The organism is Halomonas profundus (genome assembly GCF_020865425.1).
Taxonomy (GTDB): domain Bacteria; phylum Pseudomonadota; class Gammaproteobacteria; order Pseudomonadales; family Halomonadaceae; genus Vreelandella; species Vreelandella titanicae.
Genome location: NZ_CP086344.1, coordinates 1379579 through 1494921, shown reverse-complemented (window position 1 = coordinate 1494921; position 115343 = coordinate 1379579). Strand labels below are relative to the sequence as shown.

The following is a 115343-nucleotide window of genomic DNA, read 5'->3' as shown; positions in this document are numbered from 1 at the left end:
CCCTTTGCGAACTACGGGGTCGAAAGCGTACTTGCCGCTGCGCCACATTGCTCCCAACCCTAGGGCGTGGGCGGCTAGCAGTATGCCGTGGGCGGCGCACCCGGCGGAGATCACCTGCTCCATTTTGGGTACTTTTTCAAGTTTGGGCGTGACCTTGGCGATCACGGCGATAATCATCGGCGCCCGCAGCGGCTTTTTGCGCGCCGAGTTGAGCGTTTCGTCATCGGCGCTAGGATCTTCCTGAAACTCCGCCTCGGCGAATAGCTCGCCCAAGCGTTCTCGCCCTTCCCCGCTAAACTCGATAAAGCGCCAGGGGCGCAGCTCTTTATGATCCGGGGCACGTAGCGCGGCCTGATAAATGGCGCTGAGCTGTTCGCCGCTGGGCGCTGGCTCCATCAGCTTGCCCATTGAGCTACGCTCGTGAAGCAGCGTGAGTGCGTCCATTGATGACTCCAAGTCCAATTGTGTGAGGCTACTTTAGCACCGTCATTTATAGCATTGTCATTTATAACATTGCCGCTTACTGCCTTGCTAGGCGCAGTGGCGTGGGGGGCGTTAACCCTGGGGTTGCGCGCCAGGGACTGATATCCAACCCGCCGCGCCGCACATAGCGCGCCAGTACCAGCAGCTGCGTAGGCTTTGCCTGGGCCATTAAATCGCAGAAGATATGCTCAACGCAGTGCTCGTGAAAATCCTGGTGCTGGCGAAATCCAATCAGGTAACGCAGCAGCCCTTCGCGGTCTATTTTCGGGCCTTTATAACGAATCAGCATGCTGCCCCAGTCTGGCTGACCGGTAACGGGGCAGTTGGATTTCAGCAGATGGGAGTAGAGTGTCTCCTCGACAATCTCTTCCCCTACCGACAGGTGATCACTGCTAGGCGTATAGTCGCTTACTGCGATATCTAAATCGTCCAAGCATTCGCCCGGTAAGTGCTGTGGCGAAAGCTCTGGCGCATCCACATCAAACAGCTCGACACTCACTTCAGCCCCCGCCGCTAAGGAGAGGTCATTGGCCAGCGTTTCCATCACTTCCTGACGACTATAGAAACGGGTTTGGTTGAAGCTATTGAGGTAGAGCTTCCAGGATTTGGACTCAATCAGATTGGGTGAGGCTGCTGGCAAGCGAAAGCGCGCCACGGCCACAATAGGCTTACCGCGGCTGTTCAGCCAGGAGACTTCAAAGGCGTGCCACTCATCTTCCCCCACAAACGGCAGAGTTCCCTCTTCAATCCCCAGCGGCTCTCGATTAGCCACGCGGGGAATAGGATATAACAGCCCCGCGTCATACTGCTCAGGGTAAGCGGAATCGCGGCCTAACGGCGCGTGCGCTAAAGTGTCTGGGCGGTGTGCCATTGTATAAAAGCTCTCTCTTCTCAATCGGATTGATGCGTCTAGCTGCGAATACCTTTGCCGCGTTCCAGCATCGCCAGTGCAATGCCAAACAGCATAATGATAAAGGCAAAAATGGCAGCGAGCGCCCAGCCAACGGGAATATCCGAAACACCTAAGAAGCCATAACGGAAAACGTTGACCATGTACAAAATTGGATTGAGCATGGAAACGCCCTGCCAGAAGTCAGGCAACATTGAGATAGAGTAAAACACTCCGCCCAAATAGGTCAGCGGCGTAAGGATAAACGTCGGCACGATAGAAATATCGTCGAACTTATTGGCCAGTAACGCATTAATAAATCCGCCAATAGAGAACAGCGCAGACGTCAGCACTACGACCAATACCGTGAGCAGCGGATGCTCCATGGTTAGACGGGTAAAGAACAGCGAAACGATTGTGACAATTAACCCCACGCCCAGGCCTCGTGCCATTCCGCCTAAAATAAAGCCAGCCAGTATCACCCAATTGGGCATGGGCGAGACCATCATCTCTTCGATCGAACGCTGAAACTTATTGGAGAAAAAACTCGACGCCACGTTGGAGTAGCTGTTGGTAATCACCGACATCATGATCAGCCCAGGGACAATAAAGTCCATGTAGCTGAAGCCGTCCATGTCACCAATCCGCGAACCAATTAGGTTGCCGAAGATAATAAAGTACATCGCCATGGTGATAGAGGGAGGCAACAGCGTTTGTGGCCAAATGCGGGTGAAACGTTTGATCTCTTTTAGCACCAGCGTCCACAGGGCGATCAATGTTTGCGTAGCATTCATACGCGCTCCTCCGTCTTCTCAACGCGCTGGTCTATCGCCCCTAGCCCACTGCCTTCCACCATCGACACAAACATCTCCTCTAAGCGGTTGGCGCGATTACGCATGGAAACCACCTGGATGCCCTGCTCACTCAGCGCCTTGAAGACATCGTTTAAACGTTGCCCGCGATGCACCACGAGTGATAGCTGAGTAGACTCCAGCTGTTTTATCTCAAACCCGTCTATCTTGGGTATGTCTGTAATGGCTTCGGAGGTATCAATTAGGAAGGTCTCGGTATTCAGCTCAGCCAGCAGGCCTCGCACGCTAGTGTTCCGCACAATATCGCCATTATTGATAATCGCCACATTACGGCAAAGGCTCTCAGCCTCTTCCAGGTAGTGCGTCGTCAGGATGATGGTGGTGCCTTCGTCTTGGTTAATCCGCCGCATGTACTCCCACATACTGCGCCGCAGTTCGATATCCACCCCGGCGGTTGGCTCATCCAGAATCAGCAGCTTGGGACGATGCATCAGCGCTCGAGCGATCATCAGGCGGCGCTTCATGCCACCTGACAGCATGCGCGCGCTGCCGTTGCGCTTCTCCCATAGGCCCAGATCGGTCAGCAGCTGTTTAGCGCGGGGCAAAGCTTCGCGACTGGTCATGCCGTAGTAGCCTGCCTGGGCCAGTACGATATCGAGCACTTTCTCAAATTGATTGAAGTTGAACTCTTGGGGTACCACGCCCAGTTGATACTTGGCTTTAGCGAAGTCCTTATCCACATCGATACCGAATATGGAGACCTTGCCCGCCGTCTTTTGCACCAGCGAGCAAACCACCCCCAAGGTGGTGGACTTGCCGGCGCCATTGGGGCCCAACAAAGCAAAAAAATCGCCCTGCTGGACGTCGAGATCAATACCTTTGAGCGCCTGAAAGCCGTTGCCATACACTTTGGTAAGGCCACGGATCGACAATGCCGGTTCGGCCATGAACATGTCCTGTCAGCAAAATAAGAAGAGAAGGAGAAACATTAGGGCGCAAACGACTTTTTTCAAGGTGATTAAGAACACCAACCGTCAGGCACGCAAAGAATGACGCCCAGCAAGTAGCTAGCGCATCAGGAATAAAGAGAGATAACCAAATGAAAACTAGGAAGCGCTTGGAGCGGGAAGGAGATTCGACCGGGCTGGCGTTCCAGCTCCCGACCCTTACCTACCGTCTTGTGACTGTCTACATGGAGCGGGAAAGGAGATTCGAACTCCCGACCCTCGCCTTGGCAAGGCGATGCTCTACCACTGAGCTATTCCCGCAACGCAAACAACATACTAGATGGCGTCCCATAGGGGGTTCGAACCCCTGTTACCGCCGTGAAAGGGCGGTGTCCTAGGCCACTAGACGAATGGGACTAAATCAAACCTGGAGCGGGAAAGGAAATCGACCGGGCTGGCGTTCCAGCTCCCGACCCATCGCTTACCGATCCGGTACTACTAAAACTGGAGCGGGAAAGGAGATTCGAACTCCCGACCCTCGCCTTGGCAAGGCGATGCTCTACCACTGAGCTATTCCCGCTTATAGAACACTTACTTAGCTTTTACCTAACTTACCGAAAGTGGCGTCCCATAGGGGGTTCGAACCCCTGTTACCGCCGTGAAAGGGCGGTGTCCTAGACCACTAGACGAATGGGACACTGTAAGCACTTTAATGCTTGGAGCGGGAAAGGAGATTCGAACTCCCGACCCTCGCCTTGGCAAGGCGATGCTCTACCACTGAGCTATTCCCGCATTCCGATAACCCTGACGACCGCTTACTCTAGCTCTAGCTCTAGCTCTAGAAAGAAAAAGAATAAGTGGCGTCCCATAGGGGGTTCGAACCCCTGTTACCGCCGTGAAAGGGCGGTGTCCTAGACCACTAGACGAATGGGACGTTGCATTGCCTCGTCGAGGTGGCGCGTATGTTACTCAGACCTTATTGAGCTGTCAAGCACCCTGCCTTCACCAAACTAACTGACACGCTTTCAATTACCTACCTCTACGTCCAATTTTTGCGAAGCCAGTATGCACACCGAGGGTGCCCTGGACACTCATTCGGCGTCATAACGGTGCAAACGGTTATTTTTCTTATATTTAGTCTTTTCAGCAGAGACCGACAAAACCCTTAAAAATCTTTTATTTAAAATAAAATCGATTTTTATGGCACACCCCTTGCTACTTCATTGTGTTCCCTGGCTGACCAATTCCATCATAAATGAGGTGTGCTATGTCCTTATCCCGTCGCAAGTTTCTCACCACAGCTGCCGTCTCCTCCACGGCAGGCCTTGTCTTGGGCGCCCCGTCTATCGCCCGTGCGCAGTCCGCCGAGAGCTTCAACTGGCGTATGACCAATGCCTACCCGCCCGGCTCGCCCTTTTACGTGGAAGGCCCAGGCAGCCCCACTGACGTGATCGCCAAAATCAACGCCATGTCCGGCGGGCGACTCAATATTCAGCATTTTTCATCCGGCGAGCTAATTCCAGCTTTTGAAGGCTTTGAAGCAGTTCAAAGCGGCACCATCGAAATGAATGCCGCCAATAGCTACTTCTGGTCAGGCACCACCTTTGCCGCTCAGTACTTCACTACCGTTCCATTTGGTATGAGCTTTATGGGCCATATGGCGTGGCTTTACCACGGCGGCGGCTTGGAGCTTTGGCACGAAGTGTATGAGCCCTACGGCATGGTCGCCTTCCCGCTGAACAATACCGGCGTGCAAATGACCGGCTGGTTCCGCGAACCGATCGAGGATATTAGCCAGCTCAACGGGCTGCGCATGCGCGTTCCTGGCTTGGCGGGCCAGGTTTACTCTTCGCTTGGCGTGGATGCCCGTGTACTGCCCGGTGGTGAAATCTTCCCCGCGCTGGAGCGTGGCGTGATTGATGCAGCTGAATTCGTAGGCCCCTTCCAAGACCGTCGCATGGGCCTGCATAACGCCGCCAAGTTCTACCACACTACAGGCTGGCACGAACCCTCGACCACGGGCGAACTGCTTATCTCGAAAACCCACTGGGATAGTCTGCCAGAAGATCTGCAGATGATTGTCAAAACCGCCTGTATGGCCGCCTGCTTAGAGAGTGTGACCTGGTCTGAAGCGGTCAATGGCGAGGCCATGACAGATCTAGTGGAGAACGAAGGCGTCACTGCCAGCATGCTACCTACCCCCGTTATCGATGCGCTGCGCGAAGCCACTCAAGATACCCTGGCGACAGAGGCCAACGCTGACCCGCTGGTGCGCAAAGTGCACGATAACTACATGGCCTTTAAAGCCAACCATGACCGCTGGGCAGGCGCCAGTGAGCGTGCCTGGTTAAACGATATTATCGGAGTCTGATATGCGCGCCGTGGCATTTTTTGTTCACGGAGTTGAGGCGGTGGTTCGGCTATTTGGCTGGATCGCCGCCTGGACCTGCGTGGTTTTAGTCGGGCTCGTCGCTGGCGACGTATTGATGCGCTATGTGTTCAGCATTGGCGCGATATGGCTGCAGGAACTGCAGTGGCACTTGATCTCACCTATTGCACTGTTTGGCATGTCGTATTTGCTATTGATGGGCGAGCAGGTGCGCGTAGATGTTTTCTACGAGCGCTTCCCTGTAGGCCTGCAACGGGTGATTGAAGTGATCGGCGGACTCTTGCTGCTGGTGATGGGGCTGTATATCGCCTGGCTGACGCTGCCCTGGATCGCCCAGTCGTTCGCCCGCGGTGAGGCGTCGCCCAACCCCGGTGGCCTGCCTCTACGCTGGCTGCTCAAGTCGCTCATTCCATTCGGCTTTGTCCTTCTCGCGCTGCAAGGGCTGGCCCACGCGTTGCGTCAGGCTTTCGCCCTACCCACACGAGGTGAATAACGCATGTCTCCCAATGAATGGCTCGCGATCGGCATGATCGTGGCTTTTTTCGTGTTTCTGCTGATAGGTATTCCGGTAGGCATCAGTATCGCGGCGACGGCCTTTTTCTTTGGCTACGTTGGCTTTGGGCCAATGCTGTTTAATCTGCTGCCATCACGTATTTACGGCGTAGTGACCAATTACACCTTTATGGCCATACCGCTATTTGTGTTTATGGGGGTGATGCTGGAGAAGTCGAAGCTGGCAGAGGAGTTGATCGATGTCATCGGCCACCTGTTCGGCGGCCTTTCGGGGGGCATGGGTGTGGCGATCATCATCGTGGGCGTGCTGTTAGGTGCCGCCACGGGCATTGTGGGCGCCACTATCGTTACCCTTGGCCTGCTCACGCTACCGACGCTGCTACGCCGCGGCTACCCTAAAACCCTGGCCACCGGAATGATCTGCGCATCCGGCACCTTGGGGCAGATTATTCCGCCCAGCCTGGTGCTGATTCTGCTGGCGGAAATTCTGGGCGAATCGGTCGGTACGATGTTCGCCGCCGCCATGGTGCCGGGACTAACCCTGGCGGCGGTCTATATTATTGCCATTCTGGTGATCGCCAAGCTCTACCCCGACTTAATGCCGCCTATTCCTGCCGAGGAGCGAGCAGAAATGGGCCGGGGTCAGCTGATACGCAAGGTGATTACCGTGGTGGGCCCGCCAGTGGGGTTGGTGTTTGCGGTATTAGGGTCGATTATTGGCGGCATTGCCGCGCCTACTGAAGCAGCCTCAATGGGTGCGCTAGGAGCATTGCTAATTGTAGCCTGCTCGGGGCGGTTAACCTTTGCGCTACTCAAAGAAGTTGCCAAGGCCACGCTGGTGATCTCGGCCATGGTGTTCTTTATTTTGATCAGCGCCCAGGTATTTGGCCTGGCATTTCGCGGATTGGGCGGCGAGCATTTGGTTGCCCGTATGTTCGACTGGGTGCCCGGCGGCGAATTAGGCGCGATGCTATTCATGCTGCTGCTGATGTTTGTGCTGGGTTTCTTCCTGGAGTGGATTGAGATCAGCTATATTGCCCTACCGTTATTTTTACCCTTCTTTGTGCAAATGGGCGTCGATATGGTGTGGCTGGGCATTCTGGTGGGGCTGGTGCTACAAACGTCGTTTCTTACCCCACCCTTTGGCTGGTCGCTGTTTTTCCTCAAGGGTGTAGCGCCGAAAGAAGTCTCGACGCTGGATATTTATAAAGGCGCCCTACCGTTTATCGGTTTACAGTTCGTCGCCGTCGCGCTGGTATTTATCTTTCCCAGCATTGCCACCTGGTTGCCCGCAGCCATTGGCTGGTAACGAACTGCTTTAGTATTTATTTAACAACTATTTATTTAACAACTATTTATTTAACAACTATTTATTTAATAAATATTTACTTAATAACAAGGATTCTAAGATGCTCCACACCCAACGTAGTTACGGCGGTAGCTGTGTCGCCCCTCACCACCTCGCCGCAAGCGCCGGGCGCGATGTGCTTAAACAGGGTGGGAATGCGGTGGAAGCCATGGTCGCTGCCGCTGCGGCCATTGCGGTGGTCTACCCGCATATGAACGCCCTGGGTGGCGATGGCTTCTGGCTCATTCATGAGCCGGGCAAAGCGCCCATCGCCATTGACGCCTGTGGCCCTGCGGCGGGGCTTGCCAGCGCAGACTTCTACGCCGGTGAAACGCAGATTCCCGAGCGCGGCCCCAAAGCCGCCCTCACCATGGCCGGTACCATTGGCGGCTGGCATGAAGCGCTAAGCGTCGCTTCACAGTGGGGCAAGCCACTTCCCCTCACCACGCTACTGGCCGACGCCATTCATCATGCCGAGACGGGTATTGCGGTCTCCCAGAGCCAGGAAGCGCTTACCGCTAAACACCTTGAGCGTTTAACCCAAAGCCCGGGCTTTAGTGACGCCCTGCTGCTTAACGGCCAGGTACCCCGTGAAGGCGAACGGCTGCGCCAGCCACGTTTGGCCGCCACACTCAAGCGTTTGGCAGAAGCAGGATTAGATGACTTCTACCGCGGCGAGCTGGCCGCCAGTATGGCGCGGGATTTAGAGGCCGTCGGCAGTCCGCTGCGCCTGGCAGACTTTCATGCTTATCGCGCCCAACGGGTCACACCGCTGGAAGTAACGCTTCAGGATGCCACGCTCTATAACCTGCCTGCGCCGACCCAAGGCATGGCCTCGTTAATGATTTTAGGTATCTACGAGCGCCTAAAAGCCGCCGAGCCCAATGGTTTTGGCCACCTGCATGGCCTGATTGAAGCCACCAAACGCGCCTTTATCCTGCGCGACCAAAACATCACTGACCCCGGCCGTGCGCCAACACCGCTGCAAGATTTGCTCAGTGAAGAGAACATTGGCTTAGAAGCGGCTCAGATCGACCCGCAGCACGCCCTACCCTGGCCCCACGAACCAGCGCCAGGCGATACCATTTGGATGGGCACCGTGGATAGCGAAGGACGTTCGGTGAGCTTTATTCAGAGCATCTACTGGGAGTTTGGTAGTGGCGTGGTGCTGCCAGAAAGCGGCGTGCTATGGCAAAACCGCGGCATCAGCTTCTCGCTTAATCCCGACGACCTGCGCGGCTTATCCCCTGGACGTAAACCTTTCCACACTCTTAACCCGGCGCTTGCCAAGTTTAACGATGGCCGTACCATGGTTTACGGCACCATGGGCGGTGAAGGCCAGCCGCAAACCCAGGCAGCGGTATTTTCGCGCTATGCGCTGCACGGCATGCCGCTACAGCAGGCGATCACGGCTCCCCGCTGGCTGCTGGGGCGCACCTGGGGCGAAACCAGCACTAACTTGAAACTCGAAGCGCGTTTTGACGACACCCTAGTCACCGCTCTGGCAACGGCAGGCCACGATGTGGAAGTGCTGCCCGAGGCGTTCAGTGACACCATGGGCCATGCAGGCGGTATTGTGTACCACCCGGATGGGTTGATAGAGAGCGCCCACGACCCGCGCAGTAACGGCGGCGCGGCTAGCGTATAGCGCTTACACTGGCACAGCGATGTATAATCGCCCATGCTGAAACTCATGATGATCAAGTGGTGTCACTAGGCTAGTGAGTCCAAACAACACTTGGCCTCAGCGATGTAAGCGCAATGCATAAGTGAGAGGAACAGAGCATGGCGAAAATAGAAAAATCCCCTGACGAGTGGCAACAGCAGCTAACCCCAGAGCAGTACCGCGTAGCACGTGAGAAAGGCACAGAACGCCCATTCACTGGCGATTATCAGGTGCGTGATGCGCAGGGTATTTACCACTGCGTCTGCTGTCATGCGCCGCTGTTTGAGAATGAGCACAAATTCGATGCTGGCTGCGGTTGGCCAAGCTTTGATCGGCCACTGGGTAGCCGCTGCGTTGAGGAGCATACGGATACCACTCACGGCATGCAGCGCACGGAGGTAGTTTGTTCCCACTGCGATGCTCATCTGGGCCATGTGTTCCCCGACGGCCCACCGGAGACTACTGGGTTGCGCTACTGCATTAACTCAGTGTCGTTGGAATTTCACCCCGACGAGTAATCGCTGATAAATCCTCTCAAGGAAACCCAGCAAGGCGGGCGCCATCTGCTAGAATGGCAGCCCGCTTTTTTGTGCCGCTATTTTGTACTTGCAGGAGAAACCCATGCTCGGCTGGTTCCCCGGACATATGAACAAGGCCCGCCGCCAGATTAAGGAGGTGCTGCCTGAAATTGACGTAGTCATCGAGGTACTCGATGCGCGTCTGCCCTACTCCAGCGCCAACCCAATGCTGGCCGAGCTAACCCGCCATAAGCCGGTGCTGAAAATTCTCTCCCGGGCAGATCTCGCTGACCCGGAGCGAACGGCCGAATGGGTGGCTTATTTCGATGCCCAAGAGAATATGCGTGCCTTGGCAGTCACGACGACCAACACCCGCGAGCTAAAGAAAATTCCCAAGCTGTGCCATGAGCTGGCCGGTGCCGTTCGTGCTGACCGAGATGTGCGCGTGATGGTGATGGGTATTCCCAACGTGGGAAAATCCACGCTGATTAACGGCCTGGCCGGGCGAAAAATCGCTAAAACCGGCAACGAGCCAGCAGTCACCAAGCGCCAGCAAAAGGTGCGTATCGATGGGCGTGTGGCACTCACCGACACCCCGGGAGTGCTGTGGCCGAAGATTGAGGACCAGGCCAGCGCCTATCGGCTTGCCGCCACCGGCGCCATTCGCGATACCGCTATCGAGTACGCCGATGTAGCCATTGTTACCAGCGCAGAGCTGGCCAAACGCTACCCCGAAGCGCTCACCGAGCGTTATAAGCTCAAAGAGCTGCCCTCTTACACCGCGCCGGATATACCCCATGACATTGATGCGGATGGCCCGAAAAAGCCCGACTTTCTCGCTATTGCTGGCTTCGACGGTAACGCCATCTTAAAAGATATCGCTGCCCGCCGAGGCGGCCTGCGTCCCGGCGGCGCCGTTGATCTGCACCGCGGCGCGGAAGTGCTGCTTCACGAACTGCGTGATGGCAAGCTGGGCAGGCTAACGCTTGAAACCCCGGCAGACATTCCTCCGCCGCCCGTGCAAAACGACGAAGACAATCAAGCACTTTCCGACGCATAATGGCCTAATAGCTCTATAGCCGACGATGGCTTGTGGACGCTGTTTTTAGTCACTCATGCTTTTTGGACACTTTTGGGCCTCTAGCTACTTTTGGACAGACACCTCATGGATACCCCGCAGTCGCACGAATCACAACCGTTAAAGAAATCTCATAAGCTGCACAATGTCTGCTACGACATTCGCGGCCCGGTACTCGACCACGCCAAGCGCTTGGAAGAGGAAGGTCAACGAATTCTCAAGCTAAACATTGGCAACCCTGCGCCCTTTGGTTTTGAGGCGCCGGAAGAGATTCTCCAGGATGTGATGCGCAACCTGCCCACGGCCCAGGGCTACTGCGACTCCAAAGGCCTCTACTCTGCCCGTAAAGCGATTATGCAGGAGTGCCAGCGCAAACAGATTCCCGGCGTAGGTATCGAAGATATCTTCATCGGCAACGGCGTCTCTGAGCTGATCGTGATGACCATGCAGGCGCTGCTCAACGACGGCGATGAAGTACTCATTCCCGCGCCGGACTACCCGCTCTGGACCGCCGCCGCCCACCTTTCCGGTGGTCACGCGGTGCACTACCTATGCGACGAGCAGGCGGACTGGACGCCTGACACAGCGGATATTCGCGCCAAGATCACCAGCCACACACGTGCCATTGTGCTGATCAACCCCAACAACCCCACCGGCGCGGTGTATCCACCCGCCGTGGTGAAAGAGGTATTGGCGATCGCCAAACAGCACAACCTGGTGGTGTTCTCAGACGAAATCTACGACAAGATCCTTTATGACGGCGTCGAACATACTGCCACGGGCGCACTAGCGGACGATGACCAACTGGTCATCACCATGAACGGTCTCTCCAAAAGCTATCGCTGTGCAGGCTTTCGCTCGGGCTGGATGACTATCTCCGGCACCTTGGCCAAGCTAAACGCTCAGGACTATATCCAGGGGCTGAATATGCTGGCCTCTATGCGACTGTGTGCCAACGTACCCGCCCAGCACGCGATTCAAACCGCGCTGGGGGGCTACCAGTCGATCAATGATTTAATCCTGCCCGGCGGGCGGCTGTTGGCCCAGCGAGACATCACGGTGGAGAAACTGAACGCAATCCCCGGCGTCTCCTGCGTAAAACCTAAAGGCGCGCTGTACGCCTTTCCACGGCTCGACCCCAAGGTCTTCAATATCAAAGACGACCAGCAGATGGTGCTGGATCTGCTGCTACAGGAAAAAATCTTACTGGTACAAGGCACGGCCTTTAACTGGCCAGAGCCGGATCATGTGCGCATCGTAACGCTGCCCTGGGCCGACCAATTAGGCGATGCACTCGACCGTTTTGCCAACTTCTTGTCACGCTATCGGCAGTAGCTTTTGTAGCCATGACTTGAAACTGCCATGAACAGCACGTATCTAAGCCATTAATCTAGTAATGCTTCGATGAACTTTAGGGGAGAACCTGCACCATGATGCGAATTCTGCTGTTTTTAGGCACCAATATAGCGGTCTTGCTGGTCGCCAGCATTACCCTGCGCCTGCTAGGCGTAGAGGGTTACCTGCGCGGCCAGGGCATCAACTTCACCAGCCTGCTGATTTTCTGCTTTATTTTCGGTATGGCGGGCTCCATTATCTCGCTGTTTATCTCCAAATGGATGGCTAAACGCAGCACCGGCACGGTGATTATCGAAACGCCCTCCAACTCTACCGAACAGTGGCTGTTGGACACAGTGGCTGAGCTCTCCCGCGAGGCGGGTATCAAAACCCCGGAAGTGGGTATTTTCCCGGCTCAGCAGTCAAACGCCTTTGCCACGGGTTGGAACAAAGACGATGCGCTGGTAGCCGTCTCGGCAGGCTTAATGAATCGCATGCGTCCAGAAGAGGTGCGTGCAGTACTGGCTCACGAAATTGGTCACGTCGCTAACGGTGATATGGTAACGCTGGCGCTGATTCAGGGCGTGGTGAACACCTTTGTGATGTTCTTTGCCCGGGTCGTGGCGCATCTAGTCGATAACTTCCTGCGCAGCCGCAGCGATGGCGGTGGTGGTCTGGGCTTTATGGGCTACTTCGCGGTAGTCATGGTCGCGGAGATTGTGTTTGGGCTTTTGGCCTCGGCAATCGTTGCCTGGTTCTCCCGCTACCGCGAATACCGTGCAGACGAAGCAGGTGCGCGCTTAGCGGGCACCAACGCCATGGTGAGTGCCCTGGCGCGCCTGAAAACCGAAACTGAAATGCCCGATCAAATGCCCGATACGCTGCGCGCCATGGCCATCACCAAAGGCCAAACGCGCTCGCTGGTGGAGAAAATGTTTGCCAGCCATCCGCCGTTGGATGAGCGTATTCGCGCACTGAAAGAAGCCGCTTATCGTCAGTAAGTTTTTCAGTAGCTCCATACCTTTAAGGCCCGCATATGCGGGCCTTATTATGTATTGGGTTTGACATCAGAAGCGTTAGCTACGCTTATAGACATGCTTTCGGTGCCCAACCTTTACGACAGTCACGATAAGAAGCTCATCTACTACTTCATATATGATTCTATAGACACCCTGCCGAATGCGGTAGCGCTCTTGCCCTGAAAGCTTTTCACTACCGATAGGGCGAGGATCTTCCTGTAATTCCTCTATACGCTGAAGAATGCGGGTCACGTCTTTGTTAGGAATGGGCCGAAAATCTTTGGAAACAGATTTCTTGAAGACAAGCTTATAATTTGCCATGGGCCTTCAAATCGTCCAGGAACGCTTCATAGCTCACTGTTGGCTCGGAAACCCGTTCCTCGAATGCCGCCAAATCTTCTTGATCCTCAGCAAGTGCCATACGAACAGCATCGTTAACAATATCTGATACCGAACGATGCGTATGTGCTGACTTCAACCGCAACGCAGCGTGTAACTGAGGATCAAAATAAACTGTAGAACGCTTCGATGTCTCACTCATGATGTTTTCCAAATTCTGTAACGTTTTATCACTATAGCGTCAGAACATCAAAGCGTCAAAATTGCTCTAATAACGGTTTATTCGTACACATAAATACACTCGTGATTACAAATGTCTAGCTTTCTTTTTGCATCTCGAAACAAGTACGTTCAGGCACTGCAAGCACTTACACTCTCTATCATTTAGTTGCTACTCACATCAAACCCTGCCCCACGCAATACGCCTTCCAGCGTTACCGCTGCCCCTGAAAGCTGCACGTTGAGCGTGGCAAATTCACGCCGTAGCGGATAGTTGGCGCGGCAGTCATCAAAGCCTTTGCGCATTCCGTGATGCTGGGTTTGACGCTGTAGCGCATCGTGGTCGCGGCGCACGTCATATACCGCTCGCATACAGAGCCGCAAGGCGTCTTCTGGGGGGAGTGCGTGCTGCAAATGCAGCGACGCGAGGGCGGGTGGTGGGCAAATATCAGCAAACGTCAACTCGCTGGGCTGGTTCCAGTGGCGGGCCAGCGCCTGCTGAATCATCCAGGTGCCGCGTAGCTTGCCGTCAAGGCTATGCCCAGCAATATGGGGCGTGGCTAGTGAGACCAGATCACGCAATCCTGCGTCGATCCCGGGCTCCTCTTCCCACACGTCCAGTATCGCACTGATGTCACCCTTTCCCGCGAGGCGGCTGCGCAGGGCTAGGCCGTCCACACAGTCGCCCCGCCCGGCATTCAACAGCACGCTGCCGGGTGCCAGCTCCTCGATGCGCTGTGCATTAAGGAGCTGGTACGTCGCGTGGGGGCCTTCACGGGTTAGTGGTGTATGCAAGCAGAGCACGTCACAGCGCTCGATCATGGCGTCTAAGGAGTGAAAGCCCTCCTCACGCTCCTCTTCTGCACACTCTATAGCTTCCCGGGGCGGGTCACAGACCAGCGTTGCCACGCCCATGGCGGTTAGCCGCGCCTGGAGCCGGCTGCCTACATTACCCGCCCCCACAACCCCCACGCTACGCTCGCTAAGCGACCAGCCATCCCGCTCCGCCAGCGTGAGCAGGCTGCTCAGCACATAATCTACCACCGCTTCGGCGTTGCAGCCTGGCGCACTGGCGAAGGCGATATCACGCTGAGCGAGCGCTGCCTGATCGATATGATCCGTGCCGATGGTACAAGTACCAATAAAGCGCACAGGGCTATCAGCAATCAGTTTATCGTTGACCTGGGTAATCGAGCGAACGATGAGCGCATCCGCATCCTGCAGGTGGGAGGCATTTATCTCCCGCCCAGGCACACGGGTGAGCGAACCGAAATGGCCGAAACAGCGTTCGGCAGCGGGGATATTGGCGTCGACGACAAGTTTCATAGGCGTTTTGGTATCCGGGCTTTACAATACGCCCGCGACGGCTTGATGGGCAGGCGTGTTTAAAGTCTAAGTAAGGAGAGTGTTGTGATCGTACGCTGGGAAACCAACCATGACTATGTGTTGGTTCATATTCACCAGGATATGTTTGGTGACTGGATTTTCAGCCGCGCCTGGGGCCAAATCGGCACCCAGTTTGGGGGCCTGAAACATCAGCTAGCCGATACGCTGGACCAAGCCCATATGTGGCTGGAGGACGAGGCCACTATCCAGTCCTCACGGGGTTTTCGCAAGGTACTGGAAGTGGCCGACCATACGCCAGAAGGCCAGGAAGCCATGCGCCAGCTCTCACTGCTGGATGTGCTTTAGCCTGCCTCACTCTCCCCGGTTTTTAACCCAGAAAACGTCGCCCATCGCGCTTATGGGCGCCTTTAGGCGGCGTGGTGTCGGGTAGCGCAGTCAACCCTGCCAGCGCCGCTTCATCCAGCCAGCCGCGCTCGCGCAACCATGCACTTAATCGCTCCAGCTCAAAGCCACGATCCAGCTCATTGCCGTCACCATCCACCAGCACCGGTATCCGCAGGCCGTAGCGCTCAACCAGGGCGTCGTCGTCGCTAATCTCGATGTGGTGCAGCCACACCTTTTGATTCGCTAGTGCCGCCACCAAAGCCTCTAACTGGCTGCATAGGTGGCAGCCCATCGTTGTGTAAAGCGATAGCTGAATCATGCAAAAGCTCTCTTATGACGCCTTATGACGAAGTAAAAACACGTGGTGCAGGTTGGTGCGCCGCTGGAAATCGGGGTCGAAGCTACGCCCGGTGATATCCTCAACAGCGTAATGCTCGCTAAGCGCTTCATCGAGTTTAAAGCGCCGCTGGTTATTAGAAAACACCAAGGTTCCACCGGGTGCCAAGCGCGCCATGGCGAGCTCCACAAGCCGCGGATGATCACGCTGCACGTCGAGGGTATCGCGCATTTTCTTCGAGTTAGAGAACGTCGGCGGATCCATAAAGATCAGGTCAAACTCAGCATTGGCGGTTTCCAGCCAGCGGAAACAGTCGTCGCGCACCACTCGGTGCAGTCGTGTATCGAGCTTATTCAGCGCAAAGTTGTCCTTGGCCCACTCCAGGTAGGTGTTGGACATATCCACGCTCACACTGTCGCTGGCGCCGCCTAAGGCGGCCTGCACCGTTGCTGTGGCGGTGTAACAGAACAGGTTTAAAAAGCGCTTGCCGCTGGCCATTTCGCCCAGCATCCGACGTACCGGGCGGTGGTCAAGGAATAACCCGGTATCCAGGTAGTCGCGCAGATTGATCCAGAGCCGTGCCTTGCCCTCTTGCACCTCAAAACGCTCGCCACTAGCGGCACGCTTCTGATACTGGGCGCTGCCGGTTTGGCGCTCGCGGCGCTTGATATAGATTTTACTGGCGTCAACGTTAAGCGCCTCGGGCATGACTTCCAAGGCATCGTACAAACGCTTCTGCGCTTGAGCCGGATTGATCGAACTGGGCGCCGCGTACTCTTGCACGTGCACGCGGTCACCGTAGCGATCTACCGCTAGTGCATACTCGGGCATATCGGCATCATACACACGATAGCTGGTCTCACCACTCTGCTTCAGCCATTTCTTCAAGCGCTTCTGATTTTTGATCAGCCGATTGGCAAACATCTGGGCATTGTCTTGGTTTTTGTGAACAGCTTGCTCTTCGCTAGCCTCTTCACTAGGCGTCGCTACTGCACTGTTCTCGTTCTGAACGGGTTTTGTATCGCTCGCGGCAGGCGGATGCTCGGCGCCACCAATCTCCATAAGCAGCAGCTTGGCCTCCAGGGCACCGTTTTTGAGTGCGTACTGTTTGTGCGCACGCATACCCAGCCGGTGGCCTAAATCCGGGTTGCCAGTAAACACCGCCAGGGTCCAGCCGGGAAACAGCGCTTTGGCTTTATCACCTAGCTGGGCGTAGAGACGCACCAGTTCGGGCAGCTCGCCCAGCCGCTCGCCGTAAGGGGGATTGGTGATCAGCAGGCCGCTCTCAGCAGTCAGTGTTTCGGGACGCGTCAACTGGGCAAGGCTCTGCCCATGCAGGGTAATCAAGGCTGGGATGCCTGCCCGCATAGCATTGGACTTCGCCGCCGTAAGCGCCGCGGGACTCTGGTCGAAACCTAATAGCTGGGCTTTGCAGCGCTTGCGACCAATCGACGCGCGCGCTTCGGCTTCACGCTTCTGTTCCCGCCACGCTTCGTCATCGTGCCCTGCCCAGCCGTGAAAGCCGAACCGCTCGCGGTTCAGGTTAGGTGCTTGATCAGCGGCCATCATGGCGGCTTCGATCAGTAACGTGCCTGCACCACAAAGCGGATCAATCAGAGGTTCACCGGCTTTGAGGCGCTCAGGCCAGCCTGCGCGCACCAGCAGCGCGGCGGCCAGATTCTCTTTTAGCGGCGCATGGCCTACATCCCGGCGATAACCGCGACGGTGCAGGCTTTCACCAGAGAGATCCAACCCAATAGTCAGGTTCATCCGGTGGAGGTGGGCGTATATGCGCAAATGTGGGGTTTTAGTATCAACGTTGGGACGTTCCTGCCCTGCCAGTTGAAGGGCATCAACTACGCCGTCCTTAACGGTCTGGGCACCAAAACGGGTGTGGCGAATATGTTCGCTGCGGCCGTGGAAATCGACCGCCAAGGTGTTACCCGGCGCCAGGTGCTGCGTCCAGGCAATACGGGCAACCACATCGCGCACTTGCTCAGCGGTATCGATCATCGATTCGCGTACCAGGGTCAAAATGACCCGGTTAGCTAACCGCGACCACAGGCAGACACGATAAGCGATCGCTTGGCTGGCAGTGAAATAGACGCCCGCCACAGTGGTTTTACCCGGCGTGGCGCCCAATGCCACTAGTTCATCGTGAAGCAAGCCTTCAATGCCTTTCGGGCAAGTGGCTAGCAGACTCAAGGGGGCGTTTTGATTCAACTCGGTCATGATAATAACGGCGCGTAAAGGCGCAATATTCCTGTATATAACAAATGAGTTTACGTTTTATGACAAATTGGTAGTCGACAGATGACCCCATCATGGTCTAACAATAAGAGAGTAGCTACTGAAAAACGCATGCGTTTCTTGTCAGGGTCGGTTCAAGACCAGACCTATGGCGTATAAGTGTTCTTTGTAAGAGATTGCCGCTCGGCTCGTTCCGCCCGTGAGTGCCAAACAACAGGGCTGAAGCGGCGTCTCGCTCTTGAAGCAAGCTCTCGGAATAGTGGTTGTTGTTGATAACATAAGTCGATAACACCCTATTTCTTATCAAAGGCTTTCGTGAAAAGAGGTTAGCCAATGAAACGGCAAAAACGTGATCGCTTCCAGCGGGCTTATGTCCACGGCTACAAAGCGGGTGTATCGGGTCGTTCTCGTGACGACTGTCCCAGTCGAGATATCAATTTACGCGAATACTGGATGAGCGGTTGGCGTGAAGGTCGCGGCGACCAGTGGGATGGGATGACCGGCATCTCGGGCATCCACAAAAATCCTTTAGTCATGGCCTAACGTTTTATTTTTCAAGGTTTTAAAAGAAAAATTTTAAGCGAGAGGTTTTCAATGAGCCCACTTTTTCAAGTGGGCTTTTTAGTGCCCCTTTATGCCCACACTGCTTCGCTAATCATCTTCGCGCTCAACCTTTAGCTTTCAGTGCCCTCGCGCATTCACCGACCAGTTTAGGACCTTGATAGATCAACCCCGAGTAGAGTTGCACTAAATCAGCTCCCGCCGCGATTTTGGCCTGAGCAGCAGCAGCACTATCGATCCCACCGACACCTATGATAGGTAACGATGGTAGATGCTCACGCAGTTGGCGAATGACGCGATTGGATGCCTCGAAGACCGGTTTCCCAGAGAGCCCTCCAGCCTCCTCCGCTTGTGAGTCACCCTCTACCCCCGCGCGGGAAACCGTTGTATTGGTGGCAATCACGCCATCAAGTGCATTGCGCTGAATACTTTCTGCCATCAAGGCTACTTCTTCAGCGCTCATATCCGGGGCTATCTTAATCAGCAATGGTACGTTGCGGCCCGTTTGGTCATTGAGCTCTGAGGCTCGTGCTCGAATCGGCCCCAACAGCGCATCCAGCTGTTCGCCGAACTGTAGGCTGCGCAGCCCAGGGGTATTCGGTGAAGAGACGTTAACGGCAATGTAATCCGCATAAGAGTGCACCGCGTCTAAGCATACCAAGTAGTCATCCAGCGCGTGTTCTACTGACGTCGTCAGGTTTTTACCAATATTAATGCCCACAATGCCGCCGTAGTGGCGCTGTTTGACCTGCTGGATCAGGTGCTCAACCCCTTTGTTGTTAAAGCCAAAGCGGTTGATGATCGCCTCATGCTGCGCTAAGCGAAATAGCCGAGGCTTAGGATTGCCTGGCTGCGGCTTAGGCGTGACGGTACCCACTTCGACAAACCCAAACCCCAACGCGCCAAGGGCATCCAGGTGGTCGGCGTTCTTGTCCAACCCAGCGGCAAGACCCACCCGATTGGCAAATCGCAGCCCCATCAGCTCGACGGGATCACTCACCGACTGGCCAAACAGGCGTGCTACCCCACCCACCCGATGCAGTGCATCCAGAGCGCTCAAGGCCATCCCGTGAGAGGTCTCTGGGTCAACGCGAAAAAACAGCGAGCGAGCGAGGTTGTACATAGCGGATCTCTTGAAGCGGAGGCTGAAAACGGGCATCAGTATAACGCAATAAAGCGCGCCCTGGTGGAGAACCAGGGCGCGCTTTAATTAAGTGGATTAGGGTACGTCTACGCTTCGCTATCGCTCTCGGCAAGATCTACCAGCTCTCGTACCGCCACGGCGAAGAGCGCAAAGCCTCCTTCACTGCCACCGCGCACCTCTTCAATAAGGCGGCACCAGCGGCGATGCAGATCGGCGTGCTGATCCAACCACTGCGCAACCCGCTCTTGGGTATCGCGGCTGCCGGCGTCGAGCTTCAACACGCTGGTGGTCAGTGCCAACTGCTGACGCTCAATGTCGTCGCGGAAAGTCTCACGAGCCTGAGCCTGCCAGGAGTCGCGCACTTCCAGCTGGGTTACCTGCTGAATCATCCACGGTAGCTCCAGGCGGCTGCCAATTTCGTACAGCACTTCCGCCACCCGCTGGGGTTTTTCATTGGTCAGGCGCGCCGCCTGGATAATACCTAGCCCCGCATAAAGGCTTGATGACGCCGCCACGCTGGATGCCAGTGCATCTGGCACACCCGCCTCCAACAACTCGTCACGACGCGAGTTCCAGGCGCCAAGCTCTTCACCACTGAGTAGCTCACCAATACCTTCCTGCAACTGCGCCAAGCGAGGAGCGAAGTACTCAATGGTATCTTGTGTCGAAAGCCCTAAGTGCTGACGCACAAACCAGCGCGTGGCACGGCGGATCAAGCGCATCAGGTCAAGCATCATCGAGTACTGAATGCGGTTGGGCACCTGATTATCGAGGGCTTCAATTTGCGCCCATAGACTGGGCAAGTTAAAGCTATCACGGGCCACGATGTAGGCTCGCGCAATATCGGCACGTCCCGCTCCAGTGGAGTCCATCAGGCGGCGTACAAAGACGACCCCCATATGATCGACCAAGTCGTTGGCGACCTGTGTCGCAACGATTTCACGCTTCAGACGGTGCTCGTACATTTCGTCTTTAAAGCGCTCGACCAGCACTGATGGGAACAGCCGCTCCAGGTGGCGGTGAATATATTGATCGTCCGGTACGTCAGAGGTGATCAAGTCGCCTTTCAGGGTGCTCTTGGCGTAGGAGATCAGTACCGACAGCTCCGGCAGGCGCATCCCTTGATTGTTGCTGGCCCGCTCTTTGAGCACATCATCGGTAGGCAGGAATTCCAGCTCGCGGTCAATCTGTCCGGCGGCCTCCAGCTCGCTGATAAAACGGCGGTAAGGGCCCATTGACTGGTCGGAAAGGGTAGCCGATAGATCCAGCGCCTGACTTTGGCGGTAATTATCCAGGATCACCAGATCCGCCACCTCATTGGTCATTTCCGCCAACAGCTGATTGCGCTGTTTCTCGGTCATGTCGCCGCGCTTGACCACTTCATCGATCAAAATCTTGATATTGACCTCGTGGTCGGAGCAGTTCACCCCACCGGCGTTGTCAATAAAGTCAGTGTAAACGCGCACGCCTTTGGCGGCGGCTTCCATTCGTCCGCGCTGGGTCAAGCCGAGATTACCGCCCTCGCCGACCACACGGCAATTCAGGTCATTGCCGTTGATGCGCAGGGTGTCGTTGGCTTTATCGCCCACATCCGCATCGGTTTCGTCGGAACCCTTCACGTAGGTACCGATACCGCCGTTCCAGATCAAGTCCACCTTGGATTTGAGCATGGCGCGGATCAGTTCATTAGGCGACAGGCGCTCTTCCTTGATACCAAATACCTGCTGCATCTCCGGCGTGATGCTAATCGACTTGGCGCTACGGCTAAAGATGCCGCCCCCAGCGGAGATCAGCTCCTGGCTGTAGTCTTCCCAGCTGGAGCGTGGCAGAGCAAACAACCGCTTGCGCTCGGCAAAGGACGCCTCGGCGTCCGGGTTGGGGTCTACAAAGATATGCAGGTGGTTGAAGGCACCCACCAGTTGGATCTTGTCGGAAAGCAGCATGCCGTTGCCGAAGACATCTCCGGCCATATCGCCGATTCCCACCACGCTAAACAGGTCGCGCTGGGTGTCGAGATCCAGATTTTTGAAGTGGCGCTTAACTGATTCCCAGGCACCGCGAGCGGTGATGCCCATTTTCTTGTGGTCGTAGCCGTTAGCACCACCAGAGGCAAAGGCATCACCCAGCCAGTGGCCATACTCAATGGAAATTTCGTTGGCGATATCTGAGAAGGTAGCGGTGCCTTTGTCGGCAGCTACCACGAGATAAGCGTCGTTCTCATCGTGGCGGACAACATTTTCCGGCGGCACAACATCGCCGCCCACCAGGTTATCAGTGACATCCAGCAGCGCACGGATAAAGATTTGGTAACAGGCAATGCCCTCTTTCTGGGCGACATCGCGACTGGCATTTTCCGGCATGCGTTTACAGACAAAACCGCCTTTAGCACCAACCGGTACGATAACGGCGTTCTTAACCTGCTGCGCTTTCACCAGCCCCAACACTTCGGTACGGTAATCTTCAAAGCGATCCGACCAGCGCAGGCCACCGCGGGCCACTTTGCCGCCACGCAGGTGAACACCTTCCACCCGCGGCGAGCAGACAAAAATTTCAAACATTGGTCGCGGCTTGGGCATGCCGGTAACCTTGGAAGGCTCCAACTTATAGGCGATGTAATCTTTAAAGCGCCCACCCTCAGCCAGTTGGTAGTAGTTGGTGCGTAGGGTGGCGAGGATCAGCTCCATAAAGCGGCGCAGTAGCTGGTCATCGTTAAGGCTGGCAACTCCTTCCAAGCGCTCATTTAAGCTCGCGATGCACTCGTCGGTGGCGTGGCTCTGCTGCTCAGGATCAAAACGCAGGCGGAATAATTCAACTAACTCACGGGTAATGGCAGGATAGTTGGCCAGCGTAGCAGCGATGTAATCCTGGGACATGCCGAAGCGGATCTGTTTGAGGTAGCGGGCGTAGCCGCGCAGCATGGCCACTTCGCGCCAATCCAGCCCAGCGCCGATAATCAGGCGGTTAAACGCATCGTTATCGGCCTCGCCGGTCCAGATGCGCTTGAAGGCTTCCGTGAATACATCACGCATATCGCCCAGGCTGACATCCGCACCGCTGTGCTCAAGCTCAAAATCGTGAATCCAGTAGCGCTGTTCAGGGGCGTTAATATCGTAGGGGCGTTCACCAATTACGCGCAGGCCAAGGTTTTCCATCATCGGCAGCACGTCAGAGAGCGGAATCTGCGATTCACGGTGGAACAGTTTCAGGTTAACGCCACCACCCTGTTCTTCTAGTGGCCGATAGAGCGACAGCGAGAGGTCGTTCTCGCTATCCAGTGTCAGCAGGTGCTGAACATCAAACACCGCGGTGCGCGCAGAGAAGTCTTCACGGTAGCTGGCCGAGAACGCCTCGCGGAACCGATCCATCAAGTTGTTGGCGCGCTCTTCACCGAAGCCTTCGATCATGGCGTTCTGCAGCTCGTCACGCCAGCTGCGCGCCAGCCGTGACACTTTGCTTTCCAAACGCTTGAGGTCATAGTCGCTGGGCGCGTCGCCATTGAAGCGTAAAATCAATTGAATACGCGCCAGCACCGACTCAGATAAATAGGTATTGAAGTCGCCAAAGTGGGCGTCTAACTCGTCGCACAACACGTTTTGAATCCGCTGACGCAGATCCGTGGAGAACACGTCCCGGGGGACAAACACCAGGCAAGAGTAGAACTTGCCGCTGATATCGGCGCGGATAAACAGCCGCACCTGGCGGCGCTCGCGAATATTGAGGATGCCCAGCGCAGTGCTGGCCAGTGACTCGGTATCGATCTGAAAAAGATCATCCCGGGGGTAAACTTCCAGCACCTGGAGCAATTGCTTGCCGTTGTGACCCTGGGGATTGAATCCGGCAATATCCATCACCGCTTTTAGCTTACGGCGCAGCAGCGGGATATTGCGTGGCGATTCGTTATAGACCGTAGAGGTAAACAAACCAAAGAAGCGCCGCTCACCAATTACATTGCCGTCGTCGTCGTAGCGATCAACGGTAATGTAGTCAGGGTAGGTAGGACGGTGCACCCGAGAGTGATGGGCGCTTTTGGCAAACGATAGTAGCTGCGGCACCAGCACATAATCATTGTGCTCATCCACCCCCTCTTCGGTGCGAATACGCTCGCAGTAGCGCGGCTGATCCAGGCGGAAGACGCCCAGCACGCTATCTGCGTCGCGCTTTAACTCGCTGCCTTCCAGCAGGTACTCGTCGTAGCCCAGGAAAGTAAAGTTATCTTTGAGCATCCACTCTAAAAAGGCAATCGCCTCTTCGTGGTCGTCAGGATCGATCTGCGGCGGGCAGTTTTTCTCGAGTTCTTGAATCGAGGCGGTGATTTGCGAACACATGGCGTCGAAATCGCCCACAGCGGTACGTACATCGCGAAGCACGTCATTTAGGTTGCTTTCGATTTTCTCAAGCAACGCTACGTCGGTGTGCCGGTCTACTTCGATGACAATTAGCGACTCGCGCGCTTCTGGCGCGTTTTCTGCCCTGGGCGAGGCCAGCGCCTGCAACTGATGGCGCTCATCACGGGCGACCGCAAGCACGGCGTTTTGAATGGCGTGCACCGTCAAGCCGCGGCGGTTGAGCTCGATACGCACCGAGTCGACCAAAAACGGCATATCTTCATGGAGAACGGCGACAAAAGTATGCGTCGACTGCCAGCCGTGCTCTTCAAAATCAGGGTTAAATACTCTTACCTTGGGACTTTGCGGGTCGTGATGCTGCAAAAACTGCCATACCGACAGCGTTGCGCCATACAGATCGTCCAGGCGACGATCCACTAGGTCTTCCACCGGCACGGTGGCATAAAAGTGCCGAGCAAAAGCGTCCACAGTGGCGGCGCGAGCGGGGTCTAACCGCGCGTATAGCCGCTCCTGGAGCTGCTTCAAAAGATCTTGCCGACTCTCTTCAATCGCAACGTAGTGCATCCATCACCTCGACTGCCTAGGCCATTAAACGGCCAAAAAACGAAGGACAATAGGCCTTTAGGCCAACATAACGGCTAGCTTACGCTACCTATCGTCGCGTCCCTAATCACTTGACGTGTTGTTCATGGCACATACCGTTTACGCATTAGGTCGTATGCTTACTCGCCTGTCCGCCGCTTCAACAGCACTCCACACTCACAGTGCTCGGTAAACGGAAACTGGTCAAATAGCGCAAAGCGTTCTATCCGATGAGTGTTGGTCAGTATGGTCAAGTTTTCAGCTAACGTGGCTGGGTTGCATGAAATATAGACGATTTGAGCGTACTCGCTGAGTTGTTCACAGCTCTGCTCGTCTAAACCAGCACGGGGCGGGTCGACCAGCACGGTGGAAAAATCGTACTCTCCCAGCGCCATTTCCGCCACGCGACGCCCGGCTTTTTCGCCCTTCAGCGCCAGCGAAAACTCCTCCGCTGACATACGACCAATCTGCGCGTTCGTTACCCCATTGGCTTCCAGGTTTACGTTGGCGCTAGCCACTGACGTGCGGGAAATCTCTGTGGCCAGCACACGGCGGAAGTTATCCGCCAGGGCAATGGTAAAATTGCCATTACCGCAATAGAGTTCGACCAGATCTTTCTTCGCATTACTCTCCTGCTGGCCAGCGGTGACTTCTCGCGCCCAGCTAAGCATTTTCTGGCAGATATGCGCATTGGGTTGGGTAAAGCTGTTTTCGACCTGCTGGTAGTGCAGCGTGCGGCCATCCACCTCTAGCCGCTCCCATACGTGGTCTCGGGTAAGTACGATACGCTGCTTGCGGGAGCGGCCAATAATCATAATACCCAGCTCAGCCTCCAGAGCGCGGGCTTCGCGCTCCCACTCATCGCCTAACGGGCGGTGGTAAATCAGCGTTATCAGCGCCTCACCTGACAGCGTGGTTAGAAACTCTACCTGGAACAGCCGCCGACGCAGCTCATCACAGCGAAGGCAAGCTTCGCGTAGCTGCGGCATTAGCTGATTGATTCGCTCACTGGCGACTGCGTACTGATCTAAACGAATCACCCGCTTGTTCTTCGGATTCTCAGGGTCTACCTCGAACATGGCGTAGAAGAGGTCGTCCTCTTCGTGCCATATGCGAAACTCGCAGCGCTGACGGTAATAGCCTGGCGGCGATTCAAACACTTCTAATGCCGGTGGTTGAAAAGCGGCAAAGGTACTTTCCAGATAGTCGCGTTTGGCGGCTAGCTGCTCAGCGTAGCGTTCAGGTTCTACAACGGGGATAGCCAAGGCTGCTCCTTTGAATAATTCGATCAGCAATAGTAGTAAATAGTGCTCAGTCGCCCACATTAAGCAATTGGGACGCCTTAAACCCATAGCGGGCTAGACCAGCGGTCAGATTGGCAGCAGGGGCAGTGGTAAAGCAGCGGCCATCCTGCTGATCACTGTTTAGCTCAGAAACGACTTGCGAAACCCGTCGGGCTATCGCATCGCCGGAGTCGACCCAATGTAGCGGCACGGGGGCCAGCTGCGTCAGCCAGGGCTTTAGCAGCGGGAAATGAGTGCAGCCCAGTACCACTGTATCTAGCTCTGGGGTATCCAGCGCCTGATGAGCAGACGATAAACAATGCGCAGACGATGGAGGTGCAACGGCGTGCCATAACGGTGCCAGCGCCGCCTGCATGCGATCAATATTGGGGATGACACCAGCCAGGTATGCTTCCGCCTCGACCACCAAGGCATCGGCGGCGACGCGAGTAATCACACAGTCACTGGCAAAACTATCAATCAAGCGCTGGGTGTAGGGCCGCCCTACCGTGGCCTTGGTGGCTAACAGCCCAATATGGCGTGTCTGGCTAATCGCTGCGGCAGGTTTGATAGCAGGTACGGTGCCCACGACAGGGATCGCCAACTGCTCGCGCAAGTTTTCCAGCGCCAGAGTGCTCGCGGTATTGCAGGCGACAACCAAAACACTCGGCTGGCACGCTTCCACAGCGGAACGACATACCGCCACAATGCGGTCGGTCAGGGCTGCATCTTCGCGCAGCCCATAGGGCAACCAAGCGTTGTCGCAGGCATAGCACAGGGCAGCATCAGGGTAGTGTTGGCGCAGCGACTGCGCCACCGACAGGCCGCCGACACCGGAATCAAAAATTAACACGGGGCCTTTCCTGACTCTGCCTATCATGGCTCTGCCTAAAAAAAACGGAGCCGCTATTTTAGCATGCTCCGTCATTTTATTGATGCCCCGTAGCGGCCACTTGTCCGCTAGCGCTATACCACAGGCACGTCAGCACCACGCAGTTCAGCATAGAGCTCGGGATAAGCGTCCTGTAGGCGCTCTAGCTCTTTCTCTGCGCCTTCGGGGAGCGCCTGACGCAGCTCGTCCATATCTTCCTCGCTAAAGTGCTCGTCAATCAGCGGGAACAGCCCCTCGCGTTCGTGACGCAAATAGGCACGATGCGCTTCCAAATAATCTTTCAGGTCGTCGGCAAAACGATCCATCGGAATGATGTTATCCATTAACACCATGTCAATGTCGTTGGAGAGGCGCTGTAAGCGCGGCTTTAACTCACGATAGTCATTCGCCATCTGTTCGGTCAGGGCAACGTGCTCTGGGGCCTGGGTTTGCAATCGCTCCACGCAGACGCGTTCCAGAGGGGCTGCAAAACCATCCATATAGGACAAAATATAGTCGACGACCTCGCGCATAAGCTGGAAGTTGGGCCGCTCACCTTGGGCAAGGGTTTTCTGCTTAAGCTGCAGCACATGGAGTAATCTCGCCATGTTGGCATGATCTAGACGCAGTTGGTTTAACATCGAACTGTCTCCTTTATTGTGTCATGCCTACCGTCGAGCCTTCGTGATTGACGGCATGCGATAATAAGCGCGAGGTAACAAACATGTTGTGTCGCTAAAACATATCGTAACCTGAGCGTGTCGTAACTAACGGGGGTTATCAACAACAGTTATCATGAACAATGCCCCTCTCAAGCTATCCTCGCAAGTGTATCTTTCTGATAGGTTACGTCTAAGGTAGTTCTCTAAGACGCAGTTTACCACCTATACTTGTTGGCAATTTGTTGCTCAACGTACTGATTTATAACGGAAGCTTACATGGATCTTTTTGATAGCGCTCAGGCGACACCGGCTGACGATGCTCCGTTAGCCTTTCGTATGCGGCCACGCCAACTGGACGATTACGTGGGCCAGCAAGCGCTGGTGGGGCCAGATAAACCCCTACGTCGCATGGCGGAGTCAGGCATTGTGCGCTCAATGATTTTATGGGGGCCGCCAGGGGTTGGCAAAACCACGCTGGCAGAGCTGTTGGCCCGAGCCTCCCAGGCCCATCTGGAGCACCTCAGCGCGGTGATGGCCGGAGTAAAAGAGATTCGCGCTGTGGTGGAGCGGGCCCAACAGATGTCCTCCACGGTTATCCTCTTTTTAGATGAGATTCATCGCCTCAACAAGAGCCAGCAGGACGCATTATTGCCCCACGTGGAGTCGGGCCTGTTAACGTTGATTGGTGCCACCACCGAAAACCCCTCCTTCGAAGTCAACTCGGCGTTGCTATCCCGTGCGCGGGTATATGTGCTGAAATCGCTTACCCATGAGGAACTGATCACGGTGATGCGCCAGGCACTCAGCGACGTAGAGCGAGGGCTGGGCAAGCGTGACATTCAGGTTGATGACGAAGTATTAACTGCTCTGGCCCACGCTAGCGCTGGCGACGCACGACGGGCGCTGGGATTACTGGAAACCGCTTGCGATTTCGCTACTCAGGAAGCAAACGGCGAAGTACTGCATAAAGAGGTACTCGCCGATGTGATCGGCCATCAGGCCAGCGCCTTCGATAAGCAGGGGGACGCTTATTATGATCTACTTTCGGCCATTCATAAGTCGATACGCTCTTCACGCCCTAACGCGGCATTGCTGTATATGGCCCGCTTTATGCAGGGCGGCGGTGACCCGTTGGACGTAGTGCGCAGACTGACCGCGATTGCCTCAGAAGACGTCGGCAATGCTGACCCTCGCGCGCTACCGCTGGTGATTGCCGCCTGGGATGCTTATTTACGCCTGGGCGATTACGAAGGCCAGCGGGCAATTGCCCACGCGGCAATTCATTTAGCAGTGGCGCCCAAGAGTAACCGCATTGACCGCGCCTGGAGTGAAGCCAAGCAGTACGTACGCCAGCAGCCCCAGGTTGAGGTACCGACGTACCTGCGCAACGCGCCCACTAAGCTGATGGAGCAGTTGGGTCATGGCGAAGGCTATCGCTATGCGCATAACGAACCAGACGGCTACCCGGCGGGAAGCGCCCACGACTGCTGGCCTGAAGAGCTGCCTAAAGCCACCTTCTTCAAGCCAAGTGCCTTTGGTCAGGAGAAGCGCTTTGGGGAAATCATGGCATGGCGGGAAAATCTTGACCAGGAAGCAGATCAGGCGCCCTAAGGCGCCTGATGGTTAAACCAGTGGCAGGTTATTGATTAACCGCCACCCTCCAGCAACTCTTTACCAACTCCTCACCATTCACTCCTCACTCCCAACCCTTAAAGCTCTTCACGAATAACATCGGTGCCTTCGGGAATTTCGAAATCAAACATGTCCTCAGCAATCTCGCCATTGAGGGTAATATTGCTAAAGGTGATGGCGGTGCGCTGGCCGGTACTGTCCATCATCCACAGCTCGGTTAGCGTATCGGCATCGAACACCATGCTTAGCTCTTCGAACAGCGTATCGGCCGAGATAGGCACTAGGGTAAAGACATCTTCTCCCCCGTCCTGCTCGTAGAACACCTCATAGCTTTCGGTTAAATCGTCCACGCTTCCCGACAGCAGTAACGCAGGGGTATGGGTTACTCGATCGTCCATCTCTTGAACGGTGACTTGTTCAAGGTCGGGATCGTACATATACACATCATCGCCGTCAGAGACCACGGTTTGAGAGTAAGGCGCTTCCACTTCCCAACGCAGCATACCGGGGCGAGACAGCCACATCTCACCACGCGCGCTTTGGAGGCGTTCCCCGCTGCCATCAAGAATTTGCTGCTCAAAATCCGCTTGATAACGCTCAAGCGGATCCAGCCGTTCAGTCAAACGCTCGGCAGCATCGTCTGCCCAAGCGGGAGCACCAAAGGTTAAACCCAAGGCACTTGCCGCAAATGCCAGTGGCGAAGCGCCCATTGCTGAAGTGCGTTTTGTTTGCGTATCGCGCATATAATCTCCCTAGGAAACCGTTGCCCGGTAACTGTTGCTCAAAACTGTTGCTTAAAAATCAAGCAGTGAGGTCGGCTTAACCGGCCATGGCTAACTCAAAAACGTAACAATCAGACGAGAAAAACGCCGCAGGGTTTCACCCGCGGCGCTACTTTCACGCTTATTGCATAATTGTGGCTTTCATCAAGCGGTTAGTGGCCCACCGGAGGCGGGGCAAGCACTTCCCGAGCACCGTTAGAGCCCATAGAGGTCACCACACCGGCGCCCTCCATTGCCTCAACTAAGCGAGCGGCCCGGTTATAGCCAATTTTAAAGCGACGCTGCACGGCGGAAATCGAGGCTTTGCGCGTTTCAGTGACAAACTGCACGGCTTCATCGTAGAGCGCATCCTGCTCCGCATCGTCGCCATCCCCCCCCTCAGCCTCAAGACCCGTTAAGGCATCGGCGGATACGCCACCAGAAAGGATCTCTTCGATATACTCGGGTGCTCCACGGCGCTTCCAGTCATCGACCACGCGGTGTACTTCGTCATCGTCCACAAAGGCACCGTGGATGCGGTTAGGTGGTCCGGAACCTGCAGGCAGATAGAGCATGTCACCATGCCCCAACAGACTTTCAGCGCCGCCCTGATCCAGAATGGTGCGCGAATCAATTCTGGATGAGACCTGAAACGCCATCCGCGAAGGAATGTTGGCTTTGATCAAGCCAGTCACAACATCCACCGAGGGGCGCTGGGTAGCCAGAATCAAATGGATACCTGCGGCGCGTGCCTTTTGCGCCAAGCGCGCAATCAGCTCTTCGACTTTTTTGCCGACGATCATAAACATATCGGCAAACTCGTCGATCACCACGACGATGTAGGGCAGTTTCTCCAGCACTGGATGCGGCTGATGCACTTCCCAGGGCTGCGGTTCCCAGAGCGGGTCTGCCACTTGGGCACCGGCGCGCTCCGCTTCATCCAAACGGCCATTGAAGCCCGCGATGTTGCGCACACCCATGGCCGCCATGAGCTTGTAGCGGCGCTCCATCTCGGCCACGCACCAGCGCAGGCTGTTGGCCGCTTCTTTCATATCGGTGACCACGGGCGCCAGCAGATGGGGAATGCCGTCATATACCGACAGCTCCAACATTTTCGGGTCGACCATGATCAGCTTTAGCTCACTAGGCTTCGCTTTAAGCAGCATTGAGATCAGCATGGCGTTAACGCCCACCGACTTACCCGACCCGGTGGTACCGGCTACTAGCAAGTGGGGCATCTTGCCCAGGTTGGCGACCACAGGGCTGCCACCAATATCTTGGCCTAACGCCATGGTGAGTGGTGATGTCTCCTGCTGGTAACGGTCGGAGTCGATAACTTCGCGCAGGCGGATCATGGCCCGGTTGGGATTAGGTATTTCAATCCCCACCGTGGGACGCCCTGGAATAACCTCGACCACTCGCACACTTTTCACCATCAGGGAGCGCGCCAGGTCTTTGGCAAGGTTACTGATTTTAGACACTTTGACGCCCGCGGCGGGCTTGATCTCAAAGCGGGTAATCACCGGCCCAGGCCAGGTATCCACCACTTCCGCTTTCACACCGTATTCGCGCAGCCGCACTTCAAGCAGCTCAGCCATATCAGCCAACTGCTCGTCACTATAATTGGGTTGATACGGTTCTGCAGGTGTCAACAGCTGCAAGCTCGGCACGTCGCCCTCAGGTTCGTCCAGAGTTTCAAAAGCAGGCCGCTGGCTCTGCAAATGCTCCACGGTCCACAGGGCGGGGCCTTCATCCGCCTCTGGCGTGCTCTCTTCGGGCGCAAAGCTGGGTTCTTGGCGAGCTGCTGGGGTGGGCGTGGACGGAGGAGTAGTCGTTGAGTGCGCTCCTCCATCGCGGCCTTGGGCATACAGCTCATCATCCATCTCTTCATCGTCCCACACCGGCTCAGGCACTACTTCCGCTACACGTTCAGGTTTACGTGCAGGCTCAGGCGCGGTGACGCGCTCAGGGCTCCAGGCAGCATCAGTGTCACCAATATGTGGCTCACCAACACGTGGTTCAGCTTGGCTGCTGCTGGGATCAGCGGTGAGTGATGGCTCACTGCGACGCTCAACGGGCGCGGCATGAACAGTCTCTTTCTCGGCGGGCGCCTCATCGCTGGCAAAGAAGTTACTCCTGGCAGGCGCCGGAGGCTCTTCTTGACGAGTAGCACGCAGCGGGAAGGAAGTCTCGGCTTCTTTGGGTTCATCACCGGGCGCAGGTGCTTGAGTCTCAGGCGCTGCTGACGTTACCTCTGCCTGGACAAAGGCATTTTCCCGCGGCGCTGGGGGTGCCGCTGCTCCCTCCTCTTCTGCCGTTTTAGCCGCTGGCGTCACTGACGGGGCTGCCCCAGGCGCTGAAACCGTCGGCTCCGCGGTAGGTGTCGAAGAGATAGGCGCGGGTGTTTTAGCAGGCACATGCTTATTACTTGAAAACGCTGCGGCCTCCCAGGGAATCGAAGTATCCGTGGTTTCGTTGCTATTTGAAGGACTCGCTTCTGACGCATTGCTCTCTGAAGAGCTGTTCGCCTCACGACTGGAAAGTGGTACAGAGAAGCCTGGCTCACGGCGTTCGCGGCCACTGGGGCTTTTGCCTACTGGCTCTGCCGCAGGCTTTATCTCAGCGGGTGCAGCTTCAGGTTTAGCTTCTTGAGACTGCGCTTCAGGCGCTGCTTGAGGCTTGGCCGCAGTTTTGGCAGTTTTAGCAGCCGCTCGCTGAGCAGCGCGCATACGACGCGCTTGGCGTCGTGCCGATAACCAGCTACCCAACCGACATATGCGCTTGCCGAGCTCATCAGCCACTTGCAGCCACGACATACCGCTAAACAGCGGAAAGCCGCTTAAAATTAACGCCGCAGCGATTAAACCAACACCACCACTTCCCACTAAAGGCCTTAACGCACCGACCAAACCTTCGCCCAAAATACCGCCTGAGGCATAGGGCAGTATGCTCTCAGGGTGATAAAAGTGCAGCGCCCCCAACATGGTCGTGCCGAAAATAAGTAGCACTAAGCCACCCGCATGGACAGCAATTGCCACGGGGTCGAGTTCAAAACGTACCTGGCGTGAGCGAATCAGCCACCAAGCGGCAAAGCCGAACATACCCGGCCACCACAAAGCGCTGGCGCCAAGCAGTGAGTAGAGAACATCGGCCAGCCAAGCGCCAACCTGCCCCATCCAGTTACCCACATCTGTCTCAGGGCCCTGATAAGACCAGCCTGGGTCAGAGGGTTGGTAACTAAATAGCGCTAATAATAAGAAAACACACAGCGCCAGCAGGATCACCACTACGCCTTCGCGCACGGAGCCTTGTAAGCGCAGGCCAAAACGACGAGCCTTATCCTTTGCGGCGTTAACGCGCGCAGCTGAAGCCGATGATGGTGTTTGACGCGCGCTACGCTGCGTTCGCTTGTTTACTGCTTTATTCACTTTCAAGCGACTCTCCCTTTACACCTCAATGGCGTCTTTAATCCACTTGCGAGTTTGCATGATACCGAGCATCCTTCCGCCGTCACAGAGGCTATCGTAAAGCGCTCAGCACAAGAACGTCGTAACAGGAGCAAGTAATGCTACCTTGGCTTTCCTCGCCACATCCTAATTTTCCAACTACCTCCCAAGCGCTGGCCTCCCCCAATGGCCTGCTGGCCGCCGGAGGGGAGCTCTCGCCCGCTTGGCTGGTAGAAGCCTATCGGCAGGGCATATTTCCCTGGTTCAGCGACGACGACCCCATTTTGTGGTGGAGTCCAGACCCGCGCATGATACTCCTACCTGAGCAATTTAAGCAGCGTCGTAGCCTCACCAAACGATTACGCCATGGTGGCTTTCATATCACCCTGGATCAACACTTCGATCAGGTGATTCAGGCCTGCGCCGCCCCGCGTGGTGAAGAGGCGGGCACCTGGATTACAGACGAAATGCGCGAGGCCTACGGGCTGCTGCATGCTCTAGGTATTGCTCATAGCATCGAAGTCCATCAACACGGCCAATTGGTGGGCGGGCTGTATGGCATCGCCATGGGGCCGGTGTTTTTTGGCGAGTCGATGTTCTCCCACGCCCCGGATGCTTCGAAGGTAGCGCTGGCCCATCTCGCCAGGGCCATGCGCGAACATGGCGGAAAACTCATCGACTGCCAAATGCACACGCCTCATCTGGCAAGCCTGGGCGCTATTACAGTCGCTCGCGAGGCATTCATCAACTATCTTAAAAACTGGTTACCCGATAAGGCATTTACGTTTACCACGTCACCCACTGAAACACCCACTGTTCCTGCATCGCTCTGGCTTAAGGCGATTGCCACCGAGGGTAATGCGTAGTGATGAACCATCGTGACGAACTTATTCTGTTCCAACCATTTTTTTACAATGAGGAGGCAGGCCGTGAGTAGTAACACTCCGCGTCGGCCGGTGCGGGATTTGCGCTTTTTCCTTACCGTGCCGCATGCCTGTAGCTATTTACCCGGCAAGGAAGCGACAACGCTGTTTCTCGACCCGCAGGAGTCGCCCGTTCCAGGTGTCTATGACTCGCTGGCGCTGCTAGGGTTTCGTCGCAGTGGGCGCCATCTTTACCGCCCTCACTGTGAGGGCTGCAACGCCTGCCGCTCGGTGCGTATTCCGGTTGACCAGTTTGCGGCTAACCGCACACAACGAAAAATTTGGCGCCGCAATGCCGATATAAACGTCCGCATTGTACCTGCTCACTTTGCATCTACTCACTACTCGCTTTACGCGAATTACATTCGTCAGCGCCATGCTGACGGCGATATGTTCCCGCCCAGCCGCGAGCAGTACCGCACCTTCCTTACCCTTGATGAGTCCTATGCCCATCTGATGGAGATGTACCTCGACGAAGAGCTGGTTGGTGTGGCTGCATTCGACCAGTTGGAGCATGGGCTCTCGGCAATCTACACCTTCTTTGCCGTTAGCGAGACTCTGGATAAGCGCTCACTAGGCACTTTTGCCATTCTTCAGCTCATCGAGCTCAGCCGCGAAAAAGCGCTGCCGCACCTTTATTTAGGGTATTGGATCGAAGAGTGCCGTAAGATGCGCTACAAGCAGGCTTTCGCGCCATTGGAAATACTCGATGGACGCCATTGGCGGCCGCTGATTCGCTAAAAATGCCAGCTTTTTTGCCTTGACGACGGGCTTACGGCACAATATAGCGCTGTTTCTTGAGTGCCCACCTAGCGGCACTCAAATTCTGACCGATAATGACATTACTAACTCATCAGTGAGGACATGCCTATATGGCACGCGAAGATCATATTGAAATGGAAGGCGTTATCGTCGATACCCTTCCGAATACCATGTTTCGGGTTGAGCTGGAAAACGGTCACGTTGTTACCGCTCATATCTCCGGCAAAATGCGCAAAAACTATATCCGCATTCTGACCGGCGACAAGGTAAAAGTTGAGCTGACACCTTACGACCTGTCTAAAGGCCGTATCGTTTACCGCTCGCGCTAAGTCGTTACACCATTAACGCGCTCGGCTGATTTTAACTGCTCCAGCTAGACTGTCCTTTAACGACAGCGCCGATCAGCGTCAATGGCGGTTCACTAAAAACGACAACGCCCCGTCGATGACAGGGCGCTGCGTTTTTATGCATATAGCATGAGTATTAGAAAGATAGCTTTTAGCACGGCTTAGCGCCCTTTTCAGGGCGCATCTGCCATCTCAGTCTCTGTGGAAAGGTGCAACTCGCCCTCCTCCAGGCTAACGTGGACAATACCGCCCTGATCAGCCAGTTCTCCGAACAGAATCATTTCGGCTAATGGCTTCTTCAGCTTCTCTTGCATGAGGCGCGCCATTGGGCGTGCACCCATGTCAGGATCGTAGCCTTTATCGGCCAGCCAATCCCGCGCCATGTCGTCTACATCCAGCTGAACACGCTTCTCATCCAACTGCGCCTGTAGCTCGATCAAGAACTTGTCGACCACATTGCGCACCACCGAGACCGGCAGCGAGTGGAACTGAATAATACCGTCCAGGCGGTTGCGGAACTCCGGTGAAAAGGTACGGCGGATCACTTCCATGGCATCGGTGGAGTGATCCTGGTGCTGGAAGCCAATGGAGCGACGCGACGCCTGCTCCGCACCAGCGTTAGAGGTCATAATCACGATAACGTGACGGAAGTCCGCTTCACGCCCGTTGTTGTCCGTTAAGCGGCCATGATCCATGACCTGCAGCAGCAGGTTAAAGACTTCCGGGTGCGCTTTCTCAATCTCGTCCAACAACAACACGCAGTGCGGCTGCTTGGTCACCGCTTCAGTCAGTAGACCACCCTGGTCGTAACCGACATAGCCTGGAGGCGCACCAATCAGGCGCGATACGGTATGGCGCTCCATATACTCGGACATATCAAAGCGCACCAGTTCAATGCCCATGATATGCGCCAGCTGTTTGGCCACTTCGGTTTTACCCACACCGGTGGGACCTGCAAACAGGAAGCTACCAACGGGCTTATCGGGAGATTTAAGCCCGGCCCGGGACAGCTTAATAGCCGCAGAGAGACTATCAATCGCCTCATCCTGACCGAACACCAGCATCTTCAGGTCACGATCCAGCTTCTCGAGCAGCTTGCGGTCGGAGCTTGAAACACTCTTCGGTGGGATACGTGCAATGGACGCTACCACGGCTTCCACTTGCTCGACATCGATCGTCTTGGCGCGCACTTCTGGCGGCAATAGACGCTGGTGAGCCCCTGCCTCGTCAATCACGTCAATCGCTTTGTCGGGCAGGAAGCGGTCATTGATGTAGCGATCCGCTAAGCGTGCGGCACTTTCAAGCGCACCATCGGTGTACTTAAGTTCGTGGTGCTCTTCAAAACGTGAACGCAACCCTTTGAGGATTTTGATGGTGTCTTCCACCGACGGTGCCATCACATCCACCTTCTGGAAGCGCCGTGCCAGAGCACGATCTTTCTCAAAGATGCCGCGGAACTCCTGGAACGTAGTCGAACCAATGCAGCGCAATTCGCCCGAAGAAAGCAGCGGCTTGAGCAGATTGGACGCATCCATCACGCCACCAGAGGCGGCACCTGCACCAATCACCGTGTGAATCTCATCAATGAATAGCACAGCGTTAGGCTGCTTGCGTAGTTCGCTCAGCAGGCTTTTGAGGCGTTTTTCAAAATCACCACGGTACTTGGTACCGGCCAGTAGCGCGCCCATGTCCAGCGAGTAGACCACTGCATCGGCAATAACATCGGGAACGTCTTCTTCGACGATACGCTTGGCAAGGCCTTCGGCCACTGCGGTTTTACCTACACCCGCCTCACCGACTAACAACGGGTTGTTTTTGCGCCGACGGGCCAGAATTTGTACCACGCGCTCAAGCTCGTGGTCGCGGCCAATCAGCGGATCAATTTTACCCAGCCGTGCCTGTTCATTGAGATTGGTAGCGTAACCAGTGAGCGGATGCGCAGCGCCCTCACTGCCACCCTCCTCCGCGTCTTCACTCTCAGGTGAAGAAGGCGAGGGAGACGGCCCGTGACCGGCCACTTTGGAGATACCATGGGCGATGTAGTTGACTGCATCGACCCGCGCAACGTTCTGCTGCTTAAGGAAGTATACCGCCTGACTCTCCTGCTCGGAAAAGATCGCCACCAACACATTGGCACCGGACACTTCGCTTTTGCCAGATGACTGAACGTGGAAGACCGCCCGTTGTAAAACACGCTGAAAACCAAGCGTGGGCTGGGTCTCACGATCACCCTGGCCTTCTGGAATCAGTGGCGTAGTCGAGTTAATAAAATCCTGCAGATCGGACCGCAGCTTGTCGAGGTTAGCCCCGCAGGCCTTCAGTACGTCTACCGCTGAGGCATTATCTAGCAACGCTAGCAGCAGGTGCTCAACGGTCATAAACTCATGGCGCTTTGAGCGCGCCACGGTGAAGGCCGTGTTCAGGGTCATTTCAAGTTCTTTGCTCAGCATGGCAGTCCCCTTTTCGCTACTACCTAGGGCGTGTCGCCACCTAGGGCTTGCGTCGGATCAATTTAGTCGACCGGCACTCTCAACATCGGGTACAAATGGCACGGTTGCAAGCCTCACCACCAATTATTTCTCAACGCTTTTAATTGGCGGCCTCAATATCACTTATCAACGGGTGCTCACACTCACGGGCATATTCATTTACCTGATAGCTTTTTGTTTCGGCTATATCGCGCGTAAACACGCCACAAGTGCCCTTTCCTTGGGTATGTACGGCGAGCATGACCTGAACGGCCGTCTCGCTGTCCATGTTAAAAAAATCTTGCAGCACTTCAATGACAAATTCCATCGGCGTGTAATCGTCGTTGTGAAGCACTACCTTATAAAGCGGTGGTTGCGCCAGCGCCGGTTCTGCTGACTGTACCGCTATATCACCATCTTCATCGGGCATATCTGGCCGCGTCATCCCCGCTTTTACGGGTAACACGGTCAAGTATGAACTATCTTGGTTGGGCATAAGCTGCACGGTTGGTTGTCTCGACACTGACCGATGGAAGCGTTTATCAGACCTCACATCGCCAATTCACTAGTGTAGTTTCTTAACTGTAGCCTCTTAACTACTATAATTTCTTAACTACTATAGCTTATTAGCCTAAACGTAAGACGCTTTCGATCAGCAAGGGTTCATGGAAAACTTAAAATATTACAGAGCGCAATAGCGAGTGCAATGCAAAACCCCCGCCCGCCAAGCGGACGGGGGTCATTCAGCCTAATCACAGGCGGTCTCTATTAGCCTTTTGCGACCATGGCAAGCGTTTCGTTGAGAGTCTGGCTGGGGCGCATCACCTTAGCCGTCAGCTCGTGATCCGGGTGGAAGTAGCCACCAATATCCGCAGGCTGGCCCTGAACGCTGTTCAATTCATCGACAATGGTCGCTTCTTTGGCCGTTAGCGCGTCAGCCAGGCGTCCGAACAGCGTCTGCATTTCGCTATCTTCGCTCTGCTCTGCCAACGCTTCAGCCCAGTATAGCGCCAAATAAAAGTGGCTGCCGCGATTGTCCAGCTCACCCACTTTGCGCGACGGCGACTTGTTGCTATCCAGGAACTTGCCGTTCGCCTGATCGAGCGCTTTGGCCAGCATTTTTGCCCGAGCGTTATCGAAGGTGCTGCCCAGGTGTTCAAGGGATGCCGCCAGGGCCAAAAACTCGCCCAGCGAGTCCCAGCGCAGATGGTTCTCTTCCAGCAACTGCTGAACGTGCTTGGGAGCAGAGCCGCCAGCGCCGGTCTCAAACAAGCCACCGCCATTCATCAATGGTACGATTGAGAGCATCTTGGCGCTGGTGCCGAGCTCCATAATCGGGAACAGGTCAGTCAGATAGTCGCGCAGTACGTTACCAGTGACGGAGATAGTGTCTTCGCCCTTGCGGATACGCTCCAGAGAGAAGCGCATGGCCTCTTCTGGCGTCATGATACGAATATCCAGGCCAGTGGTATCGTGCTCTTTTAAGTAGCTCTCGACTTTCTTGATCAGTTGAGCATCGTGGGCGCGCTGGGCGTCCAGCCAGAAGATAGCCGGCGTTCCGCTTTCGCGGGCACGATTAACCGCCAACTTCACCCAATCGCGAACCGGGGCATCCTTGGTCTGGCACATCCGCCAAATGTCGCCCTGCTCAACGCTGTGCTCAAGCACTACATTGCCGCTGGTATCGGTGACACGTACGGTACCGTCGGTAGGAATCTGGAAGGTCTTATCGTGGGAGCCGTATTCTTCAGCTTTCTGGGCCATCAAACCTACGTTGGGTACGCTACCCATAGTCGTCGGATCAAAGGCACCGTGCTGTTTGCAATCATCGATGACCGTTTGATAGATACCGGCGTAGCAACGATCAGGAATGACGGCTTTGACGTCGTGCAGTTGGTCATCGGCGCCCCACATTTTACCGGAATCGCGGATCATCGCCGGCATGGAAGCATCGATAATCACATCGCTGGGCACGTGCAGGTTGGTGATCCCTTTATGGGAGTTCACCATCGCCAAACGCGGGCGCTCGGCATAAAGTGCTTGAATCTCATCCTCAATCTGGGTCTGGCGCTCTTCCGGCAGTGACTTAATGGCCGAATAGAGGTCGCCGATACCGTTATTGGGGTCGAAGCCCGCCTGCTGGAGGTCATCTGCGTGCTTACTCAGCACGTCCTGATAAAACTCGCTGACCACCATACCGAACATGATCGGGTCAGAGACCTTCATCATGGTCGCTTTAAGGTGCAGCGAGAACAGCACGTCTTTGGCTTTTGCGTCAGCGACTTCGTCGGCCACAAAACGACGCAGCGCGTTACGGCTCATGACCGCAGCGTCGACGACTTCGCCTTCCAGTACCGAGGTTTTCTGCTTGAGCACCGTGGTGCTGCCGTCTTTAGCGACCAGCTCGATCTTGAGATCGGTGGCTTTTTCAATCAGCGCGGACTTCTCGCTGCCGTAGAAATCGCCTTCACTCATATGCGCCACATGGGACTTGGAGTCGCTGCTCCACTCACCCATGCGGTGGGGATATTTGCGGGCGTAATTCTTGACCGACAGCGGAGCGCGGCGATCCGAGTTACCTTCACGCAACACCGGGTTAACGGCGCTGCCTTTAGTTTTGTCGTAGCGCGCCTGAATGTCTTTCTCTTCATCGCTTTGGGGCGCTTCAGGGTAGTCAGGAAGTTTGTAACCCTGCTGCTGCAACTCTTTAATCACCGCCTTTAGCTGAGGCAGAGAGGCGCTAATGTTGGGCAATTTGATAATGTTAGCTTCTGGGGTCTTGGTCAGTTCGCCAAGCTCCGCCAGGTGATCGCCGATCCGTTGCTCTTCGCTCAGATAGTCAGGGAACTGAGCAATGATGCGAGCGGCCAGGGAAATATCGCGGGTCTCTACCTGAATGCCGGCAGAATCGGTAAAGGCATCGATAATCGGCAGTAGGGAGTGCGTCGCGAGCGCGGGCGCTTCGTCAGTGAGCGTATAGATGATCTTCGGCGTTTTGGTCATTTTTGCGTTAACCTCTCTCTTTTCGCTGCGATGGCAAGAAATCTTGAGCGGAGCGCGAGCTCAACGATGGGCGCCCCATCAGGTAGCCGGAGTATACCAGCGCTGCCCGCCGTGCGCATTGTCGACATACCCATTCCTGAGAGTGAATAGAAAGTAAAAAGGCCAACGAGAAGTCATGAGCAACCTTTATTTACTGCATAAGCCTTTCCAGGTACTGAGCCAATTCAGCGACCGTGAGGGGCGGCAAACCCTGGCGCATTATGTCGATGTGAAAGATATTTATCCCGCAGGACGGCTTGACTACGACTCTGAAGGCCTACTGCTGCTCAGCGATGATGGCGAGCTGATTCACCGCATTTCTCATCCGCGCCATAAGCAGCCCAAAACCTACTGGGCTCAGGTGGAAGGGCAAATCGATGACACGGCATTGAAGGCGTTGCGCCAAGGCATTGCGCTGAAAGATGGCCCAACGCAGCCGGCCAAAGCGCACAGAATAGATCCGCCTACGACCGCACCACGCCACCCTCCCATCGACCCCAAACGCCACCCCTCGACTAGCTGGCTGGAGCTAACCATAAGCGAAGGCCGTAACCGCCAGGTTCGCCGTATGACGGCCCATGTCGGTTACCCCACCCTGCGCTTGATTCGCGTAGCGATCGGCCCCTGGCGGCTGGATGGTTTGGCACCTGGCGAATGGTGCAAAGAAGCCCTACACGCGCCCAGACCGACGAATACGCCCCCAAGTCAGCGACGAATTGCTCCGCGAAAAGATCAGCGTAGGCGGCCCACCACAAAACGCAGGAACCCCTGATGAGCCTTATTCGCAGCACGGCGGCCTGCGTCATCCAGCAGGGCGAGCGCTTTTTGATGGTAGAAGAGCAGCGGGGCGGCCCGCAAAGTGTGTTTAACCAGCCCGCTGGGCATATTGAACCCGGCGAAGGCCCCATAGCAGCCATTCTGCGCGAGGTACTGGAAGAGACTGCTTGGCAGGTATCGCTCACCGGATATCTGGGTTTATACGTATTTCATACCAACGAAGGGCAAACGTTTCACAGCCACGGCTTTATTGCCGCACCGCTTCATCAACTCGACCTCCCCCTCGACCCGGATATCTTTGCCACCCATTGGCTTACCATTGAGCAAATACGGTCGCTAGATCAGCAGGCGCGCCTACGCAGCCCGCTGGTACTCAAACGTATCGAGGATGCACTCAGCGAGCCTGGCTATCCCCTGTCGGTGATTCGCGAGTGAAGCACTCGAAGCCATTACCCCCCATCGTGTATAATCCTCGCCCAACTGCACACTGCTTATTTGCACCCTACTTCAACTGAGGATGCCCATGTCATCCACTGAACCAACTACGCCAGGCTCATCCACCACTGAGTCATCCGCCACAGCCGCTAATGGCAAAGTGATTGTCGGTATGTCCGGCGGCGTCGACTCGTCCGTTTCGGCCCTTCTCCTCATGCAACAAGGCTATGAGGTCGAAGGCCTGTTTATGAAAAACTGGGATGAAGACGACGGAACCGAATATTGCACGGCCAAAGAGGATCTCGCCGACGCCGAGGCGGTCTGCGCCAAACTGGGCATTAAACTGCACACCGCTAACTTTGCCGCCGAGTATTGGGATAATGTATTCGAGCACTTTTTAGCCGAATACAAAGCGGGCCGCACGCCCAACCCGGATATTCTGTGTAACCGGGAGATCAAATTTAAGGTCTTCCTTGAGTACGCTGAAATGCTCGGAGCCGACAAAATCGCCACTGGTCACTATGTTCGTAAAGGGCATGTTAGCCAAGGCGATGGCGATGTTCGCCCGCGCCTGCTGAAAGGCCTGGATAGCAATAAAGATCAAAGCTACTTCCTGCATGCAGTGCCAGAAGCCTCCATTGCCCGTACCCTGTTCCCCGTAGGTGAGCTGGAAAAGCCCGCCGTACGCGCGCTTGCAGAACAGCACGATTTGATCACCGCTAAGAAAAAAGACTCCACCGGCATCTGCTTTATCGGCGAGCGCCGGTTTCGCGATTTCCTCCAGCAGTACCTGCCCGCCCAGCCCGGTACCATTGAAACGCCGGATGGCGATGTCATCGGCAAACATATGGGGCTGATGTACTACACCCTGGGCCAGCGCCAGGGTCTAGGCATTGGCGGGCTTGCCAACTACTCCGAAGACCCCTGGTACGTGGCGGCAAAAGATCTTGATCGCAATGTACTGATCGCGGTGCAGGGTAAGCATGACCAGTTGCTCTACTCCGATACCTTGGTCACAGAGGCCATGGATTGGGTGGCGGGTGAGCCGCCGGTTCAGCAGGGGCGCTTTACCGCCAAGACGCGCTATCGGCAAAGCGACTGCAGCTGTGAAATGCGCGCGCTGCCCGACGGTGGCGTTGAGGTCACGTTTGACGACCCGCAGTGGGCGGTCACCCCTGGCCAGTCGTTGGTGCTTTACGATGGCGACATATGCTTGGGCGGCGGCGTTATTCGCGCTACCTGGAAGAAAGCCGCGGAGGCTGCTGCATGAATCCTACCCCGATTCATCGCGCCCCCGATTCTCCGGCAGTCCGCCAAGCACTTGCCCTTGCTGGCGTCTTTCAAGCCGCCAGCCTGGTCGATGAGCTGGCTCGCACCGGGCAGGTCGACACCCGCGCCTGGGAAACGCTGATTGAGGCCACTGTGGATACTAACCCGGAAAGCTTCGAGGCGATTTATGGCGGGCACCCCAATAATCTGCGCCGCGGCCTGGATACCTTAGAAGCCCTGGTGGGGCGTAAGCAGGCGAACCCGGTGGTGTTGCGCTACGGTTTTTCGCTGCTGATGCTAATGAATAAGCTGCGTACCAATAACGACATGATGGATTCACTGGGCCAAAAATTAACCCGCATTCAGGGTCAAGCCGAGCACTTTGGCACTACCCATGAAAACGTGGTGGCCAGTCTTGGGGAAGCGTACCAAGAAACGATATCCACCTTTAAAACCCGCATTGTGGTGCAAGGGGATCCATCACTGCTGCAGAGCCGCATGATGCCTGAGCGTGTACGCGCTTGCTTAATGGCGGGGATTCGCTTTGGATTATTGTGGCACCAGCAAGGCGGTCGCCGCTGGAAACTGGTATTCCAGCGTAAAGCGCTACGCCGGGCACTGGATAGCCTCAACTAGACGGCTACTCTGTTCTCGATCGACGTCTTTTCAATTAACTTGCTCTCGACTAATTTTCTTTCGAACCTCCTGGAAACGATGCCATGCAACTCTCCGCTTTGACCGCCCTCTCCCCCGTCGACGGCCGCTACGCCTCCAAAGCCGCCGCCCTGCGCGAACACTTCAGTGAATTCGGCCTTATTCGCGCCCGTGTGATTGTGGAGGTTCGCTGGCTACAGCGCCTGGCTGAGCATGCTCAGATTACCGAGGTACCGCGCTTATCTGCTGAGGCTACCGCGTTCCTTGAGCAATTGATTCGTGAGTTTTCTATCGCGGATGCCGAACGCATCAAAGAGATCGAGCGCACCACCAATCACGACGTCAAAGCGGTTGAGTACTTCCTAAAAGAGAAGATTGCAGGCCAAACCGAGCTGCATGCGGTCACCGAATTTATTCACTTTGCCTGCACCAGCGAAGATATCAACAACCTCTCTTACGGCGTAATGCTCAGCGACGGCCTGAACGCCATGCTGCCCACCATGCACGAGGTTGCCGATGACATTGCCAAGCTAGCCATTGCCCACGCCGCCCAGCCGATGCTGTCGCGTACTCACGGTCAAACCGCCACCCCGACCACGCTGGGCAAAGAGATGGCCAACGTGGCGTACCGCCTTAAGCGCCAGCTGAAGCAGATCGAAGCGGTGGAAGTGCTCGGCAAAATCAATGGCGCTGTGGGCAACTATAACGCCCACCTGACCACCTACCCGGAGATCGATTGGGAGGCCAATGCGCGTACCTTTGTGGAAGGCTTAGGGCTGACTTTTAACCCTTACACTACCCAGATCGAGCCCCACGACTATATCGCCGAACTGTTTGACGCCATTTGCCGCTTCAATACGATCCTGATCGACTTCGATCGCGACGTTTGGGGCTATATCTCACTGGGCTACTTTAAGCAGCGCACGGTTGAGGGCGAAATTGGCTCCTCGACCATGCCACATAAAGTCAACCCGATTGATTTTGAAAACTCCGAGGGCAACCTGGGCCTGGCCAACGCTGTGCTTAGCCACCTTGCGCAAAAGCTGCCGATCTCCCGCTGGCAGCGCGACCTGACTGACTCCACCGTGCTGCGTAACCTTGGCGTAGGCTTGGCATATGGGTTGATTGCTTACCACGCCAGCCTCAAAGGCATCAGCAAGCTTGAAGCCAACCCTGAGCGTTTAGATGCTGATCTGGATAACAGCTGGGAAGTGCTCGCCGAGCCGATTCAAACGGTGATGCGCCGTTACGGTATTGAAAAGCCCTATGAAAAACTCAAGCAACTGACTCGTGGCAAACGTATTGACCAAGCAGGCTTTGCGGCGTTTATTGATACCCTTGAACTGCCCAGCGAGGTCAAAACCGAATTGAAGGCGCTCTCACCGGCCAACTATATTGGTAATGCCCAGGCGCAAGCCGAAGCACTGACACATCAGCTAAACTCTCTGTAACCCATTTGTTGTGACCAACTTGCTGTGACCAACGTTGCTGCGACCACTACACCAGGACACGCCATGAACCATCACGATAAGCCGCTAACACTGCTGGGCGATCTTACCGCTGCAGACTTTCTGGCCAATTATTGGCAGCAAAAGCCGCTGCTGATTCGTGGCGCCATGCCCGACTTCATCAGCCCGATTGAAGCCGATGAACTGGCTGGACTCGCCTGCGAGCCTGGCGTAGAAGCGCGTTTGGTTGAAGAGGAGGGCCCGGATGGCCCTTGGCAGGTCTCCCACGGCCCCTTCGATGAAGCCACTTTTGAACGGCTCCCGGAAAAAAACTGGAGCCTTCTGGTGCAAGCGGTTGACCACTATGTTCCATCGGTGGCTGCGCTAATGAATGAGTTTGACTTCCTACCTCGTTGGCGGCTCGATGACGTGATGATCAGCTACGCACCTCCTGGCGGAAATGTGGGTGCGCACATCGATCAGTACGATGTCTTTTTACTCCAGGCCAGCGGCCACCGCCGCTGGCAGCTGGGCGGCAAGCTCACGGAAGATGCGCCGATCATCCAAGGTATCGATCTCCGCATCCTGAAAGAATTCACCGTAGAGCCCGACTCCGACTGGGTGCTTGACCCCGGCGACATGCTTTATCTCCCTCCCGGCTGGGCGCATCACGGCGTTAGCCAAAGCGATGACTGCATGACCATTTCAGTTGGCTTTCGCGCTCCTTCGGCCGATGAGGCGATCACCTCCTACGCCGACTATTTGGGTGAGCAGTTGCCTGCCTCTCAGCGTTACAGCGATGCGGGCATGGCGCCTGCTCAGCAGGTCGGTGAACTGGACGACGCAGCCGTTGAGCGTATGCGTCAGCTGATTATGTCGACGCTGGATAACCCCACCCAAGTCGCCCAGTGGTTTGGTCGAGTAATGACCCAGCCAAAATATGTCGACCAAGTGGTACCACTTGAAACGCCGATGGACGAAGCGGCGCTTGTTGCTCAACTACAAAAGGGCGATCCGCTCTACCATATGCCCGGCTCACGCTTTGCCTGGCGGCGCGACGCCAGCGGCACCACGCTGTTTGTCGATGGCGACGGTCACGCCTGCTCGACTGAGCTAGCCAAGCGACTTGCCGACACCAAACCACTCTATGCCCAAGACCTTGAGCTTGACGGTGCCGCTACGCTCATCACGCAGCTGGTCAATACCGGCAGCCTTGGCTTTATGGGCGATGAAGGTGAGGACGACGAGGAGTATTGATGGCCATCACCCACATCAGTACCGGCGACTGGGAGATACTGGGTCAGGCTGCCAGCGAAATCCGGCGCAAGGTATTTATTGAAGAGCAAAACGTACCTCAGGATGAGGAGTGGGATGGTTTGGATCCTGAATGCCAGCACTTTCTCGCCATGCTTGATGGGCAACCAGTAGGCACCGCGCGATTGCTGCCCGACGGACATATCGGCCGCGTTGCGGTGCTCGCCGAAGCGCGTGGCTCAGGCATTGGCGTACTGCTGATGCAGGCCGCGATTGAAGCGGCACGCCATGCGGGCCACGCCCAAGTGGCCCTGAGTGCCCAGGTACACGCACTGGCGTTCTATGAGCGTCTAGGCTTTATCGCCCATGGCGGTGAGTTTCTGGATGCAGGCATCCCTCATCGAGAAATGACGCTTTCGCTCGATTAACAAGCCCTCTTGATTGATCTCTAGCACTGCCTCGGCAGTGCTTTTTTATGCGCTCTTGCCGCCATCTTGACGAAAAACGACTACACAAACCCTCCCTTCCTCTACCTCCCTGTCGTCGGGTTACAACGGCCTCTGCCCCCAAGTGTCAATTGTTGAAGGCGCCATCCTCGTGGATAGTTATTGCATTGCAGCGTTAAGCGGATTGGGTCAATCCATCAAGCTCAACGCTGTAGCTGAGGTCTCTAGCGTTACTGCTTCCAGCTTTCAAGACGTTTGCATGAGAGACGATTGACCTAGAGACACAATCACGAAAATCAATAATGCTAAATACAACTTCGCAGGTGCAGCATAAGCAAAAGCTGATTTGCGAAACACTATCCAGCCCGAAGAGGATAAGCTCATGACAGGACTGCTCGACGATATCAAAGCCATGGCCCAACTACGCGAAGCTCAAGGCGGCAAGTGGGAAACCATCAAACCTGAGTATGCCGCTCGCATGCGTGCACAGAACCGCTTTCACACTGGCCTGGATATTGCGCGTTACACCGCCAAGATCATGCGCGAAGATATGGCCGCCTATGATGCCGATACCGCCCAGTACACCCAGTCGCTAGGCTGCTGGCACGGCTTCATTGGTCAACAGAAGCTAATCTCGATCAAGAAGCACTTTGGCACCACCAAACGTAGCTACCTCTACCTTTCCGGCTGGATGGTTGCCGCGCTGCGCTCCGAGTTCGGCCCGCTGCCCGACCAGTCGATGCACGAAAAAACCTCCGTCGCGAACCTGATCGAAGAGCTCTATACCTTTCTAAAACAAGCCGATGCCTGGGAGCTTAACCACTTGTTCCGCGCCCTCGATGAAGCCAAAGAGGCTGGCGACAAATCAAAAGAGCAGGAACTGATCGGTAAAATCGATAACTACGAAACTCATATCGTACCGATTATTGCTGATATCGACGCTGGCTTTGGTAATGCAGAAGCCACCTACCTGTTAGCCAAAAAGTTTATTCAAGCGGGCGCCTGCTGCATCCAGTTGGAAAACCAGGTCTCTGATGAGAAGCAGTGTGGTCACCAGGACGGTAAAGTTACTGTGCCCCACGAGGACTTCCTGGCCAAAATCAACGCCGTGCGTTACGCCTTTTTGGAACTCGGCATTGAAGATGGCGTTATCGTTGCGCGTACCGACTCACTCGGCGCGGGCTTGACGCAGAAAATTGCCGTTACCAACGAGCCAGGCGATCTCGGCGACCAGTACAACAGCTTTTTGGACGGCGATGTGATTGAAAACGCCGCCGATATCAACAACGGCGATGTGGTCATCAAGCAGAACGGCAAACTGGTTAAACCCAAGCGCCTCGCTTCGGGCCTCTACCAGTTTAAACCCGGCACCGGCGAAGACCGCGTTATACTGGACTGCATCACCAGCTTGCAAAACGGCGCCGACCTACTGTGGATCGAAACCGAGAAGCCCCACGTTGGCCAGATCGCCAGCATGGTCAACCGCATTCGCCAGGTCGTGCCGGATGCCAAACTGGTCTATAACAACTCTCCGTCGTTCAACTGGACGCTCAACTTCCGCCAGCAGGTATTCGATGCATGGCAGGAAGAGGGTAAAGACGTTTCCGCTTACCAGCGTGACAAGCTGATGAGCGCAGAGTACGACGAGACCGAACTTGGCCAGCTGGCCGATGAGTGGACACGCAATTTCCAGCGCGACTCGTCTCGCGAAGCGGGCATCTTCCACCACCTGATCACGCTGCCAACTTACCACACGGCTGCCCTGTCTACCGACAACTTAGCGAAAGGCTACTTCGGCGATGAAGGTATGCTGGCTTACGTGAAAGGCGTACAGCGTCAGGAAATTCGCCAAGGGATTGCAACCGTTCGCCACCAGGATATGGCAGGCTCCAATATCGGTGATGACCATAAAGAGTTCTTCCACGGCGATGCCGCGCTCAAAGCCGGTGGCAAAGACAACACCATGAACCAGTTTGGCTAATTAGCAGGTTTCAACGCCATAGTTCACTATGTCCCCCTGCAACAGGAGGCCTTCGGGTCTCCTGTTTTTGCTTGGTTATACGTATTTGCACACTGTTTTCTTAATACGCTGTTAAACTCTCGGTTAAGCTTTTTTTGGCGACTGCTCTACCAACTTTGATCTTTTTTCATGAACGCTGGTCAAAGCCGTTAGCATCGGCTATCTTTAACGAACACTGTTCTATAACTACGTCTACTCTGTGCCTGCCCAGTTATGAGCGCTATATGGATAACAGGCCAATGGATGACAGTTATAAAAATAGACACTCTGGAGGTTTTAATGAAACGTCTTCTTCTACCTGTTGTCGCACTGAGCATTCTCACGCTGGCAGGCTGTGCCAATACGTCTGGCTACTCTGGTGATGTCTATCGCGGCAGCCAAGCCAAAACCGGTCAAAGTGTTACTTACGGCACTATCGTGGCGGTTCGCCCGGTGCAGATCCAAGCGGAAAGCCGTGCCGGCGGCCTTTTAGGTAGCGGCGGTGGCGCGGTTATCGGCGGTCTTCTAGGTAGCCAGGTCGGCGGTGGCTCTGGTCGTCAGTTGGCGACTGTAGCAGGCGCCCTGGGCGGCGCTGTGGCAGGTACGGCCGCTGAAGATGCGACTAACCGCGTTAATGCGCTGGAGATGGAAATTCGTCGCGATGACGGTACCGACGTGGTTGTCGTTCAGCGTGCGGATCGCCAGTTCCAAGCCGGCCAGCGTGTGCGTTTGATTGGCAATGGCGCCAACATGAGCGTGGCACCCTATTAATCGAGAGCGTTAATCTAGCGCTTAAGTATCAAAAAAGCCCGGCCATCAAATGAGAGGACCGGGCTTTTTATTTTATCGCGAACAGCTTAGTGATGGGTTTTATTCCCAGCCCATTTAGCCAGCGCCATGATTGCCCAGCCAATCAGGGCAAGCAGGATGACGACCAGCAGCATTTCAACCGGCTGCACCAGGGTGGTGGCCCCCAACACTGCCAGCGTAATCACCCATAGATAGCGATTGTCGCCATGGCTTTTCAAAAAACCGGGCAACACCTTATCTAACCCCTCGCTAACGCCGCTATTCCAGCGCTGATAGACAAAATAAGCAATCAGGCAAAAAGCGATAAGCCAAATAATCAAGATCGTCATTACATGCTCCAAAAGTGATAGGGCAAAGGAAAAAATAATGGTTGTAGGGTATCCCTGGTCACCCTGACGCGCAATACCGCCGAAAGTGGTGAGTAGGAAAAAGCGTCGCTACCCCCTGACAAGCCAGCGCACACGCGTTACCATATTGGGACATGCACTCACCGAAAGGTTATTCCATGCAAATTGCGCAAAACTCGGTTGTCGCGTTTCACTACACCCTGACCAACGATGCAGGTGAAGTGCTAGACAGTTCCGAAGGCCGTGAGCCGCTTACCTACCTCCACGGCGCTGGTAACATTATTCCGGGTCTTGAAAAAGAGCTGGAAGGTCGTGCAGCAGGCGAGAAGCTGAACGTTGCCGTATCCCCTGAGGAGGGTTATGGCGAGCTGCAAGAGCAGCTGATGCAAGAAGTACCCCGCGATGCGTTCCAAGGCGTTGAAAGCATTGAGCCGGGTATGCAGTTCCAAGCCCAGACTCAAGGCGGCCCTCTGATGGTGACCGTCAAGAAAGTCGAAGGCGATACGGTCGTTGTCGATGGCAACCACCCGCTGGCCGGCCAGCAGCTCAACTTTGATGTTGAGATCGCTGAAGTACGTGAAGCGAGTGCTGAAGAAGTTGAGCACGGCCACGTGCACGGCGAAGGCGGCGTTGAGCACTAAGACGCTCGCGTAACCGCTGCAAAAAGGGCGACCCTATTGAACTGACCCCATAAACTTGGACAGTGAAAAACTAAGCAGCCAAGGCCTGATTTCGGTACTGCACCGGACTCAGGCCTTTTAATTTGGTCTTAATCCGCTCGTGATTGTAGTAATGGATATAGTGCCGAATGCCCGCCTGTAATTGCTCAATGGTGTCAAAGCGGTTCAGGTAAAAATATTCTGACTTCAGCGTACCAAAGAAGCTCTCCATTGCGGCATTATCCAGGCAATTGCCTTTACGTGACATGCTCTGAATCACGCCATGCTCGCTGAGCTTACGCCGGTAAGCTGACATCTGATATTGCCAGCCTTGATCAGAATGCAGTAAAGGCGCGTCTTGGTCGGCCAACTTAGCCAAGGCTTTCTTGAGCATCCCCCCTACCAGCGAGTACTGCGGCTGTTTCTGCATTGAGTAGGACACGATTTCCCCGTTGTAGAGATCCATCACAGGCGACAAGTACAGCTTTTCGCCTCGGATATTAAACTCCGTGACGTCGGTTACCCACTTTTGGTTGGGTCGTTCAGCATGAAACTGGCGGGCAAGAAGATTGGGAACACTGGCCTGTTGTCCACGATAGGAGCGGTATTTCTTCGGGCGTACCAGCGACTTCAAGCCTAGATGCTGCATTAGGCGCTGGACTGTCTTATGGTTGACCTGCTCGCCCGACTGACGCAACGCTGCTGTGATTCGGCGATAACCGTAGCGGCCTTTGTGATGCTCGTAGAGGACGTGAATGCGTCGCTTCAGACCAGCATGCCGATCTTCCAACTGCTGAGCCCTTGCCTGATAATAGAACGTACTACGCGACAATTCTGCTACTTTTAGCAGCACCGCCAAAGGGTGGCCTTGCTTCAGCTCAAGGACTATCTGCGCTTTTTCTGCGCGGCTTGTTCTTTTGCCTGACGCAAGGCCCTCAACTTTTTTAGGTAGGCCACCTCAGCACGCAAGTACTCATTCTCTTGGAGCAGCTGCTCCAGCGAGCTCTTATCCGTCAGTGGAAGTGGGGGCTTTGGGGGCTCTGTTGTAGGCATCTTCGTCGGACGTCCTCGGGCTTTAGGCTCCAACGCTTGGAAGCCTCCTTCATGATACTGGCTTTCCCACTGTCGTACGACGCTCGTACCACCTCGAATATCGAACAGAGTCGTCGCTTGTAAGGCTGATAGCTCCTCTTGCCTCATCTGTTGCAACACCGCTAATTTGAACTCAGCGCTGTAGTGGGTGAACTTTTTCTGCAAGCCACTTAGACCATGCTGTTCAAAGTGTTTAACCCAACGCCTGACGGTTGTAGGGCCAAGACCGTACTGTCTGGCCAGACTCTTGTAACCCTGCTGTCCTTCTGCGTAGCGTTGCACTACTAGTAACTTGAACGCTTCATTATGTTTCGTCATGAAAAACACCCCAATCGTTGGATGAGCGTCCAACTTTTGGGGTGCAGTTCACTATCGGGTTGCCCTTTTTTTATGCTTAAAAAGAAGGTTCTTCGTCAGGTATTAGCACCAACTGGCCATGACGAACGCTGCGCGACGAAGTGACTTCAGCAGCAAATTGTTTGAGCGCCCGCCCCTGACCTTTGAGCAACGCCACCTCCAGGCAACTGTCATGGTTGATATGTACATGCAGAGTCGAAAGCGTCAGGTCATGATGGTCATGGGAGTGGCGTGTTAAGCGCTTGGACAGCTCCCGAGCGGCATGATCATAGACATACACCAGCGCGCCCATGCAGGGCGAGTCAGGTGCAGCCTCTTCTCTCGCCTGTTTTAAGCCGCTGCGGGTCAAATCGCGAATCGCCTCTGAGCGGTTTTGATAGCCGCGCTCGCGCATCAACGCATCCACTTCTGCCACCAGCTCCTCATCAAGCGTTACCGTTACACGCTGCATTCACGCCCCCTGTACTGATTAACTTTGCATGCGCTGCCACCACCGGTAGTATGATGTTATTGTAAAAACATCATACTAGTGACGCTAACAGCATAAAGGATAAAGCGATGACTAAACCAACTCGCCCCATCTTACTGGGTATTGCGCTAAGTTGTTTAGTCGTAGCCACCACTGTGCAGGCAAAAGAACAGCTGGTACTTGCCATTGGCGGCGAACCCGAGCAGGGTTTCGACCCACTGTTGGGCTGGGGGCAGTATGGCAATCCACTGTTTCAGTCGACGCTACTTTCACGGGGCAAGGATCTTGCGCCGCAGCCAGAGTTGGCCACTGAGTGGTGGCTTTCCGAAGACCGCCTGACCTGGACACTCACACTTCGCGAGGACGCCCGCTTTGCCGACGGCACACCGCTGACCGCTGAAGATGTGGCTTATACTTTTAATGCGGCGGCCCAGGCGGGCGGGCGAGCGGATCTTAGCGCGCTTGATGTAGCCACAGCGCTTGATGAGCACACTGTTTCGCTCCGCCTGAAAGCCCCGCGCATTACCTTTATCGACCAGTTGCTGACACTAGGCATTGTGCCCCACGCCGAACGTGACAACGGCTATAGCGAGCAGTATGGCCGCCATCCTCTAGGTTCTGGGCCCTATCAGTTGGTCGAGTGGCAGGAAGGCGAGCAGCTCATTGTGGAACGTAATCCTTACTTCTACGGCCCTACACCTGCTTTTGGACGGCTGGTATTTCTCTTTACCGGTGAAGACACCACACTAAGTGCCGCCCATGCCGGCCAAGTGGATATCGCATCAATTCCTCCTGCCCTGGCGGCCAATGTGCCAGCACATATGCAGCGGGTGATTATGGAGAGTGTCGATAATCGCGGCATTCTGTTTCCCATGCAGCCTGCCAATGGCGAACACGCCGCCTCCGGCGCGCCGATTGGTAACAATGTGACGGCAGATATTGCTATACGTCAGGCGATCAACCTTGCGGTTGACCGCGATACGCTGGTGGAAGTGGCACTGCACGGTTATGGGCGCCCCGCCTTTGGCCCGGCGGACGGCCTCCCCTGGAGCGATAGCGATGAACGCCTTGCCGCGCCCGACCTTGACCGGGCGGAGGAGATACTCGACGCCGCAGGCTGGCAGCTACGCGATGATGGCCTGCGCTATAAAGGTGGCCTGCCCGCTAGCTTTCGACTTACCTACCCCTCCAGCGATACCACCCGACAGCTGCTTGCGGAAGTCAGTGCCGAGATGGTTCGTCCACTGGGAATTGAGATACAACCCACCGGCCGTCACTGGGACGAAATCCAGCGCGAAGCACTGCACCAGGATGCCATTATGTTCGGTTTTGGCAGCCATAGCCCCCAGGAAGTTTACTACCTCTTCCACAGTCAGCATGCGGGCAACGGTTTCTACAACAGTGGTTTCTACGCTAATCCAGAGGTGGATGCCCACTTGGACGCCGCCCAGGCGGCGTCTAGCCTTGAGCAAGCCAACCGCGAGTGGCAGGCAGCGCAGTGGGACGGCACCACCGGCTACGGAGTACGCGGCGATAGTAGCTGGGCCTGGCTGGCCAATCTTGAGCATGTCTATTTTACCAATACCTGCTTAGATGTCGGAGATCTAGGTGTAGCGCCCCACGGCCACGGCTGGCCAATCACTGCCAACCTGCTTGAGTGGCGCTGGACGTGCGACTAATTGCGCCTATCGCCAAGCGAGTGGCTCGCCTGGCGCTGGTATTAACCTGCGTCGCCCTAGTGTCGTATGGGCTTATGATGGCCTCCCCCATTGACCCCGTTGATGCCTACCTAGGCCCACAAATGGCCCAAGTGAGCCCAGAGCAGCGCGCACTGATTGCCCAACGCTGGGGGTTTGATGAGTCAGCTGCCGTTCAGTTTGGCCACTGGCTGCGCCAGTTAGTCAGTGGTGACTTAGGCTGGAGCCATGTGTATAACCAGCCGGTCAGTGAGGTAATCGCTCAGCGCTTTCAGCGCTCCATTGCGCTACTGGGCAGCGCCTGGCTCATTTCAGCGCTGGTGGGGTTTAGCCTGGGTGTGGTGGCGGGGGCCAAAGAGGGCTCCAAGCTGGATAACATCATCAGTACCTACGCCTTTATTACCGCCTCCACGCCCGCCTTTTGGCTGGCGATACTTGCGGTGCTGCTATTTTCGGTAACCCTGGGGTGGACACCCACCTGCTGCGCAGGCCCCGCCGGGGCGTTAAACCAGGAAGTCACCCTCGCCACACGGTTGCACCATTTACTGCTGCCAGTGGCTACCCTGGCACTGCTGGGCATCGCCAGTATCACCCTGCACACCCGCACCCGCATGCTTGAGCTAATGCGCTCCGACGTTGCTACCCACGCCTTTGCTCAGGGCGCCAGCCGTCTTGATGTGGCTTGGCGCCACGGTCTTCGCCACGCCAGTGTACCGGCGATTACGCTAGCGTTTGCCTCACTGGGCGAACTGTTTGGCGGCTCCATTTTAATCGAGCAGGTATTTGCCTACCCCGGCTTAGGTCAAGCCACAGTGGCGGCGGGCCTGCGCAGTGACGTCCCACTGCTGCTGGGCATCGCACTCTTTACCGCCCTTTTTGTCAGCGTCGGCAATATGATCGCCGATAGCCTCTACGCCGTTATTGATCCACGCATTCAGCCAGGTGGTTTATGAGTCAGGCTCAACCGCGCCTTCGTGCCGCCGTCAGCCTGGGGGTCACCGCCCTGCTGGTCATGGGGCTAGTCGCTAGCCAGTGGCTGCTGGGTGATTCACCGCAACAGATGCAGTTTGACGCCCGCCTGGCACCGCCCAGCGTTGACCACTGGTTGGGCACCGACGCGCTGGGCCGTGAACTCTGGGCGCGCACTCTGGCGGGGCTGGCACTAAGCTTCTGGGTGGGCTGCTTGGCGGCGCTACTGAGCACGCTGATTGCCTTGAGCCTGGCAGCGATAGCCACGCTGTCAGCGCGGCTGGATGCGCTGGTGAGTCTGCTGATTGATACGCTGCTTAGCGTGCCTCATTTGATTTTATTAATGCTGATCGCTTTTGCCCTGGGTGGCGGTACCCAGGCAGTGATTATTGCCGTTGCGGTGACCCACTGGCCAAGCCTAGCCCGAGTGTTGCGCGCCGAACTATGGCAGTTACGGCAGGCGCCCTATGTGCGCATCTCCCGCGCTCTAGGTAAATCGCGCTGGTTTGTGCTCCACGGCCACCTGCTCCGCCATCTTATTCCCCACTGCCTGGTCGGCGCGTTACTGCTGTTTCCCCACGCCATTCTCCACGAAGCCGCATTGACCTTTTTGGGCTTTGGCTTAAGCCCCAGCCAGCCCGCTATTGGCGTGTTACTGGCCGACGCCATGCGCTACTTAAGCGGCGGTTACTGGTGGCTGGGAGTATTTCCCGGCTTGGGGCTGTTACTGATGGTACTGGGTTTCGAGCGCCTCTCAAGCCACCTACGCCGTGCGCTTTAGCGCTTTTCAGAAAAATTGGCTGTAAAAACCACTGGCTGTAAAACTATTGATGGGAGGCCTGCCGTGTTAACAATTGATCAATTATCGCTACAGCTACCTCTGTATGCCTCCTGGTGGAAGCGCGACTGGGCAACCTGCCTGGATGAATTTTCACTCACGGTGTTCCCTGGCGAGGTTCATGCGGTGGTAGGCGCCTCCGGTGCCGGAAAAAGCCTATTGGCTTATGCCATTATGGGTTTACTGCCAACACCTGCACGCTTAAACGGCCAGCTTTACTATCAAGGCAAACCGCTTAACGCGTCACGCCAACGCCAGCTTCGCGGCCGTGAGCTGGCACTGATCCCCCAATCGCTAAGCGCCTTAGATCCGCTGGTGCGTACTCAGCGCCAGGTGACCTGGGCAGCCCAGCGCGCAGGCCAGCCATCAGCACATGCTTGGCACGCCTCCCAACAAGCCCTTGATCACTATCAGCTAGATGCCCGTGCACAGCAGGCCTATGCCCATGAGCTATCCGGCGGCATGGCCCGGCGCGTGTTGACGGCCATGGCCCATGTCAGCCAAGCCAAGCTGGTGATTGCCGATGAACCCAGCGTAGGCCTTGACCCCCACCAGCGTCAGCGGGTGCTGGATGCGCTGCGCGAACTGGCCAACCAGGGCAAAAGCGTGATTCTGATTACCCACGACCTGCGCCATGCGCTGCCAATCGCCGACCGCGTCACCATTATGCGTGACGGCAAGCTGGTCGAAACTGCGCCCGCCTGCGCCTTTCAAGGCAGCGGCGCTTCGCTTACCAACGCTTATTCACAGGCATTGTGGCTGGCGCTGCCGGACAACGCTTTTGCAACGACTGCCATAAGCTGGCGTGAACAGGAGGCGCACGTTGCTTAAAGCACGCCAGCTGAGTTTTCACTTTGCCCCCAAGGTACCGCTACTTCAGGACATTTCGCTAACGCTGTGCGCGGGTCAGTGGCTAGGGTTAAGCGGCGACTCGGGGGCGGGTAAATCGACGCTAGGCCAACTGCTGGCGGGCTACTTAGCGCCCCAGGCAGGTGATATCACCCTGGATGGCGAGGCGCTACCGAAAAGCGGTGTGCAGCCTGTGCAATGGCTACCGCAATCGCCGGAGCTAGCGGTGAATCCACGCTGGCGGGTAGGTAAGATACTGCGCGAAGCCTGGACGCCTTCTGACACCCAGTGCCAAGCGTTTGGCGTGAAAGCAAAATGGCTGACGCGCTTCCCTCAGTCGTTATCGGGGGGAGAGCTGCAGCGGGTATGCGTGTTGCGAGCGCTCGCGCCGGGAGTACGCTTTCTCGTCGCCGATGAGATCTCCACCATGCTCGACCCCATTACCCAGGTTGAGCTTTGGCAGGCATTAAAACGAGAGGCCGAACAACGCCAGCTTGGCGTGCTGGTGATTAGCCACGACACCGCCCTACTGGAACGGCTTTGCCCACAGCGCTTGCACTTAAGCGAAGGGCAGCTGAAGCCATGGTAGTTGATGCCAGGGCAGGTTGAAGCGAGGGTCTTTCGACATGGCCGGAAAAATATTCCCGACCATTCCGGCATTTCCGCCATCCCTGGCGGTCAGATGTCGAAAGTAGCGCCCAGGGAGGGGTTCACAGCGCCCTCGCGGAAACCTGCGCTCGGCATCAATGCGTGCAACTGGTGAAGGTTAGCCAACCGCTTGGCGACGCTCAAAGCGCCATAGTCCGAAAGCAATTAGCAGCGTGATACTCAGCAGCAACCACGAACCGACGCTCACGCCCGACCACCCGGCCCAGCGCCAGAACGGCTCCAGCCAGAAGCCGCCCAAACTGGCTCCCACGTAATAAAACACCAGGTAGAGCGCCGAAGCGCTGCCCCGCGCGCCCTGGGCATAGCGCCCTACCCAGCTGGAGGCCAACGAATGGGCCAGGAAAAAGCCAAAGGCATTAACGGTTAAACCGACGATAATCAGCAGCAGCGAATCCGCTAAGGTAATCGCTGTGCCCAGCATTAAAATCATGACCCCCACCATCATGCATGCCGCGGGAGAAAACCGCCCGGCCAGATGCCCGGAAATCATCGAACCGAAGGTGCCGCCGAGATAGGTCAAAAAAATCAGCCCCAGACCACTGGCGGCTAATTGATACGGCGCTGCCGCCAACCGAAAGGTGATATAGCTGTATTGATTGATAAAAATCAGGAAGTTGATACCCCCCAGGCAATAAGCAGCGAGTAGCACCGGGTTACGCAAATGATTGACTAAATCGCTTGCCGCTTTGCGCAGCTCAAAGCGCTGGGGAGTAAAGGCGCGACTATTGGGCAACAGGCGCCAAAACACTCCACAGCCAATTAGCGTCATAATGCCGACCGCTAGAAATGCCGCCGTGGGGCCGCCAATTTCAGCGGCGCCGCCACCGACGATACGCCCACTGATTCCGCCAAGTGAATTAGCGCCAATATAAAGTCCTACAGCGCTTAACAGCGCAGGCTTCTCAAACTCATCGCCCATCCAGGCGATCGCCACCGCTGGCAGCCCGCCCAGCACAAAGCCCTGCACTAGGCGCAAAAACAGCAAGCTTTCAAAGGTGGGGGCGAATGCCAAGGCAATAGAACAGCCACCTGCAAGCAGCAGAGTAATGCGCATTATGCCTTCGCGACCAATGGCATCCGAGAGTGGCCCAAAGACCAACAGCGCAATGGCTAAGGAGAGAGTTGACACCGACATGAGCAGGCTGACACCTAAGGTCGAGACCTGGTAGGTCTCCTTTAACCCCGGCAGCAGCGGCTGTGGTGCGTATAAATTGATAAAAACAAGAAATGAGCCGAGGCAAAGCGCCAAGGTGGCGCGCCACCAGGCGCGCGATTTGGCTTCAATCATGCCGTTCCTAAAACGTGTTCGATCTGGCTACTGGAAAACGCTGCCACCCAGCTGGGCCAGATGCGTTGGCTCCAGCGCGCGACGTGACTGCCAGTAGTAGCGCTGCCAGTAACTATTATTCAGGCTGGAGATAATGACCCCTTTTGAGGTCGAGGCGTGGAGAAAATACCCATCGCCCACGTAGATACCCACATGGTTATAACGACCCGGCGGTCGGAAGAACACCAGATCGCCCGCCTGCAGCTCTTGGCGGTCGATCGGGCGTCCCTCGTGTACTTGACCACGGGTGGAGCGCGGAAGCTCTAAATTAAAGGTGTCACGGTAAACATTGCGAACCAAGGCCGAACAGTCGATGCCTCTTTCTGAGGTGCCGCCAATTCGGTAAGGCGTTCCTGCCCAGCGCTGGTGTTGCGCCATCAGCGCCTCGCGAACCACTGTTGGCGGCGGTACTTGCAAGCTGCGCAAATGCGCATCGATGGGATCAACCGGGGACATTTGCGGGTTCGCCCCCATTCCCGGCAACGTCATTGAAAAGTAATTCTCGGGGGCCTGAATATTGTTTTGTCGCGCTGAACCTGCACAGCCAGCGAACAATGTAACTAAAAAACAGACACTTACGACACGGACAGCGGTCACAGCGGGGCGTGGCGACGCAACCATGCGATTAACCTCGTGACATTAATAAGAGGGCGGTATGACAAAACTCATTTTTTCTAAGCACGACTATAAGCTAATTATCATATGTTTGGCGAGCATCAATGTAATGTGCGCTGATCGCCCGGTAAGGTATCAATATGCAGTGGCGCAAAATGGCGTGGTTTATTGCCTGGAAAATCCAAGCTCACCCATGGGCCAGCCAAAACCGGCGCACCGCATATCCAGGCCACCAGCGCCTGACGAAAACCAGCTAAAAAGCTTTCTCGCTCCGGGGTTTCGCCCATAAAAAACGAGAAGCCTGCATACATCCCCATGGCGTACTCCTGCCATCCGGCATAGTGATCTGCCGCCAGTTGGTAAGCACGATCCAACACCTTAGCGAAAGCAGCGCTATCCAGCCAGTTTAACTGCCGCGCGGCAATGGCCAAATCGACCAGCTGGGCAATATCCCAGGCCGCCATATCCACCTCATTACAACCATCTTCGTTGTCGCGCACACGACGTAAGCGAAGCAGGTGGTGGCGTTCATCTTCAGCACAGTCGCCGGATTCAAGAATGGCGATCTCAGCGCTTAAGCGCTCAGTATTGAGGGTATAGGGCGCGTAGTTAATCTGATACTCCTGGCGATCCCCCGACTCTAGCATGTAGGTCAAAAACTCCTGCATATCGCCTGCGTTGCTCAAGTGGTAGTGGCTCTCCACCCACTCGCGAATCTCGGCACACTCACGGGCACTCTCAGGCTGGGGCTCACTCCATACCGCACTGTTCAACGGGCCCACCAGCGACATAGCGGTGAAGTGACTCAAGGTGGGGCGGCTACCCGGTTCGCGCCAAGCGTCGTGACGCCAATCCAGCCAGTGAAACAGACTGCCAGGATCTTCAATGTGCCAAATAATTTCATTCACCAGCGAGGCGTGCTCAGGCTCGGGCAGACAGCTCTCCCAAGCGAACCAGGCTTCCAACAGCCGCTTGGCATTGGGATAAAAACGGCACAGGCAGCTTCGCAGTGCGCTGGCATACTCCATTAACGGCGCGCGATCGAATAAGCCGCTGTCGAGGGACATATGCAGATAGAAGGCGAATTTTTCGGCCATATGGATCGTCGCCGCATGGCGGCTTACCCCTTTAACCGCATTGCGCTGCTTAAGCTCTTCCGGAGTCGGCTGACCAAACCAGCTTTGTGAGGGAGGCAAAACGCCATGCACGGCGTCGGCCGCCAACTGATTAAGATGGTGCGCCTGGGCGGGTAACCAGTAGCGTGCCAGTGCATGAGCACCTTCATCGGCATGTAAGCCAAGTGACTCCTGCAAATAGAGCGCCGCATCGGCACGCTGCTCTTCCGGCAGCGCCGCGGAGGGGGCTATCTGGCGCAGCATGGCATCCGGTTCGCGTACGCTGGCCAGCGCCAACAACCAGTGATGGGGCGTATTGCGCCACTGCCGAATGCGCGCTTGGGATGCCTTGCGCGTAGGTTCATCCAATAACTCCCCTGGGAGACATTTCCAGGGGCTATTCCAAGGGCTATGGGCGCTGTGCAGCAATAACTGATGCCGCTCGCTGGGTGTTTTACCCCGCCGGTCAATGCCGTCAAACAGGCTCTGCCCGCGCCCGTACGCATTCAGCACGGCATACCAGTCGTGGTAGCGCCGACTGAGTAAATCAGCGGCGTGCCCCGCTAAGTCATCAGCCTCTTCCTGGCTCAGCAAGCCACAGCAGGCGCCAGCCCAGGCAAGTTCCACAATCCGCAGCCAATCCCAAGCCGCCCACTCCAGGGGCTCGCCTTGAGTGACGAACTTATTCAGCACCGGCGCATAGGGCGAATCTTCCACAACGCTACGCTGCCACTCCATGCGTTGGGCGTTGTCCATACTGAGCAATTCGCGTGCTTCAATATCCCAGCGCTGGCGCTCACCTTGAGCGCCTAGCCAAAGTATCACGCCAATTAGCGCATCACGGTCATGGACATCCCACACGTGGGCCAGCCACTCGGTGGCCTCGGGCCAGTCGGTTTGGCTGGCAGGATAGACAATAACCGGCCGGAACAGCGCGCATAGCCGCCAGCTCTGCGCTTCGGGCTGCTGAGGCCATAGCGAAGCGGGAGCCGGCAGTTCAGCCAGGGCATTTTCAAGCGTATCCCAGGTAACCCCCTCGCCATCGGTTTCAAGCTTGGCCAGCGCTTGGCAAGCGTCAATAAAACGGTCATCGGCCCCCACTTCCCAGCCCCGCGCGCCTAACGCACGGCGCAGGTCTGCCAGCCAGGCACGTAGGTCGCTGTAATCACTGGTGATGCGGCGAGTTAGGTGATGCGCCCAATGACGGGCTTGATCAGCCTCTAACCAGCCAGCCGCTCCCGCCAACGCGGCCCATTCCAAAGCGCCTAGCAAACGGTCAGCGCTACCTGCGGGAGCCCCCAGCCCGTGGAAGAGCTGTTCGGCCAGCTCGCCTCGATTGGTAATGCCCAGTTGTAGCAGGCGCTGCTCTGCCGCTCCTGCATCGACCGCCAGCGGATGAGGAGTAAACGCCCAATCACACAGCACCAGCTGTTGGGCCCACCAGGCATTTAACACGTCGATCAAGAGGCACCTCGAAAAAGCACAATAACACCAGCAAATAGCTGGAAGTAAAGCTGCCTAGTGTAACGGAAAGTGGTGCGAACACCGATAGCCTTAGGCCTCGGTATGCATAAAACGACACCGCCCGGCAAAAGGCCGGGCGGTGACATACAGGTAGCAACTCAATCGCTACGCTTTTTTAACCTTACTGATTACCCAAAGAAGCACCACGGCACCCACGATCGCGGTGACTAGCGAACCGATAAAGCCACCGGACGAGAGGCCCAGAAGGCTAAACAAAAAACCACCTATAACCGCACCAACGATACCGACACCGATGTTACCCAGGATGCCAAAACCGCCGCCGCGCATGATGTTGCCAGCAATCCAACCAGCCAGGCCACCAATGATTAACCATGCAATAAAGCCCATATAGTCTCCTTACTATCTCGATTACGGGTTGCAGTTACGCGTTTTACCTTAGAGTCACGCTTGTTCTACCATAGCACACAGCGTTAGTGTTCGGCGCCTATTCGGTATCGATGCTTGGCAACTCTTAAAGGAAAATTCATGATCCCCGACTCGCTCAATCAACTGATTAAAAGCACTCAAGGACAGCAAACGACACAGTGGGAAGGCCGCGACGTGGTGCTTTTCAATATGCCTTGGGGCGAGTTGGTGGTTAGTCTCCAGGGCGCTCAAGTGCTGCACTTCTGCCCTGCTGGTGATACCGGCTGGTTATGGCTGACGCCTACGCCCCAGGCGCTGCCAGGCGCTATCCGGGGTGGTATTCCGCTCTGCTGGCCGTGGTTTGCCGACGAGCGCTATTCCGATGAGAGCCCCAACCACAACGGCCCTTTCCATGGCCTTGCACGCCATGCTGAGTGGCGTCTAGACGCTGTTGATGAGCACGCCGAGGGAATTGAGCTCCACCTCTCTCCAGCACAGCCCCTACATACACTGCTTACCGCGCGCCTGGTGGTACAAGCCAACGCCCAGCGCTTGAACGTTGAGCTGATTAGCGAAAACATCGGCGAAACGCCGATTAAAACCAGCGGTGCGCTGCATACCTATTTAGCCGTTGCCGATACCCACCAGTGTCGTCTGGAAGGCCTTTCCGGCGCGCGCTATCTCGACAAACTGCGCGACTTTGCGGAGAGCGAACAGCAAGGCACGTTGGCCGTTCAAGGCGCCGTTGACCGCATTTATCACACCAATGAAGCCGTGCTGCTCAACGATGGTGAGCGCAGCCTGCGCATCGGCAAGCAGTCCAGCGACTCCACGGTAGTGTGGCACCCCAACAACGACCTTCCCAGCGACACTCCCGTCGACGTAGCACGACATTTTATCTGCGTTGAAGCCGCCAATACACGCCTAGACCCAGTCTGGCTAGTGCCTGGCGCCCAGCACCTGTTAGGCACCACCCTCAGCCGCAGTTAATCTTCGGTTCATCAATGCTTTGCTATCATGTGCTCAATGGCATTAGAGCTAGGGAGATCCAATGGATCCGCAACAATGGCTAGAAGCCGCCACGCTGGCGTTTAATTTAATCGGTATGGTGGTGTGCTTAGTGGGCCTAACCTTGGCGCAGAAGATGACCCGGCGCTGGCCAGGCTACACCCTGGCGGGGGTTGGCTTTTTGATCGCCACCCTACCGATGCTTTCGCAACTGGTATTAATGTTTAGCCAGTAAAGGCTAGGCAAGAGCCACAAAGGGATCGAAAGGATGCGCCAGCCGTTAAGTCGCGAACTGAGCAATTTATTAGAGCGTGGGCGAGATCGCCAGCTGCGCTTGGCGGTCACCGGCCTTTCCCAAGCGGGGAAAACCGCGTTTTTGACGTCGTTGGTCAATCAACTGCGTCATGCGGGCGTTGAGGCGCGGCTCGATTTGCTGCCTGCTGCCCGGGAAGGCCGCCTGCTGGGTGCCCAGCGGCTTAACCAGCCCGACTTAGGCGTGCCACGGTTTCCCTACGACCCCGGCATGGCTGCACTACGCGATACGCCGCCGCGCTGGCCGGAGCCCACCCGCGGCATCAGCGAGTTACGCTTACAGCTGCGCTACCGCCCTGCCCGCAGCGGCTGGCTAACCCCTGAAATCGCCCACCTTACCCTGGATCTATTCGACTACCCCGGCGAGTGGCTGCTCGATTTGCCGCTGCTGCAGCACGACTTTTATAGCTGGAGCCAGGCCCAGGCGTTACACGAGGGCGAACAGCGCCGCAGCCTGTTTAGCGAATGGCTTGCCGCAGTAGAACAGCTCGACCCCGCTGGCGAAGCGGATGAAGCCCAGCTTGCTGCTCTTGCCGAGGAGTACGCTCAAGGCCTTCGCCGCGCCAAAAAGGCCGGTTTTTCCGACCTGCAGCCAGGGCGTTTTTTACTGCCCGGCGAACTGGAAGGTGCGCCGGTGCTGCAGTTTTTTCCGCTACCGCAGCTCGACACTACTCAACTCAACACCTCTAGAGAAACGCTGGAGGCACTGCCTGCCAATAGCCTTTACGCTACCCTGGCGGCGCGCTTTCGCTACTACCAGCAGCAAGTGGTCAAGCCCTTTTATCGCGATCACTTCCGCCGCTTTGACCGCCAGATTGTACTGGTGGACGTGCTTGGCGCGCTCAATGCCGGGCCAGAACGCTTTGAAGACCTTTCCAGCGCGCTACGCCAGTTAATGCACAGCTTCGATTATGGCCAACGCAGCCTACTTACGCGCCTGTTCGCACCTAAAATTGACCGCCTGGCGATTGCCGCCACCAAAGCCGATCACGTCACTCCCGATCAACACGGCCACTTGGTACAGCTGTTGGAGGCCCTGCTGGCAGAGCCTCTCAAAGACCTTCGCTTTGCCAACGTGCCGGTTAAAGCGCTCTCGCTGGCGGCCATTCGTGCCACTGAAGCCCGTGAGGTAACCCATGAGGGTAAGCGTTCACCTGCACTGCGAGGCACCACACTAGAGGGCGAAGAGGTGCTGGTTTACCCCGGCGATGTGCCCGCCCGGCTGCCCGCTGCCGATTTCTGGCAGCAGCAGGGCTTCGACTTCCCCGCCTTTCGCCCGATGCCAACCAGCTCAGAAGCGTTGGATCATATCCGCATGGACGCCGCCATCGACTGGCTGATTGGAGATAAACTGACATGACCACCCCACAGCCACGCCGCCACTTCACGCTGGATGACCAGCCTGAAAAGGCCGCTGATGCAGAGACAGTCCTACGTCAGCGCGAAGCCTTTGCTGGCGCCAGCGAGCATCATCCATTGGCGCCCTTGCCAGAAGATAAAGCGCTGCCTGCCGCCAGTTTAGGTGCGCCGCGTAAACGCCGCTGGGGGCTGCTATTTGCCCTGGTGGGTGGTGCCGGGCTAGGCACGGCAGAACTGGTCACCGGCATTCCTGATGCGATGGCTCAGTCGCAGTGGCTAGCCATGGCCTGGCAGCTGTTCGGGGTCAGCCTGATTGGCTTGGGCGGCCTCTCCCTGCTCAAAGAGGTGGGCCGTTTGCGCCGTCTCAAGCGCCACGACAAACTGCGCGGCGATCTGGCCGAGCTGCCGCTACGCTCGCCCAAGCAGGCCCGGGCGATGGCCGAGCAGCTAAGACGTCAGCTCAAACTCGCCGACGATGACCCGCACTGGCTAGCCTTTCAGCGCGCTTGCCAACCCCACCATAGTGGTGAGGAGATCCAGACGCTGTTGCGTTACCACCTGCTAGCGCCGCGTGATCGCGAGGCCCAGCGCCTGATTACGCGTATGTCCGGCGAAACCGCCATCATGGTCGCCATCAGCCCCCTAACGCTGGTGGATATGGCGCTGGTGGCTTGGCGCAGCCTGGCGATGGTGGATCGACTCTGCCGCCTTTATGGGCTTGAGCTGGGCTACGCCAGCCGCCTGCGGCTGTTTCGTAACGTGCTGCACAACATGGCTTTTGCCGGTGCCAGCGAACTGGCCACCGACGCCAGTATGGATATGCTCTCGCTGGATTTAGCCAGCCGCCTTTCCGCCCGTGCGGGTCAAGGCCTCGCCACCGGGCTGCTTAGCGCGCGCCTTGGGTTACGCGCCCAGCGGCTCTGTCGTCCGGTGCCCTTCACTGCCGATGAGCAGCCCAAAATCGCCGATCTACGCCAAGACCTGTGGCGGCAAATCAAACGGCTCGATAAAGAAAAGGTGCCGCAGAATCGCTAAAGGGTTAAACGGCGGCCCCCCTCCTTTTCGGCCACAAAATGGGATTCAACGCTGTTTATCCTCATGATGGGGGTTTGACATGGCATCTTCCACTGAGGAGACGTAGTGTATGAACCATCCCAATGATCCTGAGTCGCCTTCGGTAACGAGCGACATGCAGACCGACTATGTCGTCGGCCAGGACAATATCAAGGGGCAGCTTGGCCCCATCGGTTTCGACATCCACAACCGCGTTTTTGTGGTATCCGCGCTTGCTTCCGCTATCTTCATCGTCCTCACCCTGCTGTTTCCAGAGCGAGCGGGGAGCACTTTTCAGTCCATTGTTGCCTTCTCGACGGGAACGTTGGACTGGTATTTCATGATTCTGGTCGACTTCTTTATTCTGTTCTGCTTAGCGCTGGTGGTTCTGCCTTATGGCTCAGTCAGGCTGGGCGGGGCCGATGCGCGACCGGATCACAGCTATCTCTCCTGGTTCGCCATGCTGTTCACCGCGGGAATCGGCATCGGCCTGCTGTTCTTCGGCGTACTCGAACCGGTTTATCACGCCAATGTCTCGCTGCCTCTGGGCATCGCATCCCCCTTCGGCGCCGATGGCGAACTGAACTCAGCGGCTATTGATGATGCCAGCGCCATGGGCCTGGCGGGTACCTATCTACACTGGGGTATCCATGGCTGGGCGGTGTATGTGGTGATGGCGCTAGCGCTGGGCCTGTTTACCTATAACAAGGGCCTGCCATTCTCTATTCGCTCGGCGTTCTTTCCCATTCTCGGTGAGCGTGTCTGGGGCTGGTGGGGCCATGTGATCGATATCCTGGCGGTGTTTTCCACCCTCTTCGGGCTGGCCACCTCACTTGGGCTTGGGGCACAGCAGGCTAATGCGGGGATGAACTTTGTCTTCGGCCTGGAAGTAAGTACCTTGACCCAGGTCATCGTCATCATTCTGGTGACGGCGGTGGCGCTGGTGTCGGTTTGGCGCGGTCTTGAGGGCGGCTTGAAGAAGCTCTCAGAGATCAACATGATCCTGGCCGTTCTGTTCTTCTTTTTTGTGCTTTTCGCTGGCCCTACTCTGCTGGCCATGGCGGGTTTCTGGTCGGGACTTACCACCTATGTCACGGACTTTATTCCTCTGTCCGCGCCCTTTGGTCGTGAGGACGATGCCTACCGCCAGTCCTGGACGATTTTCTACTGGGCTTGGTGGATTAGCTGGGCACCTTTCGTGGGGATGTTTATCGCTCGGGTATCCCGGGGCCGCACGGTGCGTGAGTTTATACTCTGCGTGTTGCTGGTTCCCAGTCTGTTTATCTTTATCTGGATGGGCGTCTTTGGCTCAACCGCCCTTGAACAGCTCTATGCTGACCCGGTGGGCAGCCTGGTTAAAGAGTATGTAATCGACAACTACAGACCCGAGCTTTCGCTGTTCGGCATGCTGAACGAACTACCGTTGACGGGCCTGATGTCGACCTTGGGTATCGTCCTGGCGCTGATCTTCTTTGTCACCTCCTCGGATTCCGGCTCCCTGGTCATCGATACCATCACCGCCGGTGGTAAAATCGATGCTCCGCGGCCACAGCGTATGTTCTGGGCGGTCGTCGAGGGCCTCATCGCGATTGTGCTGCTGATCGGTGGTGGTCTGACCGCCCTTCAGGCAGGTGTTACCGCCACCGCTATTCCGTTCTCGATTGTGATGCTGCTGATGTGCTACTCGATCATCAAGGCGCTCAATGGCGAGCTGCGGCTTATTCGTAAGTGATACCTGCAGTTGAAATCTTTAGGCAACTACAAAAGAGGCCCCCTGCTGAAACCAGCAGGGGGCCTACTATTTCACAACAGGTTCAAGTCAAACCGCTTACGCAATACGCTGTTCGGTCTCGGCATCAAATAGAATCGCTCTGCCCATATCAACACGTAGCGATAAGCGCTCCCCTGCAACCACTGCGCATTTAGGCCCAACACGGGCGGTAACTTCCTGTTCGCCCAGGGGTAAACGCAGCAAGATATCCGCCCCGGTAGGTTCTACCACCGCCACACTGGCGCTCAGCAGCGTTCCTTCGGCTTGGGACGTTAACCGCTCATCCTCTTCGCTGAAGTGCTCTGGGCGTAGGCCAAGAATGACCGGCTGGTTAAGCCGTTCGGCCATATCTGGGGCGATGCGCTCCTCCGGCCAGGGTAGCACCAGCTCATCCTCACCTGGCGTGGCAATCCTCAGTTGATACCCACCGTTATCGTCCTCCAGTGTGGCGCGAATGAAGTTCATCGACGGCGAGCCCATAAAGCCAGCCACAAACATATCCACCGGGTTGTTGTAGACCTCATCCGGCGAGCCGAGCTGCAGAATATGGCCGTCGCGCATCACCGCAATGCAGTCGGCCAGGGTCATGGCTTCGACCTGGTCGTGGGTGACGTAAACAATGGTGGTGCCCAGGCGCTGGTGGAGCTTTTTGATCTCGGTGCGCATATCCACGCGCAGTTTGGCATCCAGATTAGAGAGCGGTTCGTCAAACAGGTACACCTTTGGCTCCCGAGCCAACGCACGTCCCATGGCTACACGCTGACGCTGCCCGCCGGAGAGCTGTGCAGGCTTGCGTTCCAGCAGGTGGGTAATTTGCAGTAGATCGGCTACCCGCTCCACCGCGGCTTCCCGCTCGGCTTTGGGCACCTTGCGCATCTCCAGCCCGAAGCTGATGTTCTGGCGTACAGTCATGCTGGGGTAAAGCGCGTAGGACTGAAATACCATGGCGATATCCCGATCCGCGGGGGTGCGCCAGGTTACGTCTTCACCATCGATATAAATATTGCCGGACGTCACTGGCTCAAGCCCGGCAATGGCGTTCATCAGCGTGGATTTACCGCAGCCTGACGGCCCAACCAGAATCAAAAACTCGCCGGAATCGATGGAGATACTAACGTCTTTGAGCACCCGCTCGCTGCCAAACTCTTTACGCACGTTGTGGATTTCTAAAGCTGCCATAATGAAAATCCTATTCTAAAGCGACTGACAAACTCCATTCATCTGGGTTGGCCAGAAGCAGCCCTCCGCGGGGGCGCTGTGAACCCATCCCTGGGCGCTACTTTCGCCATCCCTGGCGAAAGACCCCCGCTACGGGCTGCTTCTGACCTTCTAGAAATGGTTGCCACTCACCTAGTTGTTATTAGCCTTTAACGGAACCGGCTGTCAGCCCGCGCACGAAGTATTTTCCCGCCAACACGTACACCACCAGGGTGGGCAGCGCGGCAATCATCGCCGCCGCCATATCCACGTTGTACTCGCGAACGCCAGTGGAGGTATTCACCAGGTTGTTTAGCGCCACGGTAACGGGCTGGGTGTTGTGGGCTGAAAACGCCACGCCAAACAGGAAGTCGTTCCAGATTTGGGTGAACTGCCAAATCACTGAGACGACAATAATCGGAGCCGAAACCGGCAGTAGAATGCGCCAGAAGATGCGGAAAAAGCCCGCGCCATCCAACTTCGCCGCCGATACCAGCTCGTTGGGGATACCCACGTAGAAGTTGCGGAAAAACAGCGTGGTGAAAGCGATGCCAAATACCACGTGAACCAGGATCAACCCGGCGCGGGAGCTGGAGATCCCCAGCCAGCCGAGGGTTTGCGCCATGGGCAACAGCACCACCTGGAAAGGAATAAAACAGCCAAACAGCATTAATGCGAAGACTAATTCAGAACCTTTGAAGCGCCATTTGGTCAGCGCATAGCCGTTAAGGGCACCGATAGTGGTTGAGATCAGCACCGCTGGAATCACAATCGCAAAGGAGTTCCAGAAGTAGCCGCCAACGCCATCGCAGCGCATGCCGGTACAGGCTTCACCCCAGGCTTTTGTCCACGGCGCGAAAGTGGGATTTTGCGGAAACGAGAGCAGCGACCCGGCGCTGATTTCGCTCAGCGGCTTCACCGAGGTCATCAGCATGACCACCAGCGGTAGAATATAGAACAGCGCGGCGAGTATCAGCACGCCATAGAGCAGGCCACGGCCCAGCCGCGCAGCGGGCGTCTGACGACGAATCACATTAGCCATGCTTGCGGCTCCTTAATTCGGAGTAGAGATAAGGAATCAAAATCGCCAACACGCCGCCCAACATCAGCATGGCGCTGGCAGAGCCCAAACCTATCTGCGCCCGGGTAAAGGCGTGGGCGTACATAAAGGTGGCGGGTAAATCGGTGGCATAGCCAGGCCCGCCGCCGGTGAGCGCGACGACCAGGTCAAAGCTCTTGATCGCAATATGGGCCAAAATCATCACCGCGCTAAACACGACTGGGCGTAGGCAGGGCATCACCACGCGCAGATAAATCCGCGGCAGACTAGCGCCATCCAACTGCGCTGCTTTGATAATGCTGTCGTCGATACCCCGCAGCCCGGCTAAAAACAGCGCCATCACAAAGCCTGACGCCTGCCATACGGCGGCAATCACCAGGGTATAAATCGCCATATCCGGATCGACAATCCAGTCAAAGCGAAACGACTCAAAGCCCCAGCCTTGAACCATCGCTTGAATGCCCAGCTGCGGGTTGAGTAGCCACTTCCACACTACCCCGGTAACAATAAATGACAGCGCCATGGGGTAAAGATAGATCGTACGCAGCGCGCCCTCTTGGCGAATTTTCTGATCAAGCAGTATCGCCAGCAGCGAGCCAATCGCCAGGCAAATCACCACGAACAGCACGCCAAAAATCATCAGGTTGGTCGAGGCGACCCACCAGCGCTCATTGGCCATCAGGCGTGCGTACTGACCAAAGCCGACAAAGTCATAGCTGGGCAGCATGCGCGAGCTGGTTAGCGAGAGTACGAACGTCCACAGCATGAAGCCGTAAACAAAGAACAGCGAAATTGCCACCGACGGTGCCAGCACCAGGCGAGGCAGCCACGCCTGCAAACCGCCGGATGGCGTCGACCGCTTAGCGCCAGCCCCTAAAGGCGTCGCAGAGGTATTTTTCATGGGGAGGGAATCTCTCATGGAGAAGTATCCTTGCCAAGCAACGAAGGCGCCGCCGTTGCAGCGGCGCCTGAAGAACGCTAACGCTAGAAAAGCCTAGAAAGAGGCCGCTTCGGCAGCGCTCACCATACGTTCTGCCGCTTCTTCAGCAGGCATATCGGCGTCGTTGAAGTAGTTGGTAACCACATCAAAAATGGCACCCTGTATATCCGCACGTACGGCCATACCGTGAGCCATACTGGGCACTAGGCCACCCTCTTCAGCGGTGCGCTGGAAATCAGCCAACGACTGCTGGGCACAGCTATCGAATTCGCTCATGTCCAGATCAGGCCGCGCAGGAATCGAGCCTTTGGCAAGGTTAAACGCTTCCTGGAAAGTAGGCTCAAGCACCAGGCGGGCTAACGCTTGCTGCGCTTCGCGCTCCTCGTCGTCGCTGACCCGGAACATGGCCAGACTATCGATATTGAAGGTGAACGCATCTTCGGTGCCCGGCGCTGCGGCACAGAGGTAATCTTCCCCGGCGGTCAGTCCGGCCGCAGTGAACTCCCCTTTGGCCCAATCGCCCATCAGCTGAAACCCAGCCACTCCTTCAATCACCATTGCCGTGGCAACATTCCAGTCACGCCCGGGCATGCCTTCATCCATCAGCTCGCGGGTACGCTTGAAGTCCTCAAGGGCATCGATCATTTGTTCGCCGCCCAGGGCTTCAGGGTCTAGTTCTACCAATGCCTGCTGATAAAACTCGCTACCCTGACCACCTAACAGTACGCTTTCGAAGACCGTAGCGTCCTGCCAGGATTGGCCGCCATGAGCCAGCGGTACGAAGCCCGCTTCTCGGATAGCCTCACCTGCCTCGAATAGTTCATCCAGCGTGGTGGGCATCTCTACCCCTGCCGCTTCGAGCACTTCGGGGTTGGCCCACAGCCAGTTTACCCGGTGCACGTTGACGGGTACCGCCACGTATTTGCCGTCGTGACGCATGATATCGGCCACGACTTCCGGCAGCAGTTCATCCCAACCTTCCGCATCGGCAACGCCGTTCAGGTCACCGAGCAAGCCAAGCTCACCCCACTCCTGAATTTCGGGGCCTTTGATTTGAGCTGCAGAGGGTGGGTTGCCCGACATGGCACGAGATTTAAGCACCGTCATGGCGGTTTCACCGCCGCCGCCTGCCACTGCAAAGTCCTGCCAACCGTAGCCTTCAGCTTCCATTAACTCTTTAAGCACGTTGGCAGCGCGAGCTTCACCACCGGAAGTCCACCAGTGCAGCACTTCAACTTCATTCGCTTGAGCGGTGGTGGCTAGCGTGGCACCTGCCAGAGCAAGCGCGAGGGTCGTCTTCTTAAGCGTCGACATGGAGTAACTCCTTATATTGTTATTGTCCTCTCGGACGTTCGACATCCAAGAGGTTACGCCAAGGCAAGCGTCAACGGGAGTTACCGAGTACTGCATAGTGTTGGGTTTTTATTACAAACCTGTAATAGTTTCCTGGCGGGGTAGCGAGAGAGTCACCACCAGCCCACCATCAGCATGGTTGGCGAGCGTGATATCGCCGCCATGGGCACGGGCAATATGCCGGGCAATGCCCAGCCCGAGGCCGCTACCACCCGTGTGTCGACTGCGTGAGGGCTCCAGGCGCACAAAGGGCGAAAACACCCGCCCCAATTGCTCTTCAGGTATACCTGGGCCGTGGTCACGAATACGCATGGTGACCGCGTTACCGTGATCTATTAGCTGCACATCGGCCTGCTTGCCATAGAACACCGCGTTCTCAAGCAGGTTTGCCAGGCAGCGTTTAAGCGCTACCGGTTTGACAATCAGCGGCGCGATAAGAGAACCACTTTTAATCTCGATAGTGACCTTACCACCCTGAAGGCTAAGCTCTTCGGCCAGCTCTTTGAGCAGGTGCGTTAGATCAACGGGCGCGGGTTCCTCATGCAGGTCTAAGCCTTTTACCGAGGCCAAGGCACCTTTAACCAAGCTATCCAGCTCATCCAATGAGGCGCAAAAACGCTCGCGCTGATAGTCGTCATCGAGCATCTCGGCGCGCAGGCGCATGCGGGTTAAGGGGGTTTTCAAATCATGGGAAATCGCCGAAAACAGCCGTTCGCGCTCCTCAATCTGCTCACGAATACGCCGCTGCATACGATTGAACGCCGCGGCGGTGGCGGCCACTTCTTTGGGGCCACTCTCCCGTAGTGGCGGCATATCCAAATCATCGCCCAACTGATTCGCTGCCCGTGAAAGCCGCGCCAGTGGCCGGGTCACGCTGGTAATACCCAATAGAGAAAGCGCCAGCACACTCAGCAGCACCAGTAACCCGACCAGCAAACGCTCTTCAGAAAGCCAGCGATAACCGCTGAAAATATCGGGTACGCCCAGCAGCGTGGCAACATAGAGCCAGGTGCCTGGGGCAAGCTCCAGTTGGACCACTAAAATCGGCGGCGAGAGTGGCTCCATCAGCAGGCTGTGCTGCCCCCAGCGGGGCGGTAGGTCGTAAAGCAGTACTTCGTTATTGAGCACACGCAGGTTTTCCGGGCGGGAGAACTCGACAATCACGTCGTCGATATTGAGCTGCTGGGTGAGCACCGAGCGCACATTGTTCACCACCACCTGTTTTTCCGGCCCGGAGCCGATATCGTCGATGGCCAGCCTGCGTTCGTTGACGCTAACAAAAAAGCGCGTGCCACCCATATTACGCAGCTGATCGAGCACAATATGGCGGTAATCAACGGGCAGTGAGCGGAAAAACTTCATGGTGGAGGCGATGCTAAACGCCATATTGGTGGACAGCTCATCAAGCTGTGCCAAGTGGCTGGAGCGCACCTGGGAAGTCCAGATGGCGTAGCTGGCCCCTTGGGCGACAAGCACTCCGGCGATCATGATGATCACGAAGCGCCCGCGCAGCGACGCCGGCAGCCAGCGGGCAGCTCGTCGGGATAAGCGTCGACGAATGGTTGCCCACTCCACGCGTCTCACGTTAATGCATCTACCTGGGCGGTTAACACATAGCCTGCCCCGCGCACCGTTCGAATCAACTGCGAGTGCTGGGCATCTTCACCCAGCCGTTGGCGCAGGCGGCAAACGTGGACATCAATGGAGCGATCAAGCGGCGGCGCGTCCCGCCCACGGGTAAGCGCGTATAGATCATCCCGAGTGAGCACCTTCGCCGGATGCTCTAAAAACACCTGCAATAGCTGAAAATCAGCCCCTGAAAGCGCGGCGCGCTCGCCCTGCAGGTCAATCAACTCGCGGGTCATGCGGTCGAGTTGCCAATTACCAAAACTGACCCAGCGCGCCTGCCCCGCAGGCAACTCTGGTGGAGCACTGCGGGTGCGTCGCAATACCGCTTTGACGCGCGCCAGCAATTCGCGGGGATTAAACGGCTTGCCCAAGTAGTCATCAGCACCCAGCTCCAGACCAAGAATGCGGTCGGTCTCATCGGCACTGGCGGTAAGCATGATTATCGGCACATCGCTGTGCTTTCGGACGTCACGGCAGATGGTAAAGCCGTCGTCACCGGGGAGCATTAAATCGACAATCAGCAAGTCGGGGGCGTGTTCTGCACGCAACGAATGCAGCGCTTGGGCACCGTCCGCCGTAAATACCCGGTAACCGTGCCGCCCCAGGTAGTCCGCGAGCAGTTCACAAATTTCCGGGTCATCGTCGACCACAATCAAAGTAGCAGGGGTTGTCGTCATCGCAGCGGGTTCAGCCCTACACTGTTGTCGTTATTGGGCCTTGATGATGGTCGACAGGCTGGGCAGTAGCAATAGCGCTACGACCAAGGTTGCATTAGCGTTAATTGTTGACGAAAGTCACGCGCACGTTGGCGCTTAAAAGTCCAAACCGCTCCCTCAGCCACTTGGCAACGGCGGCTTAGCCTTAGTATCAGTCCGGCGATAAAGTTAGAAACTAATGTCGAGACTGCTCAATTGCTGTATTCAGTTCAGCAACTCTGTCACTGAATTCACCATCTTTTAACCGCTCCAGACGCATAAGTGTTTCGTCCCAGTCAAGAAACAGCGTGACAGACTCTTTTGAAAGAGGGTGGTAGATTTTATCACTCATTACCCACCCTCTAAGATGGTTCAAAATATTGAGAAAACCATCGTCGTCTTTGCAATAACCTTGTACCCACTCGACGACTTCATCGTCTCCAGTAATGTTCATCCAACCGTAGAGGTACGCTGAAACATCGGGCAAACCAGGTATTAGCTTTTTAATAGCTGGCTGACTAATACGCTCCTTAAGGATTTTGATCGCTTGATCAAGAATCTGTTCCGAAATCTCCCATTGATCCGCACGCTCTGCCTTATCTCCTACCTTGCCGTGACGAAAAAGTTGGCTTCGAAAGAAATAGCCAACTAACCAATTTATGGCCTCTCCGTCACTCGCAACTTTTAAGACAGTCTCGCATTGTCTATCTGGATTTAAAGCCTGCAATCGCCTAAGACAGCTCTTCATTACCAAGTTCGCAATTCCATCTAATGAAAGTGAAAAAGCACGATGATCACCATCCTCCTTGAGTGCAATGTCCATCATATTTGAAAGAGAAAGAAGCAACCCTACCAACTGATCTTCATCAAGTCCTGATATACACGCATCATCCAATCTATCCAACACATGTTCAAACCAAGTTTTACCAGAACTGCGTCGTTTTATAACTTCCTCAGATAGGCGTGATGTAAGTTTTTTAACATCAGCTTTCGCCAACTCTAACAAGCTCTTGAAATCTTCATCTTGCATGACAGTCTTTGGGCCAGTTAAAGCAAAGTAAAACCTATAATGTAGCGGACTACCGAGCCTTTTTAGTCTTATTGCCTCTGAGACTGACAAAGGACTCGTTTGATTAAAAACACTCTCTTCGGGCTTTTTTTGGTTAGACACGCCGGGGACAAATCGTTGCAAGCTCCAAATTGACTGGGCTGACCCAACACCCTCTAACGGTAAAATTTTCTTTAATTCCTCACCTATTCTAGCTCTTTCATCACTTGCAACAGTTGCGTCACCTGTCACTAGAACAGAGCGCACTGACAAGTATGTCTCCAACCATTGGTACAATTTGTAATGTGTAGTTTTGATCAAATGCAGGCGACAGAAATCTGGAAAATGTACATCGTCTTTGATCTGTGGAAATACAAAGCGAATGGCGTTCAGAGAAAGTTTCACTTCACGCGGAGTAGAGAGCCGCATACCCTGTTGATCAACCGCAGCTTTCAAGTCATCCAGCAGCTCACCTTCGGCGTTGTTCCCAATCACTTTCGCATAAATAGATTGAGCTTCTTCTAAGAACTGGATACGTAAATCAAACGGCTCTGGAAGTGGAATATTGAAAGTAAGCTGCACAATTTTTTGCAAATAAAGATCGCCATCTTCTACTTTCAGGCCTGTTTTCAACGCTTGTGCCAATACTTCACGGTCATAGCACATTAAGTAGGCAACCTTTGGGAAGTCAGCGACAGAACGGACGAGGCGCACGACTTCGACTGCTTGTTCTGGCTCTAGGCGATCAAGATCATCTAGGATGATAACAAACCCAATATTCAACTCTTGGATTTTTCGACCTATTTCTTGCTTCAATTCAGAAGGTGTCTTTTCTGTCGATAACACCTGCTCCACCGCGATTGCGCCTGCTTCAAGCGTACCGCCAACGAGCTTAGCTCCTGGAACAAGGTATCCTACAACATTTGCAATTGATGCAGCTCTTCGCGCTGTCTTTGGGCCGTAGGCACGGAGTAATTGGCCTACTTCAGCTAGCCGCGCTTTAGATTCGTGAGCCTGCCCACCATCAGCTTGAGCGATTTCATCTTCTTTTTTCTTTAGTATCGCAGTCATTGGCTCTAGCAACGAAGTTACTAATGATGAAGTATCTCCATTTAACCAAGGCGCAATTGTGATGGTATAGATTTCCTCATCTTGAGCGGCAACAAGCTCATGCCGAAGAAAGTTTAGAAGCGAAGTCTTACCTGAGCCCCATTTCCCCTCCAATCCAATGACTATTCCATCGCCTTTTGATGCTTCGACGAGTGAAGGAGCCAGCCTTTTTGCCATATCAGCGAAACCAAATTTATCTTCTGCAGCGTTCTCCAGCGCCCTATCCGAGTCCAATCGAGTTGTCATTTTTTAATCCAGTCCAGTTTGCTTAATCAAGCCATATCGATCACATTAGAAATATCTATAGCTCAAAATAGCTTTTGTAAATAGCAATATAAGCACTGTAGATTACTTTATAAATGGAGCTGTAAGAGTAAATTATTCCCCAGATAATCCGCCAGCAGCTCGCGGACTTCCGGGTCAACGTCGACAACCATTAAGGTAGCAGGCTTGGTTGTCATCGTGGAAAGCGCCCCTCGGTTCTTGGCGTTTAGGGGCTAGATGATGGTGGAGCGACTCGTCTACCACAAGAGGCTATCGACTTAAGGTGGCAAAAAGCTAAAGTTACAGAGCTAAATGCTACAGTACAAACCGCTCCCTTAACCACTCGGCAACGGCGGCTTCACCATGGTGGCCGATACGCTCAGCGCCCGGAACACGATCAAATAGCGCCGGGTGAGCATTGGCCATGACTTGGGCCTCCCCTGCTAAATCAAGCATTTCGGTATCGTTAAGGTTATCGCCAAACGCTAAACAATCTGCGGGCGTTAAGCCCAACCGTTCCAGCAGTGATGACAGCGCCACACCTTTGTTGACCCCGCCGGCCATGATTTCCAGAGAATCAATGGTGGAATAGGTAATATGCAGCCCGTCGCCGTGGGCCTCTTGCGCCTGTGCTTCTAACTGCTTTAGCGCCTTTGGGTCGCCTAGATAGAGCACTTTGCCTACACCGTTAGTGTCCATTTGCGCGGGGGACACGACTTCATAGCCAAACCCTGTAGAGGCATGAAGAGATAATAAGTGCGGGGCCTCTGAATCAATATGCCAGCCGCTTTCGCGATAAAGATTAAGCCGTACTTGAGGAGGGCGCGGAAGACCGATTAGCGTCTTTGCATATTCAGGCTCAAGGTGATTAGCCGCCAACAAAGCATCGTTGGGATCATGTACATAAGCACCATTGGTGCTAATCAAGTGCGCGGGAATATCCAACTGATCACGAAACACCTTCATATCGTGGTAGTGGCGGCCAGAGGCGAGCGCGACATGATGACCTTGCTTCACCAATGCTCTTAGCACCTCGATGGTGCTCTCGTGCAGGGTGTGGTCGCTTCCTAATAGGGTGCCATCCAGGTCAGAAACAATTAAGCGAGGTGTCATAGCGCGCTCCGTGAGTATGAATATTCAGCTTAACCGATTCCCTTGAGCGCATGTAAGCCTTTGACTCGCCATTACCAAAGCCAACATCAGGGCCAACATCGCATAGCGACAATTGGCGCAGCCTGCGGGAATCCGTATAGTGGCAGCCTAACTCTCGCCAACTGATTGAGCTCATGCTTCAGAACAACGCCATGCTTGCCCAGCTCAAGCAACAGATTCGTCAAACCACCCCCCGCGCTGAAGGGGTGATCAAAGCTACTGACAAAGGTTTCGGGTTTCTCGAAACCGACGACGGTGAATCCTATTTCGTGCCGCCGCCCGCCATGAAGCAGGTGATTCACGGTGATCGCGTGGAAGGCGTGATTCACGAGAACGGTGACAAAAAGTCCATTGAGCCGGAAAAGCTGATTGAAGCGGGTCTTGATCGGTTTGTCGCCCGGGTGCAAAAGCGCGAAGGTCGCCTATCTGTCGTCCCCGACCATCCGTCGATTAAAAATATTATCAAGGCGCGGATAAAGAACAGCCTTGATGAGGACACCATTGCTGACGGCGACTGGGTCGTTGCCCGCTTGGTACGCCATCCGCTAAAAGCCGATGACCGCGCCTTCTTTGCCCAGATTGATGAGCTGGTGGCTAAAAGCGACGACCCTGCGGTGCCGTGGCGCGTTACGCTGGCACGCCATGCGCTGGAACAAGAGTGCCCCGACGCGGGCACCGACTGGCCGCTGATGGATGAAGGTCTGACCCGCGAAGACCTAACCGCTACGCCCTTCTTCACCATTGATGGTGAGAAGACCCGCGATATGGATGATGCGCTGCACGTGGCTACCCGTGCGGAAGGCGGCTGGCGGTTGAGCGTAGCGATTGCCGACCCCACCGCTTATGTGGAAGAGGGCCATGCGGCTGATTTAGAAGCTCGCACTCGCGCCTTTACCGTTTACCTTCCCGGCCAAAACGTCACTATGCTGCCAGAGCAGCTAGCGGATGATCTCTGTTCGTTGTGGGAAGACAAGGAGCGCCCCGCGCTGGCCTGTACGCTGGATATTAATGCCGACGGCAGCATGGGCGATTACCGCTTTTTTGCGGCGAACGTTAAATCTCACGCCAAGCTCGTTTACGACAACGTCTCCGACTGGATCGAAGGTCAAGGCGACTGGGCACCCGCGGATGAGATCGCCGAGCAGCTTACTGCGCTGCGTGATTTGACCGAAGCGCGTACCGCTTGGCGCAATGAACACGCGCTGGTGTTTAAAGACCGTCCCGACTACGTGTTTGATCTCGATCCCGCGGGTAACGTATTGGCGGTGCGCACCGAAGAGCGCCGCATTGCCAACCGCATGATCGAAGAGTCGATGATTGTGGCCAACGCCTGCTGCGCGGACTTCCTGGCCCAGCATATCGGCCACGGTATCTTTAACGTGCACCGCGCCTTTGAGCCGGAAAAAGCCGAAGCTGCACAGGAGTTTCTGGCAGGTCAGGAGATTGTGGTTGAGCGCGAAGCGCTCACCGAGCTTGCCCGCTACACCGAGCTTAAGCGTGCACTGGAAAGCCGCGACGACGCCTGGCTGGATGCGCGCCTGCGGCGCTTCCAGGGTTTTACCAGCATGTCGGCCCAGCCCGGCCCGCACTTTGGCCTGGGCCTAGCCGCCTACGCTACCTGGACGTCGCCAATTCGTAAGTATGGCGATATGGTCAACCACCGCCTGATCAAACGCGTGTTGAAAGGCGAACAGGCCCCCGCCGAAGCGACCCAGCAGCTCACCGAGCAGTTGACGGAACGCCGTCGCTTGAACCGTATGGCCGAGCGCGACGTGAAAGACTGGCTCTACGTGCGTTACCTGACGCCCGCTGCGCAGAACCAGGATACGTTTGAGGCCGAAATCATGGCCATCAACCGTGGCGGCATGCGCGTTCGTCTGGTTGAAAACGGCGCAACGGCGTTTGTGCCCGCGCCCTTGATGCACAGTGACCGCAGCAAAGTGGTCATTGACGATAAAGAGGGCCGTATCCAGATCGAGGGCGAAGAGCGTTACAAGCTTGGTGATCCGTTACGCGTAGTGCTCACCGAAGCACGTGAAGAGACCCGCTCGCTGGTGGCAAAGCCCACTGATTGATGGGTCATCACTAGCTAGATATTACCTAAAGGGGCAGCAATCACGCTGCCCCTTTTTTAGTGTGTTTGGTTGATACCTGGATTCGCTACTAGTTATTCGCTAATAACTAAAAAAGCGCTTCGTTTCGCTCACTGATTAAGGGCCAGCTAGCGTCTTTTTCAGACACCACCGTGGGTGGCATCGGCCACTCAATCGCGAGACGTTCATCGTTATAGCGCAAACCACTTTCAGCCTCGGGATGATAGGCCGCCGAGACCAGATAGCTGACTTCAACAGCGTCGGTCAGCGTCTGAAAGGAGTGCGCAAAGCCTGGCGGTACATACAGCTGGTGCCGGTTTGCATCGGTTAATTCAAATAACTGATGGTGCAAGTAGGTTTCCGAATCTTCACGGATATCCACGATGACATCGACAATCGCGCCTCGAATGCAGCGCACCAGTTTGGCTTCGGCATGGGGCTGCCGCTGATAATGCAACCCCCTTAAGGTGCCTCGCTGAGCAGAAAAGGAGGTATTCTGCTGCACAAAATCACTCAGCAGGCCATGGCGCTCAAACTCCGTATGGCACATGGTACGGGCAAAAAAACCGCGTTCATCACCATGTGGTTCAAGCTCTATCAGGCGGGCATCCTTGAGGTTCGTTTGATAAAAATGCATGTCTTACTCCGTGAACGTAGTAGCGACACCAGGCGTCAATTCCAGGGCAAACATGGCTTCCTGTTCGGCATAAAGACGGTCGATCAGCCGCCCTGGCGGTATACGCACATCATCAAAGGTCAGCGCCGCATCCTTTTCCACATGGCCCACCACCTGACAGCCCAGCGCTAGCCCGATAGGCAACAGCCGTTCCCTGCGTATTACCTCAATGTTTTCCGCCACACCATAGACTTCAAAACCGCCGAGTTCTTCTATTGTTTCCCCCTCTCGCAACGCTTTTTTGGCTATGGCGATAACGCCCACCCTCGGGCCCTCTAAGGGGGATAACACTGGATCACGGAAAAGCACGGCACGGGCAACGGACGTGGGCACTTCGAAATGGCAAAGGTGGTAGGGCGTTGTGAAGCAGTAATATGGCCCCTCGCCCAACTTGTAGAGTTCGAGATAGTGGCGCTGGCGGGGGCTATCAATTGTCCCGAGCACAAATACGCCCGGCCCTGGCTGCGCTCCAACAACATAATCAACCAAACCCGGTTCCTCTGGGTTCAAGTAGGGCTCAAATGCCGACACCGCCTGTTCGATGGGCAGTAAAGGGCCACCGGCTACGCCACCGGAGAAATCAGGGCCCAACATACCGCGTTGCGCCACTTGCATGCCGGTGCCGTTGGCGACGATCGCCTGTTCGAACGATATCTTGGTACCATCAGCAAAAGAGGCCACCATTGCCGGCTTTTGCCCCCAGCGTTTAGCAAAGCTCTCCTGGGTAGCCGGATTGCGATATGGGTCATGCAAGCCTTTAATGTTGCCACACAGTACCGGCTTAATGCCTAGCCCGGCGACGAACCGATAGAGATTCATCTGTACACCAGGCTGGTCGCCATCAGCAAAGCTGTAGACAACCCCTGCCGCATCGGCTTTCACTTTCAAGATGGGGCCGATCGTGCCGTCGAGTTCCGCGTTCATTTGAATGACGTCTTTACCACTTTCCAGCGCCGCCAGGACGGCATGCGCCGCGAACTCCAACGAGCCAGTGACTTCAATAATTGCATCCAATCCCTCTGCGCGTGCCAGTGCCACGGCATCCTCGATGACTGCCGGTCGCCCAGCCGCAATCGCCGCTTCAAGTTCCTGCTGAGTCTCGCAGGCGACTGGCTCAATCCCGGTTTGCTGGAAGACTTTGATCGCTGCATCCAAATGACGATTGGCAATCGCACAAAGGCGCATCCCGGGCGTAGCGGTCATAATCTGCAGACCGATACCGCCCGCTTGGAACCCCGCCCCGACCATCCCCACTCGAATGGGATTACCCTGCGCCTCTCGTTGGGCAAGCGCCGTATCAACAATAATCATTGATGGTTCATTCCTTCCAGAGCTTCCAGGGGGCGCCTTCTGCCCAGGCGGTCTCGAGTACCATTCTGTCTCTCAGCGTATCCATGCTTTGCCAGTACCCGTTATGATGGAAGTAGCCCAATTTCCCCAGCTCGATCATCCGGTTCATGGGCTCGTTTTCCCATACGGTCTGGCTATCGTCGATCGTCTCGAACACTTCCGGATTACAGACGAAGAAGCCGCCATTGATCAGCCCTCCATCTATTTCGCCCTTTTCACGAAAGCCCTCTACCTGGCTGTTGCCCTCTTTCAAACGCAGGGCACCGTAGCGGCCCGGCTGCGTTACTGCCGTCAGGGTGCACCAATTTTTCGAGGCCAGATGTGAGTCGATCAAGGCATTGATATTCAGATCACTCAACCCATCGCCATAGGTCAAACAGAAAGGCTCATCTGCCAGGAGAGACATTGCCTTCTTGAGACGCCCTCCGGTCATGGCATCGGCGCCTGTATCCAGCACAGTGATTTTCCAATCATCATTAACGCTCTGAAGCCAGTCGACGTTACCTGTCTTCAGATCGATGGTGTAATCGGTTCGATTGCCGCGATAATTGAGGAAATAGTCACGGATGTACTCCACCTTATAGCCACCCAGGACGATAAACTCCTTTAAGCCATGATGGGCGTACATCTTCATGATATGCCAAAGGATCGGCCGACCACCCACTTCCACCATGGGCTTGGGGCGAATGGCTGTTTCTTCACTTAAGCGCGTTCCGAACCCTCCCGCGAAAATTGCGACTTTCATAGTCTAGCCTCCGTTTCAGGCCTCAAGGTTAATGTGGGTAGCAGCAGACAAAGCACTCGGGGTGTCTGCATCACACATTTGCCAGCGCAGGTTTTCAGATAGACGGCGCGCAGTGATATGTGCCTGCAGCGCATGCAGACGCATATAGCGCGAGGCTCGGAACTGGGTATCGGAAAACTCCATGCTTTTGAGCCCATTGATCAATCCCATGATCGAATCTATTAGCGTCATTTGTGGTTGGTGCTCAGGTGCCAACTTGGCAAACAGGCTGAAATCCACTTGGTAGGAGCGACTGTCCGCCGGGGCTTGGGTATTGATACTCAGCGTGGTGCCGGGAACGGCTTTGGCCACTGCAGTGGCTAAGTCTCGCACTTGATGATTGCGTTCGTTCGATCCGGTATTGATATTGAGTATGCGCCCGCCGTTTTCAGGCTTGCGCTGTACTGCCCAATCGACAGCTCTGGCCATATCGGAGACGTCGATCAAGGGCCGCCAGGGAGACCCATCGCTAAGCACGGTAATATGCTGCTGACTTAGGGCACAGGCAACGAAATCATTGAGCACCAGATCCAGCCGTAAACGCTCTGACATTCCGCAAGCAGTCGCAAAGCGTAAACTGGTAATCACCATGTCGCCCCCAATGCCGGCTAACGCTTCTTCAGCTGCTATTTTCGAGCAGGCATAGGCGGTAACGGGAGCCACGGGATCCAACTCACTGCGCGGAGCCCCTAAAGCGATGCCATAAATGCTGCAACTTGAGGCAAAAACGAAGTTTTCTACCCCCGCCTGAGCCGCTGCCTTGGCAATCTCAACCGTCGCCTGCTGATTGACCTCAGCTGTCACTGCGGCGAAACGGTCTCCCATGGGGTCATTGGAAATCGCCGCCAGTTGAACTACAGCCGTATAACCTTCAAAAAAATCAGCCGGAATATCTCGCACATCCCCCATAAACTGCTGGTCGAGATAGCGCTCAGGAAGAAGTTCGGCATTCGTCAAACAGTGTGCGAAGTAGGCAGTGTCATACCCATGAAGAGTGGCGGATGGGTGACGTAAGGCTAGCTCCCGCACCACAACGGAGCCAACATAGCCCATGTTCCCTATGACCAAGATTTTCAAAATACCACCTCGCCATTATCGTCAATTAAACGAGTTTCTCTACGCTCTTATTTTCAATCTTATTTAATTCCGATGTTTTTATTCATGCCTACTTGTTGCATTGCATATTTCTGGACTAAAAAGTGTATAGCAGGTAACACAAGGATACTTTAAAGCAATAAAAAAATTGCCACTTCCCAATCAGAAACACTTAAGCCGGACAATGTGACTACTGCTTATATAAGTAAAAATCACATGTAAACTAACAACACTACACTCCAGCACTAGATTTTTAATGTATTAAAAAATCAATGTATTATGATCTTTATAATTAAATTTCTTCCGGTAGCCCTCATGAAAAGCCACACATCCGCACATATTACAATAAGAAACATAAAAATTACCAAAGATTACATTTTAAAGATAAGTGACACCGCTTTTACTGTCAAGAATAGAGGCGGGTTAAAAATCTAGTCTGCAGTACTATTTTTTTCATGTAATAAAGCAAAAAAAAGAGTGCTTTTTTCAAACATTGCTTTTTATTTCTCTATATACTTTTTATAAAATCTGCCATCAATCAGTCTTACTAGCAGCTCACCCAGCCTATGATAAAGCCTCGGCGTTGATGCCAGTGGTGTTTGTTCCCATTGACTATGGCAGAGGAGTGATTGATGACAAAAAAGAGCGTACCCAGACCGAAGAATTAGAGTGTTATACGCTTGTCAGTTCGCTGCGCGAAGAGGACCACTTCCTGATGGCACAACCTAGTGAAAAACTTTATTAGCCCATTAAAAAGCAGCAGCGCCTTTGAGGCGCCACTGTTGTTATCAGATTATTAGAACTCTGCTTGTCTTGCAGCCGAGGATAAGGCCATTGCAGGCTTGTACTCTGTTGCTTTTTTCACAACAGCTTCATCTATCTGAAAGGCAGCTACCAGCTCGCGAAGACGCCCAGCCTGATCTTCCAAGGAAAAGGCTGCATTAGTCGATTGCTGAACCAGGGTGCTGTTTTGCTGAGTAGTAGAATCCATTTCAGTAATAGCCGTATTGATCTGCTCGATACCACTACTTTGCTCCCGAGTGGCAGAAGAGACCTCGACCATCAGCATAGCAAGGCGCTGGATCACCGCTTCCGTCTCACCAATAGTCGCAGCGCCTCGCTCCGCTTGGTCAGAACATAGCTTTATTTTGCTACGCGTATCGTCCAGCATAGTGCGAATCTCACCTGCTGAAGCGGCACTGCGGCTTGCTAACGCACGCACTTCTGTTGCCACCACCGCAAACCCACGGCCTTTATCACCAGCACGCGCCGCTTCAACGGAGGCGTTTAAGGCCAGGATATTGGTTTGAAATGCAATGGTATCGATGGCCTCAACGATCTTATCCATGCTAAGCGATGCGGCTGTCACTTCGCGCATTAATTCCACACTTCGGGAAACTTCTTCGCCACTGCTTTGCATCTGTTGCGAAGCATTATGGGCCAGCGTATCAGCCTCTTTGGTTGAATCGCTATTCTGACGAACCGTTGCCGTCATCTCCTCCATACTAGAAGCCGTTTCCTGCAAGGCAGCTGCCTGCTGCTCAGTGCGAGCGGCGAGCTCCTGCCCACCTTGGGCAATCTCATTGGCTCCGTTCAAGACATTCTCACTGGAGTCACGTAGTGATGCGACCAGAGTAGTGAGCGCTTTACTCATTTCGGCCATGGAGGTTAATAACTGAGCCGTTTCATCACGCCCTGTGGCTAAGATATCGTGTCGCAGATCCCCTTCCGCTACGCGCTGGGCAACCTCAACGGCCCGCCGCAAAGGCAGAACGATGCTACGCGTAATGGCAATTGCCAGCGCCAGCGCCATCAACAACGCCACCCCCGCAAAAATACAAAGCTGCCAAATAGCCAAACGATACTCAGCATTTATCGCCTCATTAGCCGTCTTGACCCCTTCAGCAGCCACTAGGCTAATTTCATCAGCCAACTCCTCAAGCTGGTAGATACTCTCTTTATGCTCACCGAAAGCCAGATTGGCTTGAGAGGTTTCGGTAATACTGCCTAACTCAATTTGGCGATAGACTGACAGAAAACCCTCTTCATACCCCTGGAGGGCGCTTCCTGCCTGTTGGTACAAAGCATCGAGGCTATCTTTATCGGCAATTTGGCTACCCGCCTGGAAGGCGGCCTGTATTTCTTCGATGGTCGCCGCCCAACTTTGCTGATAAGCCGCTACACGATCACGACTGTCAATATTGATGAAGATATCTTTTTCAAAGCGCCGCGCTTGCAATGCCAGGCGCTGAATTTCAGCGGCATTGCTTGCGAGTGCTACGTCCGTGTCCAAGGTTTTTTGGGCAGTATCCTTGGTGAAGGTGATGCCCATAATTCCCGCTATTAAAGTGCCCAAAAGAAATAGCGAGACCAAGCCAAAAGCCAGTGCGAGCCGAGTGCCGATCTTGAACCGTGAAAGCATTGCCAAATCCTAACAAGTGAAAGAGCTAGGATTTTAGGCAACAAGAATGAAAACTGTAACTCAACCTTTGCAAACTATTGTCAACTTTTATACATAATCAAAGAGTATCTACTATACCAGCGCGTCTCACCTGCACTAACTTACTGACAGACTAGACATAACCTGAGCAGATATCGGCCAGTTCTATGACACTATCTGCCGATGCTGACAGAAGAACCGCAGCATTTCCCGGGCAGCGTCAGGGCCTTGAGGGTCGGTATAGCTGCCCTTTTTGCTACCTCCTGACCAAGCCATGCCCCCATGGATACGCCACTGCTCTAAGCATGGCTTACCCGAAGCATCACGGTGGGTGGTACAGGTGTAGCCGCGGCCCTTGGAACGTTGCCTTGCACTACCGTCGCTCCTGCTTGACGCGATGTGCTGTACTGGGCGGCCACGCGATCCGCGTTGCGGGGGAGCACGGTGGTGTCGCGGTCGCCATGAAACATAATCGCTGGCACATCCGACGCCCACCCGGCTCCTTTTGCTTTGTTACCGCCAGCGAGGGGCCCTGTGCCTCCCTGCATGACCCCCAAGGCATCGGGGGAACTCTTGACCACGCCGTGGAGCAGCCCAGAGTGCACGCCTACCGCCGCAAAGATATCGGGGTAGATCATCGCCAGAGTGGTCGCCATGGTGGCGCCTGCCGAGAGCCCTGCCACATAGACACAAACGGGCTCCGTTGTCTCTGAACTGACTTATTTCTCCTTTATGGTGAAACGATGACACTCTTTGGGGTTGGAGGTTAGCTTGCACATTGCCGATGTGACGATGTTTCATGCCCCCGCCAGCGGCGGTGTGCGTACCTATTTGCAGGCCAAACACCGTGTTTTCTCGCGTATTCCACAGCTGCGCACCAGCCTGCTGGTGCCGGGGGCGGAGCGGGATAGTCTTGGCGACCACCACACGCTACCGGCGTTACACCTTCCTTTGGGGCAAGGTTACCGCTTTCCGCTACGCGGTTCTCCGTGGCGTGATGCACTGATTGATCTGAAGCCCGATCTGATAGAGGCTGGCGACCCCTATGTAACGGCCTGGGCGGCGCTCGATGCGGGGCAACGCCTCGGCGTGCCTGTGGTGGGCTTTTATCACTCTGATCTTCCGCGCCTGATGGGTGATCGCTTTGGGCGCTACGTTGAGAAACGCTTAACCCACTATGTCACGACGCTTTATAGCCAGTTTGATAGCGTGCTGGCACCCTGTAACGCCATGGCGAATCGACTGAATGACTGGGGCGTCGATAACGTTCGCGTTCAGCCATTGGGCGTCGATTTGGCGCAATTCAATCCCCAGCAGTGTGACTCTGCGTTTCGCCAAACCATGGGTATACCCAGCGACAAAAAGCTGCTGATCTTTGTGGGCCGCAATTCCCGCGAGAAAAATATTGATGTGCTGCTTACGACGATGCGTCAGCTAGGCAGCGATTACCATTTGCTGCTGATGGGGCCCGGCATGCCACATCACGTACCCAGTAATGTCACCATCGTTGATCGCTGTTGTGGCGCCCACGAGGTCGCGAAGGCGCTAGCCAGTAGCGATGCGCTGTTACATGCGGGCACCCGAGAAACCTTCGGCTTAATTGCTCAGGAAGCGATGGCAAGCGGCATTCCAGTAATAGCAGCGAACGCAGGGGCGCTGGCAGAAAACGTGCCGCTGGGGGCGGGTATTTTATGCAAACCGCTCGACCCCGTTGCCATGGCGGAGGCGTGTGTGGCACTGTTCAGTAATGATGTCGCCGCCAGTGGGCGCTATGCGCGCCGCCATGTAGAGCGCCATTTCAACTGGGATGGTGTCATGCATTCCCTGCTGGAGCACTATCAGCAGCTTTGCCACGGCAGCCAACCGTATGCACTCCACCAACACCACTAGTCGCCGTCAGCTACTGAAGTGGCGACCCATCCATGGTGTGATGATTGCCTTAGCGCTGATTGCACCGCTAGTGCTCACTGCTTGGCTGGGTGGCGCTGAAGCACTGCAGCGCGTCAAACACTTCCCACTTGGGCTGCTGTTATTGATGCTGGTGATGGCCTTTCTGTGCTGGAACCTGAATGCAGCAAGGCTACGTTTGATGCTGGGTGGCCGTGCGGGCAGGCTCGGCCAGCGCGGCGCGCTGGGCATCGAGCTGGCGTCCAAGTTTGCCCTGTGCGCCACCCCAGGCGGCAGCGGTGGCCCAGCGACCCTGTTGTTGTTGCTTGCGCGGCGCGGCTTTCCGCCTGCCAAGGGCGCGGCGGTGTTCCTGATTGATCAAGGCTGCGATTTACTGTTCTTCCTGGCCATGCTGAGTGGCCTGGTGCTCTTTTCAATGCTAAGCGACACCCAGTGGCCACATCAATCGCTCGTACAGTGGGCACTGGTAGGATTAGCGTTCATGGCAGCGCTGGTGATTGTCGTAATGCGTTATCTACCCAGTCTCTTGCGCTCACCCGGCGTGAACACGCCATGGCCAAGCCGATATCAGCGACGCTGGCTCGTACGGCGCCTCTTGCGCTGTCGGCATGCGTTAAAGGTCACCCTTAAGCTCCCGCGCAGTATACTGATCACCATGCTAGCGCTGACGACAGTGCACTGGCTCATGCGCTACAGCTTGCTCTATTTGGCAGTACTGGGAGTAGGTGGCCATGCGGACTGGATGTGGACATTCTTGACCCAGATGCTGGCGATGGCAGCCAGCCAATTTAGTTTTCTGCCCGGCGGCGCGGGTGCTGCGGAGGTGGGCGTAGGAAGCCTGTTGTTGCCTTTGATGGAGCGCGAGCAGGCCGCAGCGGCGGTACTGGTGTGGCGGTTGGTCAGCTACCATTTATATTTGGCGGCAGGCGCGCCGCTCTTTGTACTGTATAGCTATCGCATGCTGCGTTGCTCACCGACGCCATAGCAACATTAGCCAGAACAACATTAAATGTGCAGAAATGAATAAGGGCGCCCCTCGGGGCGCCCTTATAGCGTGCAGCTAAACGTCAATGGCTTACCAGCCAGTCACTTCTTTCAGCGCATCACCGATTTCAGCCAAAGAGCGCACGGTTTTAACACCAGCGTCTTCTAGAGCAGCAAACTTCTCGTCAGCGGTGCCTTTACCGCCAGAGATGATCGCGCCCGCGTGGCCCATACGCTTGCCAGGAGGTGCAGTAACACCGGCAATGTAGGAAACCACGGGCTTGGAAACGTTAGCTTTGATGTAAGCCGCCGCTTCTTCTTCAGCCGTGCCACCGATTTCGCCGATCATGACGATAGCTTCGGTTTTCGGGTCTTTCTCGAACATCTCAAGAATGTCGATGAAGTTAGAGCCCGGAATCGGGTCGCCGCCGATGCCCACACAGGTAGACTGACCAAAACCGTGATCAGTGGTCTGCTTAACGGCTTCATAGGTCAAGGTACCAGAGCGCGATACGATACCGACACGGCCCGGCTGATGAATGTGGCCCGGCATGATGCCGATTTTACATTCGCCTGGGGTGATAACACCTGGGCAGTTGGGGCCGATCAGACGTACGCCCAGCTCGTCGCACTTCACTTTGGCTTCGAGCATATCCAGCGTGGCGATGCCTTCAGTGATGCACACAATCAGCTTGATACCGGCATTCGCCGCTTCAAGGATCGAGTCTTTACAGAACGGCGCCGGTACGTAGATAACGCTGGCTTCCGCGCCGGTTTTCGCTACCGCTTCTTTCACGGTGTTGAAAACGGGCAGACCGAGGTGCTCCTGGCCGCCTTTACCCGGCGTAACACCACCGACCATTTGCGTACCGTAGGCAATCGCCTGCTCGGAGTGGAACGTGCCTTGGCCACCGGTAAAGCCCTGGCAGATGACCTTGGTGTTCTTATCGATCAGGATGCTCATTACTTGCCCTCCGCCGCTTTAACGACCTGCTGAGCCGCGTCGGTCAGACTGGTAGCCGCGATGATGTTCAAACCGCTAGATGCTAGTTTTTCAGCACCCAGCTCGGCGTTGTTACCTTCCAGACGTACGACAACCGGTACGTTGACACCCACTTGCTCAACGGCACCGATAATGCCTTCAGCAATCATGTCGCAACGAACGATACCGCCGAAAATGTTAACCAGTACGGCTTTAACATTGTCGTCAGAGAGGATGATTTTGAACGCTTCTGCCACGCGCTCCTTGGTGGCGCCGCCGCCAACGTCCAAGAAGTTAGCGGGCTTGCCGCCGCTCAGGTTGACGATGTCCATGGTACCCATGGCCAAACCTGCGCCGTTAACCATGCAGCCGATGTTGCCATCAAGCGCGACATAGTTAAGTTCCCACTTCGCCGCATCGGCTTCACGCTGATCTTCTTGCGAAGGATCACGCATGGCCTGCAGGTCAGGGTGACGGTATAGAGCGTTGCTATCCAGACCCAGTTTGGCGTCGAGGCAGTGCAGATTGCCTTCTTCAGTGACGACCAGCGGGTTAATTTCCAACAGCGCCAGGTCTTTGTCGTGGAACAACTGAGACAGACCCAGGAAAATCTTGGTGAACTGCTTGATCTGGTCGCCCTTCAGGCCCAGCTCAAAGGCTAGCTCACGCGCTTGGTACGGCTGCGCGCCGACCAGCGGATCGATTTCGGCTTTGAGAATCTTTTCCGGCGTCTCTTCTGCAACCGTCTCGATCTCGACACCACCTTCGGTGGAGGCCATAAAGACCACACGACGGGTAGTACGGTCAACCACGGCACCGAGATACAGCTCATCGGCGATGTCAGTGCAGGTCTCAACCAAAATCTTGGCAACCGGCTGACCTTTTTCGTCAGTCTGAAAGGTTACCAGGTTTTTACCCAGCCACTGCTCTGCAAATGTTTTGGCTTCAGCCGGGTCTTTAATCAGCTTAACGCCACCCGCTTTACCACGGCCACCGGCGTGAACCTGGGCTTTAACCACCCACATGTCACCACCGATTTTTTTGCAAGCCTCTTCCGCTTCTTCGGGCGTGTCGACTGCAAAGCCTTTAGACACTGGTAGACCATAGTCGGCAAACAGCTGTTTACCTTGATACTCGTGAAGATTCATCGATTCATGCCATTGGTTGCATGTGACTCGAACGATGATCAGTTTCTAAAAAACTGGTCATCCCCGTTCTTTCGATCTTTGTGGATTAAGACAAAGCCGAAAGTTTGCGCCACCCTTAAAAGGTGGCGCTTCGTTGTTTAACTAAATTACTTACGCTTCTTGCGATTGGCCATATGAATCGCGTGACCATCTACCGCAAGTGCTGCTTCGTGAATTGCTTCAGCTGTCGTTGGGTGCGCATAACACGTCAATGCCAAATCCTCAGCGCTGGAGCCGAACTCCATGGCAATCACACCCTGGGCAATCAATTCGCCAGCGTGTTGACCCACAATGTGCATACCGAGAATGCGGTCAGTTTCCGCATCAGCGATGATCTTAGCCATGCCATCTGAAGCGTTGTTGGCGAGCGCCCTACCGTTAGCTGCAAACGGGAAAGAACCCGTTTTAATCTCAATTCCAGCAGCCTTGGCTTCCTGCTCGTTAATACCGACCCAAGCCACTTCTGGTGCGGTATAGATCACGCTAGGAATAGCGTCATAATTCATCTCAGCCTTATGGCCAGCGATAATATCGGCCACCATAACGCCTTCTTCAGAGGCTTTATGCGCCAGCATTGGGCCGCGTACACAGTCGCCGATAGCATAAATGCCCGGGACGTTGGTACGGCACTGGTCATCGACAAAGATAAAGCCACGCTCATCCAACTCAACGCTAACGCCTTCGTCAATTACGCCTTTGGTGTAGGGGCGACGGCCAACACAAACGATGAGCTTGTCAAAGGTCATCTCTTGTTCGCCGTTGGCATCGCTGTACTTCACAACGACTTCTTCGCCTTTGACTTCCGAACCGGTCACACGAGCGCCGAGTTTGATATCCAGGCCCTGCTTCTTGAGTAGCTTCTGGGTCTCCTTGGCGATGGCGGTATCCACCATCGGCAGGAAGGTGTCCATGGCTTCAAGCATAGTGACTTCACTGCCCAGGCGACTCCACACACTGCCCAGTTCGAGACCGATGACGCCAGCCCCAATCACACCCAGACGCTTAGGTGCCTCGGTAAATTCAAGTGCACCACTAGAGTCAACGATCAAGCCTTCGGTCATCGGGGTCGGAGGAATCTCAACCGGCACAGAGCCCGCTGCGATAACAATGTTGTCAGCGTCATAGGTGGCTTTTTCACCATCATGGCCAGTAACTTCGACCTGCTTAGACGCGACTACTTTGCCGGTGCCTTCAAGGGCGGTAACACCATTGGCTTTGAACAACGCGCTAATACCGCCGACGTTCTTGGCGATGACCTGATCCTTGAACTCAAGCATCTTGGCAATGTTCGTTGACACATCGCTGATTTCAATACCAATCTCGGCGTAATGGTCACGGGCCTCAACAAACTTGTGCGAGGTTTCCAGCAAGGCCTTCGAGGGAATACAGCCCACGTTTAGGCAAGTGCCGCCGTGAACTGTCTTACCTTCCTTGTTAACCCATTTTTCGACACAGGCCGTTTTTAGGCCCATCTGTGCGGCACGAATGGCGGCGACGTAACCGCCAGGGCCGGCACCAATAACGATCACATCAAACTTATCAGCCATGTTGGCTCCTCTAGCTTGCTGGCCTTCCGCCCGCTTTAACTCGAACCGGGCGGAAGGCTGTGTACGATTGCAGATATATCCTGGTTAAGCAGAAGCGTACTAAATCAATATGACGCTTATGCTTTTTTAGATATCCAGCAGTAGACGTGCCGGGTCTTCCAGCAATTCTTTCAAGGTGACCAAGAATTGAACGGCGTCTTTGCCGTCGATCATACGGTGGTCATAAGAGAGCGCCAGATACATCATCGGGCGAATCTCGACCTTGCCGTTGATGGCCATCGGACGATCCTGGATTTTGTGCATGCCCAGAATGGCAGTTTGCGGCGGGTTGATGATCGGGGTGGACATCAACGAGCCAAAGGTACCGCCGTTGGTGATGGTAAAGGTGCCGCCGATCATGTCGTCCATGCCCAGCTTACCGTCACGACCACGCTTGCCGAAGTCGACAATCTTGCGCTCGACGTCAGCGATTTTCATGCTGTCGGTGTCACGCAGTACCGGTACAACCAAACCACGGTCAGTGGATACCGCAACGCCGATATCCTGATAACCGTGATAAACGATGTCGGTGCCGTCGATAGAGGCGTTAACGTCCGGGAACCGCTTGAGCGCTTCTGAAGCCGCTTTTACAAAGAAGCCCATAAAGCCCAGCTTAATGTCGTGAGCTTTTAAGAACGTCTCTTTGTACTGCGCACGGAGGGCCATGATCTCGGTCATGTCCACTTCGTTGTAGGTAGTCAGCATCGCCGCGGTTTGCTGCGCCTGAACCAGGCGCTTGGCGATGGTCTGACGCAGACGGCTCATCGGTACGCGCTTCTCGATGCGCTCACCTTCGGCAGCTGGTGCCGCGGCAGCTTTCGCTGGTGCAGACGATTTTGCTGCTTTCTTGGCAGAACCGTCTTTGACCGCTTTCTGAACGTCTTCTTTCAAGATGCGGCCACCTTTGCCGGTGCCTTCAATCTTGGCAACGTCCAGGTCATGCTCGGCAACCATTTTACGTGCGGCCGGAGCGAGGATTTTGTCACCGACTTTCTCGTCGGCGCCATCGCCATCGCTGCTGTCTGCTTTAGCGGACGCTGAATCGCCACCGCTTTCGCTTCCACTGTCGCCACCGGCCCCTTCGGTGAAGGTCGCAAGAATCGCTTCAGATTCAACCTGGCTACCCTCTTCGGCTTTAATTTCAGCCAGGGCGCCATCGGCCGGAGCGACCACTTCCAGCACAACCTTATCGGTTTCGATGTCGGCCAGCACGTCATCGCGCTTGACCGCTTCACCGACTTTTTTGTGCCAGGTCGCCACGGTGCCTTCCTGGATTGACTCAGGGAAGCTGGGGGCTTTTACGTCGTGTTGCTTGCCGCCACCGCTGGCTTTTTTCTCTTCTTTCTTACCTTCAGACTTCTCTTCGGATTTTTCAGCGCTGTCATCGCCCGAAGATTTCTCTTCTTTTTTGCTGCCAGACGCGCTGCCTTCGCCGATTTTGCCCAGCACCTGTTCTGACGCAACCGTATCGCCCTCTTCGGCCATTACGTCGGTCAGGGTTCCCGCTTCCGGTGCGACGACTTCCAGCACCACTTTGTCGGTTTCGATCTCAACAATCAGCTCGTCACGCTCAACGCTGTCACCCGGCTTTTTATGCCACGCCGCCACTGTGCCTTCGGCAACGGATTCCGGAAAGGTTGGCGCTTTGATCTCAGTAGCCATGTCGTTTCCCTTATATGTTCTCTAAATCCGGTGGTCGCTTATAAATTAAAAGCGTCTTCCACCAGCTGGCGCTGCTGTTCAGTGTGGACGGACATATAGCCAGCTGCTGGAGCAGCAGAGGCAGGACGTCCTGCAAATTTCAACTCGCGACCAAGGCCATCTTTCAGCATGTCGGCCACTGCACGCATATTGTGCTGGCTGGAGTACCAAGCGCCCTGATTAAGCGGCTCTTCCTGGCACCACACAATATCTTCTACGTTGGTATAGTCTTGCAGCGCTTCCAGAAGCTCTTCTTTCGGGAAGGGGTATAGCTGCTCAATACGCACAACTGCCGTGTCATGACGCTCATTCTCAGCGCGCCAAGCGGCTAAGTCGTAGTAGACCTTGCCAGCACATAGCACAACGCGTGTGACCTTCTTCGGCGCCAGATCTGCCTGGTCGGCGAGTACCATGTGGAACTTACCGTGAGCGAGATCTTCAAGGCTCGAAATCGCTTCTTTATGACGCAGCAGCGATTTAGGTGTCATCACCACCAGCGGTTTGCGCAGCGGACGAATCACCTGACGACGCAGTAGATGATAAATCTGTGCGGGCGTGGTGGGTACGCAGACCTGCATATTGTGCTCAGCACACATTTGCAGGAAGCGCTCCAAACGCGCCGAAGAGTGCTCCGGGCCCTGGCCTTCGTAGCCGTGTGGCAACAGCATGGTTAAACCACACACCCGGCCCCACTTCGTTTCACCCGACGAGATGAACTGATCCACGACCACCTGGGCGCCGTTAAAGAAGTCACCAAACTGAGCTTCCCAGATCACCAAGTCATTCGGCGCAGTGGTTGAGTAGCCGTACTCAAATGCCAACACCGCTTCTTCCGAAAGGAAGGAGTCATGAATGGTGAAACGCGGCTGACCATCGGCCATATTCTGCAGCGGAACATAGGTAGTGCCATCTTTCTGATTATGCACCACCGCATGACGGTGGGAGAAAGTACCGCGCCCAACGTCTTGCCCGGTAATCCGGATCGGATGCCCCTGCTCTAGCAGCGTGGCGTAGGCTAGTGTTTCCGCAAAACCCCAGTTAAGTGCCAAACCACCAGCCTGCATTTTACGCCGGTCTTCATAAATCTTGGCCACCTGACGCTGCACTTCGACGCCGTCCGGCACTTCACACATGCGAGCCGCTAACTGCTGCAGACGCTTCATATCAAACGTCGTGTCGGCATCACCAGACCATTCGTGACCCAGGTAAGGCGCCCAGTCAACGAACAGAGAAGCGTTGGGCTCTTGCACCAGTGCATTGGCAACGTGGTTGCCTGCCACGAGGTCATCACGATAGGTTTCGATCATCGCTTTAGCGGACTCTTCAGAGAGCACGCCCTGATCAACCAAGCGCTTGGCGTACAGCGAGCGCGCAGAAGGGTGATCTTTGATCTTGGAATACATCATCGGCTGCGTGCCTGACGGCTCGTCAGCTTCGTTGTGGCCACGGCGACGGTAGCAAACGAGATCGATCACCACATCTTTTTTGAACTGCTGGCGATAGTCGAGAGCGACTTGGGTGGCGTGCAGCACTGCGTCCGGGTCATCGCCATTGACATGAAAAATAGGCGCTTGAACCATCTTGGCAATATCAGTGCAGTATTCGGTAGAGCGTGCATCCAGCGGATGCGAGGTGGTGAAGCCCACTTGGTTGTTAATCACAATATGGACGGTGCCACCGGTTTTATAAGCACGGGTCTGAGACATCTGGAATGTCTCCATCACCACGCCTTGACCGGCAAACGCCGCATCACCGTGGACGTTGATCGGCAGTACTTTACTGCCCTCTTCGTCGTTACGGCGATCTTGGCGGGCACGCACCGAACCCTCTACGACAGGCGCGACAATTTCCAGGTGCGACGGGTTAAACGACATCGCCAAATGGACTTCGCCGCCCGGGGACATGACGTTCGAACTGAAACCCTGGTGGTACTTCACATCACCTGAGCCACGCTCGATGACTTTCTTGCCGTCGAACTCATCAATCAAGTCAGCTGGGTTTTTACCCAGAATATTGACTAGCAGATTGAGTCGACCACGGTGCGCCATACCGATGACCACTTCCTTGGTGCCATAACCGCCAGCACGCTGGATAAGCTCGTCCATCATCGGCACAAACGATTCGCCGCCTTCAAGACCGAAACGCTTGGTACCTGGATACTTGGATGCCAGGTAATTCTCCAAACCTTCGGCGGCCGTCAAACGCTCCAGCACGTGCTTGCGCACGTCGGCACTGAAATCAGGCGCACTGCGTACCGACTCAAAACGCCGTTGTAGCCAGCGTTTCTCTTCCGTATCGACGATATGCATGATCTCGCAGCCGATGGAGCGGCAGTAAGTACGCTCCAACGCATCTACGATGTCACGCAGTGGCGCTTTGTCGATACCTAAAAAGAAAGAACCGGTTTGGAACTCGGTATCCAGATCAGCTTTTGAAAGCTGATGAAAGGACAGATCGAGATCGGGGACGGGGGTGGGATTACGCAGCCCTAGCGGGTCGATATTGGCCTTTTGATGGCCACGGAAGCGGTAAGCGTTGATCAGTTGCAGGACTTTTACCTGCTTTTTGTTTTCACCGCTATCGGCAGCGGCGACTACCCGGCCCGGGCGACTTTCGCGCCCCAACTGGTAGAACTGATCACGCACGGGGCTAAGTGGAACATCGTGGGAGGCACTGCCCTCGGGGCGCGGCAACTCATCAAAATAGCTGCGCCATTCGTCAGGGACAGACTCAGGATCGGCGAGGTACTGCTCGTAAAGCGCTTCCACGTAGTGAACATTGCCGCCACTAACGTGAGAGGAACGCCACATCAACTCCATTATGCCTTGTTGCATCTCTCGGTCACCCTGCACTGATGGGGTGGTATCGGTATCGTCGCAAACATGCGGCGACATCGCTATTGCCCTGCCGGCGGGGCGGGACATTTGCCGGCGGCGCCGGCCAACGGCCGGAAACCCTGTTCGTCTAGCTATTCTTCATCTCACACTTTATGTCGCATCTAGCGGTCATACTGTGTTTCTAGCGGTCATACGATGTTTCGTCTTCAGTTCATGCTCGAAAGCCGGTACCCCAGGCACCGGCTTTCAAACTTGTCTGATCAGCAGTGCGACGTGACGCCGCACCGCCTGACAAACCCTATGATAACAAGCGAAGCGCCATGATTTAAGTGGCATTATCACCCAACTTAAGTGGCAGGCGCTTTTTTACTAAGATGTCATAGGCTTAGGTAGCATCAGCGAGTAACATTTCGCGAATTTTACCAATTGCCCGGGTAGGGTTGAGCCCTTTTGGGCACACCGCTACACAGTTCATGATGCCACGGCAACGGAACACCGAGAACGGATCTTCCAGGTTGCTCAACCGTTCGCTGGTAGCCGTGTCACGTGAATCGGCCAGGAAGCGGTAAGACTGCAGCAAACCGGCCGGGCCGACAAACTTCTCGGGGTTCCACCAGAACGACGGGCAAGACGTTGAACAGCATGCACATAGAATACACTCATACAAGCCATCTAGCTTGTCGCGCTCTTCTGGCGACTGCAGACGCTCAATGGCCGGTGCAGGCGTATCGTTCTGCAGGTACGGCTGAATACGCTCGTACTGCTTATAGAACAGCCCCATATCCACGACCATATCGCGAATAACCGGCAGGCCCGGCAGCGGGCGCAGGGTCAGCTTGTTGTTTTTGACAACGTCTGACAGCGGCGTGATACATGCCAAGCCGTTTTTGCCGTTCATGTTCATGCCATCTGAACCGCAGACGCCTTCACGGCAGCTGCGACGAAACGCCAAACCGCTGTCTTGTTCCTTCATCATATGAAGAACATCCAGCACCATCACATCGCGGCCTTTAGTATCGACCTGAAACTCCTGCATGTAAGGTGCGGAGTCGGTTTCCGGATTGTAGCGGTATACGGATACCTGAAGATTGGACATAGTGACTCCCTCTCGTCTATGCGGCGTTTAGTAGGTACGAACCTTAGGCTCGAACGTATCAACGGTTTTCGGCTTGAAGTTAACGTCGCGTTTTTTCAGCTCTTTCGTCGCTGGGAAGAAGAGCGAGTGCTTCAGCCAGTTGACGTCATCACGGTCTGGATAGTCGTAACGCGAGTGGGCGCCGCGGCTCTCTTTACGCTCTAGGGCAGCGATCGCCGTCGCTTCAGCCACTTCCATCAAGTTATCAAGTTCCAGTGCTTCTACACGGGCAGTGTTGAAGGCATTGGACTTGTCAGGCAAGTAGGCATTGGCGATGCGCTCGCGCAGCAGCGCTAGCTTGTCGACGCCTTCCAGCATGTTTTTCTCTTCGCGGAATACGCCGAAGGAGGTCTGCATGATTTCCTGAAGCTCAGCTTTCAGCTCAGGAATACTTTCACCACCCTCAGACTCATTCCAGCGCGTGATCCGCTTCATGGCCGACTCAATGTCAGACTCGGAAGCGTCCAGGTACTCAATGCCTTCGTTCAGCGCGCCTTCAATAAACATGCCTGCAGCACGACCGAAGACCACTAGATCAAGTAGCGAGTTACCGCCCAAGCGGTTAGCACCGTGAACAGAAACACACGCTGCTTCACCACAGGCAAACAGGCCGTTAACGATATGATCGTTACCGCTTTCGTCCATGGTAATCGCCTGACCATGAATATTGGTCGGAATACCGCCCATCATGTAATGGCAGGTCGGTACGACCGGGATCGGGTCTTTTGCCGGATCGATGTGAGCAAACGTCTTGGAGAGCTCAACGATACCGGGTAGGCGCTTACCAAGTACTTCTTCACCCAGGTGATCAAGCTTCAAGAAGACGTGATCGCCCTTCTCGCCACAGCCACGACCTTCCAGAATTTCCATGACCATCGAACGGGCTACAACGTCACGGCCCGCCAAATCTTTGGCATTCGGCGCATAACGCTCCATAAAGCGTTCGCCGTCTTTGTTGATCAGGTAGCCACCCTCACCGCGGCAGCCTTCTGTGACCAGCGTGCCCGCACCGTAAATACCGGTCGGGTGGAACTGCCACATTTCCATGTCTTGCATCGGGAAGCCCGCACGCAGCGCCATGCCAATACCGTCACCGGTGTTAATCAACGCATTGGTTGTGGAAGCATAAATACGGCCTGCTCCACCAGTAGCTAATACTGTGGCCTTGGACTTAATGTGAACCACTTCGCCCGTCTCGATACACATGGCGATACAGCCGACCACATCACCGCTGGCATTTTTGACCAAATCCACTGCATACCACTCATTGAGGAACACGGTATTGTTCTTCAAATTATTCTGGTAAAGGGTGTGCAACAGCGCGTGGCCGGTACGGTCAGCAGCGGCACAGGTACGAGCCGCCTGGCCACCTTCACCGAAGTTCTTCGACTGACCGCCAAACGGGCGCTGATAAATGCGACCGTTATCTAAACGCGAGAACGGCAGGCCCATATGCTCGAGCTCGAATACCGCTTTCGGGCCTTCAGAACACATATACTCCGCCGCGTCCTGGTCAGCGATATAGTCGCCGCCTTTAACGGTGTCGTACATGTGCCAGCGCCAGTCGTCGTTCGGGTCATCAGACGCGATTGCACAGGTGATACCACCCTGAGCAGAAACGGTGTGAGAGCGGGTCGGGAAAACTTTCGATAACACGGCCGTCTTTTTACCGGACTTCGCCAGCTCTAGAGCGGCTCGCAGGCCAGAGCCACCGCCACCAATGATAATGGCGTCAAACGTCAGGCTACGCAGATTAGACATGTAATCAAGCTCCCCACAGAATTTGAATGCCCCACACCAAGTACACGAAAATGCCCAAGATGATGACAGCTTGGACACCCACGCGCAGGCGAGTGGACTTGAGATAGTCGGTGGTGACGGTCCACAGACCAATCCAGGCGTGTGCGGCTAAGGCGACAAACGCCAGTAGCGAGAAAATCCGCATCCACGTCTGGCTGAACAGACCGCTCCACGTGTAGTAATCGAGGTTCGGATTAAACAGCAGAAAGGCAACGATAAAGACCGTGTAGAGGGCCAAAATAACAGCAGAAACGCGCTGCATCAGCCAGTCAGAAAGCCCACTACGGCCAAAACTTGTAATGTTAGTTACCATACCCAAACTCCTGCCAGAATAATCAGAACAGCGCTGACCACGACGGTGATCTGCGCTTTTTTAACGCCACCCTCAAGGGTTACCCCAATATCGGCATCCATCAGCAGGTGCTTGATACCTGCTACAAAGTGGAATGCCAGTGCGGATAACAACCCCCAAGCAATCAACTTAGCCAAAAAATTATTGGCCAGTGCATCGCTAACGGCGTCGAAACCCGCAGGAGATGACAAGGACTTGCCCAGCGCCCAAAAAGCGAAAATCAGGCCAACGAACAGGATGACACCCGTGATGCGGTGTGTGATCGACGTCAGCGCCGGCAGTGGGAAATGTATCGTAGTAAGGTCTAGGTTTACGGGTCGTTTGCTATTCACGGCTTTGTACACACTCTCTTGGCCCGCTCTGCGACAGGTCGGGCATGGCCCGAGCGGGCGGTGGTTGCTGGAAGGGGCTCGGCCGTTGCCAAGTCGGGCACGACCACCTACCTGCCGGTCGCGCGCCGTGGATTATAAGAACCTTCGCCCTCGCTTACAAACCGAACTCAGCCCTAACTCGACTATGGTGCAAGAAAATTGTCCGCATCCTGAGTCGATTTTGCGCTGCAGCATGGTTATAGTGACAGTAGATTAGCAATTTGATAAGCCTGTTAACATATCATGTTAGCCTATCGTCAATCTTCTGACGCTTCGCCATATAATGTAGGCTTTTTAATCATATACAAAAACTATTCAAAGCAACAATATTTGCACAACCTTAAGCTAGGCGCTTAGGCTAATTGACAAAATGTCGCACACTTCTATAGTGGGCAAGCCTTTTCGCCGGCGCGGTATGCGCAGCAATGACTTTACGTCCCAACCCGAATTCGAAAGGAGGCCAGCATGGCTGACAGGAAAGCGACATTGACGGTAGACGGTCTGGATAAACCGATCGAGCTACCCATGTATTCCGGCACACTTGGCCCCGACGTCATCGACGTACGCGGTTTAGGCGCTGAAGGCCTGTTCACCTACGACCCCGGCTTTATGGCCACCTCTTCCTGCCAGTCTGCCATCACTTATATTGATGGCGGCAAGGGCGTGCTGCTACACCGCGGCTACCCGATTGATCAACTGGCCAAAGAGTCCAATTTCGTAGAAGTGTGCTACACCCTGCTGTTTGGTGAGTTACCCAACGACGAGCAGTACGCGGATTTTGAATCGCGCATTCGTAACCACACCATGGTTCACGATCAGATCAACAACTTCTTTAAAGGGTTCCGCCGCGATGCCCACCCGATGTCTATTTTGTGCGGTGTAGTGGGCGGCTTAGCGGCCTTCTATCACGACCACATGGACATCACTCAAGAGGAAGATCGCGTGATCAGCGCGATCCGCCTGATCGCCAAGATGCCTACCCTGGCGGCAATGTCCCATAAGTATAATGTGGGTCAGCCCTTTAACTACCCGCGCAACGATCTGACCTATGCAGAGAACTTCCTCTACATGATGTTCAGCAACCCTTGCGAAGAGTACAAAATCAACCCGGTATACGCGAAAGCCATGGATCGCATCTTCATGCTGCATGCGGATCACGAGCAGAACGCCTCTACCTCGACTGTACGCTTGGCAGGCTCCACGGGGGCCAACCCATTCGCTTGTATTAGCGCAGGTATCGCGGCACTTTGGGGCCCCGCTCACGGCGGCGCCAACGAAGCCGTGCTGGCTATGCTCGACGAAATCGGTGAAGACTCCGAAGAGAACATCCAGCGCTTTGTTGATAAAGCCAAGGATAAGGACGACCCGTTCAAGCTAATGGGCTTTGGTCACCGCGTGTATCGCAACTTTGACCCGCGCGCCAAGGTAATGAAAGAGACCTGCGACGAAGTACTTGCAGAGCTCGGCATGGCCGACGACCCTCAGCTTAAAATCGCCAAGCGTCTTGAGCAAATTGCCCTAGAAGACGAGTACTTCATCGAGCGGAAGCTGTACCCGAACGTTGATTTCTACTCAGGCATCATTTTGAAAGCCATGGGTATCCCCACCAATATGTTCACCGTGATCTTCGCGGTATCGCGCACTATTGGCTGGATCTCGCATTGGCACGAAATGCTCAGCGAAAGCTACAAAATCGGTCGTCCGCGCCAGCTCTATATTGGCCACGACCAGCGTGACTATCCGAAAAAATAAACCATCCCCGCTTGACAGTACGATCAAAGGTCACCTTCGGGTGGCCTTTTGCGTATGGGCTGATTAACGCTGGTTCATAGACCACCAACGCACCACCACATGCGCTCGCGACCATTCACTAACCTTACCAGGTGCCTTGAGCAAGCTCTCCCCTTAGAGACCACCCCTTGCCCCTTCTGAGCCTAGGACGCGGCGATAGCCGGATGCAACATTGAAGGACTTCAAAAACGCCTAATTCGACTCCATTATCGCTTGACTTTTTTGCTTCTGGATCCTGCTCAAGGTTTTCCACACTATCTGTGGATAACCCTGTTCACAACCACTTCAAAACGTCCCGAAATCGCCATGGGCAGTGGGCCAGCCTTAAATTGGTTATTTTTTAACCTCCCGTAAGTCATTGTTTTTTAAAGACTTAAGTTCTGTTAAAGATTTTTTGCGTCAACAACAAGGGGTTGTGCACAACCTTTAAGCCAGAATCGCAAAAGTGGACAAGTCAAGCACAAAATCGCCCAAAAATTGTCGATTTGTAGCTCTTTTGTGAACAGCGGGAATACAAAAAGCCAGCAAATGAGAAGACTCATTGCCAGAGAAATAAACGATTAGGAGGGATACTGAATTAGTGGCGTCCCATAGGGGGTTCGAACCCCTGTTACCGCCGTGAAAGGGCGGTGTCCTAGACCACTAGACGAATGGGACGTATATCGAGCCGCTTCGCGAAAGGTACTGATAACAAGTACTACTAATTGGTGGAGCCTAGCGGGATCGAACCGCTGACCTCAACACTGCCAGTGTTGCGCTCTCCCAGCTGAGCTAAGGCCCCACATGTCGCGAAGACGGAGCGTATAATACTGATTCCGCTGGCCTTCGTCAACAGAAAAAACGCCAATTTCCTAAGGATGAGAAATTGGCGCTAGCGCTATCTCATGCGCGGTTAGCTGATTTTACTAAACTATTTCACGAAGCGATCTCACGAAATTCTTTTTCAAAGCGCTTGGCCTGCTTTTTCGAGACGCCGCCCAATACCTCTATCGCACTACGCAGGCGTGCCCGGGTAACGTCTGAACCCAGAATCGCCATGGCGTCCATCACTGAGGTGCTGGACGCGCTGCCGGTAATGGCAATAAACACCGGCGCCAGAAAGGCTTTCATTTTCAAGTCAAAGTGCTCAGCCAGCGTTTTCACCTCGTTCAACAGCGCCTCTTTATGCCAAGCCGAAACGCCCTCGAATCGCCAAACAAGGAACTGAAGCAGCTTGACCAGTTCCTCTTCCTCGAGCTTCACGCTATCAAACGACGCTTTTGTTAGCGCCGGAAGGCCAGAGAAGAAGTGCCCTGCCAACGGCATTACCTGGGAGAGCGTCTCTACCCGTGGTCGCACCTGCGGCAGTATCTGCTTAACGTAAGCTTCATTGAAAGCCCAGTCACGCAGTGCGCTCAACAGTGCATCATCATCCAGGTCTTCACGGATATACACACCGTTTAACCAGGTCAGTTTCTCCAGATCAAATACAGGGCCACCTAACGAGACACGCTGAACGTCAAACTCCGCCATCATCTCTTGTAGACTGAATTTCTCGCGCTCATCAGGCATCGACCACCCCATCCGCCCCAAGTAGTTGGTAACGGCCTGGGGTAAAAAGCCCATCCGACGATAATAATTGATGGAGGTCGGGTTTTTGCGCTTAGAGAGTTTGGATTTATCGGGGTTGCGCAGCAACGGCATGTGACAAAGTTGCGGCATTTGCCAACCAAAATACTCATACAGCAGTTGGTGCTTTGGTGCGGAGTTAATCCACTCTTCCCCACGCAGCACATGGGTGATCGCCATTAGATGATCGTCGACCACATTGGCGAGGTGATAAGTGGGCATGCCGTCTGATTTAAGCAGAATTTGCGCGTCCACCTGCGCCCACTCCACTTCAATCGTACCGCGCAGCATATCGTTGACCACACAAACGCCTTCGGCAGGCACATTCATGCGCACTACATAAGGCCAGCCTTCCTGTTCACGGCGTGCTTGCTCCTGGCTCTCCAATGCTAAGTCAGCAGGCTTCAATGCCAGGTGCAAGCCCGCAGCCTTGCGGGTTTCACGCAGTTCATCAAGCTCTTCACTGGTGCGGTAACACTTAAATGCATGCCCGGCATCCAACAACTGCTGGGCGTATTGAGCATATATATCGCCACGCTCGCTTTGCCGATAAGGGCCGTGGGGGCCGCCAACATCCGGGCCTTCATCCCACTCAAGACCCAGCCAGCGCAGTGAATCGAGAATCATCTGCTCCGACTCAGGAGTAGAGCGCACCCGATCAGTGTCTTCAATACGAAGAATGAATTGGCCACCGTGCTGACGCGCAAAACATAGGTTAAAAAGCGCGATGTAGGCCGTGCCAACGTGGGGGTCTCCTGTGGGAGAAGGTGCAATGCGAGTACGTACGGTCATGAAAACGTCCTATTGGCAAAAATGCATGGCGATATTATACGCACCTTAGGCGCAACCAACAGCGTCGCGCAGGGAACGACTAGCGCAAGAAAGCGTCAGAGAAATTAACTCAACGTTATTTGTCCACTAATGCGCGCTAAAGCACAATCGCTTAGTATGGCACTGCAGCAACATCTTGGGTGCATACCCCAAGCTTGAGATAGACCAATAAAGTATGTTCATAGCTCCACTATCTATATTAGAGAAATTTATAGTGGAAGACATTCAACGAGCTTGTTAGCTCATCATCAGGAAGACGAAATGGAATCGCTAGGCTCACGTATCAAGCAACTGCGGCTTAGGGCCAAGCTCAACAAAGCTGCTCTCGCACGCAAAGTTGGCGTGTCAGATGTCACCATTTCTTATTGGGAATCTGGGGCGATCAAACAGATCGGTCACGAACGCCTTGTGGCGCTCGCTGATGCACTCGACTGCTCCCTGGCAACTCTATTGGAAGGTGATAGCGCCCCCGAGCTATTAACGTTGACCCATACTGGTCCCCTCCCCTGGGAACAGGTACAGGCAACGACCATTAAAGTGCCCAGTCACCTCCCGCTGAACATCGACTGGAAAGCACCGTGCGTAATGGCAACACCCGGCCCAAGTACAGATTTTTCACCCGTTAATGCTGGTGATCTTCTGCTACTCGGGCCGACCCATGTGTTTCACAAAGCGGGCCACTATGTAGTGCAACGCGACGATCGTTTCGTCATTGAGCACTTCACCAAAGCCCCAAGCGACACATCGATTCATGCAGTACTGCTAGCCCATTGGCATCCTGCCTAAAGCGTCTACCTCCCCGGACTCTCTAGCACCTCCACCTGGTCACGCGTTTGCCTTGGCTCACTCCCCACCAAGAAGCGTCGTGAGTAGGTGGCCACTTGGCCCAGCCCATGGCGGGATTGATTTACCAGCTCTCCCGCCAGGTGCTGGCCCTCGTGGCCAATACGCGCTTGAACGGCTTCCGGCTGCACACTGCCTTCGGAAACCTCAACCTGCACTATATAGCCACCATCGGGTAAGCCACTGCCAGGGCCAAATGGGCCCGCTGCGAACACGCCATTCTCTATACGCGTCCGCTCACGCCAACGCACGCTGCTGATCTCGCGTTCGACAATAATCTGTACCAGCGTTTCATCGGGCAAGTTGCTCTCGCCTTCCACCATTAAACGCCGATCACTGCGCAGCGATACATGCGCCATTATCTCGACGACAAGAGGCGCCACCTCTTCTGCCGCAGCCACGTCTATCTCAGCAGCTGTGGGCTCAGGGGCTGATGTTTGTTCTGCAGTTGATACCGACTCACTCGGCTCGCCTGTTTCGCCACAGCCTACCAGTAGCGCAACGGATATCATCAACACACCAACACTGCTTAATACATTGCGCATATGCACTCCAAAATATTGCCCCGGAGCCTGTCAGGCTTGACCGATCGTCGCGAAAAGCACACGAATTTGCAGTAGATCAGCATTCAGTCTGACAGGCTCCTAGCAGCTTACCACTGCATAGCCGCCACCACAGTGGAATACTTGTATTGGCCCCGCGACAGGCACCGCTTCAGGTACAATATGCTTATCATGCTAACAAGACACTTTTAGGAGCAGCGGCTTTGGACATCATTTGGTGGTTGGCCTATATAGCACTGGGCGGTTTTGTGGGCTTGATGGCGGGCTTATTGGGGATTGGTGGCGGCGGCATTATGGTGCCAATTCTGACGTCGCTTTTTGTACTCCAAGGCGTGCCCCACGAGCACCTTGCCCACTTGGCTTTAGGCACCGCCATGGCGGCCATCATTCCTGCCTCTACCGCTAGCCTGCTTTCCCACCATCGGCACGGAGCCGTTCGCTGGGACATCGTGCGCTTTATTACCCCTGGCATATTAATCGGCACCTTTTTGGCGACCTTTATCTCTGCGCTGCTGCCCACCCGCGGCCTTGCCATCTTTTTCGCCTGCTTTATGGTGCTAATGTCGCTCCAGATGCTGGCAAACATCAAGCCCAAACCGAGCCGCGGCTTACCCGGCCCTATCGGCGTAAGCGGTGTGGGGTTGGGCATCGGTGGCATTTCCGCGCTCGTTGCTATTGGCGGTGGCTCACTAACAGTGCCCTTCCTCACCTGGTGTAACGTCAAGCTACCCCGCGCAATAGGCACCTCAGCAGCCGTAGGACTCCCTATCGCAGTTGCTGGTGCACTTGGCTACATAATCAACGGATGGTCTATCCAAGGACTGCCCAGTGCAGCACTCGGCTACGTTTACCTGCCCGCGCTACTGCTCATGGCGCCCTTCAGTATCCTAACGGCTCCCATCGGAGCAAAATTAGCGCATAGGCTGCCCGTCAAACTTCTCAAACGAGTATTCGCGTTTATGCTGATGGGGCTGGCACTGCAGATGGTGTATGCGGTGTTTACTGCTTAAACCCAGGCTTTAGCGTAAGGTCCTTTCTCGGAATGCTAAAATGGGCAGTATATGAGAAACTGCCGTCCTTTTTACGGCGCTTGCGAATCGTTGCCATACTTGCCTCTCAGATGTACCAAATCAAAAGCGGCTCAAGTACCAAATATGTACCAACGAACCATGTAAAACGCCGCTCAACCACTGTAAATATGAACAGTTATGAATGATAACACAACCGCGCAAACCCGTATGAAGTCTGGCATTGCCCGCCCGGAGCTGGATAGAACTTTCTCCGTAGCACCCATGATGGATTGGACAACCCGCGATTACAGAGCGCTAGCACGCACCTTAACCAAGCGTGCGCTGCTGTATACCGAGATGGTCACTACCGGTGCGATTTTGCACGGGACGCCCCGTGAGCGCTTTTTGGGCTATAACGAGGTGGAGCATCCGCTTGCACTGCAGTTAGGCGGCAGCGACGCCGGTGAGCTGGCTGAGTGCGCAGCGATTGCCGAAGCCTGGGGCTATGACGAGGTGAACCTGAACGTCGGCTGCCCGAGTGACCGCGTGCAGAACAACCTGATTGGCGCGTGCTTGATGGGCTACCCCGAAAAGGTGGCAGAGGCAGTGCGGGCAATGCAGGCTGCGGTGTCTATTCCGGTCACGGTGAAGTGCCGTATTGGTATTGATGACCAGGATGAGGACGCTGATCTTGAGCGGTTTATCGCTATCGTTGCTGACGCAGGCTGCGAGGTGTTTACCGTTCACGCCCGTAAGGCGTGGCTGCAGGGTTTGTCGCCTAAACAGAACCGCGATGTGCCGCCGCTTAACTACCCCCGTGTTCATCGTCTAAAGCAGAGCCGCCCTGAATTGCATATTGGCATTAACGGCGGGATTAAAACGCTGGCGGAGTGCCAAGCGCAGCTTACCCATGTGGATAGCGTGATGGTGGGGCGTGAGGCGTATCAAAACCCGTGGCTGCTCGCTGGTGTCGATGAACAGTTGTTTGGTGAGCAAGGCCCGGCAGAGAGCCGTTTGGATGCTGCGAACGCTTTCCGGCCGTATATTCAGCAGCGCTTGGATGAAGGCGCGAAGCTGAATCATATTACCCGCCACCTGCTGGGTTTATTCCAGGGTTGCCCCGGCGGCAGGCGCTTCCGGCGTCATTTGTCAGAACACGCCCATAAAGAAGGCGCAGGATTGCGCCTATTTGATGAAGCGTTAAGTTTAGTGCGTGAGCCAGAGGCTCAAGACACACAGCCCGCCGCCCTTTCTGCCCCCCTTCCCGCTTAAGCGTTGAAGGTGTGGACGGCGCGCCGTGTGCTTAAAAAGTCACGCGTTAGCCGCCTTTCACGCCTTTAGCGATGCGGTCGCCGACTTCCTGGTCAATATTGCGCCAATACTCAAACGCACGCTGAAGCACCGGCTCCGTAACACCATCCGATAGATGACCAACAACGTTCGACACCAAACGGGCACGCTGGGCGTCATCCATCACTTCACGCACCAGGGTATGGGCCTGCCCCCAATCGTCGTCATCGCGGCGCAGGGTGTAGGCGGTGCGCACAAAGTCACCACTCACTTCCCAGGTGTTATCCATAGGGTAGCGCTCAGCATCGGCAGAGGGGCCGCCTTTCGAGTTGGGTGCATAAACCGGGTCGGTGACATTTTGCACCCGCATCGCGCCATCTTTAGTGTAGCTGTGCACCGGCGACTTCGGCGAATTCACCGGGATCTGCTTATAGTTCACGCCAAGCCGCGCGCGGTGGGCATCAGCGTAGGAGAACCCACGCGCCAGCAGCATTTTATCAGGGCTTAAACCGGTACCTGGTACCATATTATTGGGCTCAAATGCCGCTTGCTCGATCTCGGTGTGATAATCCGTGGGATTACGATCCAAGATGAGTTTACCCACTTCAATCATCGGGTAGTCCGCATGGGGCCACACTTTGGTCAGATCGAAGGGGTTATAACGGTAGGTCTTCGCCTCTTCAAACGGCATGATCTGCACTTTCAGCGTCCAGCTGGGGTGATCGCCATTTTTAAGGGCTTGATAGAGGTCGCGGGTATGGTAGTCAGCGTCTGCGCCAGCCATTTTGTCCGCTTCTTCCTGGGTGAGGAAATCGATTCCCTGGTCGGTTTTAAAATGGTACTTGACCCAAAACCGTTCACCCTCGGCGTTGATCCACATATAAGTATGGCTGGAGTAGCCGTTCATATGACGCCAGGTTTTCGGGATACCCCGGTCACCCATCAACCAAGCCACTTGGTGAGCCGATTCAGGTGACAGCGTCCAGAAATCCCACTGCATATCATGGTCGCGCAGATTGGTATCCGCACGACGCTTTTGCGAGCGGATAAAGTGCTGAAACTTCATCGGGTCGCGAATAAAGAACACCGGTGTATTGTTCCCCACCATGTCGAAGTTGCCTTCTGTGGTGTAGAACTTGATCGAGAACCCGCGTGGGTCACGCCATGTGTCCGGGCTACCCCGCTCGCCGGCCACGGTTGAGAAGCGCATCAGTGTTTCAGTGGTCGTGCCCGGTTGGAACACGGCTGCCTTGGTGTACTTGCTGACATCATGAGTCACTTCAAAGCGCCCAAAACCGCCGCCACCTTTGGCGTGAGGCTGACGCTCGGGAATACGTTCACGGTTAAAGTTTGCCATCTGCTCAATCAAGTAGTGATCGTTGAGCAGAATCGGGCCGTTGGGTCCTATGGTAAGCGAGTGTTCGTCACTCGTGACCGGTATGCCCGCATCTGTCGTGGTGTGCTTAGGTTTATCGCTCGTCATCGCTTTTCCTCCATGTCACGGTAGACGTGGCGTTTGATCGCCACTCGTTCGAGTCCGATGAAAGCTTAGCTATTTGTTTTGGGTGTTATCATTTTTAGTAGCCGCTAACAAAGCCCGTCCTTAGGTATAGTCAAATGGCTACTGACTTGCCATTTATAGTAGCTAATCCTTAACTATTGAAGCGATAGCGTTGAGTTATGAACTACGATTAATAAAACGAATCAGGTGGCGGCACCAAGCTTGAGTTAAAGCTCTCAATAGCCGTTTCTGCCTCATCAATTTCATCAAAACGGGCAATATGGAATAGCGCCTCTCCTTCATTGGCCAGCGGCAAGCGACTCATGCCAATCACAATACCGTCGGCAGCGGCGCGCACTTCGCCTTCATCATTGCCAAAAGGGTCAGCGACTTTGCCCAGCACCTCGCCTTTCGCAACGCGGGCGCCTAGGCGCACCTTGGGGCGCAAAATGCCGTCGATAGGTGCCCGAGCCCAGCTTGACCCTTTGGCAAGCTCCGCGGGTGCTGGCGTGCGGCGGCGCTGTTCGCCGGTCAGCATGCCTAGTCGGCGCATGACTCGCAGCACACCGCGAACCCCTGGGGCAATCGCCCACTCGTCAAAACGCAACGCCTCACCGGCTTCATAGGTCAGCACTGGAATCCCGCGGTTCTGGGCGTAATGGCGCAGGCTACCTTCACGCAGTTCCGCATTCAGCACCACGGGCGCACCGAAAGCATCGGCCATGCGCTCGGTTTCGCTTCCAGGACGGAGTTGTGCACGAATCTGCGGCAGATTAGTGCGATGGATTGCGCCGGTATGTAGGTCAATAATATGGGTAGCGTGATCGACGATTTGTTCGCGAAACAGATTTGCAATACGGCCGCCAAGTGACCCCGACTCGCTGCCTGGAAAACAGCGATTTAGATCACGCCGATCAGGCAAATAGCGGGTTTGCTGCAAGAAACCAAGTACGTTTACAACCGGCACAGCGATCAAGGTACCGCGGATACTACTAATCGCTTTCGCGCGCAGTACCCGGCGGACAATCTCCACGCCGTTGATTTCATCGCCGTGAATGCCACCACATACCAACAGCACTGGTCCATCCTTACGGCCATGAACGACTTCGACAGGAATATGCAGGGGCGTATGGGTATATAAGCGCGCCACCGGCACATCAACTTGTAAGCGTTGGCCGGGCATAATGGTATGTTCGCCCAGCTGAAAAGGAGCTCGCGCCATGCTTTCTGTCCTGTTTTTTTAATTCGTTTTGCTCACGACATTAGGGCCAGTTTCATTGCCTGTTTATACGCTTTCAGTCGTGAAATGACGAATTTGTTAACCCACGTTATGAGATGGCTCATTTAACCATACAGTTTTGAATGTAAATGTTCTCCCTCTTAGGTTAAAATATGACCATACTGTGTCGATAATGAGGTTGCATTTCCATGGCAAGAAAGACCAAAGCAGAAGCGGCTGCTACACGAGAAGCACTGCTTGAAGCTGCTGAAGAGGTATTTTTTGCCAAAGGCGTGGCGCGTACCTCCTTAGAGCAAATTGCTCGCCATGCAGGCCTTACTCGCGGCGCCGTTTATTGGCACTTTAAAAACAAAGGCGACCTGTTCATGGCGCTGGTTGAACAGGTGCGTATGCCCTTCCAATCGCTGATGGATGAGGTCGACAAAGTCGACGCCGAATTATCACCTCTGGAGTCTATACGACTGGCCTGCCATGCGGGTTTAGTGCGCCTTGAGCAACCTTCTTATCAGCGAATACTCTCCATCCTGCTGCATCGCTGCGAGTTCTTCAGCGATATTAACCCACTCGACATGCAGGAGCAGATCGGCAACGAGTGTTTTGAAGAGATGCTGAATGTCTTTGTGCTCGCTGAGCAGCAGCAATTATTGCGCGAAGACCTTAGCCCCGAAATTGCAACGCGCTTGATGCAGTCCATGCTGGGAGGCCTGTTCCACGACTGGCTACGTAACCCCGGAGCTTTTTCGATTCATGAACGCGGTGGCGAGCTGATTGATACCGCTATTCGCATGATGCAGCGTTAAACATCGCACCCCACTCTCGCTGCAATGCAGCAAGTATGCTTATACTGGCCCCACTGTTTTAGCCGTGTGAGTACTCTATGGATGCCTTGGAGTTTGTTCGCATACGCGAATTAGAAGTCGCCGTACGCATTTGGAACCCTACTGCCCCCCGCACCTTGATCGCCTGGCATGGCTTTGCTCGCCACGGTGGCGACTTTAGTGCGCTGGCGCGGGAACTCGGCAATGAATGGCGGATTATCGCCCCAGACACCCCGGGGCGCGGCTTATCAAGTTGGTCGCTTTTCCCTGCTCACGACTACCTTTATAGCCATTACGTGACGGTAGCAATCGCACTGCTTGACCACTTTGAACTCGATTACATCGATTGGCTGGGCACCTCGATGGGTGGCCTGCTAGGCATGTTGATCGCCGCTGACCCACAGCACAGTGGGCGTATTTCCCGGCTGATTCTTAACGATGTGGGCCCCGAGCTAAACACGCAGGGTCTTATTGATCTCTCCAGCTATTTCGGCGTCACCCACCGTTTCTCTACCTTCAGCGAGCTCCAACAAGAGCTCAATCAGCACTACGCTAGTTTCGGTATTACCGGTGAATCCGCACGGCGCGAACTAGCGCTCAACAGTGCCCGTCGGTTACCGGATGGTAGTTGGACGTATCACTTTGATCCGCGCATCGGCGAGCAGTTTGTACACGATACGCCGCGCGACATGTGGGCAGACTGGGCGAATATTCGCTGCCCGACGATGGTGATACGCGGTGAGGAGTCCACGCTTTTAGACCCGGAAACACTACCGCGGATGGCCGAAGCGCAGCCTCAGCTTGTGACGCTTACAGTGCCTGACTGTGGTCATGCGCCCATGCTGGATAAACCGGCACAGGTAGACCCCATTCACGACTTTTTAAACCGCCCCGCTCCTCGCCCTACTTCCGTTGATAAGACGCAAAACGCCACTGTCTGGCAGCGTACAGTGCAGTGGCTGGCGCAGCAGTGGCGGCGGAAATAACCGGGATGCCTAGCATTTAGGCTTCCCGGTGCCCCCCTCAGATAGAACGTCGTATTAGTGGGAGGTGGAGTAATGGGTTGAATGACGATTTTTCTGGTTTAGCCGCAGTCTGTTCAAACGAACTCGCGTTTCGAGATACGCCTTTTCAGAGACGCTGCGATAGGCGCCTTCTTCAGGTAAGTACTTCACCAGCACTCGGCGCTCCCCCTGTACAGGTAGAGCATCGTGCTTGCTAAGCAGTTTGACCCTGCTATTGGGCTCATTATCAATGACTGCGAACGCCTGCCCACCAGTACCTTCGTGCTCAGTCACCACCACCGTTTGCCCCAGTAAACAGCGGCGCGTGAAGGGGCGATAACGGTGTAGCCCACGGTGCAAGGCCTGGCAGAGCATAGCCGCCAAAGGCGAAGCAACCACCAGCGTAGCCCATAGCACCAGCACCCCTACCGGTATACGTATCAAGCCAAGCGGTAGCCACCGCAATACCAGTAGTTCGATCGCCAATGTAAGTACTGCTGCAATGGACAGAATCACCGTCAAGGCCAGCGTCGCGGGAACCCCAGCGAAGCCTAGAGAAACCAGCGTGCTGGCGAGATGGTCTTCTTTGAGGCTATCGCGTTCAAACAGCTCCAGAGGGGCTAAACGGATAATCACTAACAGCCAGTAAAGAGCCAACAACCCGAGTAGCAACGTAAAGACGATGGTCGGAAACTGCGTAGCAGCGTGCAGTAGATCGTTCATGATGGCGCCTCCCCCGGTACTTAGCCGGTGATGTATTGTTACTTCCAGCTTAGTCCAGATTAGCTTTTGGGCGCCACCTCTACCTTGATCTTAGTCAGCTAGCTTGATTATCGTGACCGCAATAAAAAGCGGGTGCCATCCGAAGATAGCACCCGCCTGTTCTTGATGGTGGTTAATCGCTAAGGACTAGGCTTTGTCATG

The 115343-nt window shown here is 55.3% G+C and carries 98 protein-coding genes and 8 tRNA genes (2 of these 106 running past the window's edge); 43 read left to right on the top strand and 63 right to left on the bottom strand.

All coding sequences use genetic code 11. From position 1 onward, the window contains the following. From LMS44_RS06810 to LMS44_RS06765, 10 genes are all read right to left on the bottom strand, one after another. Positions 1-444: the 5' portion of a nitroreductase family protein gene (locus tag LMS44_RS06810; protein ID WP_174788067.1), read on the bottom strand. The gene continues 117 nt to the left of window position 1, outside the view; only the first 444 of its 561 coding nucleotides appear in the window; its start codon is at positions 442-444; its stop codon lies off the left edge, out of view. Between the two features lie 76 nt (positions 445-520). Then, entirely contained in the window at positions 521-1354 is an 834-nt protein-coding gene (gene queF, locus LMS44_RS06805) for an NADPH-dependent 7-cyano-7-deazaguanine reductase QueF (RefSeq protein WP_278371869.1), read from the bottom strand. 38 nt (positions 1355-1392) lie between these two features. Beyond that, entirely contained in the window at positions 1393-2166 is a 774-nt protein-coding gene (locus LMS44_RS06800) for an ABC transporter permease (protein ID WP_022520403.1), read from the bottom strand. Beyond that, positions 2163-3131 carry an ABC transporter ATP-binding protein gene (locus LMS44_RS06795; protein ID WP_022520404.1) on the bottom strand — a complete coding sequence of 323 codons (969 nt, stop codon included), beginning with the start codon at positions 3129-3131 and terminating at the stop codon, positions 2163-2165. The genes LMS44_RS06800 and LMS44_RS06795 overlap by 4 nt, the downstream gene beginning before the upstream one ends. A gap of 246 nt (positions 3132-3377) precedes the next feature. After that, a tRNA-Gly gene (locus LMS44_RS06790) sits at positions 3378-3452 on the bottom strand. Between the two features lie 20 nt (positions 3453-3472). Continuing rightward, positions 3473-3548 (bottom strand) — tRNA-Glu (locus tag LMS44_RS06785). An 88-nt stretch (positions 3549-3636) separates the two neighbouring features. After that, a tRNA-Gly gene (locus LMS44_RS06780) sits at positions 3637-3711 on the bottom strand. A gap of 41 nt (positions 3712-3752) precedes the next feature. After that, positions 3753-3828 (bottom strand) — tRNA-Glu (locus LMS44_RS06775). A 20-nt stretch (positions 3829-3848) separates the two neighbouring features. Beyond that, positions 3849-3923 (bottom strand) — tRNA-Gly (locus tag LMS44_RS06770). Between the two features lie 66 nt (positions 3924-3989). After that, a tRNA-Glu gene (locus tag LMS44_RS06765) sits at positions 3990-4065 on the bottom strand. 333 nt (positions 4066-4398) lie between these two features. Here LMS44_RS06765 and LMS44_RS06760 point away from each other — a divergent pair. The 8 genes from LMS44_RS06760 (at position 4399) to htpX (ending at position 12979) form a co-directional block, all read left to right on the top strand. Further along, a complete protein-coding gene (locus tag LMS44_RS06760; protein ID WP_039860147.1) occupies positions 4399-5502 on the top strand; it encodes a TRAP transporter substrate-binding protein in 1104 nt (367 codons plus the stop codon). 1 nt (position 5503) lies between these two features. Then, positions 5504-6013, top strand: coding sequence for a TRAP transporter small permease subunit (locus tag LMS44_RS06755; RefSeq protein WP_141439634.1), 510 nt, complete (start codon positions 5504-5506; stop codon positions 6011-6013). Positions 6014-6016: 3 nt separating this feature from the next. Continuing rightward, positions 6017-7342 carry a TRAP transporter large permease gene (locus LMS44_RS06750; protein WP_159176443.1) on the top strand — a complete coding sequence of 442 codons (1326 nt, stop codon included), beginning with the start codon at positions 6017-6019 and terminating at the stop codon, positions 7340-7342. 100 nt (positions 7343-7442) lie between these two features. After that, positions 7443-9029 carry a gamma-glutamyltransferase family protein gene (locus LMS44_RS06745; protein ID WP_159176442.1) on the top strand — a complete coding sequence of 529 codons (1587 nt, stop codon included), beginning with the start codon at positions 7443-7445 and terminating at the stop codon, positions 9027-9029. Positions 9030-9166: 137 nt separating this feature from the next. Next, the gene (gene msrB, locus LMS44_RS06740; RefSeq protein WP_022520408.1) at positions 9167-9565 is read left to right on the top strand and encodes a peptide-methionine (R)-S-oxide reductase MsrB; all 399 of its coding nucleotides are present in this window, start codon (positions 9167-9169) and stop codon (positions 9563-9565) included. Positions 9566-9668: 103 nt separating this feature from the next. Next, a complete protein-coding gene (gene ylqF / locus LMS44_RS06735; protein WP_022520409.1) occupies positions 9669-10625 on the top strand; it encodes a ribosome biogenesis GTPase YlqF in 957 nt (318 codons plus the stop codon). 105 nt (positions 10626-10730) lie between these two features. Continuing rightward, positions 10731-11978 (top strand): pyridoxal phosphate-dependent aminotransferase, encoded by a 1248-nt coding sequence (locus LMS44_RS06730; protein WP_022520410.1) that lies wholly within the window; start codon positions 10731-10733, stop codon positions 11976-11978. A 95-nt stretch (positions 11979-12073) separates the two neighbouring features. Beyond that, on the top strand, positions 12074-12979 hold the full coding sequence (gene htpX / locus LMS44_RS06725; RefSeq protein ID WP_159176441.1) for a protease HtpX: 906 nt from the start codon (positions 12074-12076) through the stop codon (positions 12977-12979). A gap of 75 nt (positions 12980-13054) precedes the next feature. On the opposite strand, the gene LMS44_RS06720 is transcribed toward htpX, so the two are convergent. The 3 genes from LMS44_RS06720 to pdxB form a co-directional block, all read right to left on the bottom strand. Next, positions 13055-13318, bottom strand: a complete 264-nt coding sequence (locus LMS44_RS06720; protein ID WP_414727642.1) for a type II toxin-antitoxin system RelE family toxin — start codon at positions 13316-13318, stop codon at positions 13055-13057. Further along, positions 13305-13538 carry an RH3 domain-containing protein gene (locus tag LMS44_RS06715; protein WP_278371873.1) on the bottom strand — a complete coding sequence of 78 codons (234 nt, stop codon included), beginning with the start codon at positions 13536-13538 and terminating at the stop codon, positions 13305-13307. The genes LMS44_RS06720 and LMS44_RS06715 overlap by 14 nt, the downstream gene beginning before the upstream one ends. A gap of 182 nt (positions 13539-13720) precedes the next feature. After that, complete coding sequence (gene pdxB / locus LMS44_RS06710; RefSeq protein ID WP_278371875.1) at positions 13721-14881, bottom strand: 4-phosphoerythronate dehydrogenase PdxB; 1161 nt, start codon at positions 14879-14881, stop codon at positions 13721-13723. An 84-nt stretch (positions 14882-14965) separates the two neighbouring features. Between pdxB and LMS44_RS06705 the strand changes: the two genes are divergently transcribed. After that, complete coding sequence (locus LMS44_RS06705) at positions 14966-15247, top strand: hypothetical protein (RefSeq protein ID WP_035577715.1); 282 nt, start codon at positions 14966-14968, stop codon at positions 15245-15247. A gap of 22 nt (positions 15248-15269) precedes the next feature. On the opposite strand, the gene LMS44_RS06700 is transcribed toward LMS44_RS06705, so the two are convergent. Further along, positions 15270-15605 carry a glutaredoxin family protein gene (locus LMS44_RS06700; RefSeq protein ID WP_278371876.1) on the bottom strand — a complete coding sequence of 112 codons (336 nt, stop codon included), beginning with the start codon at positions 15603-15605 and terminating at the stop codon, positions 15270-15272. Positions 15606-15617: 12 nt separating this feature from the next. Then, positions 15618-17855, bottom strand: coding sequence for a bifunctional 23S rRNA (guanine(2069)-N(7))-methyltransferase RlmK/23S rRNA (guanine(2445)-N(2))-methyltransferase RlmL (gene rlmKL / locus LMS44_RS06695; RefSeq protein WP_278371878.1), 2238 nt, complete (start codon positions 17853-17855; stop codon positions 15618-15620). Between the two features lie 351 nt (positions 17856-18206). On the opposite strand from rlmKL, the gene rmf reads away from it, so the two are divergent. Then, positions 18207-18416, top strand: coding sequence for a ribosome modulation factor (gene rmf, locus LMS44_RS06690; RefSeq protein WP_278371879.1), 210 nt, complete (start codon positions 18207-18209; stop codon positions 18414-18416). 124 nt (positions 18417-18540) lie between these two features. On the opposite strand, the gene LMS44_RS06685 is transcribed toward rmf, so the two are convergent. The 5 genes from LMS44_RS06685 to LMS44_RS06665 form a co-directional block, all read right to left on the bottom strand. Further along, entirely contained in the window at positions 18541-19557 is a 1017-nt protein-coding gene (locus LMS44_RS06685; RefSeq protein ID WP_278371881.1) for a quinone-dependent dihydroorotate dehydrogenase, read from the bottom strand. 107 nt (positions 19558-19664) lie between these two features. Next, positions 19665-24488 carry an NAD-glutamate dehydrogenase gene (locus LMS44_RS06680; protein WP_278371883.1) on the bottom strand — a complete coding sequence of 1608 codons (4824 nt, stop codon included), beginning with the start codon at positions 24486-24488 and terminating at the stop codon, positions 19665-19667. 158 nt (positions 24489-24646) lie between these two features. After that, complete coding sequence (gene trmA / locus LMS44_RS06675) at positions 24647-25771, bottom strand: tRNA (uridine(54)-C5)-methyltransferase TrmA (RefSeq protein WP_278371884.1); 1125 nt, start codon at positions 25769-25771, stop codon at positions 24647-24649. 46 nt (positions 25772-25817) lie between these two features. Next, positions 25818-26669 carry a glutamate racemase gene (murI, locus tag LMS44_RS06670; protein WP_278371885.1) on the bottom strand — a complete coding sequence of 284 codons (852 nt, stop codon included), beginning with the start codon at positions 26667-26669 and terminating at the stop codon, positions 25818-25820. Positions 26670-26755: 86 nt separating this feature from the next. Continuing rightward, the gene (locus tag LMS44_RS06665) at positions 26756-27301 is read right to left on the bottom strand and encodes a hemerythrin domain-containing protein (protein WP_009288045.1); all 546 of its coding nucleotides are present in this window, start codon (positions 27299-27301) and stop codon (positions 26756-26758) included. Positions 27302-27598: 297 nt separating this feature from the next. Between LMS44_RS06665 and LMS44_RS06660 the strand changes: the two genes are divergently transcribed. After that, a complete protein-coding gene (locus tag LMS44_RS06660; protein ID WP_027959677.1) occupies positions 27599-28933 on the top strand; it encodes a replication-associated recombination protein A in 1335 nt (444 codons plus the stop codon). Positions 28934-29031: 98 nt separating this feature from the next. Here LMS44_RS06660 and lolA read toward each other — a convergent pair whose 3' ends face one another. Continuing rightward, the gene (gene lolA / locus LMS44_RS06655) at positions 29032-29697 is read right to left on the bottom strand and encodes an outer membrane lipoprotein periplasmic chaperone LolA (RefSeq protein ID WP_009288044.1); all 666 of its coding nucleotides are present in this window, start codon (positions 29695-29697) and stop codon (positions 29032-29034) included. Between the two features lie 191 nt (positions 29698-29888). Beyond that, entirely contained in the window at positions 29889-33149 is a 3261-nt protein-coding gene (locus LMS44_RS06650) for a DNA translocase FtsK (protein ID WP_278371886.1), read from the bottom strand. 131 nt (positions 33150-33280) lie between these two features. Here LMS44_RS06650 and aat point away from each other — a divergent pair, with 131 nt between their 5' ends. The 3 genes from aat (at position 33281) to infA (ending at position 35175) form a co-directional block, all read left to right on the top strand. After that, positions 33281-34027: a leucyl/phenylalanyl-tRNA--protein transferase gene (aat, locus tag LMS44_RS06645; protein ID WP_009288042.1), complete on the top strand. Its 747-nt coding sequence runs from the start codon at positions 33281-33283 to the stop codon at positions 34025-34027. A 63-nt stretch (positions 34028-34090) separates the two neighbouring features. After that, on the top strand, positions 34091-34825 hold the full coding sequence (locus LMS44_RS06640; RefSeq protein ID WP_022520421.1) for an arginyltransferase: 735 nt from the start codon (positions 34091-34093) through the stop codon (positions 34823-34825). 131 nt (positions 34826-34956) lie between these two features. Next, entirely contained in the window at positions 34957-35175 is a 219-nt protein-coding gene (infA, locus tag LMS44_RS06635) for a translation initiation factor IF-1 (protein ID WP_007111068.1), read from the top strand. Positions 35176-35366: 191 nt separating this feature from the next. On the opposite strand, the gene clpA is transcribed toward infA, so the two are convergent. From clpA to LMS44_RS06620, 3 genes are all read right to left on the bottom strand, one after another. Next, positions 35367-37643: an ATP-dependent Clp protease ATP-binding subunit ClpA gene (gene clpA, locus LMS44_RS06630; RefSeq protein WP_278371889.1), complete on the bottom strand. Its 2277-nt coding sequence runs from the start codon at positions 37641-37643 to the stop codon at positions 35367-35369. Positions 37644-37782: 139 nt separating this feature from the next. After that, positions 37783-38091, bottom strand: coding sequence for an ATP-dependent Clp protease adapter ClpS (gene clpS, locus LMS44_RS06625; RefSeq protein WP_035538640.1), 309 nt, complete (start codon positions 38089-38091; stop codon positions 37783-37785). 338 nt (positions 38092-38429) lie between these two features. Further along, positions 38430-40664: an NADP-dependent isocitrate dehydrogenase gene (locus LMS44_RS06620; protein ID WP_278371890.1), complete on the bottom strand. Its 2235-nt coding sequence runs from the start codon at positions 40662-40664 to the stop codon at positions 38430-38432. Between the two features lie 175 nt (positions 40665-40839). On the opposite strand from LMS44_RS06620, the gene LMS44_RS06615 reads away from it, so the two are divergent. The 9 genes from LMS44_RS06615 to LMS44_RS06575 all read left to right on the top strand — a co-directional run bounded on the left by LMS44_RS06615 (position 40840) and on the right by LMS44_RS06575 (position 49756). After that, a complete protein-coding gene (locus tag LMS44_RS06615; protein WP_159176430.1) occupies positions 40840-41475 on the top strand; it encodes a pseudouridine synthase in 636 nt (211 codons plus the stop codon). After that, positions 41475-41915, top strand: coding sequence for an NUDIX hydrolase (locus LMS44_RS06610; RefSeq protein WP_159176429.1), 441 nt, complete (start codon positions 41475-41477; stop codon positions 41913-41915). The genes LMS44_RS06615 and LMS44_RS06610 overlap by 1 nt, the downstream gene beginning before the upstream one ends. A gap of 82 nt (positions 41916-41997) precedes the next feature. Then, positions 41998-43185, top strand: a complete 1188-nt coding sequence (gene mnmA / locus LMS44_RS06605; RefSeq protein ID WP_278371893.1) for a tRNA 2-thiouridine(34) synthase MnmA — start codon at positions 41998-42000, stop codon at positions 43183-43185. After that, positions 43182-43820 (top strand): high frequency lysogenization protein HflD, encoded by a 639-nt coding sequence (gene hflD, locus LMS44_RS06600; RefSeq protein ID WP_027959684.1) that lies wholly within the window; start codon positions 43182-43184, stop codon positions 43818-43820. The genes mnmA and hflD overlap by 4 nt, the downstream gene beginning before the upstream one ends. A gap of 83 nt (positions 43821-43903) precedes the next feature. Next, positions 43904-45289: an adenylosuccinate lyase gene (gene purB / locus LMS44_RS06595; RefSeq protein WP_009288038.1), complete on the top strand. Its 1386-nt coding sequence runs from the start codon at positions 43904-43906 to the stop codon at positions 45287-45289. A gap of 63 nt (positions 45290-45352) precedes the next feature. Further along, the gene (locus tag LMS44_RS06590; protein WP_278371895.1) at positions 45353-46543 is read left to right on the top strand and encodes a cupin domain-containing protein; all 1191 of its coding nucleotides are present in this window, start codon (positions 45353-45355) and stop codon (positions 46541-46543) included. Beyond that, positions 46543-46968, top strand: coding sequence for a GNAT family N-acetyltransferase (locus tag LMS44_RS06585; protein WP_278371897.1), 426 nt, complete (start codon positions 46543-46545; stop codon positions 46966-46968). Before LMS44_RS06590 ends, LMS44_RS06585 begins: the two co-directional genes overlap by 1 nt. A gap of 400 nt (positions 46969-47368) precedes the next feature. Beyond that, complete coding sequence (locus tag LMS44_RS06580; RefSeq protein ID WP_041157875.1) at positions 47369-48967, top strand: isocitrate lyase; 1599 nt, start codon at positions 47369-47371, stop codon at positions 48965-48967. 318 nt (positions 48968-49285) lie between these two features. Beyond that, positions 49286-49756, top strand: a complete 471-nt coding sequence (locus tag LMS44_RS06575; protein WP_022520434.1) for an outer membrane lipoprotein — start codon at positions 49286-49288, stop codon at positions 49754-49756. An 86-nt stretch (positions 49757-49842) separates the two neighbouring features. On the opposite strand, the gene LMS44_RS06570 is transcribed toward LMS44_RS06575, so the two are convergent. Further along, positions 49843-50124: a hypothetical protein gene (locus LMS44_RS06570; RefSeq protein WP_027959688.1), complete on the bottom strand. Its 282-nt coding sequence runs from the start codon at positions 50122-50124 to the stop codon at positions 49843-49845. 176 nt (positions 50125-50300) lie between these two features. Here LMS44_RS06570 and LMS44_RS06565 point away from each other — a divergent pair, with 176 nt between their 5' ends. Further along, entirely contained in the window at positions 50301-50783 is a 483-nt protein-coding gene (locus LMS44_RS06565) for an FKBP-type peptidyl-prolyl cis-trans isomerase (protein ID WP_022520436.1), read from the top strand. A gap of 70 nt (positions 50784-50853) precedes the next feature. Here LMS44_RS06565 and LMS44_RS06560 read toward each other — a convergent pair. Together LMS44_RS06560 and nikR are read right to left on the bottom strand one after the other, a co-directional pair. Continuing rightward, positions 50854-52211 (bottom strand): IS3 family transposase gene (locus LMS44_RS06560; RefSeq protein ID WP_223827930.1). Its coding sequence is split into 2 segments (ribosomal slippage): positions 50854-51729 and positions 51732-52211, totalling 1356 coding nucleotides; the frame shifts between segments, so codons are not numbered across the junction. 76 nt (positions 52212-52287) lie between these two features. Further along, on the bottom strand, positions 52288-52701 hold the full coding sequence (nikR, locus tag LMS44_RS06555) for a nickel-responsive transcriptional regulator NikR (protein WP_022520437.1): 414 nt from the start codon (positions 52699-52701) through the stop codon (positions 52288-52290). 107 nt (positions 52702-52808) lie between these two features. On the opposite strand from nikR, the gene LMS44_RS06550 reads away from it, so the two are divergent. The 5 genes from LMS44_RS06550 (at position 52809) to LMS44_RS06530 (ending at position 57661) form a co-directional block, all read left to right on the top strand. Beyond that, positions 52809-54398 carry an ABC transporter substrate-binding protein gene (locus LMS44_RS06550; RefSeq protein ID WP_278369016.1) on the top strand — a complete coding sequence of 530 codons (1590 nt, stop codon included), beginning with the start codon at positions 52809-52811 and terminating at the stop codon, positions 54396-54398. Further along, the gene (locus tag LMS44_RS06545; RefSeq protein ID WP_278369017.1) at positions 54389-55369 is read left to right on the top strand and encodes an ABC transporter permease; all 981 of its coding nucleotides are present in this window, start codon (positions 54389-54391) and stop codon (positions 55367-55369) included. Before LMS44_RS06550 ends, LMS44_RS06545 begins: the two co-directional genes overlap by 10 nt. Further along, a complete protein-coding gene (locus LMS44_RS06540; protein WP_159176427.1) occupies positions 55366-56166 on the top strand; it encodes an ABC transporter permease in 801 nt (266 codons plus the stop codon). Before LMS44_RS06545 ends, LMS44_RS06540 begins: the two co-directional genes overlap by 4 nt. A gap of 63 nt (positions 56167-56229) precedes the next feature. Then, positions 56230-57054 carry an ATP-binding cassette domain-containing protein gene (locus tag LMS44_RS06535; protein ID WP_159176426.1) on the top strand — a complete coding sequence of 275 codons (825 nt, stop codon included), beginning with the start codon at positions 56230-56232 and terminating at the stop codon, positions 57052-57054. Then, positions 57047-57661: an ABC transporter ATP-binding protein gene (locus LMS44_RS06530; RefSeq protein WP_022520441.1), complete on the top strand. Its 615-nt coding sequence runs from the start codon at positions 57047-57049 to the stop codon at positions 57659-57661. The genes LMS44_RS06535 and LMS44_RS06530 overlap by 8 nt, the downstream gene beginning before the upstream one ends. 177 nt (positions 57662-57838) lie before the next feature. On the opposite strand, the gene LMS44_RS06525 is transcribed toward LMS44_RS06530, so the two are convergent. The 4 genes from LMS44_RS06525 to LMS44_RS06510 form a co-directional block, all read right to left on the bottom strand. Beyond that, a complete protein-coding gene (locus LMS44_RS06525; protein ID WP_022520442.1) occupies positions 57839-59029 on the bottom strand; it encodes an MFS transporter in 1191 nt (396 codons plus the stop codon). A gap of 27 nt (positions 59030-59056) precedes the next feature. Then, positions 59057-59689: a C40 family peptidase gene (locus tag LMS44_RS06520; protein ID WP_009287315.1), complete on the bottom strand. Its 633-nt coding sequence runs from the start codon at positions 59687-59689 to the stop codon at positions 59057-59059. Between the two features lie 95 nt (positions 59690-59784). After that, on the bottom strand, positions 59785-62262 hold the full coding sequence (locus LMS44_RS06515) for a DUF1266 domain-containing protein (RefSeq protein WP_278369018.1): 2478 nt from the start codon (positions 62260-62262) through the stop codon (positions 59785-59787). Positions 62263-62427: 165 nt separating this feature from the next. Further along, positions 62428-62670 (bottom strand): GlsB/YeaQ/YmgE family stress response membrane protein, encoded by a 243-nt coding sequence (locus LMS44_RS06510; RefSeq protein WP_008958536.1) that lies wholly within the window; start codon positions 62668-62670, stop codon positions 62428-62430. A 138-nt stretch (positions 62671-62808) separates the two neighbouring features. Between LMS44_RS06510 and LMS44_RS06505 the strand changes: the two genes are divergently transcribed. The 5 genes from LMS44_RS06505 to LMS44_RS06485 all read left to right on the top strand — a co-directional run bounded on the left by LMS44_RS06505 (position 62809) and on the right by LMS44_RS06485 (position 68152). Next, positions 62809-63678, top strand: a complete 870-nt coding sequence (locus LMS44_RS06505; protein ID WP_022520444.1) for a D-hexose-6-phosphate mutarotase — start codon at positions 62809-62811, stop codon at positions 63676-63678. A 61-nt stretch (positions 63679-63739) separates the two neighbouring features. After that, positions 63740-63931, top strand: a complete 192-nt coding sequence (locus LMS44_RS06500) for a hypothetical protein (RefSeq protein WP_022520445.1) — start codon at positions 63740-63742, stop codon at positions 63929-63931. A gap of 33 nt (positions 63932-63964) precedes the next feature. Then, positions 63965-65368, top strand: a complete 1404-nt coding sequence (locus LMS44_RS06495) for a YcjX family GTP-binding protein (protein ID WP_278369024.1) — start codon at positions 63965-63967, stop codon at positions 65366-65368. Then, positions 65365-66402 (top strand): YcjF family protein, encoded by a 1038-nt coding sequence (locus tag LMS44_RS06490; RefSeq protein ID WP_138799963.1) that lies wholly within the window; start codon positions 65365-65367, stop codon positions 66400-66402. The genes LMS44_RS06495 and LMS44_RS06490 overlap by 4 nt, the downstream gene beginning before the upstream one ends. A gap of 109 nt (positions 66403-66511) precedes the next feature. Next, on the top strand, positions 66512-68152 hold the full coding sequence (locus LMS44_RS06485; RefSeq protein WP_138799962.1) for a BCCT family transporter: 1641 nt from the start codon (positions 66512-66514) through the stop codon (positions 68150-68152). Positions 68153-68248: 96 nt separating this feature from the next. Here the strand turns inward: LMS44_RS06485 and LMS44_RS06480 are convergent, their stop codons facing one another. The 8 genes from LMS44_RS06480 to LMS44_RS06445 all read right to left on the bottom strand — a co-directional run bounded on the left by LMS44_RS06480 (position 68249) and on the right by LMS44_RS06445 (position 78600). Beyond that, positions 68249-69370 (bottom strand): ABC transporter ATP-binding protein, encoded by a 1122-nt coding sequence (locus tag LMS44_RS06480; protein ID WP_022520449.1) that lies wholly within the window; start codon positions 69368-69370, stop codon positions 68249-68251. 181 nt (positions 69371-69551) lie between these two features. Then, positions 69552-70430, bottom strand: a complete 879-nt coding sequence (locus tag LMS44_RS06475; RefSeq protein ID WP_009287309.1) for a carbohydrate ABC transporter permease — start codon at positions 70428-70430, stop codon at positions 69552-69554. Beyond that, on the bottom strand, positions 70423-71349 hold the full coding sequence (locus LMS44_RS06470; protein WP_027959701.1) for a carbohydrate ABC transporter permease: 927 nt from the start codon (positions 71347-71349) through the stop codon (positions 70423-70425). Before LMS44_RS06470 ends, LMS44_RS06475 begins: the two co-directional genes overlap by 8 nt. 93 nt (positions 71350-71442) lie before the next feature. Beyond that, complete coding sequence (locus LMS44_RS06465; protein WP_022520451.1) at positions 71443-72702, bottom strand: ABC transporter substrate-binding protein; 1260 nt, start codon at positions 72700-72702, stop codon at positions 71443-71445. Between the two features lie 111 nt (positions 72703-72813). Beyond that, positions 72814-74325: an ATP-binding protein gene (locus tag LMS44_RS06460; RefSeq protein ID WP_278369029.1), complete on the bottom strand. Its 1512-nt coding sequence runs from the start codon at positions 74323-74325 to the stop codon at positions 72814-72816. After that, complete coding sequence (locus tag LMS44_RS06455; RefSeq protein ID WP_009287305.1) at positions 74322-75047, bottom strand: response regulator; 726 nt, start codon at positions 75045-75047, stop codon at positions 74322-74324. The genes LMS44_RS06460 and LMS44_RS06455 overlap by 4 nt, the downstream gene beginning before the upstream one ends. Positions 75048-75261: 214 nt before the next feature. After that, the gene (locus LMS44_RS06450; protein WP_278369030.1) at positions 75262-77469 is read right to left on the bottom strand and encodes a KAP family P-loop NTPase fold protein; all 2208 of its coding nucleotides are present in this window, start codon (positions 77467-77469) and stop codon (positions 75262-75264) included. 333 nt (positions 77470-77802) lie between these two features. Further along, a complete protein-coding gene (locus LMS44_RS06445) occupies positions 77803-78600 on the bottom strand; it encodes an HAD family hydrolase (RefSeq protein ID WP_278369031.1) in 798 nt (265 codons plus the stop codon). A gap of 173 nt (positions 78601-78773) precedes the next feature. Here LMS44_RS06445 and LMS44_RS06440 point away from each other — a divergent pair, with 173 nt between their 5' ends. After that, on the top strand, positions 78774-80714 hold the full coding sequence (locus LMS44_RS06440; protein WP_278369032.1) for an exoribonuclease II: 1941 nt from the start codon (positions 78774-78776) through the stop codon (positions 80712-80714). Between the two features lie 106 nt (positions 80715-80820). On the opposite strand, the gene rfbC is transcribed toward LMS44_RS06440, so the two are convergent. The 6 genes from rfbC to LMS44_RS06410 all read right to left on the bottom strand — a co-directional run bounded on the left by rfbC (position 80821) and on the right by LMS44_RS06410 (position 87733). Continuing rightward, on the bottom strand, positions 80821-81369 hold the full coding sequence (gene rfbC / locus LMS44_RS06435) for a dTDP-4-dehydrorhamnose 3,5-epimerase (protein ID WP_278369033.1): 549 nt from the start codon (positions 81367-81369) through the stop codon (positions 80821-80823). Positions 81370-81372: 3 nt separating this feature from the next. Further along, positions 81373-82719 (bottom strand): NAD(P)H-dependent oxidoreductase, encoded by a 1347-nt coding sequence (locus LMS44_RS06430; protein WP_278369035.1) that lies wholly within the window; start codon positions 82717-82719, stop codon positions 81373-81375. Positions 82720-82726: 7 nt separating this feature from the next. Continuing rightward, positions 82727-83503 (bottom strand): glucose-1-phosphate cytidylyltransferase, encoded by a 777-nt coding sequence (rfbF, locus tag LMS44_RS06425; protein ID WP_009287302.1) that lies wholly within the window; start codon positions 83501-83503, stop codon positions 82727-82729. Positions 83504-83518: 15 nt separating this feature from the next. Continuing rightward, positions 83519-84619, bottom strand: coding sequence for an NAD-dependent epimerase/dehydratase family protein (locus tag LMS44_RS06420; protein ID WP_278369037.1), 1101 nt, complete (start codon positions 84617-84619; stop codon positions 83519-83521). A gap of 814 nt (positions 84620-85433) precedes the next feature. Further along, positions 85434-87059 carry a methyl-accepting chemotaxis protein gene (locus tag LMS44_RS06415; RefSeq protein WP_414120720.1) on the bottom strand — a complete coding sequence of 542 codons (1626 nt, stop codon included), beginning with the start codon at positions 87057-87059 and terminating at the stop codon, positions 85434-85436. A gap of 317 nt (positions 87060-87376) precedes the next feature. Then, on the bottom strand, positions 87377-87733 hold the full coding sequence (locus LMS44_RS06410) for a PHB depolymerase family esterase (RefSeq protein WP_278369039.1): 357 nt from the start codon (positions 87731-87733) through the stop codon (positions 87377-87379). A 115-nt stretch (positions 87734-87848) separates the two neighbouring features. Between LMS44_RS06410 and gpgS the strand changes: the two genes are divergently transcribed. Both gpgS and gpgF read left to right on the top strand, forming a co-directional pair. Continuing rightward, positions 87849-88967 carry an N-acetylglucosaminyl phosphatidylglycerol synthase gene (gene gpgS / locus LMS44_RS06405; protein WP_414120723.1) on the top strand — a complete coding sequence of 373 codons (1119 nt, stop codon included), beginning with the start codon at positions 87849-87851 and terminating at the stop codon, positions 88965-88967. Then, positions 88945-89970 carry a glucosaminyl phosphatidylglycerol flippase gene (gene gpgF, locus LMS44_RS06400; protein ID WP_278369041.1) on the top strand — a complete coding sequence of 342 codons (1026 nt, stop codon included), beginning with the start codon at positions 88945-88947 and terminating at the stop codon, positions 89968-89970. Before gpgS ends, gpgF begins: the two co-directional genes overlap by 23 nt. Before the next feature lie 90 nt (positions 89971-90060). On the opposite strand, the gene sucD is transcribed toward gpgF, so the two are convergent. From sucD to sdhC, 9 genes are all read right to left on the bottom strand, one after another. Next, positions 90061-90933, bottom strand: a complete 873-nt coding sequence (gene sucD / locus LMS44_RS06395) for a succinate--CoA ligase subunit alpha (protein WP_009287300.1) — start codon at positions 90931-90933, stop codon at positions 90061-90063. Continuing rightward, the gene (sucC, locus tag LMS44_RS06390; protein WP_009287299.1) at positions 90933-92099 is read right to left on the bottom strand and encodes an ADP-forming succinate--CoA ligase subunit beta; all 1167 of its coding nucleotides are present in this window, start codon (positions 92097-92099) and stop codon (positions 90933-90935) included. The genes sucD and sucC overlap by 1 nt, the downstream gene beginning before the upstream one ends. A 146-nt stretch (positions 92100-92245) precedes the next feature. Further along, positions 92246-93685, bottom strand: a complete 1440-nt coding sequence (gene lpdA, locus LMS44_RS06385; protein WP_022520465.1) for a dihydrolipoyl dehydrogenase — start codon at positions 93683-93685, stop codon at positions 92246-92248. 126 nt (positions 93686-93811) lie between these two features. Continuing rightward, positions 93812-95386 (bottom strand): 2-oxoglutarate dehydrogenase complex dihydrolipoyllysine-residue succinyltransferase, encoded by a 1575-nt coding sequence (gene odhB, locus LMS44_RS06380; RefSeq protein ID WP_414120726.1) that lies wholly within the window; start codon positions 95384-95386, stop codon positions 93812-93814. A gap of 38 nt (positions 95387-95424) precedes the next feature. Then, positions 95425-98259, bottom strand: a complete 2835-nt coding sequence (locus LMS44_RS06375; protein ID WP_027959716.1) for a 2-oxoglutarate dehydrogenase E1 component — start codon at positions 98257-98259, stop codon at positions 95425-95427. Between the two features lie 388 nt (positions 98260-98647). Further along, positions 98648-99358 carry a succinate dehydrogenase iron-sulfur subunit gene (locus LMS44_RS06370; RefSeq protein WP_009287296.1) on the bottom strand — a complete coding sequence of 237 codons (711 nt, stop codon included), beginning with the start codon at positions 99356-99358 and terminating at the stop codon, positions 98648-98650. A gap of 27 nt (positions 99359-99385) precedes the next feature. Then, complete coding sequence (sdhA, locus tag LMS44_RS06365; protein WP_022520468.1) at positions 99386-101158, bottom strand: succinate dehydrogenase flavoprotein subunit; 1773 nt, start codon at positions 101156-101158, stop codon at positions 99386-99388. Between the two features lie 4 nt (positions 101159-101162). After that, entirely contained in the window at positions 101163-101510 is a 348-nt protein-coding gene (gene sdhD / locus LMS44_RS06360) for a succinate dehydrogenase, hydrophobic membrane anchor protein (protein WP_022520469.1), read from the bottom strand. Continuing rightward, complete coding sequence (sdhC, locus tag LMS44_RS06355; RefSeq protein WP_196518187.1) at positions 101504-101881, bottom strand: succinate dehydrogenase, cytochrome b556 subunit; 378 nt, start codon at positions 101879-101881, stop codon at positions 101504-101506. Before sdhC ends, sdhD begins: the two co-directional genes overlap by 7 nt. A 504-nt stretch (positions 101882-102385) precedes the next feature. Here sdhC and gltA point away from each other — a divergent pair. After that, positions 102386-103672: a citrate synthase gene (gltA, locus tag LMS44_RS06350; RefSeq protein ID WP_009287293.1), complete on the top strand. Its 1287-nt coding sequence runs from the start codon at positions 102386-102388 to the stop codon at positions 103670-103672. A gap of 620 nt (positions 103673-104292) precedes the next feature. On the opposite strand, the gene LMS44_RS06345 is transcribed toward gltA, so the two are convergent. The 3 genes from LMS44_RS06345 to gltX form a co-directional block, all read right to left on the bottom strand. Next, a tRNA-Glu gene (locus LMS44_RS06345) sits at positions 104293-104368 on the bottom strand. A gap of 48 nt (positions 104369-104416) precedes the next feature. Beyond that, positions 104417-104492 (bottom strand) — tRNA-Ala (locus tag LMS44_RS06340). Positions 104493-104626: 134 nt separating this feature from the next. Then, a complete protein-coding gene (gltX, locus tag LMS44_RS06335; protein WP_009287292.1) occupies positions 104627-106111 on the bottom strand; it encodes a glutamate--tRNA ligase in 1485 nt (494 codons plus the stop codon). 300 nt (positions 106112-106411) lie between these two features. Between gltX and LMS44_RS06330 the strand changes: the two genes are divergently transcribed. Beyond that, positions 106412-106936, top strand: a complete 525-nt coding sequence (locus LMS44_RS06330; RefSeq protein ID WP_414120731.1) for a helix-turn-helix domain-containing protein — start codon at positions 106412-106414, stop codon at positions 106934-106936. A gap of 5 nt (positions 106937-106941) precedes the next feature. On the opposite strand, the gene LMS44_RS06325 is transcribed toward LMS44_RS06330, so the two are convergent. Further along, a complete protein-coding gene (locus tag LMS44_RS06325; RefSeq protein WP_476489161.1) occupies positions 106942-107538 on the bottom strand; it encodes a hypothetical protein in 597 nt (198 codons plus the stop codon). A gap of 221 nt (positions 107539-107759) precedes the next feature. On the opposite strand from LMS44_RS06325, the gene LMS44_RS06320 reads away from it, so the two are divergent. Both LMS44_RS06320 and dusA read left to right on the top strand, forming a co-directional pair. After that, complete coding sequence (locus LMS44_RS06320; RefSeq protein ID WP_498947132.1) at positions 107760-108566, top strand: sulfite exporter TauE/SafE family protein; 807 nt, start codon at positions 107760-107762, stop codon at positions 108564-108566. A gap of 198 nt (positions 108567-108764) precedes the next feature. Beyond that, a complete protein-coding gene (dusA, locus tag LMS44_RS06315) occupies positions 108765-109838 on the top strand; it encodes a tRNA dihydrouridine(20/20a) synthase DusA (RefSeq protein ID WP_223827991.1) in 1074 nt (357 codons plus the stop codon). Between the two features lie 46 nt (positions 109839-109884). On the opposite strand, the gene LMS44_RS06310 is transcribed toward dusA, so the two are convergent. Continuing rightward, on the bottom strand, positions 109885-111339 hold the full coding sequence (locus LMS44_RS06310) for a catalase (RefSeq protein WP_476489160.1): 1455 nt from the start codon (positions 111337-111339) through the stop codon (positions 109885-109887). 208 nt (positions 111340-111547) lie between these two features. Then, on the bottom strand, positions 111548-112579 hold the full coding sequence (locus LMS44_RS06305; RefSeq protein ID WP_009287287.1) for a succinylglutamate desuccinylase/aspartoacylase family protein: 1032 nt from the start codon (positions 112577-112579) through the stop codon (positions 111548-111550). A 206-nt stretch (positions 112580-112785) separates the two neighbouring features. Here LMS44_RS06305 and LMS44_RS06300 point away from each other — a divergent pair, with 206 nt between their 5' ends. Further along, positions 112786-113397: a TetR family transcriptional regulator gene (locus LMS44_RS06300; protein ID WP_476489159.1), complete on the top strand. Its 612-nt coding sequence runs from the start codon at positions 112786-112788 to the stop codon at positions 113395-113397. A gap of 77 nt (positions 113398-113474) precedes the next feature. Next, on the top strand, positions 113475-114401 hold the full coding sequence (locus LMS44_RS06295; protein WP_476489158.1) for an alpha/beta fold hydrolase: 927 nt from the start codon (positions 113475-113477) through the stop codon (positions 114399-114401). Positions 114402-114455: 54 nt separating this feature from the next. On the opposite strand, the gene LMS44_RS06290 is transcribed toward LMS44_RS06295, so the two are convergent. Further along, entirely contained in the window at positions 114456-115142 is a 687-nt protein-coding gene (locus tag LMS44_RS06290; protein WP_476489157.1) for a hypothetical protein, read from the bottom strand. A gap of 186 nt (positions 115143-115328) precedes the next feature. Beyond that, positions 115329-115343: the 3' end of an efflux RND transporter permease subunit gene (locus LMS44_RS06285; RefSeq protein WP_027959768.1), read on the bottom strand. 3174 nt of this gene lie beyond the right edge of the window; the window shows 15 of its 3189 coding nt (coding positions 3175-3189); its start codon lies off the right edge, out of view; its stop codon occupies positions 115329-115331.

Excerpts from the sequence above, each read along its gene's own strand:
- queF (WP_278371869.1), bottom strand. The coding sequence starts at position 1,354 with ATGGCACACCGCCCAGACACTTTAGCGCACGCGCCGTTAGGCCGCGAT.
- LMS44_RS06800 (WP_022520403.1), bottom strand. The coding sequence starts at position 2,166 with ATGAATGCTACGCAAACATTGATCGCCCTGTGGACGCTGGTGCTAAAA.
- LMS44_RS06795 (WP_022520404.1), bottom strand. The coding sequence starts at position 3,131 with ATGGCCGAACCGGCATTGTCGATCCGTGGCCTTACCAAAGTGTATGGC.
- LMS44_RS06760 (WP_039860147.1), top strand. The coding sequence starts at position 4,399 with ATGTCCTTATCCCGTCGCAAGTTTCTCACCACAGCTGCCGTCTCCTCC.
- LMS44_RS06755 (WP_141439634.1), top strand. The coding sequence starts at position 5,504 with ATGCGCGCCGTGGCATTTTTTGTTCACGGAGTTGAGGCGGTGGTTCGG.
- LMS44_RS06750 (WP_159176443.1), top strand. The coding sequence starts at position 6,017 with ATGTCTCCCAATGAATGGCTCGCGATCGGCATGATCGTGGCTTTTTTC.
- LMS44_RS06745 (WP_159176442.1), top strand. The coding sequence starts at position 7,443 with ATGCTCCACACCCAACGTAGTTACGGCGGTAGCTGTGTCGCCCCTCAC.
- msrB (WP_022520408.1), top strand. The coding sequence starts at position 9,167 with ATGGCGAAAATAGAAAAATCCCCTGACGAGTGGCAACAGCAGCTAACC.
- ylqF (WP_022520409.1), top strand. The coding sequence starts at position 9,669 with ATGCTCGGCTGGTTCCCCGGACATATGAACAAGGCCCGCCGCCAGATT.
- LMS44_RS06730 (WP_022520410.1), top strand. The coding sequence starts at position 10,731 with ATGGATACCCCGCAGTCGCACGAATCACAACCGTTAAAGAAATCTCAT.
- htpX (WP_159176441.1), top strand. The coding sequence starts at position 12,074 with ATGATGCGAATTCTGCTGTTTTTAGGCACCAATATAGCGGTCTTGCTG.
- LMS44_RS06720 (WP_414727642.1), bottom strand. The coding sequence starts at position 13,318 with ATGGCAAATTATAAGCTTGTCTTCAAGAAATCTGTTTCCAAAGATTTT.
- LMS44_RS06715 (WP_278371873.1), bottom strand. The coding sequence starts at position 13,538 with ATGAGTGAGACATCGAAGCGTTCTACAGTTTATTTTGATCCTCAGTTA.
- pdxB (WP_278371875.1), bottom strand. The coding sequence starts at position 14,881 with ATGAAACTTGTCGTCGACGCCAATATCCCCGCTGCCGAACGCTGTTTC.
- LMS44_RS06700 (WP_278371876.1), bottom strand. The coding sequence starts at position 15,605 with ATGATTCAGCTATCGCTTTACACAACGATGGGCTGCCACCTATGCAGC.
- rlmKL (WP_278371878.1), bottom strand. The coding sequence starts at position 17,855 with ATGACCGAGTTGAATCAAAACGCCCCCTTGAGTCTGCTAGCCACTTGC.
- rmf (WP_278371879.1), top strand. The coding sequence starts at position 18,207 with ATGAAACGGCAAAAACGTGATCGCTTCCAGCGGGCTTATGTCCACGGC.
- LMS44_RS06685 (WP_278371881.1), bottom strand. The coding sequence starts at position 19,557 with ATGTACAACCTCGCTCGCTCGCTGTTTTTTCGCGTTGACCCAGAGACC.
- LMS44_RS06680 (WP_278371883.1), bottom strand. The coding sequence starts at position 24,488 with ATGCACTACGTTGCGATTGAAGAGAGTCGGCAAGATCTTTTGAAGCAG.
- murI (WP_278371885.1), bottom strand. The coding sequence starts at position 26,669 with ATGATAGGCAGAGTCAGGAAAGGCCCCGTGTTAATTTTTGATTCCGGT.
- LMS44_RS06665 (WP_009288045.1), bottom strand. The coding sequence starts at position 27,301 with ATGTTAAACCAACTGCGTCTAGATCATGCCAACATGGCGAGATTACTC.
- LMS44_RS06660 (WP_027959677.1), top strand. The coding sequence starts at position 27,599 with ATGGATCTTTTTGATAGCGCTCAGGCGACACCGGCTGACGATGCTCCG.
- lolA (WP_009288044.1), bottom strand. The coding sequence starts at position 29,697 with ATGCGCGATACGCAAACAAAACGCACTTCAGCAATGGGCGCTTCGCCA.
- aat (WP_009288042.1), top strand. The coding sequence starts at position 33,281 with ATGCTACCTTGGCTTTCCTCGCCACATCCTAATTTTCCAACTACCTCC.
- infA (WP_007111068.1), top strand. The coding sequence starts at position 34,957 with ATGGCACGCGAAGATCATATTGAAATGGAAGGCGTTATCGTCGATACC.
- clpA (WP_278371889.1), bottom strand. The coding sequence starts at position 37,643 with ATGCTGAGCAAAGAACTTGAAATGACCCTGAACACGGCCTTCACCGTG.
- clpS (WP_035538640.1), bottom strand. The coding sequence starts at position 38,091 with ATGCCCGATGAAGATGGTGATATAGCGGTACAGTCAGCAGAACCGGCG.
- LMS44_RS06620 (WP_278371890.1), bottom strand. The coding sequence starts at position 40,664 with ATGACCAAAACGCCGAAGATCATCTATACGCTCACTGACGAAGCGCCC.
- LMS44_RS06615 (WP_159176430.1), top strand. The coding sequence starts at position 40,840 with ATGAGCAACCTTTATTTACTGCATAAGCCTTTCCAGGTACTGAGCCAA.
- LMS44_RS06610 (WP_159176429.1), top strand. The coding sequence starts at position 41,475 with ATGAGCCTTATTCGCAGCACGGCGGCCTGCGTCATCCAGCAGGGCGAG.
- mnmA (WP_278371893.1), top strand. The coding sequence starts at position 41,998 with ATGCCCATGTCATCCACTGAACCAACTACGCCAGGCTCATCCACCACT.
- hflD (WP_027959684.1), top strand. The coding sequence starts at position 43,182 with ATGAATCCTACCCCGATTCATCGCGCCCCCGATTCTCCGGCAGTCCGC.
- purB (WP_009288038.1), top strand. The coding sequence starts at position 43,904 with ATGCAACTCTCCGCTTTGACCGCCCTCTCCCCCGTCGACGGCCGCTAC.
- LMS44_RS06590 (WP_278371895.1), top strand. The coding sequence starts at position 45,353 with ATGAACCATCACGATAAGCCGCTAACACTGCTGGGCGATCTTACCGCT.
- LMS44_RS06585 (WP_278371897.1), top strand. The coding sequence starts at position 46,543 with ATGGCCATCACCCACATCAGTACCGGCGACTGGGAGATACTGGGTCAG.
- LMS44_RS06580 (WP_041157875.1), top strand. The coding sequence starts at position 47,369 with ATGACAGGACTGCTCGACGATATCAAAGCCATGGCCCAACTACGCGAA.
- LMS44_RS06575 (WP_022520434.1), top strand. The coding sequence starts at position 49,286 with ATGAAACGTCTTCTTCTACCTGTTGTCGCACTGAGCATTCTCACGCTG.
- LMS44_RS06570 (WP_027959688.1), bottom strand. The coding sequence starts at position 50,124 with ATGACGATCTTGATTATTTGGCTTATCGCTTTTTGCCTGATTGCTTAT.
- LMS44_RS06565 (WP_022520436.1), top strand. The coding sequence starts at position 50,301 with ATGCAAATTGCGCAAAACTCGGTTGTCGCGTTTCACTACACCCTGACC.
- nikR (WP_022520437.1), bottom strand. The coding sequence starts at position 52,701 with ATGCAGCGTGTAACGGTAACGCTTGATGAGGAGCTGGTGGCAGAAGTG.
- LMS44_RS06550 (WP_278369016.1), top strand. The coding sequence starts at position 52,809 with ATGACTAAACCAACTCGCCCCATCTTACTGGGTATTGCGCTAAGTTGT.
- LMS44_RS06540 (WP_159176427.1), top strand. The coding sequence starts at position 55,366 with ATGAGTCAGGCTCAACCGCGCCTTCGTGCCGCCGTCAGCCTGGGGGTC.
- LMS44_RS06525 (WP_022520442.1), bottom strand. The coding sequence starts at position 59,029 with ATGATTGAAGCCAAATCGCGCGCCTGGTGGCGCGCCACCTTGGCGCTT.
- LMS44_RS06520 (WP_009287315.1), bottom strand. The coding sequence starts at position 59,689 with ATGGTTGCGTCGCCACGCCCCGCTGTGACCGCTGTCCGTGTCGTAAGT.
- LMS44_RS06510 (WP_008958536.1), bottom strand. The coding sequence starts at position 62,670 with ATGGGCTTTATTGCATGGTTAATCATTGGTGGCCTGGCTGGTTGGATT.
- LMS44_RS06505 (WP_022520444.1), top strand. The coding sequence starts at position 62,809 with ATGATCCCCGACTCGCTCAATCAACTGATTAAAAGCACTCAAGGACAG.
- LMS44_RS06500 (WP_022520445.1), top strand. The coding sequence starts at position 63,740 with ATGGATCCGCAACAATGGCTAGAAGCCGCCACGCTGGCGTTTAATTTA.
- LMS44_RS06495 (WP_278369024.1), top strand. The coding sequence starts at position 63,965 with ATGCGCCAGCCGTTAAGTCGCGAACTGAGCAATTTATTAGAGCGTGGG.
- LMS44_RS06490 (WP_138799963.1), top strand. The coding sequence starts at position 65,365 with ATGACCACCCCACAGCCACGCCGCCACTTCACGCTGGATGACCAGCCT.
- LMS44_RS06485 (WP_138799962.1), top strand. The coding sequence starts at position 66,512 with ATGAACCATCCCAATGATCCTGAGTCGCCTTCGGTAACGAGCGACATG.
- LMS44_RS06480 (WP_022520449.1), bottom strand. The coding sequence starts at position 69,370 with ATGGCAGCTTTAGAAATCCACAACGTGCGTAAAGAGTTTGGCAGCGAG.
- LMS44_RS06475 (WP_009287309.1), bottom strand. The coding sequence starts at position 70,430 with ATGGCTAATGTGATTCGTCGTCAGACGCCCGCTGCGCGGCTGGGCCGT.
- LMS44_RS06470 (WP_027959701.1), bottom strand. The coding sequence starts at position 71,349 with ATGAAAAATACCTCTGCGACGCCTTTAGGGGCTGGCGCTAAGCGGTCG.
- LMS44_RS06465 (WP_022520451.1), bottom strand. The coding sequence starts at position 72,702 with ATGTCGACGCTTAAGAAGACGACCCTCGCGCTTGCTCTGGCAGGTGCC.
- LMS44_RS06455 (WP_009287305.1), bottom strand. The coding sequence starts at position 75,047 with ATGACGACAACCCCTGCTACTTTGATTGTGGTCGACGATGACCCGGAA.
- LMS44_RS06450 (WP_278369030.1), bottom strand. The coding sequence starts at position 77,469 with ATGACAACTCGATTGGACTCGGATAGGGCGCTGGAGAACGCTGCAGAA.
- LMS44_RS06445 (WP_278369031.1), bottom strand. The coding sequence starts at position 78,600 with ATGACACCTCGCTTAATTGTTTCTGACCTGGATGGCACCCTATTAGGA.
- LMS44_RS06440 (WP_278369032.1), top strand. The coding sequence starts at position 78,774 with ATGCTTCAGAACAACGCCATGCTTGCCCAGCTCAAGCAACAGATTCGT.
- rfbC (WP_278369033.1), bottom strand. The coding sequence starts at position 81,369 with ATGCATTTTTATCAAACGAACCTCAAGGATGCCCGCCTGATAGAGCTT.
- LMS44_RS06430 (WP_278369035.1), bottom strand. The coding sequence starts at position 82,719 with ATGATTATTGTTGATACGGCGCTTGCCCAACGAGAGGCGCAGGGTAAT.
- rfbF (WP_009287302.1), bottom strand. The coding sequence starts at position 83,503 with ATGAAAGTCGCAATTTTCGCGGGAGGGTTCGGAACGCGCTTAAGTGAA.
- LMS44_RS06415 (WP_414120720.1), bottom strand. The coding sequence starts at position 87,059 with ATGCTTTCACGGTTCAAGATCGGCACTCGGCTCGCACTGGCTTTTGGC.
- LMS44_RS06410 (WP_278369039.1), bottom strand. The coding sequence starts at position 87,733 with ATGGCGACCACTCTGGCGATGATCTACCCCGATATCTTTGCGGCGGTA.
- gpgF (WP_278369041.1), top strand. The coding sequence starts at position 88,945 with ATGCACTCCACCAACACCACTAGTCGCCGTCAGCTACTGAAGTGGCGA.
- sucD (WP_009287300.1), bottom strand. The coding sequence starts at position 90,933 with ATGAGCATCCTGATCGATAAGAACACCAAGGTCATCTGCCAGGGCTTT.
- sucC (WP_009287299.1), bottom strand. The coding sequence starts at position 92,099 with ATGAATCTTCACGAGTATCAAGGTAAACAGCTGTTTGCCGACTATGGT.
- lpdA (WP_022520465.1), bottom strand. The coding sequence starts at position 93,685 with ATGGCTGATAAGTTTGATGTGATCGTTATTGGTGCCGGCCCTGGCGGT.
- odhB (WP_414120726.1), bottom strand. The coding sequence starts at position 95,386 with ATGGCTACTGAGATCAAAGCGCCAACCTTTCCGGAATCCGTTGCCGAA.
- LMS44_RS06375 (WP_027959716.1), bottom strand. The coding sequence starts at position 98,259 with ATGCAACAAGGCATAATGGAGTTGATGTGGCGTTCCTCTCACGTTAGT.
- LMS44_RS06370 (WP_009287296.1), bottom strand. The coding sequence starts at position 99,358 with ATGTCCAATCTTCAGGTATCCGTATACCGCTACAATCCGGAAACCGAC.
- sdhA (WP_022520468.1), bottom strand. The coding sequence starts at position 101,158 with ATGTCTAATCTGCGTAGCCTGACGTTTGACGCCATTATCATTGGTGGC.
- sdhD (WP_022520469.1), bottom strand. The coding sequence starts at position 101,510 with ATGGTAACTAACATTACAAGTTTTGGCCGTAGTGGGCTTTCTGACTGG.
- gltA (WP_009287293.1), top strand. The coding sequence starts at position 102,386 with ATGGCTGACAGGAAAGCGACATTGACGGTAGACGGTCTGGATAAACCG.
- gltX (WP_009287292.1), bottom strand. The coding sequence starts at position 106,111 with ATGACCGTACGTACTCGCATTGCACCTTCTCCCACAGGAGACCCCCAC.
- LMS44_RS06330 (WP_414120731.1), top strand. The coding sequence starts at position 106,412 with ATGGAATCGCTAGGCTCACGTATCAAGCAACTGCGGCTTAGGGCCAAG.
- LMS44_RS06325 (WP_476489161.1), bottom strand. The coding sequence starts at position 107,538 with ATGCGCAATGTATTAAGCAGTGTTGGTGTGTTGATGATATCCGTTGCG.
- dusA (WP_223827991.1), top strand. The coding sequence starts at position 108,765 with ATGAATGATAACACAACCGCGCAAACCCGTATGAAGTCTGGCATTGCC.
- LMS44_RS06310 (WP_476489160.1), bottom strand. The coding sequence starts at position 111,339 with ATGACGAGCGATAAACCTAAGCACACCACGACAGATGCGGGCATACCG.
- LMS44_RS06305 (WP_009287287.1), bottom strand. The coding sequence starts at position 112,579 with ATGGCGCGAGCTCCTTTTCAGCTGGGCGAACATACCATTATGCCCGGC.
- LMS44_RS06300 (WP_476489159.1), top strand. The coding sequence starts at position 112,786 with ATGGCAAGAAAGACCAAAGCAGAAGCGGCTGCTACACGAGAAGCACTG.
- LMS44_RS06295 (WP_476489158.1), top strand. The coding sequence starts at position 113,475 with ATGGATGCCTTGGAGTTTGTTCGCATACGCGAATTAGAAGTCGCCGTA.
- LMS44_RS06290 (WP_476489157.1), bottom strand. The coding sequence starts at position 115,142 with ATGAACGATCTACTGCACGCTGCTACGCAGTTTCCGACCATCGTCTTT.